General features: G+C 50.1%; 98 protein-coding genes, 1 tRNA gene and 1 pseudogene. 51 read left to right on the top strand and 49 right to left on the bottom strand.

Translation table 11 applies throughout. From position 1 onward, the window contains the following. Positions 1–932, top strand: a 932-nt coding sequence (locus FTO68_RS04300; protein ID WP_255332148.1) for an IS1634 family transposase, incomplete at its 5' end; no start/stop codon positions are given. A gap of 114 nt (positions 933–1,046) precedes the next feature. Here the strand turns inward: FTO68_RS04300 and FTO68_RS04305 are convergent. The 4 genes from FTO68_RS04305 to FTO68_RS04320 are packed head-to-tail and all read right to left on the bottom strand — an operon-like array spanning position 1,047 to position 5,571. Further along, a complete protein-coding gene (locus FTO68_RS04305; RefSeq protein WP_255332149.1) occupies positions 1,047–1,811 on the bottom strand; it encodes a P-type ATPase actuator domain-containing protein in 765 nt (254 codons plus the stop codon). A gap of 38 nt (positions 1,812–1,849) precedes the next feature. Beyond that, complete coding sequence (locus tag FTO68_RS04310; protein WP_255332150.1) at positions 1,850–3,499, bottom strand: radical SAM protein; 1,650 nt, start codon at positions 3,497–3,499, stop codon at positions 1,850–1,852. Further along, positions 3,489–4,109, bottom strand: coding sequence for a 6-hydroxymethylpterin diphosphokinase MptE-like protein (locus FTO68_RS04315; RefSeq protein ID WP_255332151.1), 621 nt, complete (start codon positions 4,107–4,109; stop codon positions 3,489–3,491). Before FTO68_RS04315 ends, FTO68_RS04310 begins: the two co-directional genes overlap by 11 nt. Next, on the bottom strand, positions 4,099–5,571 hold the full coding sequence (locus tag FTO68_RS04320; RefSeq protein ID WP_255332152.1) for a DHH family phosphoesterase: 1,473 nt from the start codon (positions 5,569–5,571) through the stop codon (positions 4,099–4,101). The genes FTO68_RS04315 and FTO68_RS04320 overlap by 11 nt, the downstream gene beginning before the upstream one ends. 108 nt (positions 5,572–5,679) lie before the next feature. On the opposite strand from FTO68_RS04320, the gene FTO68_RS04325 reads away from it, so the two are divergent. Then, positions 5,680–5,753, top strand: a tRNA-Lys gene (locus FTO68_RS04325). A gap of 403 nt (positions 5,754–6,156) precedes the next feature. Here the strand turns inward: FTO68_RS04325 and FTO68_RS04330 are convergent. After that, positions 6,157–7,134 carry an ABC transporter ATP-binding protein gene (locus FTO68_RS04330; protein ID WP_368659869.1) on the bottom strand — a complete coding sequence of 326 codons (978 nt, stop codon included), beginning with the start codon at positions 7,132–7,134 and terminating at the stop codon, positions 6,157–6,159. A gap of 65 nt (positions 7,135–7,199) precedes the next feature. On the opposite strand from FTO68_RS04330, the gene FTO68_RS04335 reads away from it, so the two are divergent. The 3 genes from FTO68_RS04335 to FTO68_RS04345 all read left to right on the top strand — a co-directional run bounded on the left by FTO68_RS04335 (position 7,200) and on the right by FTO68_RS04345 (position 11,075). After that, entirely contained in the window at positions 7,200–9,011 is a 1,812-nt protein-coding gene (locus FTO68_RS04335; protein WP_255332153.1) for an ABC transporter permease family protein, read from the top strand. Continuing rightward, complete coding sequence (locus tag FTO68_RS04340; RefSeq protein ID WP_255332154.1) at positions 9,008–10,081, top strand: ABC transporter permease; 1,074 nt, start codon at positions 9,008–9,010, stop codon at positions 10,079–10,081. Before FTO68_RS04335 ends, FTO68_RS04340 begins: the two co-directional genes overlap by 4 nt. Positions 10,082–10,430: 349 nt before the next feature. Next, a complete protein-coding gene (locus tag FTO68_RS04345; RefSeq protein ID WP_255332155.1) occupies positions 10,431–11,075 on the top strand; it encodes a HepT-like ribonuclease domain-containing protein in 645 nt (214 codons plus the stop codon). A gap of 33 nt (positions 11,076–11,108) precedes the next feature. Here the strand turns inward: FTO68_RS04345 and FTO68_RS04350 are convergent, their stop codons facing one another. Then, complete coding sequence (locus tag FTO68_RS04350; RefSeq protein ID WP_255332156.1) at positions 11,109–12,080, bottom strand: M48 family metallopeptidase; 972 nt, start codon at positions 12,078–12,080, stop codon at positions 11,109–11,111. Positions 12,081–12,166: 86 nt separating this feature from the next. Here FTO68_RS04350 and FTO68_RS04355 point away from each other — a divergent pair, with 86 nt between their 5' ends. The 3 genes from FTO68_RS04355 to FTO68_RS04365 are packed head-to-tail and all read left to right on the top strand — an operon-like array spanning position 12,167 to position 13,677. Next, on the top strand, positions 12,167–12,535 hold the full coding sequence (locus FTO68_RS04355; RefSeq protein WP_255332157.1) for a Mov34/MPN/PAD-1 family protein: 369 nt from the start codon (positions 12,167–12,169) through the stop codon (positions 12,533–12,535). Position 12,536: 1 nt separating this feature from the next. Continuing rightward, positions 12,537–12,983, top strand: a complete 447-nt coding sequence (locus FTO68_RS04360) for an FAD synthase family protein (RefSeq protein WP_255332158.1) — start codon at positions 12,537–12,539, stop codon at positions 12,981–12,983. Between the two features lie 49 nt (positions 12,984–13,032). Further along, positions 13,033–13,677, top strand: a complete 645-nt coding sequence (locus FTO68_RS04365) for a DUF2284 domain-containing protein (protein ID WP_255332159.1) — start codon at positions 13,033–13,035, stop codon at positions 13,675–13,677. On the opposite strand, the gene FTO68_RS04370 is transcribed toward FTO68_RS04365, so the two are convergent. Genes FTO68_RS04370 through FTO68_RS04385 form a run of 4 tightly spaced genes read right to left on the bottom strand, consistent with a single transcriptional unit; the run spans position 13,667 to position 18,443 of the window. After that, positions 13,667–15,049, bottom strand: coding sequence for a PAS domain S-box protein (locus tag FTO68_RS04370; RefSeq protein ID WP_255332160.1), 1,383 nt, complete (start codon positions 15,047–15,049; stop codon positions 13,667–13,669). The genes FTO68_RS04365 and FTO68_RS04370 overlap by 11 nt on opposite strands. Continuing rightward, the gene (locus tag FTO68_RS04375) at positions 15,049–15,510 is read right to left on the bottom strand and encodes a response regulator (protein ID WP_255332161.1); all 462 of its coding nucleotides are present in this window, start codon (positions 15,508–15,510) and stop codon (positions 15,049–15,051) included. Before FTO68_RS04375 ends, FTO68_RS04370 begins: the two co-directional genes overlap by 1 nt. After that, entirely contained in the window at positions 15,503–17,167 is a 1,665-nt protein-coding gene (locus tag FTO68_RS04380; RefSeq protein ID WP_255332162.1) for a PAS domain-containing sensor histidine kinase, read from the bottom strand. Before FTO68_RS04380 ends, FTO68_RS04375 begins: the two co-directional genes overlap by 8 nt. Beyond that, positions 17,151–18,443 (bottom strand): iron-containing alcohol dehydrogenase, encoded by a 1,293-nt coding sequence (locus tag FTO68_RS04385; RefSeq protein ID WP_255332163.1) that lies wholly within the window; start codon positions 18,441–18,443, stop codon positions 17,151–17,153. The genes FTO68_RS04380 and FTO68_RS04385 overlap by 17 nt, the downstream gene beginning before the upstream one ends. A gap of 159 nt (positions 18,444–18,602) precedes the next feature. On the opposite strand from FTO68_RS04385, the gene FTO68_RS04390 reads away from it, so the two are divergent. The 6 genes from FTO68_RS04390 to FTO68_RS04415 all read left to right on the top strand — a co-directional run bounded on the left by FTO68_RS04390 (position 18,603) and on the right by FTO68_RS04415 (position 26,053). Beyond that, positions 18,603–19,640, top strand: coding sequence for a DUF2117 domain-containing protein (locus FTO68_RS04390; protein ID WP_255332164.1), 1,038 nt, complete (start codon positions 18,603–18,605; stop codon positions 19,638–19,640). Then, entirely contained in the window at positions 19,637–20,788 is a 1,152-nt protein-coding gene (locus tag FTO68_RS04395) for an Nre C-terminal domain-containing protein (protein ID WP_368659870.1), read from the top strand. Before FTO68_RS04390 ends, FTO68_RS04395 begins: the two co-directional genes overlap by 4 nt. 62 nt (positions 20,789–20,850) lie before the next feature. After that, positions 20,851–22,521, top strand: a complete 1,671-nt coding sequence (locus tag FTO68_RS04400) for an ATP-dependent DNA ligase (protein ID WP_255332165.1) — start codon at positions 20,851–20,853, stop codon at positions 22,519–22,521. A 31-nt stretch (positions 22,522–22,552) separates the two neighbouring features. Next, positions 22,553–23,746 carry a hypothetical protein gene (locus tag FTO68_RS04405; RefSeq protein WP_255332166.1) on the top strand — a complete coding sequence of 398 codons (1,194 nt, stop codon included), beginning with the start codon at positions 22,553–22,555 and terminating at the stop codon, positions 23,744–23,746. Positions 23,747–23,799: 53 nt separating this feature from the next. Then, complete coding sequence (locus FTO68_RS04410) at positions 23,800–24,774, top strand: sensor histidine kinase (protein WP_255332167.1); 975 nt, start codon at positions 23,800–23,802, stop codon at positions 24,772–24,774. A 4-nt stretch (positions 24,775–24,778) separates the two neighbouring features. After that, complete coding sequence (locus tag FTO68_RS04415) at positions 24,779–26,053, top strand: ATP-binding response regulator (RefSeq protein ID WP_255332168.1); 1,275 nt, start codon at positions 24,779–24,781, stop codon at positions 26,051–26,053. A gap of 64 nt (positions 26,054–26,117) precedes the next feature. On the opposite strand, the gene FTO68_RS04420 is transcribed toward FTO68_RS04415, so the two are convergent. Next, a complete protein-coding gene (locus FTO68_RS04420) occupies positions 26,118–26,909 on the bottom strand; it encodes an MBL fold metallo-hydrolase (RefSeq protein ID WP_255332169.1) in 792 nt (263 codons plus the stop codon). A gap of 119 nt (positions 26,910–27,028) precedes the next feature. Between FTO68_RS04420 and hisD the strand changes: the two genes are divergently transcribed. Beyond that, a complete protein-coding gene (hisD, locus tag FTO68_RS04425; RefSeq protein ID WP_255332170.1) occupies positions 27,029–28,279 on the top strand; it encodes a histidinol dehydrogenase in 1,251 nt (416 codons plus the stop codon). Positions 28,280–28,639: 360 nt separating this feature from the next. On the opposite strand, the gene FTO68_RS04430 is transcribed toward hisD, so the two are convergent. The 6 genes from FTO68_RS04430 to FTO68_RS04455 all read right to left on the bottom strand — a co-directional run bounded on the left by FTO68_RS04430 (position 28,640) and on the right by FTO68_RS04455 (position 32,469). Further along, positions 28,640–28,906, bottom strand: a complete 267-nt coding sequence (locus FTO68_RS04430; RefSeq protein WP_255332171.1) for a hypothetical protein — start codon at positions 28,904–28,906, stop codon at positions 28,640–28,642. Positions 28,907–28,918: 12 nt separating this feature from the next. Next, positions 28,919–29,146, bottom strand: coding sequence for a hypothetical protein (locus tag FTO68_RS04435; protein WP_255332172.1), 228 nt, complete (start codon positions 29,144–29,146; stop codon positions 28,919–28,921). A gap of 263 nt (positions 29,147–29,409) precedes the next feature. Further along, the gene (locus FTO68_RS04440) at positions 29,410–29,721 is read right to left on the bottom strand and encodes a type II toxin-antitoxin system RelE/ParE family toxin (RefSeq protein WP_255332173.1); all 312 of its coding nucleotides are present in this window, start codon (positions 29,719–29,721) and stop codon (positions 29,410–29,412) included. Next, positions 29,699–29,977 carry a type II toxin-antitoxin system Phd/YefM family antitoxin gene (locus FTO68_RS04445; RefSeq protein ID WP_255332174.1) on the bottom strand — a complete coding sequence of 93 codons (279 nt, stop codon included), beginning with the start codon at positions 29,975–29,977 and terminating at the stop codon, positions 29,699–29,701. Before FTO68_RS04445 ends, FTO68_RS04440 begins: the two co-directional genes overlap by 23 nt. 142 nt (positions 29,978–30,119) lie before the next feature. Then, positions 30,120–31,076, bottom strand: coding sequence for an HD domain-containing protein (locus tag FTO68_RS04450; RefSeq protein ID WP_255332175.1), 957 nt, complete (start codon positions 31,074–31,076; stop codon positions 30,120–30,122). Positions 31,077–31,170: 94 nt separating this feature from the next. Beyond that, positions 31,171–32,469, bottom strand: a complete 1,299-nt coding sequence (locus FTO68_RS04455; RefSeq protein ID WP_255332176.1) for an ATP-binding protein — start codon at positions 32,467–32,469, stop codon at positions 31,171–31,173. Positions 32,470–32,624: 155 nt separating this feature from the next. Between FTO68_RS04455 and FTO68_RS04460 the strand changes: the two genes are divergently transcribed. Together FTO68_RS04460 and FTO68_RS04465 are read left to right on the top strand one after the other, a co-directional pair. Beyond that, a complete protein-coding gene (locus FTO68_RS04460; RefSeq protein ID WP_255332177.1) occupies positions 32,625–33,230 on the top strand; it encodes a P-loop nucleotide/nucleoside kinase family protein in 606 nt (201 codons plus the stop codon). A gap of 116 nt (positions 33,231–33,346) precedes the next feature. Beyond that, positions 33,347–33,589 carry a DUF7557 family protein gene (locus tag FTO68_RS04465; protein ID WP_255332178.1) on the top strand — a complete coding sequence of 81 codons (243 nt, stop codon included), beginning with the start codon at positions 33,347–33,349 and terminating at the stop codon, positions 33,587–33,589. A 324-nt stretch (positions 33,590–33,913) separates the two neighbouring features. On the opposite strand, the gene FTO68_RS04470 is transcribed toward FTO68_RS04465, so the two are convergent. From FTO68_RS04470 to FTO68_RS04505, 9 genes and pseudogenes are all read right to left on the bottom strand, one after another. Beyond that, positions 33,914–34,798, bottom strand: a complete 885-nt coding sequence (locus FTO68_RS04470; protein WP_255332179.1) for a tetratricopeptide repeat protein — start codon at positions 34,796–34,798, stop codon at positions 33,914–33,916. A 214-nt stretch (positions 34,799–35,012) separates the two neighbouring features. Next, positions 35,013–35,128 (bottom strand): annotated as a pseudogene (locus tag FTO68_RS11930) (Fic family protein); the annotation flags it as partial. A gap of 383 nt (positions 35,129–35,511) precedes the next feature. Next, the gene (brxD, locus tag FTO68_RS04475) at positions 35,512–36,807 is read right to left on the bottom strand and encodes a BREX system ATP-binding protein BrxD (RefSeq protein WP_255332180.1); all 1,296 of its coding nucleotides are present in this window, start codon (positions 36,805–36,807) and stop codon (positions 35,512–35,514) included. After that, positions 36,788–38,578 carry a tetratricopeptide repeat protein gene (locus tag FTO68_RS04480; RefSeq protein ID WP_255332181.1) on the bottom strand — a complete coding sequence of 597 codons (1,791 nt, stop codon included), beginning with the start codon at positions 38,576–38,578 and terminating at the stop codon, positions 36,788–36,790. The genes brxD and FTO68_RS04480 overlap by 20 nt, the downstream gene beginning before the upstream one ends. Further along, positions 38,575–39,273: a dolichyl-phosphate beta-glucosyltransferase gene (locus FTO68_RS04485; protein ID WP_255332182.1), complete on the bottom strand. Its 699-nt coding sequence runs from the start codon at positions 39,271–39,273 to the stop codon at positions 38,575–38,577. The genes FTO68_RS04480 and FTO68_RS04485 overlap by 4 nt, the downstream gene beginning before the upstream one ends. A 5-nt stretch (positions 39,274–39,278) precedes the next feature. Beyond that, positions 39,279–39,794 carry a DJ-1/PfpI family protein gene (locus tag FTO68_RS04490; RefSeq protein ID WP_255332183.1) on the bottom strand — a complete coding sequence of 172 codons (516 nt, stop codon included), beginning with the start codon at positions 39,792–39,794 and terminating at the stop codon, positions 39,279–39,281. A gap of 56 nt (positions 39,795–39,850) precedes the next feature. Next, positions 39,851–40,387 (bottom strand): small multi-drug export protein, encoded by a 537-nt coding sequence (locus FTO68_RS04495; protein WP_255332184.1) that lies wholly within the window; start codon positions 40,385–40,387, stop codon positions 39,851–39,853. Between the two features lie 267 nt (positions 40,388–40,654). Then, the gene (locus FTO68_RS04500; RefSeq protein ID WP_255332185.1) at positions 40,655–41,101 is read right to left on the bottom strand and encodes a GNAT family N-acetyltransferase; all 447 of its coding nucleotides are present in this window, start codon (positions 41,099–41,101) and stop codon (positions 40,655–40,657) included. Positions 41,102–41,123: 22 nt separating this feature from the next. After that, on the bottom strand, positions 41,124–41,813 hold the full coding sequence (locus tag FTO68_RS04505; protein WP_255332186.1) for a PEGA domain-containing protein: 690 nt from the start codon (positions 41,811–41,813) through the stop codon (positions 41,124–41,126). A gap of 73 nt (positions 41,814–41,886) precedes the next feature. Here FTO68_RS04505 and FTO68_RS04510 point away from each other — a divergent pair, with 73 nt between their 5' ends. The 7 genes from FTO68_RS04510 to FTO68_RS04540 all read left to right on the top strand — a co-directional run bounded on the left by FTO68_RS04510 (position 41,887) and on the right by FTO68_RS04540 (position 48,194). Further along, positions 41,887–42,306, top strand: coding sequence for a PaaI family thioesterase (locus FTO68_RS04510; RefSeq protein ID WP_368659871.1), 420 nt, complete (start codon positions 41,887–41,889; stop codon positions 42,304–42,306). A gap of 84 nt (positions 42,307–42,390) precedes the next feature. Next, a complete protein-coding gene (gene pyrG / locus FTO68_RS04515) occupies positions 42,391–43,971 on the top strand; it encodes a glutamine hydrolyzing CTP synthase (protein WP_255332187.1) in 1,581 nt (526 codons plus the stop codon). A gap of 9 nt (positions 43,972–43,980) precedes the next feature. Beyond that, complete coding sequence (gene guaA / locus FTO68_RS04520; RefSeq protein WP_255332188.1) at positions 43,981–44,898, top strand: glutamine-hydrolyzing GMP synthase; 918 nt, start codon at positions 43,981–43,983, stop codon at positions 44,896–44,898. A gap of 6 nt (positions 44,899–44,904) precedes the next feature. Further along, positions 44,905–46,041 carry an aspartate aminotransferase family protein gene (locus FTO68_RS04525; RefSeq protein WP_255332189.1) on the top strand — a complete coding sequence of 379 codons (1,137 nt, stop codon included), beginning with the start codon at positions 44,905–44,907 and terminating at the stop codon, positions 46,039–46,041. Beyond that, a complete protein-coding gene (locus tag FTO68_RS04530; protein WP_368659872.1) occupies positions 46,034–47,080 on the top strand; it encodes a pyridoxal phosphate-dependent aminotransferase in 1,047 nt (348 codons plus the stop codon). Before FTO68_RS04525 ends, FTO68_RS04530 begins: the two co-directional genes overlap by 8 nt. After that, the gene (locus tag FTO68_RS04535; protein ID WP_255332191.1) at positions 47,077–47,592 is read left to right on the top strand and encodes an adenylate kinase family protein; all 516 of its coding nucleotides are present in this window, start codon (positions 47,077–47,079) and stop codon (positions 47,590–47,592) included. Before FTO68_RS04530 ends, FTO68_RS04535 begins: the two co-directional genes overlap by 4 nt. Next, on the top strand, positions 47,589–48,194 hold the full coding sequence (locus FTO68_RS04540; protein ID WP_255332192.1) for a CDP-alcohol phosphatidyltransferase family protein: 606 nt from the start codon (positions 47,589–47,591) through the stop codon (positions 48,192–48,194). The genes FTO68_RS04535 and FTO68_RS04540 overlap by 4 nt, the downstream gene beginning before the upstream one ends. On the opposite strand, the gene FTO68_RS04545 is transcribed toward FTO68_RS04540, so the two are convergent. The 6 genes from FTO68_RS04545 to FTO68_RS04570 are packed head-to-tail and all read right to left on the bottom strand — an operon-like array spanning position 48,157 to position 52,684. Next, complete coding sequence (locus FTO68_RS04545) at positions 48,157–48,831, bottom strand: 3'-5' exonuclease family protein (protein ID WP_255332193.1); 675 nt, start codon at positions 48,829–48,831, stop codon at positions 48,157–48,159. The genes FTO68_RS04540 and FTO68_RS04545 overlap by 38 nt on opposite strands. 21 nt (positions 48,832–48,852) lie before the next feature. Continuing rightward, positions 48,853–50,040, bottom strand: a complete 1,188-nt coding sequence (locus FTO68_RS04550) for a radical SAM/SPASM domain-containing protein (protein ID WP_255332194.1) — start codon at positions 50,038–50,040, stop codon at positions 48,853–48,855. Continuing rightward, the gene (gene ahbB, locus FTO68_RS04555) at positions 50,037–50,519 is read right to left on the bottom strand and encodes a siroheme decarboxylase subunit beta (RefSeq protein WP_255332195.1); all 483 of its coding nucleotides are present in this window, start codon (positions 50,517–50,519) and stop codon (positions 50,037–50,039) included. The genes FTO68_RS04550 and ahbB overlap by 4 nt, the downstream gene beginning before the upstream one ends. After that, positions 50,512–51,060 carry a siroheme decarboxylase subunit alpha gene (gene ahbA, locus FTO68_RS04560; RefSeq protein WP_255332196.1) on the bottom strand — a complete coding sequence of 183 codons (549 nt, stop codon included), beginning with the start codon at positions 51,058–51,060 and terminating at the stop codon, positions 50,512–50,514. Before ahbA ends, ahbB begins: the two co-directional genes overlap by 8 nt. After that, a complete protein-coding gene (locus FTO68_RS04565; RefSeq protein WP_255332197.1) occupies positions 51,011–52,093 on the bottom strand; it encodes a radical SAM/SPASM domain-containing protein in 1,083 nt (360 codons plus the stop codon). The genes ahbA and FTO68_RS04565 overlap by 50 nt, the downstream gene beginning before the upstream one ends. Beyond that, on the bottom strand, positions 52,094–52,684 hold the full coding sequence (locus tag FTO68_RS04570; protein ID WP_255332198.1) for a PH domain-containing protein: 591 nt from the start codon (positions 52,682–52,684) through the stop codon (positions 52,094–52,096). 208 nt (positions 52,685–52,892) lie between these two features. Between FTO68_RS04570 and FTO68_RS04575 the strand changes: the two genes are divergently transcribed. Then, positions 52,893–53,153 carry a DUF7557 family protein gene (locus tag FTO68_RS04575; RefSeq protein ID WP_255332199.1) on the top strand — a complete coding sequence of 87 codons (261 nt, stop codon included), beginning with the start codon at positions 52,893–52,895 and terminating at the stop codon, positions 53,151–53,153. Beyond that, positions 53,153–53,419, top strand: a complete 267-nt coding sequence (locus FTO68_RS11935) for a type II toxin-antitoxin system RelE family toxin (RefSeq protein WP_368659873.1) — start codon at positions 53,153–53,155, stop codon at positions 53,417–53,419. The genes FTO68_RS04575 and FTO68_RS11935 overlap by 1 nt, the downstream gene beginning before the upstream one ends. 160 nt (positions 53,420–53,579) lie before the next feature. Here the strand turns inward: FTO68_RS11935 and FTO68_RS04580 are convergent, their stop codons facing one another. The 3 genes from FTO68_RS04580 to FTO68_RS04590 form a co-directional block, all read right to left on the bottom strand. Then, on the bottom strand, positions 53,580–53,957 hold the full coding sequence (locus FTO68_RS04580; RefSeq protein ID WP_255332200.1) for a desulfoferrodoxin: 378 nt from the start codon (positions 53,955–53,957) through the stop codon (positions 53,580–53,582). A gap of 69 nt (positions 53,958–54,026) precedes the next feature. Continuing rightward, positions 54,027–55,199, bottom strand: a complete 1,173-nt coding sequence (locus FTO68_RS04585) for an FprA family A-type flavoprotein (RefSeq protein WP_255332201.1) — start codon at positions 55,197–55,199, stop codon at positions 54,027–54,029. A 6-nt stretch (positions 55,200–55,205) separates the two neighbouring features. Continuing rightward, positions 55,206–55,343, bottom strand: coding sequence for a rubredoxin (locus FTO68_RS04590; protein WP_255332202.1), 138 nt, complete (start codon positions 55,341–55,343; stop codon positions 55,206–55,208). A gap of 194 nt (positions 55,344–55,537) precedes the next feature. Here FTO68_RS04590 and FTO68_RS04595 point away from each other — a divergent pair, with 194 nt between their 5' ends. Then, the gene (locus tag FTO68_RS04595; RefSeq protein ID WP_255332203.1) at positions 55,538–55,966 is read left to right on the top strand and encodes a PaaI family thioesterase; all 429 of its coding nucleotides are present in this window, start codon (positions 55,538–55,540) and stop codon (positions 55,964–55,966) included. Here FTO68_RS04595 and FTO68_RS04600 read toward each other — a convergent pair. From FTO68_RS04600 to FTO68_RS04615, 4 genes are all read right to left on the bottom strand, one after another. Then, entirely contained in the window at positions 55,963–56,304 is a 342-nt protein-coding gene (locus FTO68_RS04600; RefSeq protein ID WP_255332204.1) for a CGGC domain-containing protein, read from the bottom strand. The genes FTO68_RS04595 and FTO68_RS04600 overlap by 4 nt on opposite strands. 334 nt (positions 56,305–56,638) lie before the next feature. After that, positions 56,639–58,222, bottom strand: coding sequence for a CbiQ family ECF transporter T component (locus FTO68_RS04605; protein ID WP_255332205.1), 1,584 nt, complete (start codon positions 58,220–58,222; stop codon positions 56,639–56,641). Then, the gene (locus FTO68_RS11940; RefSeq protein WP_255332206.1) at positions 58,219–59,952 is read right to left on the bottom strand and encodes an ABC transporter ATP-binding protein; all 1,734 of its coding nucleotides are present in this window, start codon (positions 59,950–59,952) and stop codon (positions 58,219–58,221) included. Before FTO68_RS11940 ends, FTO68_RS04605 begins: the two co-directional genes overlap by 4 nt. A 39-nt stretch (positions 59,953–59,991) precedes the next feature. Beyond that, positions 59,992–63,030, bottom strand: a complete 3,039-nt coding sequence (locus FTO68_RS04615; protein WP_255332207.1) for an ATP-dependent helicase — start codon at positions 63,028–63,030, stop codon at positions 59,992–59,994. A gap of 285 nt (positions 63,031–63,315) precedes the next feature. On the opposite strand from FTO68_RS04615, the gene FTO68_RS04620 reads away from it, so the two are divergent. After that, complete coding sequence (locus tag FTO68_RS04620; protein WP_255332208.1) at positions 63,316–65,130, top strand: dipeptidase; 1,815 nt, start codon at positions 63,316–63,318, stop codon at positions 65,128–65,130. A 143-nt stretch (positions 65,131–65,273) separates the two neighbouring features. On the opposite strand, the gene FTO68_RS04625 is transcribed toward FTO68_RS04620, so the two are convergent. Then, on the bottom strand, positions 65,274–66,164 hold the full coding sequence (locus FTO68_RS04625) for a DUF6159 family protein (protein ID WP_255332209.1): 891 nt from the start codon (positions 66,162–66,164) through the stop codon (positions 65,274–65,276). Positions 66,165–66,758: 594 nt separating this feature from the next. Between FTO68_RS04625 and FTO68_RS04630 the strand changes: the two genes are divergently transcribed. The 5 genes from FTO68_RS04630 (at position 66,759) to FTO68_RS04650 (ending at position 68,690) form a co-directional block, all read left to right on the top strand. Next, positions 66,759–66,983, top strand: a complete 225-nt coding sequence (locus FTO68_RS04630) for a hypothetical protein (protein WP_255332210.1) — start codon at positions 66,759–66,761, stop codon at positions 66,981–66,983. Positions 66,984–66,994: 11 nt separating this feature from the next. Further along, positions 66,995–67,294, top strand: coding sequence for a hypothetical protein (locus FTO68_RS04635; protein WP_255332211.1), 300 nt, complete (start codon positions 66,995–66,997; stop codon positions 67,292–67,294). A 94-nt stretch (positions 67,295–67,388) separates the two neighbouring features. Beyond that, the gene (locus FTO68_RS04640; protein WP_255332212.1) at positions 67,389–67,673 is read left to right on the top strand and encodes a type II toxin-antitoxin system HicB family antitoxin; all 285 of its coding nucleotides are present in this window, start codon (positions 67,389–67,391) and stop codon (positions 67,671–67,673) included. A 48-nt stretch (positions 67,674–67,721) separates the two neighbouring features. Continuing rightward, entirely contained in the window at positions 67,722–67,928 is a 207-nt protein-coding gene (locus FTO68_RS04645; RefSeq protein ID WP_255332213.1) for a hypothetical protein, read from the top strand. Positions 67,929–68,477: 549 nt separating this feature from the next. Beyond that, positions 68,478–68,690, top strand: a complete 213-nt coding sequence (locus FTO68_RS04650) for a hypothetical protein (protein ID WP_255332214.1) — start codon at positions 68,478–68,480, stop codon at positions 68,688–68,690. Between the two features lie 66 nt (positions 68,691–68,756). On the opposite strand, the gene FTO68_RS04655 is transcribed toward FTO68_RS04650, so the two are convergent. From FTO68_RS04655 to FTO68_RS04665, 3 genes are all read right to left on the bottom strand, one after another. Further along, positions 68,757–69,122, bottom strand: a complete 366-nt coding sequence (locus FTO68_RS04655) for a nucleotidyltransferase family protein (RefSeq protein WP_368659874.1) — start codon at positions 69,120–69,122, stop codon at positions 68,757–68,759. Further along, positions 69,119–69,409, bottom strand: a complete 291-nt coding sequence (locus FTO68_RS04660) for a nucleotidyltransferase family protein (RefSeq protein ID WP_255332215.1) — start codon at positions 69,407–69,409, stop codon at positions 69,119–69,121. The genes FTO68_RS04655 and FTO68_RS04660 overlap by 4 nt, the downstream gene beginning before the upstream one ends. Before the next feature lie 98 nt (positions 69,410–69,507). Then, a complete protein-coding gene (locus FTO68_RS04665) occupies positions 69,508–69,630 on the bottom strand; it encodes an HIT family protein (RefSeq protein ID WP_438362297.1) in 123 nt (40 codons plus the stop codon). 135 nt (positions 69,631–69,765) lie between these two features. Here FTO68_RS04665 and FTO68_RS04670 point away from each other — a divergent pair, with 135 nt between their 5' ends. Together FTO68_RS04670 and FTO68_RS04675 are read left to right on the top strand one after the other, a co-directional pair. Continuing rightward, positions 69,766–69,993: a hypothetical protein gene (locus FTO68_RS04670; protein ID WP_255332216.1), complete on the top strand. Its 228-nt coding sequence runs from the start codon at positions 69,766–69,768 to the stop codon at positions 69,991–69,993. Then, entirely contained in the window at positions 69,984–70,448 is a 465-nt protein-coding gene (locus FTO68_RS04675; RefSeq protein ID WP_255332217.1) for a type II toxin-antitoxin system VapC family toxin, read from the top strand. The genes FTO68_RS04670 and FTO68_RS04675 overlap by 10 nt, the downstream gene beginning before the upstream one ends. Before the next feature lie 67 nt (positions 70,449–70,515). Here FTO68_RS04675 and FTO68_RS04680 read toward each other — a convergent pair whose 3' ends face one another. Next, on the bottom strand, positions 70,516–70,641 hold the full coding sequence (locus FTO68_RS04680) for an HIT family protein (protein WP_368659876.1): 126 nt from the start codon (positions 70,639–70,641) through the stop codon (positions 70,516–70,518). A gap of 248 nt (positions 70,642–70,889) precedes the next feature. On the opposite strand from FTO68_RS04680, the gene FTO68_RS11945 reads away from it, so the two are divergent. Together FTO68_RS11945 and FTO68_RS04685 are read left to right on the top strand one after the other, a co-directional pair. Beyond that, complete coding sequence (locus FTO68_RS11945; protein WP_368659875.1) at positions 70,890–71,108, top strand: type II toxin-antitoxin system HicA family toxin; 219 nt, start codon at positions 70,890–70,892, stop codon at positions 71,106–71,108. A gap of 12 nt (positions 71,109–71,120) precedes the next feature. After that, the gene (locus tag FTO68_RS04685; protein ID WP_255332218.1) at positions 71,121–71,348 is read left to right on the top strand and encodes a type II toxin-antitoxin system HicB family antitoxin; all 228 of its coding nucleotides are present in this window, start codon (positions 71,121–71,123) and stop codon (positions 71,346–71,348) included. A 75-nt stretch (positions 71,349–71,423) separates the two neighbouring features. On the opposite strand, the gene FTO68_RS04690 is transcribed toward FTO68_RS04685, so the two are convergent. Next, positions 71,424–71,771 (bottom strand): HIT family protein, encoded by a 348-nt coding sequence (locus FTO68_RS04690; RefSeq protein WP_255332239.1) that lies wholly within the window; start codon positions 71,769–71,771, stop codon positions 71,424–71,426. Positions 71,772–71,831: 60 nt separating this feature from the next. Between FTO68_RS04690 and FTO68_RS04695 the strand changes: the two genes are divergently transcribed. Both FTO68_RS04695 and FTO68_RS04700 read left to right on the top strand, forming a co-directional pair. Beyond that, complete coding sequence (locus tag FTO68_RS04695) at positions 71,832–72,089, top strand: UPF0175 family protein (protein ID WP_255332219.1); 258 nt, start codon at positions 71,832–71,834, stop codon at positions 72,087–72,089. Next, positions 72,073–72,579 (top strand): PIN domain-containing protein, encoded by a 507-nt coding sequence (locus tag FTO68_RS04700; protein ID WP_255332220.1) that lies wholly within the window; start codon positions 72,073–72,075, stop codon positions 72,577–72,579. The genes FTO68_RS04695 and FTO68_RS04700 overlap by 17 nt, the downstream gene beginning before the upstream one ends. 120 nt (positions 72,580–72,699) lie before the next feature. Here the strand turns inward: FTO68_RS04700 and FTO68_RS04705 are convergent, their stop codons facing one another. Continuing rightward, on the bottom strand, positions 72,700–73,032 hold the full coding sequence (locus FTO68_RS04705; RefSeq protein ID WP_255332240.1) for an HIT family protein: 333 nt from the start codon (positions 73,030–73,032) through the stop codon (positions 72,700–72,702). A gap of 155 nt (positions 73,033–73,187) precedes the next feature. Here FTO68_RS04705 and FTO68_RS04710 point away from each other — a divergent pair, with 155 nt between their 5' ends. Both FTO68_RS04710 and FTO68_RS04715 read left to right on the top strand, forming a co-directional pair. Next, positions 73,188–73,436, top strand: a complete 249-nt coding sequence (locus FTO68_RS04710; protein WP_255332221.1) for a DUF433 domain-containing protein — start codon at positions 73,188–73,190, stop codon at positions 73,434–73,436. A gap of 41 nt (positions 73,437–73,477) precedes the next feature. Beyond that, the gene (locus tag FTO68_RS04715; RefSeq protein WP_255332222.1) at positions 73,478–73,786 is read left to right on the top strand and encodes a DUF5615 family PIN-like protein; all 309 of its coding nucleotides are present in this window, start codon (positions 73,478–73,480) and stop codon (positions 73,784–73,786) included. Positions 73,787–73,858: 72 nt separating this feature from the next. On the opposite strand, the gene FTO68_RS04720 is transcribed toward FTO68_RS04715, so the two are convergent. Continuing rightward, on the bottom strand, positions 73,859–74,248 hold the full coding sequence (locus FTO68_RS04720; RefSeq protein ID WP_255332223.1) for an HIT family protein: 390 nt from the start codon (positions 74,246–74,248) through the stop codon (positions 73,859–73,861). 134 nt (positions 74,249–74,382) lie between these two features. Between FTO68_RS04720 and FTO68_RS04725 the strand changes: the two genes are divergently transcribed. The 8 genes from FTO68_RS04725 to FTO68_RS04760 all read left to right on the top strand — a co-directional run bounded on the left by FTO68_RS04725 (position 74,383) and on the right by FTO68_RS04760 (position 89,452). Then, the gene (locus FTO68_RS04725) at positions 74,383–75,678 is read left to right on the top strand and encodes a metallophosphoesterase family protein (protein ID WP_255332224.1); all 1,296 of its coding nucleotides are present in this window, start codon (positions 74,383–74,385) and stop codon (positions 75,676–75,678) included. Then, entirely contained in the window at positions 75,675–78,812 is a 3,138-nt protein-coding gene (locus FTO68_RS04730; RefSeq protein ID WP_255332225.1) for an AAA family ATPase, read from the top strand. The genes FTO68_RS04725 and FTO68_RS04730 overlap by 4 nt, the downstream gene beginning before the upstream one ends. Before the next feature lie 49 nt (positions 78,813–78,861). Next, positions 78,862–81,957 carry a DEAD/DEAH box helicase gene (locus tag FTO68_RS04735; RefSeq protein ID WP_255332226.1) on the top strand — a complete coding sequence of 1,032 codons (3,096 nt, stop codon included), beginning with the start codon at positions 78,862–78,864 and terminating at the stop codon, positions 81,955–81,957. Beyond that, positions 81,954–85,262 (top strand): sacsin N-terminal ATP-binding-like domain-containing protein, encoded by a 3,309-nt coding sequence (locus FTO68_RS04740; protein ID WP_255332227.1) that lies wholly within the window; start codon positions 81,954–81,956, stop codon positions 85,260–85,262. The genes FTO68_RS04735 and FTO68_RS04740 overlap by 4 nt, the downstream gene beginning before the upstream one ends. Positions 85,263–85,437: 175 nt before the next feature. After that, positions 85,438–86,700, top strand: coding sequence for an IS21 family transposase (gene istA, locus FTO68_RS04745; RefSeq protein ID WP_438362298.1), 1,263 nt, complete (start codon positions 85,438–85,440; stop codon positions 86,698–86,700). Then, positions 86,697–87,461, top strand: a complete 765-nt coding sequence (gene istB, locus FTO68_RS04750; RefSeq protein ID WP_255332229.1) for an IS21-like element helper ATPase IstB — start codon at positions 86,697–86,699, stop codon at positions 87,459–87,461. Before istA ends, istB begins: the two co-directional genes overlap by 4 nt. A gap of 120 nt (positions 87,462–87,581) precedes the next feature. After that, on the top strand, positions 87,582–87,794 hold the full coding sequence (locus FTO68_RS04755; RefSeq protein ID WP_255332230.1) for a hypothetical protein: 213 nt from the start codon (positions 87,582–87,584) through the stop codon (positions 87,792–87,794). Positions 87,795–88,225: 431 nt separating this feature from the next. Continuing rightward, on the top strand, positions 88,226–89,452 hold the full coding sequence (locus FTO68_RS04760; RefSeq protein ID WP_255332231.1) for an AAA family ATPase: 1,227 nt from the start codon (positions 88,226–88,228) through the stop codon (positions 89,450–89,452). A 156-nt stretch (positions 89,453–89,608) separates the two neighbouring features. Here FTO68_RS04760 and FTO68_RS04765 read toward each other — a convergent pair whose 3' ends face one another. Continuing rightward, positions 89,609–90,274: a DUF488 domain-containing protein gene (locus FTO68_RS04765; RefSeq protein WP_255332232.1), complete on the bottom strand. Its 666-nt coding sequence runs from the start codon at positions 90,272–90,274 to the stop codon at positions 89,609–89,611. 307 nt (positions 90,275–90,581) lie between these two features. Further along, positions 90,582–90,944: a phosphoribosyl-AMP cyclohydrolase gene (gene hisI / locus FTO68_RS04770; RefSeq protein ID WP_255332241.1), complete on the bottom strand. Its 363-nt coding sequence runs from the start codon at positions 90,942–90,944 to the stop codon at positions 90,582–90,584. A gap of 368 nt (positions 90,945–91,312) precedes the next feature. Here hisI and hisG point away from each other — a divergent pair, with 368 nt between their 5' ends. Together hisG and FTO68_RS04780 are read left to right on the top strand one after the other, a co-directional pair. Next, positions 91,313–92,185, top strand: coding sequence for an ATP phosphoribosyltransferase (hisG, locus tag FTO68_RS04775; protein WP_255332233.1), 873 nt, complete (start codon positions 91,313–91,315; stop codon positions 92,183–92,185). Positions 92,186–92,516: 331 nt separating this feature from the next. After that, positions 92,517–92,675, top strand: a complete 159-nt coding sequence (locus tag FTO68_RS04780; protein ID WP_255332234.1) for a hypothetical protein — start codon at positions 92,517–92,519, stop codon at positions 92,673–92,675. Positions 92,676–92,975 lie beyond the last annotated feature (300 nt).

The following is a 92,975-nucleotide window of genomic DNA, read 5'->3' on the forward strand; positions in this document are numbered from 1 at the left end:
CTGACCCGATCAATATCCCAATTGGGATGACAATCGAACCTGGCAATCTCAATGATCAGACCCACTTCAAGAAGACCTATCGCCAGTCAAGGAATCGGCTCAGAGAGGGATCTCTGGTGATATTTGACAAAGGAGCGAACAGTGTCGCCAATACCCAGATGATCCGGGCAGATAATCTCCAGTACATCACCGGAAAGAAGCTCAACAAAAGCGACGACAAGATAATCGCCGAATTCGAGACATATAATCCTCAGATGGTTGATGAGGAATCAGGGATTAGTGGGATTAAAATCGAGAAGCCGAACAGTACGAACTATCTCTATTTCTCAGAAAAGCTGCAGAAAGAGCAGCTGGAATCCAGAGCCAGAAAAGTCGTTCGAGAGATAAAAGAAGCAAAGGCCATTCAGGAAAGTATTGACAAGAATAAGGCTCTTCCAAAACGATTCCGGATAAACAATCTTCTTGTTGATGTGGATTACTCCATCCAGACAAAGTTGATTGAACTCTCAGAAGATGATGCTGTCAGGCTTCTTGAAGAGAAGTTCATCACTGGGAGAGAGGGATTCTTCTGCCTGAAATCGAGTAAGAATTTGACACTTACTGAAGCCCTTCTGACCTATCGAAAAAAGGACTCGATCGAGAAGATATTCAATTCACTCAAGAACGAGATCGAGATCAAACCATTGCGCGTATGGACTGATAACAGCATTTATGGCGCTCTAATCATTGGGTTTATCGCACAATTGTTTGTCTCCCTGATCCGATTTGAGATCCCTGAACTGAAGCATACGTCAACGAAATTCATCAAAACGGCGCTATTGAATTTGACAGTAACCGTTGATTCGTGGATGAGGAAGACAAAAAGGTTCATTCACTCCAATTTTGATGCCATTAACACGATGGTTTTACGGCATAATTGGGCAGTTACATGAATTTTTGATAGGAAAATCATCAACTGTCAAATACTGTTTCCTGATGAAATTCTGGAAAAAATAGATCACGGTAGTGAATGCTGTCACTGGGTGGCTGAACCCAAAGTGGCAAACTTAGGTTGCAAAGACTTCCATCCTGATGACGATCGGGGGTTTCCCCATCGCAGAAGAACTAACAGAAGCAGCGATCTTTCCGATCTCGGTCTTTGTCCCGGTTCCCGTTACAATCCCGGTGCCCCTTCCTGACATGACAGTCGTGCCTGCATATGCCATGTTGGCACGATCCGCCACCGGAGTGTCTGAGGGAAGAATGGGCGTCTTCTTCTTTGCCGCCTCGGATTCACCGGTGAGGAGCGATTCGTCAATTGCGAGCGAGGATGCCGAGATGATCCTGAGATCCGCAGGCACCCTGCTTCCCGATTCAAGGAGAACCAGGTCGCCCGGGACGAGCGCTTCTGCCGGTAATTTTTCTTCCCGGCCCCCCCTCTTCACACGGGCATAGATCTTCAGCATCTGCTGGAGCGCTGCTGCACTCTTCTCTGCTTTCCACTCCTGGATTGATCCGATCCCCGAGTTTAAAAAAATCACAAGAAAGATGAAGATCGCATCCGTCCAGTCTTCAAATGCGATTGAGAGAATGCCTGCTGCGAGGAGAATATAGATGAGTGGGCTTGCAAACTGCCTCAGAACAATAATGAATGCCGGGGTCTTCTTCCTCTCGGGCAGGCTGTTTCTGCCATATGTCAGGGACCGGGACTCTGCCTCCTCCTCAGTAAGCCCCTCATCTCCGGTATCCAGCCTCCGGCGGATATCGCTGATTGTGAGTGTGTGCCATTCTGCAACATGCTCTTCATCCTCAGTCACCGGGGATGGTGGCATACACTCTACTTCTCTGTCCTGATTAATTCACCTTGCGATCAGAAGAAGGTGATCAGGTGGTCGATCCTGGTTCCGCCGGTTGCCTTCTGCCATTCCTGCAGACTTCTGAATGGGCGTTTTGCAAGGATCGTGGCTTGTGTTTTTTTCCCGATATCGGGAAGCGCTTTTATGGCAGATGCCGGTAGCCGGTTGACCGGAACCGGGCAGGGGAGGGCGGTCAGTGATCTGCTCCCGTACCCGACAACGGCGGCATTGGTGAGGCTCCGTTCTTCCAGTTCAAGAGGGAGGCCGATCAGGATCGGGTATGTTCCCATCTGGCGGGCAAATGAGGTTTTGCCTGGGATCTCAACGACTGCATCTCTCAGGATGGTGCCGATGGGAAAGACGCGGGCAAGCATAACGGGATCGAACTGCTTCCGCGTCCATTCCTTGAAAGACTTAAATGCGCTATGGTGCTGATCAAGGGTATTCTCATCATATGCCCGTGTCCCCTCAAATGGCATCAGCTGCCGGATGTTCACCCGCCGAACAGCAAGATCTGATCTGATGAGCTCTTCAAGGAATGATTGGTTCAGCTGGTAGGTTTCCCTGGTCTCGCCAGAGAGACCGCAGACGAAGTTTAATCCTGGAAGGAGATGGGGAACGCCGTTGTCGTCACGGATACCTCCTATTTCGTTGACAATCCGGATTGCATCCCTCATCTGATCGGGTGTTGCCTTGAGGTTATTTGCAGTAATCACAGCCGGATCGGCGGTCTCCATGCCGAATGCAGCGATATCCCCGGGTGTGTGGAGCTCGACGATAGCTGTGAGCGCTTCGCGGGCTGCCTCTTCATGCCTCACAATTGTTCCGGGATTCACATTGTCGATATGCAGGGTTAAGAGATCCGGAGCTGCCTGCCGGATTGCCGCGAATAGGGAGCGGATCTTTTCGGGATCGGGGCGTGGAAACTCGCTCCCGGAACTTCCATAGGCAAGGAGGTCAGGCTGGCGCCCGATCCGGAAATGCCGGACACCGTTTCCAGCAAGAGCAGCAACCTCCTCCTCGATCAGGTCAACCGGCCGGTACCTGGGGCTGCCGTGGAAGGGCTCGGTGCAGAAGGAACACCCCCCTGTAAGAGCACGGGAGCACCCTTTCGCCGTCTCAAGCTCCAGCATTACATACGGGAAAAGAGGGTGTTGCGGCACAATATCCGCCCCGAGGATACTCCAACGGCAGCTCTCACCGTAATCCTCCTCTCCGTGCGGCTCTTTGCCGGAAAGGAAATGGTTTAAGGCTGTTGCCGGATCGCCGATGAGGGGTGCAGTATATCCGGGTATAGGCTCTTTCACCGCCTTCTTTCCACCACCAGTTGAGATACCATAATTGATCGGTCCACCAAGAAGGAGTCTGCTCTTCTCGAAAAGAGATCCGATCTGCCTCAGTTCCGTTTGCGTGGCGGGTGTTCCGGTAAGGTATTTTCCGGGTACGGTCTGCCCGGCGATCACCACAACTAGTGAAACCGATCTGAGTGACTGGAGTTCGTGGGGTGCGGATCTGATCTGATCGATCGTCCTGTACTGCACCCGGTATCCGGCTTCAATGAGGACGCCTGCGACTGTCCGGATATAGGGTGATATATATGGCGGGACGCCGAGGCAGGCGGGTTCGTCAACATACCCGTCAATAAGTACGGCATCAGAGGTCATAGCCGATCATGCCAAGGAGCCTGCGTGCCCAGAAGAGTTTCCCTTTCTTCATCGGATCGACTGAGGTATCTGAGAGATCAAACCCGATGAATATGAGGCGAGCTGCCCCCAGCGCATCTGCGGCAAAGGCGGCACGGTCGCCATCGGTGAACCCGCCGAAGTTATGGATATGCGGGAGCGGGGCTGCCTGCGTTGTTCCGATCAGGTGGCCCGGAAACCGTGGCACCCATCTCCGGAGGAGCGGCATATTATCGCCATGGGCATGGATGGCAATGAGTGTCCCTCTCTCATTCATTGTGATGAAGGGATCGTCTGCCCCATCCAGATCTGTGAAGATGGCATCAGGGAGAATGCCTGCATTGTGAAGCACAAGTGCAGCGGCATCTGCTGCGATAACAACTCCTTCTATCCTGTCGAGTTCAGATGCAAGGCAGGGGGCATTGCCGCAGATTGTTGTAGTCTTCCCTGAGATGAGCGTTTGAAGTGTGTCAATATCATCACGTGGGAGGAGCTCTGCGAGCACGGCTCGCGCGTCTTCATCAACGGCGCGATCAAAACCGAAATAATCCAGGATCTCCGTATAATATGGTTCCCAGTCTTCAAACCTCATTTTTATCTCCATTATCATCGATGCCGACAATCTTGGTAAAGAGATTTAAAATGGGATCAATGATCATGTCAAGGAGTTCTTCCTTGTCACGGATGAGGGAGAAATAGTTCAGGGGGATGGTTGCGGCAGCCATGGTTCCGTGTCCCCCGGCATCCCCGAACGAGCCGAATGCCTCTTTGAGGACATTGCCGATATGCACCCTGATATCCTTGTTCCGTGCGGAGATGATGATATGCTGGTCGGTGATCCCATAGACGAGTGCGGTTGTTACGCCTTCGAGGTTCACCAGCATATCAGCTGCCTGCGGGATTGCGTCCCTGTTCCGGAGGTAGCCGACATTTGCAAAGAGAAAACCGTTCTTTATTTTTCGGCTTGTTATGGCGTTCCCCATCACATCAATTGTTTCCTGTGAATATGACGGGGACATGATCTTCTCGAGGAGATCTGCATCTGAGAGGGGGAGGAGGTATGCGGCATTATAAAGATCATTGGAGGTTACTCCACGCCGGAACTCCCGGGTGTCTGCCCGTATGCCATAGTAGAGTGCGGTTGCGATCTTAGTATCCACATTAATATCGAGTTCCTGGAGGTATTGGGCGAATATGCTGGCAGTTGCACCACTCTCAGGGCGGATATCCATGAATTTCGGCTTTTTCTTCAGCTCAACACCGTCTGAGCTGTGGTGATCGATGATGATGTCAACAGTAAGGCCCGGATCCAGATCATTATTGACGCCGGGTGCTGCGCAATCAACAAGGGCGAGATGGGTGCATTCCTTCAGCTTCTCAGGGGTGATCTTCTCCATCTGGATCTCAAGAAGGTTGACGAAGGCGCGGTTCTCCTGGTGTCCGACATTTCCGTCAAAAAGGATGACACATTTCAGTTCGCCTTTGGTGGCGCCCTGAGCTATGGCACAGAGTGCCATAGCACTGGAGATTGCATCCGGATCGGGGTTTCGGTGTGTGATGATGCCGAGCGTTCCGGTCATCCCTTCAAGCAGAGAATATAGCTGTTGTGCGCTCCGTGCGGCAATAAGTCGCTTCATGTGGTTGACAGCTGATCTCGCCACCACCTGCTGGGGATACAGCACGACATCCGCCCCTGCCTCGACGAGTTTGTCTACAGAGAAGAGATCAACCGCACGCGCAATACAGAATGCCTGCGGATGGCACTTCTTCGCCAGTGCAACTGCGCTCAGATTTGCCTCTTTATTGCTGGAGAGGATGAAGATAATCTCGGGGGTGGGAAGGTCTTTGAAGAGATCGGGGTCGGCTATGTCATGGGCTATCGCCTGATATTTATGGTCTTTTAAGTCCTCAACCCTTTTTTCGTCAGAGTCGACAACTACGATATTATCGGTTTCTTTGAGGAGTTCCTCTATGACATTGTAGCCGATGCTTCCGCACCCAAAGACCATGTATCTGACAATTGGTTTTGGGTCACCCTTCCCACCATCAGCCATACCGTACTCTGGAACCTCCAATATTATAATGGTGATTGGAGGTGCCGTTCAGGTCATTTTCATAAGGCATAAATAGTCCTGGCTATAACGATATTAAGTCAAAACACTGGGCCTGTGGCTTAGTCAGGCATAGCGACGGACTCTTAATCCGTCGGTCAGGGGTTCAAATCCCTTCAGGCCCGCTTTCTTTTCGTGTTTTAAGGTCGTATTGGTCGTTATTTGGATTGTTTTGTGTTCGGTATTCGTTTTAAGCGCATATATCGCACTATCGAAGAATCGAGAAGCGTTAAAGTCTGCTTTCTTGATAAATTCATCATGATCCGGGTCAATAGTGAGAGATAATCGTTTCCTGATTCTCACCTTTAAAGGGTAGATATCATATTTAGCCTTTGATTTCATTCTCTTTTCCCCTGTGCGAACATGTGCGTACACTCACGTCGTACACAATGGCAGTTATGGAGATTTGTTTCTCTCTCTCTCTCTCTCTCTCTAACCGGGAGGAGTGGCTCAGGGGGGTTTGGATCTGTATGCTTTGTTTTATAGGCTGGTGTATCTCTGGAATCAGGTGCATCATGCAGGCATGCTTCAAACCGCCATCAGCATCTCTTCAAGAGTCGGGTACCGTGATTCTATCCGCTCAACATTCCCGCCTGCGGCATCAATCTGTGACGTGATCCGATTGAGCTGATCGATATCCTTTGCAGTTGATACAAATCCTCCGTCATCCTGCGAGAAGAGGAGGTGCTCCCCAAGCGATTCAGGTTCCCGTATCCTGAAATGTATATAATAGGTGAGGGAGCCGAACTGCTCTCTTAGCTCGTCCATTGTCCCGAATGCAACTTTCTCACCTTCGGAGAGTATCATCACGATATCTGATATCTCCTCCACCTGGAAGAGGTTGTGTGCAGAGATGATGATCATCTTCCCTTCATCACGAAGCTTCCTGAAGTACCCGGTGATAAACCGTGAGCTCATCGGATCGAGGCCTGATGTTGCCTCGTCATAGACGAGTATCGTCGGGTCATGGAGGAGTGAGCGTGCGATAGCAACCTTCCGCCGCATCCCTTTTGAGAGCTCCCCGAGCTTTTTGCCTTCATCGTCAAGGTTCAGTGAGGAGAGGAGCTCCTCAGATCGCAGTTTAATCTCCCTCCGGGGCATGCCATAGATCTCCCCGAAGAATGACAGGTACGAGGATATCGTCATCGTATCATACAGGCGTGACTCTTCAGGCAGGTACCCGAGCCGTTCCTTCAGCGCATTTGGATCTGCAATGACATTGATCCCATCGATCTCCAGGGTGCCTGATGTGGGGGTGAGCAGCCCTGCACATATCTTCAGGAGTGTCGTCTTACCTGCCCCGTTATGCCCGATTATCCCGAAGATCCCGTTCTTATCAATATCAAAGTCAACTCCTTTCAGGGCGACAAACGAGTCAAACTCCTTTTGAATATTGCGGGCATGGATCATGTTGAAACGATCATCCTCCGGATATATTAAGAGTGCCGGAAGAATACCCTGGCTGCTGGCAGTGCAGATCCACTGTATCGGGAGAATGGATCGCAATTCCAGGTTCTGCCAATATCCTGATGCCGACTCTTTTATAGAAGAAATGTCCTATGTAGGCGTGCATGAGGATAGGGTATCTCCATCAGATCGCTGTTGTGGCACGGTGGGAGCTTTTGCGTACCCTCTCCACGATGGGCAGGGGTATCCTGCCCGCCGCAATTATCCTCTTTGTTCTCCTTATTGCTGCGTCGGGCCTTGCAGCCGAGCGTGGCATCCATATCCAGGATGGGATATACCGGCTTGGTACAGACAACGTACCTGCCGGGGAGGTGATCGCAGAGGATCCCAGGTTCATGGTCTTTATCGATTCCGGGGCATCTCTTTTGAATAACCGGCTCTTTTATGATATCATCATCCTTGGGAGCGAGGTCTATGTCCAGGATACTGAGAAGGGGCGTGCCGCGCTCACCTCGCTTGAACGGGTATTTGAGAGCTACTCTGCTTTCATGAACGTTCAGGAGCCCGATCTCTATGCAGCATATCCGCTCTGGATCGATCGCATCTATGAGAGGAGCGAGTTAGACTTTTCTGCAACACAGAGCGGACAGCGTATCTCCCCGCTCCCGCAGACGGATGCGCCGCAGCCGTCAGGCCCAATCCTTCCTATTGCTACACCACAAGCATCTGTTCCCTATGAGCCTGATCAGCTGAGATCCGGAATTTCACGGGCTGCTGCACAGGATGACACCGTGAGCAGGTACACTCAGCTTATCGCTTCTGATTCTGAGCTTGGCTCATTCAGGACACCAAATCAGCTTGCCCCGCCCCTCCCCTTCGACTCGATCATCCTGATCTTCGTCTTCATATTCCCACTTTACTTCACGTCCCAGTTTTTCATGATGAGTATCATGAACGAGCGGATCGAACGGAAAGGCGAGGTCCTTCTCTCAGCCCCATACCGTCCCTCAGCCATCATCCTCGGAAAGGCGCTCCCCTATTTCGTGATGATGCTGGCAATATCCATCCTTCTCATCATGATCAGCTCCCTCCCCCCAAAAACCATCCTTCCGCTCATCCCGGTGATCCTCTTCTTCCTCTCTGCGGCTCTCGTCATTGGCATGCTCGCTCGTAGCTTCAAGGAACTCTCCTTCCTCTCGATCTTCTTCTCAACCATCGCCACGTCATACCTCTTCTTCCCAAGCATCTTTGCCAATGTTCACATAGTCTCGCTTATATCTCCACTCACCCTGATCGTTCTTGAGATCCAGGGCGATCCATTTACCCTGACAGACTACTTCTATTCAACGAGCCTCTTCTACCTGACTAGCGGCATCCTCCTCTATGCTGGTGCCGTGAACTTCAATGAGGAGCGGCTCTTCTCCCTTCACCGCCTGATCCCCCGGACAATCGAGTTCATATCAGCGGGGATATCGAAGACATACCCGCTCATCTCACTCTTTCTGCTTGGGGGTCTTGTTATCCCGTTTGTCTTCATGGTGCAGCTGATGGGCCTCGTCCTCTTCTTCAACCTCCCGATGCCGCTCTCCCTCCTCCTCCTGATCGGATATGCCGCTGTCACAGAGGAGGTGGCAAAGTCAGTCGGAATCTATGCACTGGCAAAAATCCTCCCTGGCGGCCTCACCTGGCGTCATGCAATCTTCGGATCCGCCGCCACAGCAGTTGGTTTTCTTGCAGGAGAGAAGCTTCTCCTCTTTGCAACAATTGCACAGGTCTCGGAGTCTGTGTTTGGAAGTATCATGTTCCTCTCTCTCCAGGTGCTCTGGATGCCGTTCTTACTCCATGCAGGGTGTCTCGCAGTCGTCGCTGTCGCTCTTAAGGGTGGAGGATTCCGATGGTATCTGCCGGGCATTGCTCTTGCCACCATCATCCATGTGGTCTATAATCTTACTGTCATCGGGGTGATCACTGTATGAAGAGCAACAATGTCCTGATCGTCACAAAAAAAGAACTCTTTGGGATCTATGCAGAGAAGACGATCGTCTTTGCGATCCTCCTTCAGCTCTTCATTGCACTCTTCTCATCATTTTTGATGGTCGGGCTGACAACGATGTACGATCCAAATGCACTCTCCGGGTACCAGGGTGTTGAGTATGGAATCGGATATGTAGGGTCTGATGGCGATCTTTATTCGATCATCGATGGTCGGCGTGATCTCAGGGCATACGGGATGGATCTGAACACTGCAATTGCCTCTTTGAAAGAACGGCAGCTCTCGGCCGTGGTCTTTGTCCCGGATACTCCCCCTGACGCAGAAGGTCCCATTCTGGTAACCCTCTACATGCTCCAGAATGATATACAGTCGGCGATTGTTGAGGTGAAGATGAAAGAGGCGTTTCTTGCCTACGAGGAGGAACTCAGGACCCTACGTTCAGATAGGCTGACACTGAACCCCATACGGCTGAACTTCCCGGATTCCGGAGGGAGATCAAACTATTTCGAGTTCGTATTCGCTCTCTTAATTCCGCTCCTCGTCTTCATGCCCGCGATCATCTCGGCAGCGCTGATCATCGATCTCATCACCGAAGAATATCAGTCTGAAACACTTGAGACCCTTCTTTCGACGACTGTCACCTATGGGGAGATGCTCTGGGGGAAGATACTCGCCTGTATAGCGATCGTGCCTATCCAGTCAGGGGCATGGCTTGCACTTCTGGCGGCAAATGGTATTGTTGTGCAGCACCCGCTTGAGATTCTGCTTCATGTCATCTGCGGATCGCTTATCCTGATCATAATCGGGGCATTCTGTGCGCTCCATTATCGTGAGAGGACGAGCGCACAGTTCATCTTCTCAACCGCGGTTGTGGTGATGATCATCATTGCGATGTCGGTTCCCTACAATCCCTTAAATCTCATAGTCAGGCTGGCAGTCGGAACAATCGGATCTCTTCACTGGATTGTCCTCTCAGGCGTCCTTGCCCTTGCTCTCTTCCTCTCCATTCTGCTGACCCGCTATGCAGGCAGGATCAGCCGCCTGCCACGGTGAGCGGTTGAGGGGGGTGCGCCGCCGGATCCCTCTGGAAAGAACTATATCTGAGCACTGCAAGGTAAACATAATTATATGTACCTTTCATATAATCCTGATCTCATCGTGTATATACTTCTAACAGCGGCAATAGTTATTCTGCTCTTCTTTTTGTTCATCTCCCTGCGCATGATTTTATCACTGTCCAGGGTAAGGGATATGAGGCGAAAAAAAGAGATGGAGGCGTTTGTTACTCCTCTCTCCGAAACCCCGAAAAATCGGTTCCTTCAGGATATGGGAAAAAAATAGGTGATCCTAAATAGTCATATCTACTGAAGATAGTACTATGAATACCCGGAGGCAGGCATAGGTGCGATCGAGAAAGGAGGTTGTCTCCATTCTGAAAGGATTGAAAGCCGAGATGTCCTCCTCTTTCGGGGTGACGCAGCTTGGTGTCTTTACTCCGCCCATACCTGGCGATGACGCGCTCCACGTGGTCGCCGCGTTCTCCGAGGATCGTGATCTTCTTGATATGGCCGCCCTCAGCTGTTTTATTGAGAAGATGGCAGGCCAGAAGGTCTCCCTGATCTCCCTGAAGGGTTTGCGGGATGAACTCACACCCTGTATCATGCAGGCAGAACCTCTGACAGCTACGCAGGTGATCCTCTTTCAGAAGGAGATCGCCAGATCGATTGCTGATATCGAGCTTTTATGCCGCGGAATCATCTATGAAGTCTTCATCTCGGATGCAAAGACCAGTAACGCTGTCCTCTCGCATCTCAGGACAATCGGCATGCTCTCTGCATGTATCCCTAAAGAGAACAAGGCAATATCACCGACTGTGCCCTGGGATGCTCTGGAAGCGCTACCTGCTATGATCTCACCCTGCTATGGAACCGATCTCAGGCTCGTCTGGAACCTTATCCAGCGACGCCTCCCAGGAATCAGGCAGACAATTGATGGCCTGCCGGGGATGAAGGGTGATGTGGAGAGTAAAAGACGGCGTTTCTTCTGAGGTACATTCCCCTTCACTTTCCATCCTCATCTCTCAGAAGCAGTACTGCATCCCGTCTCTCTGGAGCCAGTCATGGAGTTCCTTGTATGCAGGGAGCAGGGATGCCACCAGATCCCAGAACCGCTCCTGATGGTTCCTTTCCACAAGGTGGCAGACCTCGTGGATGATGGTATATTCCAGGTATTGCGGTGGCGCCATTGCAATCCTGAGATTGATAATGATCCCGTTCCCTGGAGTGCATGATCCAAACCGCCGTTTCTGATAACCAAAACGCACCCGTGGGCAGGTGACACCTAACGCATCAGCCGATCGTTGTGCAATTTCTTTGGCAACCGGAAGGATTTCATCGGCATAGCAGTTCATCACCGCCTGACGGATCATGGGAAGCGACTCATGAGGTTTTTTTCCCTGAGGGAGGTTTATCCAGAGTTCATCTCCCCTGATCCATGCAGAAAACATACTGCCAGATTCCATCTGCCTGATCGAGAGTGCCTTTCCCTGAAATGGGATCGTCTCATCCTCCGCATACTGTCTGGAGAGCATATTCTCACGCCAGATCCTCTTCTTCGAACGGATCTTCTGAATCCATGCTGATACATCTTCGATCGATCTTCTGGCCTCTTCAGGGGTGAGCAGAACCGGGGATCGGATCTCGATTCCGAGATCATCCCGGATGGTGATGGCAATCCGCTTCCTCTTCCTGTTGATAGTGATGTAATAGGGTATCTCTTCCCCGTCAAGTGCCACGGCTCCATTACGGAATGTGCCGCTTTTATCATTCTTCTGAAAGACCGAGACAATCCAGGCTTCGTTTGCCTCCAGAAACCGTTTGGCTGCCTTTTCTGTCATAGGAACGGGAGCTTCCAGGAGGAGCCTTCCATCATCTTTTGAAATGATGCATGGGTATTTTCTCCGCCTGTTAACCAAAAAAGAATAGGTGATGGCAATGCCGTCGATCAGAAACTGCCTGTCCTGCTCTTCCCCTTCCGTACATTTGCTTCCCATCAGGGATTCATTTGTTGTGAAGTGGGAAGAAACCACTTTATCATCTCAATAGCTTTCATAGTGTCCTGTGAGAAAGAAATTAAGAGATGATGATCCATGCCATCAGCAGCGATACGCTCTCTACACTTATTGAGATGGCAAAGAGCCAGCACCCGCATGAGTTTGTGGCTCTCCTAGATGCAGAAAACGGGGTCTTATCCGGCATCAACCTCCTCCCCGGCACCCGCCTCGATGAGCGGAGCGCCTCAATTCTCACCGATATGGTCCCGCTTGGAATGTCCTTTTCAGGCAGCGCCCACAGCCATCCAAATGGTGTTATCGTACCCTCTGATGCTGATATCGGCTTCTTCCCCCGCTTTGGCTCCTGCCACCTTATCTTCGGATACCCATATGGCCCGGACGACTGGCAGGCTTTTTCACGGGATGGATTACGCCGCAGCCTTGAGGTGATCTGATTTGACACGGATTGTTGCAACCGGGACTTTTGATATCATCCATCCCGGCCATCTTTTCTATCTGGAGCAGTCACGGGCGCTTGGGGACGAGTTATATGTCATTGTTGCGCGCGAGCAGAATGTGAAACATAAGCCAAAGCCGATCATCCCTGAAGATCAGCGGCTTGCTATGGTGCTTGGATTGAAGCCTGTCGACCATGCTGTTCTTGGAGATCTGACAGATAAATTTCGTCCCATCAGGGAGATCAAACCCGATATCATCACCATAGGGTTCAACCAGCGGTTCACCTCCGAAGATCTTGAAGCAGAGCTGAAGAGAGAGGGGCTGGATATCCGGGTCGTACGGGTCGGAGAGTTCCGGACATGCAAACTCTGCTCATCACGGCAGATCATTGACAGGGCTCTGCTCCAGCGCGGGTATGTGCCTCTTGGAAACGAGCAGACTTGATAACAATATTTATCATCTTTTCCGCATAGTCCACCTCAGGTGAAGTGAGATGGCTGTACGTAGCCTTGACGATGAGATTAGCCTCCTCTCATCATATGCAGAAGAGATGGGAGTTCTTCCGGCGGTTATCCCGGTTGAGGATATCGTTGTTTCAGACTGGGTCAGGATGAAATGCCGTTTCGGGTGCAAAGGGTATGGAAAGCACCTGAGTTGTCCGCCATATACCCCGGATCCAGAAGATATGCGTCGTATTCTCCTTGGATACAGAACCGCACTCCTTCTCAGGTTTGATGGTGACCCCGCCCATCCCAAGATCCATCCTGAGGATATACCACTTGATTTCCATCCCTTCTACCGGGAGATGATACTCTGGATCTGGGATGCGGTCTGGAAGCTTGAGAAGATGGCATTTTATGACGGCTACTACAAGGCCTTTGGATTTGGGGCATATCCCTGCATCTTCTGTGATGAATGTGTTGTGGAGGAATGGGAGGGTCCGGTTGATGAGAGTATCAGGAGATCCTGCAGACAGATGGATCGTGTCCGGCCGAGTATGGAATCTGTCGGGATGGATGTCTTTGCCACGGCGAAAAAGGTGGGATGGGATATTCAGCCGATCCCCTGTGCGGGATATGAATATGGAAAGATTGAGCACGGAGATATCCGTTCGGTTGCCCTCCTCCTCATCGAGTGAGATACCCGGGTTCCTCAAAACTACCGATGTTGTAATGCCTTCTGAGGAATTTCCTAACGTTTTCCGAGTCGATCCAGCCACGATCGAGCTGTTTGATGATCTCATTGATCCTGTCCACCTGCTTCACAACCTCATCGGTTGTATCGTCCGTTGAAAGGGCGGAATAGCCGAGGATCACCTGGAGCGGATTCCTGATATGATCGGCTAGGATTGCAAACTGCTCGATATTCCGGTCAATCTGGAGAAAAGCCTGTATCTGGCTGCGTTCAAGTTCTTTCTTATCCGTGATATCATTACAGATAAAGATAGAACAGAGCGGCATACCCTGATTGTCCAGCACAAGGTTAGCAGAACAGAATATGGAGATTGTCGAACCATCCCGCCTCACAAGCTCCATCTCACCCGACCATCTTCCTTTCTGCATCACTTCGGAGAAGAGGACGCTAAAAGTGAGATTGTCATGTGTCAGTTCACCAATCTGTTTTTGGTACATCTCTTTCCAGGAGCCAAGATGAAACATTTCCAGGAAGGACCTGTTCATAAATGTGAGGTCCCCGGTGAGATTCGTGATGATGATGCCATTCATTGAAGAGACGATTGCTGCCTGCTTGATCCTCAGATCCCGCTCTGCTACCTTCCTCTCGGTGATATCCCTGATCACAGCCGAGACCGCATTGGGATAGCCTTTCATTGCTATCCGGCTTATGCTCACTTCTATTTCTCTCTCTTCTCCTTCTTTTCGCCGGATTGTACTTTCAATGCGATCAGCTGTTCCAGAGAGGATTAAGCAGCCAGGTAACAGATCATCGATAGACATCGATAAAATCTCATCCCCGGTATATCCAAGTATCCCTGAGACCATCTCATTAGACTCTATGATCGTTCCTGTACTCCTGTCAATAATGAGGATTCCCTCAGATATCTGCCTGACCAGGTTTCTGTACCGTTCCTCGGAATCTCTGAGATCTTCTTCTGCCCGCCTCCTCTCTTTTCGATCGATCGCCTCTTTTAATGCACGGGAGATGGATGGAGCAAGGCGGATGAGATTGTCCTTCATCACATAATCGTCTGCACCTGATTTCACGAGGGCGACTGCCGCCTCTTCACCGATGGCACCGGATACGATGATGATGGGTATGTCAAGCCCTTCCTTCCTGACGATTGATATCAGCTCCTCCCCGCCAAAACCCGGCATATGGTAATCTGAGAGGATGATATCCCACTCCCTGGTATGAAGCTCCTCATGCAATCTCTCCCTGGTCCATATTCTGACCATATCCGGGGCATATCCACCTTTTTTCAGTGCCCTGATGAGGAGGAGCGCATCATCCTCGGTGTCTTCGGCAATGAGCACACGGAGCGTAGATTCCATTATGGTGTCCCCGGCAACGGGTTTGTGTTCAGGAGCAGCCAGTAATTTCCGAGGGTTCTCACCGCCTCAACAAATTCGGTAAAATCAACAGGCTTCCGGATATAGCTATTGGCACCGAGCTTGTAGCTCCCGATCACATCTTCATCTTCAATCGATGTGGTGAGGATAATGACAGGAATAAGCTGTGTTTTCTCCTCACTCCTGATCTCCCTGAGTACCTCAAGCCCGTCAACTTTTGGGAGTTTGAGATCGAGGAGGATAATCACAGGAAGATCCTCCTGCCGCCTCTCTGCATATGAGCCACGGGCAAAGAGGTAGTCGAGCGCCTCCTGTCCATCGCGACATACAGCGATTGGGTTGGCAATCCTGTTTTTCGAAAAAGCCCTCAGGGTCAGAAGCTCGTCATCTCTGTTATCTTCAACGAGCAGAATGGTACCTTTTGAGATCACAGGTTCATTCATATTCTGTTACTTCTTTTGTGCCGAGAGTGAAATAAAAGGTTGCACCCACACCGATCTTTCCTTCGGCATGTATCTCGCCATGGTGTTTCTGAATGATCCTGGCTGTTGTGGCAAGGCCGATTCCTGTTCCGGGGAACTCATCAGTTGTGTGGAGCCGGGAGAAGGGCAGGAAGAGCTTCTTTTCATATGCCATATCAAAACCATCCCCGTTATCGGATATGATATAGGTGGTCTTCTCTCCATCCTTCTGCGAATAAAACGATATCTCCGGCGAATCCTTTCTGCTGGTAAACTTCCAGGCATTCGAGAGGAGGTTCCAGAGAACGCTCCGCATGAGCCCCCGGTCTGCGGAAACGACAATACCCTCTTCGATCGTCACCGTAGCGTGTTCACGCGGCTCCTGCTCTTGAATCTCATTTATCACCTCATGTGCCAGATCCGAGAGTGAGAACTCCTGGCGCCTGAGCTCTGCCCGTGAGATTCGTGAGAGGAGCAGGAGATCATCGATCAGAGTTCCCATTCTCTCTGATGCCGATCGAATCCGTCCAAGATATTCAACAGCCTCGCCAGATAATTCATCACCATAATCCTCCTGGATCGCGAGTGAAAATCCGTTGATACTCCTGAGGGGTGCTCGCAGGTCATGAGATACCGAGTAGGTGAAGGCTTCAAGTTCATTGTTCAGGGTGGCCAGTTCATGTGTCCGTTCGAACACCCGTTCCTCAAGCTGTTCATTTAGTTCCCGGAGCTTCTCTTCTGCCCGGCGGCGAAGGAGGATCTGCCAGAGCGACTCACCCAGGTAGGTGGCAACGCGGAGGTCAAATTCATCATATGGGCGTTCTTTGCCCTTCAGGGAGATGACCGCAACAACGCGCTCTCCTTCTGAGATTGGGAGGTACATACCTTCAGGGTTTTCACCGATGATCGGTATGCCCTCTCTGATTACACGCTCCCATGGGCCATTCTTATCTGCCCGGGACAATCTTTCCATTGCAGGGATCTCATCAAAGGATGAGGAGATGGAAAAGAAGCTCTCATCCGGCGAGAGGATTGCACAGTATGCATCACTGCTTTGTGTCAGTGCCGCTGCTTCCCTGAGGGCAGCAGAGAGGATATCGTCTTCAGGTGCATGCTGGATGGAGCTGATCCTAATAACCGATTCGAACATATCTTTTGTCCTAATCAATGTCCGCTCCGCTGACCGCTGCCTGGTGATGTCGCGGATGATCGCGATTCTGTATTCTTCTCCACCAAAGATCGCATGATGCATCGTTATCTCAAGTGCCATCGGCTCCCCGTTGTCTGACGGGAGATTATCGATGATTACCATGCCTTCATCAGACTCCTGCACCCTGGCATACCAGGCGACTGAATTGTCCGGGTTCCCACGAAGCTGCATGTTGCGGAGCTCTTTCTGCTGTTTTTTCAGCAGGTGGCAGGTTTCTTGATTCAGGTCGACGATGGTGTCGGTCTTTGGATCAATAATGATGATACCAACACTGATCTGATCAAGAATAAACCGAAAACGCTCAAGCTCAAGAAGACGGACGCGTAACTCCGGATAGTAGCTCTTTCTGAAGGAGGTTTCTCCCAGTCCGAGGATCTTTTCACGGAGCCTCAGCTGTTCTTCCAGCGTCTTCTCAGAGCGCCGATTCATAGAGCTGCCTTACCTCCTCACCTGTTGGCAGGTGCGGGTTTGTCACGATGCATCCATCCAAAACGGCATTATCCGAGAGTACCGGAATATCTTTCATGAGCACTCCCCGATCGCCAAGTGTTCCTGTTATGCCAACCTCTCCTGCAAGCTCCTTTAATCTGCTGATGATCGCGTCTGCTCCGAAGGGGTTCCGATCAGCAGATGATAATCCGAGGATCTCACCGATTGTGTCGTACCGCTCCTGTGCGAATGGATAATTATAACGGATGACCGCCGGGAGCAGAAGGGAGTTTGCCTCGCCATGCGGAAGATCATAGAGTCCGCTGATTGGGTGTGCCATCGCATGTATGAGCCCGAGGCTTGCATTTGAGAAGGCGAGTCCTGCATGAAGGCTTCCAAGCATCATCAGGCGTGCTGCCTCCCTGTTGTCCCTCTCCCTGTATGCAATGGGCAGCGCAGCAGTAATCATACGTATTGCCTCAAGGGAATGAAGATCGGTCAGGCTTGAGCTGCCGGTTGATACATATGCCTCAATCGCATGGGTTAGGGCATCAAATCCACAGTACGCAATGAATCTTTCCGGGAGTGTCGATAACAGATCGGGATCGACAAGAGAGACATCAGGTATAATCGTCTTGCTGATGATCCCGAATTTCCTCGCCTTCTCCTCTTCGGTGATGATAGCAAACTGAGACACATCGGCAGAACTGCCTGCGGTCGTCGGGATGCAGATGAGGGGGGGGCCCATGTGGCGGATCTGGTCAACCCCTTCATAGTGTTGAATAATACCGCCATTTGTAGAGAGGATGGCGATTCCTTTTGCACAATCCATCGGGCTGCCGCCGCCGATTGCAAGGATACCATCGCACCCGTTGTCACGATACATGCCTGTGCCTGCATCCACCTCTGTGGTGCGGGGATTCTCAGAAACCTGGCTGAAGATTGTGGCGGATATTCCTTCGGATTCTGCAGCAGATACAATCTCTGATGCCCATCCGGCCCGGATAACTCCGGGATCCGTAACGATGAGAACATGGGCAACCCCAAGATTATCGAGATAGTGGACTGCCTGCCTCCGTGCTCCTTCCCCGAAGATCACTTCCGGCATCACAAACTTTCTGAGTGTATCACCTGTCATCACTTCAACCTCCCCGATTCCTGCATCTCTATGTATCGCCGGGAATTGAAAACAGTTGTGGGAAAAAGGAATGGTGCCGGGTGCGTACATGCCGATGATGAGGAGATGACGGTACGCCTGGGTGCCGGCACCTCCCATTGCCAAGGTGTGGGACGTGCCATGAATTGACGCGCCCGGTCTGGATGGTGTGTCCTGATGGGACAAAATAGTATTGCAACTCGTATTAGTTAATACTTTTCATATTTTATGTAATACTAAACCAAGATCCTATCTCCTTTCAATGTAATATCTCTTGAGATGCATCCTCTGCACCTTATATGTATCTTTCATGGCCCTTTCGTCTTTGATAAAGGGGATGCGGCATGGATCTATCATGCGCTTGCCCCGATCAGGTGTATTGTTGCCGGGGTCATGGGAAGGACAGCTGCTGCTGAGAGCGGACTACCTGTTACCTATGCTGATGCCCCCCCTTCTGTTGTTATAAATGAAATAGATGGTATATGCGTACTTGTCAATCGCGGCAAGACTCCAGCCTCCGGTAGGCGGTTTGGCGAGATCGTTGCCTCAAGGATCAGAAATGGCCGTGGCTTGATACATATCGAATGTTCGGATCAGACCTGTTATCTCTGGGATGGCGGGGATCGCGCGGTTGCAGAAGCAATCAGCACCCGTCTCGGTTTTCCGGTTGTGAGAACCGTATCTTCCAGCCAGGATGAACCGTCAATGAGGAGGATCTGCGGTTGCATTCCCGGTGAGCCTGTGATGGTCGAGGGTATCACGATCGGATATGCGACTGCGGAAGAGGTGGTGATCTCCTGTGAGGATGGTATTCTTATGCCTGTGAGCGGCATCCGCCTGAAGCTCCATGGGATCGAGAAGCTGAACGCCATAGGCTGCCCGCCTCTGGATCGGGCATGGTGCAAGAGCGGCTGGATCAGGACTGCCTCTCCGGAAAATCCCGTGCGAACTGCTCCTCCCTGTGGCAGCGTGCAGACGATCGATCACGCAGGGATCACCATCTACAGGATAATCACCCCCGATACCTGCGGTATTCTGTCTATCGGGGACGATACCACTGCCGTCTGTGGGCATATCGGTGCTGTGATGGGTGTCCCGATCCTTGGAATCACCGACGGGGACGGTGATTGTGTTGTTCCCGAAGTCTATGCCCCGGGTTCTGTTATCACCTGCACTCTCTCTGGAACAGATGATCAGATTGGTCGCGAGATTGCTGCATCTCTCCCACAGGGGAACCAGATCTGCTGGGATGAGCTTGTTGCTTTCCTGCTTGAAGCATATTCGGATTCAATTCGTGTGGTGAGGGATCTCCGGTGATACGGTGTGCTGAATGCAAGGGAAAGGGGCTCTGCGGCCTCCCGAAATGTCCGATTATGCAGCGCTTCTATGCATTGACGGATGAAAAGCCACAATCCGAATACATGGGGCCGTCACCATCGATCTTTATTGGAAGCAGCGGGTATCCCCGTGTTGTCGGGGGGCCGCTCCTGCTCCGAGAATCTGACACACCTACCGACTGGATTGCCCGCGGCCTTGGTATGGATGAGATTGTCGGCATCAGGTCAAAGACGATCCGGGGTTCCCAGCCGGTAAAAAATGTCCTTCAGAAGGCACAGGAGGTCGCCCTCTCAAGCAGGCCTCTTGATGTGGAAGCAAGGTTTGAAAAACCGATCCGCTACGATCTCTCATTTGACGGAACTGTGGCACCGATTGGCCTTTGTGGCAAACTCTCACACGTCTCTGTCCTTGATAATGCCGTTGTTGAGCCTGCCGTTGACCGGTACACCTCAGACACGGAAGTGCTCGCGACTGAGGCTGCATCTGCACTCTTTCTGGATGGGATCGATGTCTACCGGATCACAAGCCTCCTTACAGCCGGGCTCCTTGGTTCGAAACGGAGGTTTGTGCCGACCCGGTGGGCGATCACTGCCGTCGATGACATGGTATCAAAAGACCTGAGGAAGCGGGTTGAGCGGCTGCTCCCTCTTCAGGAAATTTTTGTTCACTCTGCCCTCCTCTATGGCAACAGGATCGTGGTGCTTCTGCTCCCTTCCCCGGACTTTGCATTTGAGATGATCGAACGGTGGCAGACTAACTCGCTCTGGGGGGGTAAAGAGGATGTGGTCGTTGTTGATGGGGAGAAGAGGAAGAAGCAGCGGTATTCACCAATTGCAGGGGCTTATTACTCGGCACGCCTTGCTGTTCTCGAATATCTTGCCATGACAGGGAGGAGCGCACGTGTGGTTGTTATCCGGGATATCTCAGGTGATTACTGGGCGCCGCTTGGGACCTGGGTGATCCGGGAGGCAACCCGGGCTGCTCTGAAATCTCCTCCGGTTCCCTGTGCCGATCTTCAGGCCGGGGAGGCGATGGCCACAGCATTGCTCGGGTCGTCTTTCTGGCAGGGCCGCTCTGAATTGATCCGGGATCTCCGATCCCAGCGGACTTTTGCCGACTTTGTCTGAAGGTGGCACGGGAACAAAACAATACCTTGATTCACGATCAGAAAAGAGGTATACCTGATTCAATGCTCTTTTCTGAGTTTGCCCTCTGGTGTGAGAAGATAGAAGAGCTCGCAAGCCGGCTTGAGATGCGGGATCTCATCGCGGAACTCCTCCCCGGTCTTACAGCAGAGGATCTTCCGATTTTTGTCCGGTTCATCCGCGGACTGATCTTTCCTGACTGGAGTTCGGCCCATCTTGGGATCGGGCCAAACCTCCTCTATGATGCGGTTGCCTATGTGGCGGGGCGGAAACGGAACGATGTGATTAGCCTTGTAAACAGGACCGGAGATGCGGGGACAGCTGTTGAATTCCTTCTGAAAGAGAAGACCCAGACGAGTCTCTTTGCTGAAGAGCTCACTCTTGGAGATGTCTACGCAACATTCATAAGGATGGCTGATACCGCCGGTTCAAAATCCCAGAAGGAGAAACTGAGGAATGCCCGGCTTCTCTACTCGAATGCATCACCGCTTGAAGGGCGGTACCTCACACGGCTGATGCTTGAGGAGCTCCGTATTGGTGTTGGGGAAGGAAGTGTGAGGGATGCGATCGCGGTTGCATTCTCTGTCAGTCCCGATTCTGTCAACAGGGCGCACCAGGTGATGAATGATCTCGGTGAGGTTGCAAAGATCGCGTCCATTGACCCCGATGCCCTCCTGAATGTTAAGATCGAGCCTTTCCGCCCGGTGAAGATGATGCTCGCCCAGGCAGGATCGATTGAGGAGATGGTTGCCGTGTCAGGCGAGGTCTGTGCGGAGTACAAATATGATGGGAGCAGGTTCCAGTTTCACAGCTCCGGAGGCCGGATTGCCATATATTCCCGGAGACTTGAAGATCTCACCGCAGCGCTTCCTGATATCGCCGATCAGCTGAAAGAGGCAGTATCTGGCGATGTGATTCTTGATGGCGAGGTGGTTGCCATCGAGAATGGAAAGCCGATGCCCTTCCAGACGGTGCTCCGAAGGATACGGAGGAAACATGATGTTTCCGCCCATGTAGATCAGATACGTATGGTTCCCTTCGTCTTCGATATCCTCTATCGTGACGGCGTTGGGTTGATCGATCTCTCCCTCTCGGAACGGCGCATCCATCTCGAATCCGTGATGAGCGGGTACATCGCTCCACAAATCAAATCGGAAAACCCAGACGAACTCAGGGAGTTCTATCATGCTGCACTCCAGGAGGGGCATGAGGGGATCATGCTGAAAGTGCCCGGCTCTCCATATATCCCAGGAAACAGGGGGAAGCACTGGGTGAAATGCAAGCCCGAGGTCGAGACTATTGATCTGGCAGTGATCGGGGGTGAATGGGGCGAAGGGCGGCGTGCCCACCATTTCGGTTCGTTCCTCCTCGCCTGCCAGGATGATCAAGGGACTCTCCATCCGGTGAGCCGTGTTGCAACCGGGATCAATGATGAGATGCTCGGTATCCTCTATGATCTCTTCAAAGACAGGGTCATTAGTACAACTGGTAAGGAGGTGGTCTTCGAACCCGGGATCATCTTTGAGGTCGGGTATTCAGAGATCCAGAAGAGCCAGAATTATGCATCCGGGTATGCCCTCAGGTTTCCACGCTTTATCAGAATTCGTGATGATAAACGGATGGATGAGATTGAGATGCTTGCGCAGATTCAGGAGCGATACCTGCGATCCGGGCATCCGCAGGATTCTGGCATGCAGCAGGAAAAAGAGCAATAGTGATATAACAGAGTGAAGTGATCTCTCTTGTATGGAAGAGGGATTCGTTTCGGATCAGCTGCCGGATGGTGATCTGAAACTGATGAAAGAACGCTTCTTTGTATATATTGACGATAATATTGATGCGATAGATCGCTCTCTTCCGGTCTTCTTCAGCCATGTTGTTTCAGCTCTTGAAGAAGGTCCGATTCGTCTGCCGGATCCTGATTTTAACTTTTTTCTGGATGAGATTGCATGCCAGATCTTCCGGACGAGTCCGCATGAACCTGAGCCTTCCTATAATAAACTGCTTGGTGAGGTGCTTGCAGAACACAAACGAAATGGTGGAAGGGGGGGCCTTGATCTCATATCGGCACTTCACGCAATCGGGAGAGGCCAGTACCAGGATGCAGTAATGCTCCTGAAGAAGTACAGGAACACTGATCCCCTGATCGGTGTTGCCATAGCCTATTGCTATCTTCAGCTGGATCGATTGCAGCCTCGCAGTGAAGGGCAGATAGAGCCGGATTATTCGCCTTCGGAGATGCTCCTCTCTGCAAGGCAGCAGATACTCTCTCTTGCTGATCGCCGCCCCCCTCTCTCCGCTCACCAACTCCTGAATGAAGATGAAGAAGCCCTCCTCGACTCTGTCTTCTGGAATGTCTATGAACAGGTACGGGAATGGTTCCCTTATGAAGCCTGGTTTCCTGAGATTGCACTTGCCAAAGCGGAGCGGGATGCTGACAGCCTCCATTATGCCCGGGTATTGGATGATGCCCTGTCTGCATTCCCGGATGATATCAGGTTTCTCAGGCGGGCGTTTTCAAAGGCACTTGCAGAAGAATCAATTGAGTCTGCTGCTGCTATCCTCAGGAAGATGGTGAAAGTGATGCCTGATGGTATGGAACCTGTCTATTATGGTTTTAAACTGGCGGTTATCACCGGGAAGAGGCAGGTCTTCTACCGGTTTGGAAAACTTGCGATCATCCGGGGAATCCCCCCGTATCTCATACATCTTCTTGAGTATGCAAATGCATTCCTCCGGATGAATCATGATGAGGTGATCAGGAGCCGAGAACGCTTCTGTGAGCTGTATCCGAGGCTAGGCTATATTATGGAGTTGTTGTCATATCTTGAAGCAGATGCATTTTCTGGTGATCTGTTACGGCAGAAGAGGAGTATGCAGGCAATAATGCCGGTCATTGACAGATTTGCGATGCATGTCCTGAAAATTGGAGATGAGTGATCTCTATGCACGAAGATTTATGTATTCAATTGTTTATGCGTTCTCCCTGCGGTATGCTAGTATTCGAGAAGAGGACAGGGTCTGTTATTGCTATTAATGCTTCACTCTCAAAATTACTCGGATGCAGGAGTGGCCTGGATATGTCCATTCCTCTTGTATCCATTCTTCAGACTGGGGCCGATTCACAACAGTCACGAGGGATATTTGAACAGAAGATCAGGAATGCCGTTATGGAGGAGAGGGATGGCTTTACCCAGCTGCTCCGTGATGCTTCTGGTGTGAGTGCAGAGTACCTGATCCAGCCACGGCCGTTCGCTCTCGATTTCCGTGAATATATACTTATCAGCGTATCAAGGGTGTCTGATACCGTATCCTCCCGGCTTCTCGTGGAGGAGGCTCTTGCTGAGAAGGAGGTGCTGCTTCGTGAAGTCCACCATCGCGTCAAAAACAATCTTCAGGTGATCTCAAGCCTTCTTCAACTCCAGTCCCAGTTCGTTGACGATCCAAAGATCCTTGGCTATATGACAGACAGCCAGAACAGGGTCCGGGCACTTGCCTATGTCTATGAACATTTATATCGGTCAAAGGAGCTGGGACGGATCGATTTTTCAGAATATACGACACGGATCACCCAGAGCCTCCGAAGAGAGTATGGCTCACATGCAAAGAACGTGCAGGTTATATTTGATATCCGGGACGTGGTGTTAAATCCGGATACTTCGGTTCCACTCGGGCTTCTCCTGAATGAACTGGTATCAAATGCTTTCAGGCATGCGTTTCCTGATGAACGTGAAGGGCAGATTACAATCGTTATGCACCCGCTTGGTGATGGGGGCTATAGCCTGATGGTCTCTGATGATGGTATCGGAATGCCTGCGGGTATTGCTATTGACAAGATCCAGTCACTCGGCCTTCTCCTTGTCTCCTCACTGGTGACGCAACTGGATGGTGCAATTGAGCTGAAGCAGGATCATGGTACTGAATTCAATATCAGGTTTTATCCGTTGAATTATAAGGAGAGGAGGTGAAGGGATGGTAGAATATCAGATCTGGATCGTTGAGGATGAGTCGATAGTTGCAATAGATCTGAAGGGCCGGCTTCAGGCGATGGGATATCGTGTCCCCGGCATCTCAAACAATGCAGAGGATGCAATCGAAGAGATTCGCACTCACCGTCCGGATCTTGTCCTGATGGATATCGTCCTGAAAGGTGAGATGGATGGGATCGCAGCAGCGGCAATCATTAAGGAGGAAATGGATATCCCTGTTGTCTATCTGACAGCCTATTCTGAAGATTCTACGGTTTCACGGGCAAAATTAACCGAGCCGTTTGGGTACATCCTGAAGCCCTTCATGGAGCGCGATCTGAGAATTGCGATCGAGATAGCCCTCTATAAGTCCTCGATGGAGAAGAGGCTCCGGGAGAGTGAACGGTGGCTGAAGACAACGATCAGGAGTATGGGTGAAGGCATCATCGCAACAGATACCGGGGGTCTTATCAGGTTCATGAACCCGGTGGCAATCGATCTCACCGGTGTGAGCGAGGAGCAGGTGATCGGCAGGCCTTCACGGACTGCTTTTCAGATCGAGATCGGAAGTACTGGTGAGGATGCCCCCGATCCGGTTATGCGGGCTCTTATTGATCAGGAGGCAGTCAGATCAAATTCCCATGTGGTGCTGATATCTCTGGATGGAACCAGGCGTAATATTGAGTATACTGCAACCCCGATCCTTGATGAGAAGGGTCGTTTCACCGGGGCAGTGCTTATATTCAGGGATATAACTGATCGCATAAGGATTGAAGAGGAGCTGCGATGCCATCGCGAACACCTTGAGGAGCTTGTGGCTGAACGCACAACTGAGCTTAGAAAGGTGAATACACGGCTTGAACAGACCCTTCATTATATTGATATGGCAGAGAAGAAATGGGTGGAGGAGGCGCTTGTCTCCGAGGTCACCGACGGCTACAGTACAAAGCCGGTTCTGCCGGAAGGGCTGATCAGCATCGATTCCGGCTGCACGGTGCTCCTGATCAATTATGCCGCAGAAGAGATCACCGGATGGACACAGAAAGAGGCATCTGATCACCACCTCTCTTCAGTTCTGGTGCTTGAAGATCTAATGGGTTCATCCATCGACTGCCCCTTTGATACGCTCTTTGGGACTGCTCATAAATTGCCTTCTAAGAAAGACTGCATCTTAATAAGCCGTGATGGTTGCAGGCTCCCGGTTCTGATTGGGATCGAACCCTTCCGTGATCATTGTGGTGAAGTCACCGGTGCTACCGTCTCAATCAAACGGAAGTAATCGTCCTCCTTTATTTTTGAATAATAAGGAGATTGAATGAATCCACTTTCTCAGACAGCATGATTCAATGAATCCGTATTGCTCGTGAGATGCAGGAGCAGTCGATTCCAGCAGATGCCACCCGGAGATCGGTGTAGGCCATATCGAGGCCGAGCGCCTCCTGTGACGAGGCAAAAGCCCGGTAAGGGGAGTTGTTCACTTCGCTGAGATGCGACAGGATGACAGTGTGGGCTGAGCCATGCAGCTCGGTGAGACATTCTGCTGCCATTTTGTTTGAGAGATGCCCCTTCTTCCCCCTGATCCGGCGCTTCAGGTACTCAGGGTATGGCCCTTCATCAAGCATCTTTGGGCAATGGTTGGATTCAAGGACTATCCCGTCGCTCTGTGAGAGCAATTCCATCATTCGGGGTGTCACAATCCCGGTATCGGTCATGATCGAGAGTTTCAGGTCTCCGTCTGCAATAGAGTATCCGCAGGGTTCGATGGCATCATGAGAGACGGCAAATGGAGTAACCTCGAATGCTCCGACTCTCAGGGTGGTATTGTACCGGCAGGCGATATGGCATGGGGGGTTTTTGATCTGCTGGCGGGTCGAGGAGAAGGCTTGGAGTGTCCCACCAGTTGCGATCAGGGGGAGGTTAAGTGCCCGGGCAAGGGCATTGGCACTCCGGACATGATCGGTATGCTCATGAGTGAGCATGATCCCCTCGACAATTGAAGGGTCGCCGCCTGACTCTGTTATTCCTGTGATGATATCCCGTTTTGCGATGCCCGCATCAATGATCAGGGCACTAGTGCCGTTGCTGACGTAGATGCAGTTGCCACTGCTCCCGCTTGCAAGCACTGTGCATTCCATCAGGTACGTATTGGTTGCTCCTGTTAGATAACAGGCGGGGTTCTGCTGTCTCTCTCATTTTATTCTGTCATTCTTCCTTCTTGGAAAGATTCAATGGATCTCCGGGTGTATAGGTACACATGTGGAACCAACTTGATATTTCAGGCTGGAAGGAGAGGCGACGAGGTGATATCTCCGGGGTTCTTGGTGCAGTCCGGGATATCATCGATCTGATCGAGAGAGATGGTGATTTGGCTCTTCTTGATCTGACAAAAAGGTTTGATCGGATCGAGCTTGAAACCCCGGTCATCTTTCCTGAGGAGGTGGAAGAGGCATACGAAGAGGTGGATGAACGCCTCGTCGAAGCGCTCTGTGAAGCAGAAGCACGAATCACACGGTTCCATGAACTCCAGAAGTCCCGCTCCCTCTGGCTTGAGGAGGTTGAGCCGGGAGTCACGCTTGGTGTCCGGACACGCCCGCTTGACCGCGTTGGCTGCTATGTGCCCGGAGGAAGGGCCGCGTATCCTTCAACAGTCCTGATGACAGCCATTCCTGCACGGGTTGCGGGGGTTCCTGAGATCTGCTGCTGCACACCTCCTCCGGCTGATTCCCTGACCCTTGTTGCGATGGATATCGCCGGGGTGACGGAATGCTACCGGGTTGGTGGCGCCCAGGCGATTGCTTCAATGGCACTCGGCACCGAAACGATCCGGCCGGTCGATAAGATAGTGGGTCCGGGAAATGTCTATGTGACGGCGGCGAAGATGCTCCTCCGTGACCAGGTTGAGATCGATTTCCCGGCAGGCCCCTCTGAGATCGGGATCATCGCGGATATGACGGCTGATCCATCCTATATCGCAGCCGATGTCCTTGCCCAGGCAGAGCATGATCCACATTCCGCAAGTGTGCTGGTGACGACTGATGCGGGGGTCGCTGAGCGTGTCGGGAGTGAGATAGCCCGGATGCTTGCATCAGCCCCAAGGCGTGAGATCATCGAGCAGGCCCTTTCACAATCCGGGTATGTGATCGCATCCTCCCGTAGCGAGGCAGTTCGCCTGATGGAAGCAATAGCTCCTGAGCACCTTTCGCTCCAGGTGGCCGATCCGATGGCCCTTCTAAGCGAGGTCGGGCATGCAGGCTCGATCTTTGTTGGGCCCTACACCCCGGTTGCCTGCGGGGATTATGCATCAGGCACAAACCATGTCCTCCCCACAGCAGGGTATGCGAAGGTTCACTCAGGGCTCGATGTCCAGCACTTCTGCACCCGATCACAGGTTCAGATCCTGACCGAAGAGGGGCTTTCTGCGATCGGCGATGTGGTGGAGGCGCTCGCCGAGGCAGAAGGGTTGTATGGGCATGCGGAGTCTGTGAGGGTACGGCGGCGGGGGTAGGCTCCCCTGCCTTGAAACCTCACCTATATCCTATACACCGCTTTACCGCTTTTTCTCCCTTCCACTTCCCCGTCCTCACATGTTTCGCAGGGAGGTTGAACTGGTGACCGCAGATGCACCGCGGGAGGGGCGGGAATGTTTCGGGGGCTGCCTCACCACACGCCCCCCGATACCCGTGCCACATCTGCTTCAAAATACCCGCATAAAATAGCGAGGAGATATTTTATAGGCATCCAGACGGTATTTTGTCTCCGGCTGAAATTGAATCATAGGCACCATGTTATCCCATAGGGGGGTCCTGGGAGAAAGGTTTGCTGAAAGTGGATTTCTGTTTTTGATAAGCGAAAAACTCCTTCCCTGTCAGATCTTCCCATATTTCTTGTGCGCCTGTTCAATTGTCATGATCTTTTCTATCCATATGGTATCGGAATCGGCTGAAAAGAATATCGTATATTTCCATGCTATATGCATGCGCCAACGGGGTTTTTTTGTATGAAGCTTCTTGATATTGCCCCGGGCATGTGGATGGTTGATAAGCTGTTCGATATGTTCGCCAATGATACGTTGATCTTTTTGAGGAAGTTCCCGGATGAACTCCTTTGCACGATCCTCGATTTTGATCTGCACAAAGAACCTCGTTTACAGATTAAGTTCTTTTTTTGCTTCTTCCCATGAGGTGAAGGTGCCGGTTGCATCAATTTCATCGAGATCCAACTCAAGCTTTCGTCTCTGGTGTTCGGCAATAAGATCAGCAACTGTTTGACCAAGGGTCTTCCCCGGTTCTTTGATATTCGAGAGTGCCGCCCATGTACCCGGGGTGAGGGCTACCCGCTTCGTTGCTACATCAGCCTGTTTCTGTGCTGTCATTTTTCCCTTCTCCATAAGACAATTATTTTCTTTTACTTCTGCTTGTATTTCGGATTTTACCTTCGTGTATCAATACACACCAGTACATGTGTGTGGCGATATGTGTTTATACAGTTGTATAATCATATACAGCTGTACAATAATGTATCTTGATGCTATTAATCATTTTCAGGCTTTCAGATATTCGTGGTAACGAGTCAGAGACAGGTCTCGTGTTACTTTGGAGAAGAGTCCCATTTTTTAAATCGGATTGTAATGGTTGGCTAACAGAAAAAACGTGTATCCAGCAGGCGTCCCTTATGTACTACACGGAGAATGATCGCTTTTGAGCCGAACACTCTGAAGATGATACGGTAATTGCCATAGAGAAGATGGCGATACGCTGTTCCAAGAATTTCGTTTTCTGGTACGAGTGAACAACGCAAGGGAAGGGTACTGAGCCCCGCTATGCTCTTCTCAAGATCAAAGATGGATGCTGTTGCTCGTTCTGCGTTGTCCTGAGAAATATATTCCCATATCTCCTCAATATCCCGTTCAGCGACGGTGGTGATCTCAACCCGATATCTGCTTTTCACGTTTGAACTCACGTATAAATTCACTGGCTGAGCGTGTCTGTCCGTTCTCTACATCTTTTTCAGCCGGAATAAGCAGTCGTGCGAGATTCGCTGCTTCCAGATATTTTTCATATATCTTGATATCAAGCAGGATGGAGTCCGCCCTCCCATTGACAGTAAGTATGACAGGACGGCCGGTTGCATGGAGGTGATCAAGAATCTCACGTGTGTGACGTTTCAGATCCGTGACTGATCGAATATCTTCCAGGGGGCTCATGTATAATCATATGGTGTCTTTTGTCATATGAAATTTAGCATTGAATATGGTGCCTTCTATCATATCTTTCCATCTCACCTTTTATGTACGTTAATTTAAGCCTTCAGACTACTTGTCTATAAATTATTGACAGAATCCTCCCTTATATCCTATACACCGCTTTACCGCTCTTCTCCCCCTTCCATTTCCCTTCTCCGGGTGCAAGCCCGGCGACATCATCTGCCACCTCCCTGAGGGTGGCGCTGGCGAGATCGGCGAGGTGCACCGCCCATGCTTCCGGTGTCCTGGGTTCCACATCGCCATAGTCTCCGTGGTGTGACTGGACGATATGGAGGAGGTGGAGGTAAGTGGCATCATCGAGATAGTCCTTAAACCGGGTGAGGAAGGTGATCCCAAGCGGGATGTGGCCGATCAGATCGTATTCGGGGCGGGCTGCATACCCGATCCCCTTCTCCTCAAAGCAGAGGGCTTTTCCGATATCATGGAGGAGTGCACCGGCGATCAGGATGTCGCGGTCGATCCCAAAGCTTTTCTTCGCATCAGCCATGGCAACGGCAATTGTTGCCGTCTCAAGGGTATGTTCTGCAAGGCCTCCCCGGTAGTTGTGGTGGCGTTTTTTGGCGGCAGGTTTCTCATAGAAGCCGCCCGCATCCATCAGGGCGAGGGAGACGACCATTTTGAGCTGGCCGTTTCTGATCGTTCCGGCGAGGTTCTGGATTGCGATTGCTGTCTCCCTGATATCAACAGGCGAGTAGATGAACTCTCCCTTCTCAGATGCCTGGATGGCAGCCGGAGCAGCGAGGTCTGCTATCCCTTCATTGATATTGATCTCGCACTCGCCATTGAAGACCTTTGCAAAGCCCCGGATCCGGTAGACCTCTCCGGGCTGAAGGTTTTTTCCGACTGCCTCGATCTCGTCGGCCGAGTGTGCCGGCAGGCCCCATATCTTGCAGGAGATCCGGCCGGTTCTGTTGGCGAGAGTTGCGAAGAGGTACTTTCCATCCTGTTTCTTTTTCCTGATGTCGATGCTTTCGAGGAGGAAGAGTGAGTCGACCTCGCATCCGTCGCTAATCTCGGTTATGGTCTGGGTTTTTGGCATTGGATCACCTGAAGGGGAATTTTGGGTATTCTGTCCGGACTGTTTGTATGAGGATCTGGTTGTTGAGAGGTATTTTGTGTATCGATTGGCCCCTCTATGGATACAGATCAGGGTAGAGCATATACTTCCATGCAGGGACGATGATGATATCCTTTCCTTCGATCTGCTCATGGCCATAACTATCCATTGTCAGGATATACCCTCGCGCCAGATTATATTCATGAAGAGCATCAAGGAGCCCGCTAATCTCCCTCTTTCTTGTCTCACTGTTTTTTAGATCAGCTGATACCTGGATGGCAGAGAGGACAGCTGGTTCTTTCATGATCAGAAAATCACACTCCTTCCCGGATGCGCCTGAGTGATAGAAGAGGGAATACGCTTTCTTTGCCTGCAATAAATAAAGGAAAACCAGATTTTCAAGCTTCTGTCCGGTATTTTCAGAAAACCGGAATGATATGGTATTTAAGAAGCTGTTGTCGCCCGTGTATACTTTTTTTGATGCCTGAACCTGTTTCTTCAGGGAATAATAAAAGGCAGGCAGCGTGTAGAAGAGGTATGAGTCCCTGAAGTACCTGATGTACTGGCTGATTGTGTTTGTGCTTTTCAGTCCGGTTACGCTCTTCAGTGTTGAATATGAAAATCTGGAGGCGGCATTCGAGGCGAGGTAGGTGGCAAGACGTGCCAGCCCTGTCTGCTCGCGTATCATATAGCGGGTTTCGATATCCCTCTTCAGGATGTCATTGAAGTAGTGTCCCGATAACTCCATGTTCGCCTCTTTTAATACCTCGGGAAATCCTCCGTATTCGAGATATTCCTTAAAATAATGAACAATTTCGGAAGCTCTATCTGAGGTGAGATGCTGCTCTGCCGGTATCTCTATCCCTTTGAGCCGTAAAAATTCACGGAAGCTGAATGGATGGAGATCCAAAACGACATTCCTCCCCGTAAGTGATGTTGCAATCTCTCCACCCAGGATCTTTGCATTCGATCCTGTGACGAAGACTTTATGGCCCTTGAAATGGAGGTTGTTTGCCCATCGCTCCCATTGTGGAGCATACTGTATCTCATCAAAGAAGAATACTGTCTTCTTCCTGCGGGAGAACAATTCTATTGCGATATTCTCGATATCATGATAGTTGTCTGTTGTGATGTCGAGGAGCCTGATATCTTCAAAATTGATAAAGAGGATATTCTCATCCGGTTGTTGGTATTGATCTGCAATGAGCTTGAGGACGGTGCTCTTTCCCGATCGCCTGATGCCTGTTATGATAACGATCTCTTTTCCACGCATGTATCTCTGCAGATCGATATCCCGCTCTATCGTATCTTCAGGTATTCCTGCAAAGATCTCCTGATGCTGCAGGATTACATCCATGAGCTGCGCTTTATCCATGTATATTCAACTCTGTTTCACTGTTGTCGCTTCCCTTATATAACCGTTCTTTCCTATTGACATGGTTCTTTATAAATGGTGTATCGTTGGCAAAGAAATGTTGTCGGTGGCATTCCATTCATATATTCAGATGCCTCAGAAATGAGCAGGCAGATATGCATTATGGTATGATGAGGGATGGAAAAGCAGGAGATGGATCTCTGGAGCCGCTGGCAATCGGGAAAATGAAGATTCTCATCATCGGAACACTCGGTGCGGGGAAGACGACACTCGCACGGACTCTCTCAGGCGAAACCGGTTTTCCATATATATCCATTGACGGCTGCCGGATCAGATATTCTGATGGCACAATTGTTGGTGAAGAGACGGCATGGGATTATTTCCTGGAGGCTTGTTCTGATCCATCCCCGGCAATCCTTGAGTTCTCAGGCATGGGCCCATATGCCAGCCAGGTTCGCGATGCACTTCTCAGCTCAAAGATGCCGGTAGCAATCATATGGATCGACTTTCCCCATGATCTCTGTATCGAGAGGGCTTCAAAACGGGAGAGTATCGTTCCTGCACCATATGTATGGGCACCAATCGGCTATTCTGTTCCTGCTATTCATTCCGGGATAGAGGTTGCCTGGGAGGGGATATGGAGTTTCGAGTCTTCGTTCCATGCGAGGAGAATGACGTTTTCCCGTGATGCGCTGTCGACTGAGGTCTATAAGAGGGTCGAATCATATCTTCCGGGTATCACTCCTGAAAGGGCTTATTAGTGGATCGTTCCTGTGATTGTCGATCCTCGCCTGCATAAGCGCCTGTGTCCTCATCTGACTGACTGCATGTTCAGATATGCGAAGATATATGATGATATATTTTCATATATATAAATATGCCTGCTATCACAACAATCCGGATCAGCGCTGATCTCCGGGACCGGCTGGCGTCGCTGAAGGTGCACCCGAAGGAACCATTCGAAGATGTCATCGAGCGGCTTATCAAGGTTGCAATCGACGATGAACCTCTCAGTGATGAAACGATCCGGGCAATAGGGGAGTCGCTTGCTGATATCAAAGCCGGCAGGGTCCAATCCCTTGAAGACGTTGCAGACGAACTTGGTCTTCTGGATGCCTGATTGAATGGCGTATAAAGTGCTGATCTCAGCCGTTGCAAAAAAAGATCTGAGTAGGCTCCCGGTACCTGTCGGAAAGGCAATATACCGGGAGCTAAGCACACTTGCCGGTGAACTGAATCCAAAAACCCATGTAAAAAAAGCCCAAGGGAAACAGCGATCCGCCGTTTTATTCTCTTCGGGTAGGGGATTATCGGATCATCCTCACTATCGACAATGCAGTGCTGATCATCCACGGTATTGAAGCAGACCATCGAAGCTCGATATACCGCCGGTATTGAAGGATACATGATGGGAAAAGCCTCTTTTAGCACTTCCACTGTCCGATCATGTATTCCCTGCTTCCCCTATCTCCTCATCAGAGGGATCAAGGATGCAGAGCGTTGCTGAGTCACGTGCCTTCTTAAAAGCCACGGCAGACTCATCCCTCCTGCCGAGCCTTGCGAGTGCCAGCCCCCGGTAGTACCATTGGAACCGGGCTTCTGCCATAAAACCGATCACTTTCTCCCATGCCAGGACTGCTTCATCGTGCCGACCGAGGGTATCAAGGGAACAGCCCCGGATATAGAATGGGATACAGAAATCAGGGTAGATGGTAATAGCCTGATCGCATGATTCGATCGCATCAGAATATCGTTCAAGGGAGTAGAGCGACGACGCCCGCAGTGCCCATGCATCCACGTACCGGGGCTCAACTGCAACTGCCCGGTCATATGACAGAATCGCCTCTTCATACCTGCCGAGGGCATGGAGGGCACGACCCTGGTTGACATATGCCGGTGCCAGCTTCTCATCATGCCGGACAGCTGTATTAAAGGCTTCAAGAGCCTCTTCATGGCGTCCAAGGGTGCAGAGGACCGATCCCCGGTCACTCCATGCGCCTGCATGTTTTGGGTTTATTGCGAGTGCCCGGTCATATGACAGAATCGCCTCTTCGTACCTGCCGAGCCCCTGGAGGGCACCTCCCCGGTTTATCCATGCGACGCAATGTCCCGGCTCGATTGTGAGTGCCATATCATAGGATCTGAGTGCCTCTTCGTGACGGCCGAGATTGCTCAGTGCTGCACCGCGATTGTTCCAGGTATCGACATGGCCGGGGTGGTGGGCGAGTGCCCGGTCAAAATAATCGAGGGCTTCGGCATAATGGCCGGCAACAGAGAGCTCGACACCTTTATTGAAGTCGCTTTTCCTGAGAAAGTCAAAGAGTGGCATTATGGTAATCCTTGTTGTTGGGTATGTTTTCTATTGAGTGGCTTTCATGTTTTGGGCTCATGCAAACATAGCTCCTCAATAAAGGTGTATCGAATCACAACTCTCCATGTGAGCTCTTCTTCATCGATCCAGCCAGATGTGCCTTCCCTTTATCAGTGAGGCGATATTGCTGCATCCTGCTGGAAGGCTTCTCAGGAATTGTCATCTCAATATAGCCTGCTTCCAGAGCAGGATGAATATAATTTTCCTGAAATTGTGCCTGTGTGTCATATTAAGCCCTGATCTCAGTTCCTTAGAGGATCTCTCACCATCAGCAAGGAGCGTCAGCAGCCTCTCAACCGGGTCGCCGACTGGGTCGGCAAACGTGTCGGTGAGCCTGCATCAACTTTCTCTGACACGAATAGCCCCTGTCCTTTCTGGTGAAGAAACACAGTGACCCGCACCCGCATGCCGACCTCAACCATAACCGGCTCGGGGAGTCCGAGTTCTTCGGCGTCACATTGCCGGGTTCAGTATCAATACAGGGTGAAGCCGATTCTTTTACGCTGATTGTTCTCTGGTATCATAATCTTTCTTCCTCAGCATTTTTTTAAGGCTCCGGATGTATCATATCCGGATCAACGTAACCTGAGAGAGGGAGTGCTTCATATTGTGATTTCCTCCCTCTTCTAATACGCATCGGAACGTGAAACAGAGAAAAGATCCTCTCCTCTTCACCACTCAACCTCCATCACTGCCCGCTCCTCCTCCTTCAGCTCAGGCATACCAGCTCCCTCGAACCGGTACTTCTCGATCGGATCGTAGGTGGCATGGAGTGTGCATTTGTCAAGAATATCCACAAACTCACGCAGGAATATCCGGGGGATCACATCAATCCGGCCGCCAAACCTGAGTGTGATCCGGTCGATCATCGCCCGTATGAACCTGAGGTTCACCCGTTCCGGGTCCACCTCGGCGTATGCCTCGCCATAGATCTCAACAACCCTCGAGGCCACCTCAAAGAGCCGCTTCTCGTCAAACCGGGAGAGGACGATCTGGGTCTGGAGAGGATTTGCAAACCCGTCATCCTCCATCACCTGCAACCGGTCATAGAGCGGGGGGAGTGACCTGATCCCTTTTGGCCCCTCGAAGAAGGATGGAGTTCCCGTGAAGAGGAGGAATGAGTAGGGCATCTCGTTTCTGTCGACAGTATCAATGATCCGCCTCAGGTTCACATACCCCTTCTCGCGGAGTGGGCGGGAAGAGCTCTGTGTAGTCTCCGCCTCGTCAAAGGCAATCGCAAGACCCCGGTACCCTGCCTGGACGATGATCCGGATCAGCCCACGGAGGAAGGGAAGTGTAGAGCCTTCATCCACTGCACCTTTCAGTCCAGCCTCTGATTTGAAGCTCCGACCAACCGTCTCCTCGCCGGATATCCAGCCAAGGGCTGCCTGTGCGATAGCAAAGTCGCCCCGGTTGTTTGCCAGGTAGTATGTCCTGACTGCTGCTGCAAGCCCTGAGTTCTCTTCGGATATCCTGAGCAAGGATGCTTCGATCTCTCGCGTAGCAGCCGCTGCCAGCCGTTCTTCATCCTCCTCGCCTACAGACTCGATCAGCCGCTCCTCAATCCGGTATATCCAGGTGTCGATGATGCTCTTTACAGCCGCCTCACCGGTTTCGGTCCTGAGATTCTGTGCTATGGCACGATAGAGAGCGGCAAGCTTGTGAAGCGGGGTGTCGGGCGAGATGACCACATGGGCCGTTGCAAACCCGCTGTTTCTCGCAATCTCAAGGGCACGACAGATTAGAAAGGTCTTCCCGCTCCCAAAATCGCCCCTGACAAACTTCAGGTCTGATCGGCCGGCTGCCACATACTGAAGCTGATCGGCGATCACCCGCTCCTCGTTAGCGATACCGACTGCGAGCCGTTCAAGCCCATCTGCTGGGACGGTGCCCCGCCGGAGGGCATTGATTATCCCGATACTCTGCAGTTTCCGGTCGTTCTGTGTATTATCTAAAGACCCAGGCATATATCTCCCCATTCTCTGAGATGCCACGCTTCCCGATGACGCTGATCCCTTCTTCGCCTGCCTTCCTGATAATCTCATTGATGATCCCGGCAACACGCCTCGTGCCGAGAAGAGATCTGAGTTCCATCTCATTTGCTTCCGAATGCTCCCGGATGAAGGCTAGAGCTTTCTCCTCCTTTTCGGTGAGCATCAGCCTCTCCGCGATCGGCACCTCTTCAGATACCTCCTCAACCTTCACCTGCTGTATCACCGGCTGCTCAGAGAGTGCATGATCCTTTGCCTGTGAGAGGAGGGGGATAAAATCCTCAATTCTGATCGACGAGGGATAACAGGGCATCATATCAAGTCCGATCAGGCAGTGTTCCTTGCATGCCTGGTAATCCCTTTTATGAAGAGCATCGGATGCCGCATAAAGGGAGGCGACTGCGAGGATCTCTCTCCCATTTGCACTCAGATCAGGGATCATTTCAATGAGCCGCTGAATAAGTGCATGGGTGATCTTCATAATCTGGTACAGCTTCTCCTCACCATGGACGATAGCCTCCGCAACCATCTCAAGATCGCCTGTTTTCCGGAGATGTGAGAGGATATAGAGGATCACCTTCGGAGCCTCACGCATCTCGTTGTTTCGTGCACAAAATGCGGCATAGGGGATCCCTCCGCGGAGAAAGTGGCTCCGGTATCCCCGGTAGAAGGCATCACGGGCTCGTGGCAGATCGCCATACCGCTCAAACATCTCTCCAAGCGAAACCAGGCATGCCCAGGACGGATGAGGCTCAAGCAGAGCTGAGATCTGCTCTATCACCTCATCCTGTTCTTTTCTGAGCTCAAGGAAGTCGATATATTTTCGGATGATAACTCCAAGTGTTTCAGGATGTTCCAGGGATCCAAGCTGACAGGAGAGGAGCTGTGAGTATTCTTCCTCCGCTGAATCCATATCACCCTGTACCCTGAGCAAATCACAGAGGAGGAGATGGTATATAGGCTCATTCTGCTGCTCCCTGAGCAAATGGAGCATCTCCATAGCCTCATAATAGTGCTGTAGCTGTTTGGCAAGTAGTGCCGCTGAGAAGAGGAGTTCGGTATCAGGATGCTCCCGGATATGAATTTTATACAATTCATATGCCGCATCTGGATCGGTTCGGGCAAGGGCTTCAAGCCAGAGATGGAGATAGATTGCCTCTCCCTTTTCCCTCCATGTCTCCTCAGCCGCTGTAGCCGCCTCTGCATATCGTTTTGAAGCGATCAGCGCTTCAATAAAACCTGGATTACTGGTTCGCACCCGCAGGCTCTCCTCATATAGGGCAATCGCTTCCTCAGCTTCCCCGATTGCAACCAGCGACCTGAGAAGTTGAAGCGTATCGGCCGGGTTCTGCGATCCTCTGGCAAGTGCCTTCTGAACTGGTATAGCCCCCCGGTGATCCCCTCTCTCAATCAGGAACCGGGAATAATGCCTCAATGCCGGGATGTTTGTCTCATCAAGCCGGACAGCTTCTGCGTACTCCGCCAGGGCCCGTTCATCCCCTCTCCTCCTGAGCACCTCTGCCAGCCCGAAGTGGGCCTTTGATGAGCCGGGTATCGTGCTGATAAGATCGCGGAATGCAGCCTCAGCTTCAGCGAGCCTCCCGAGTGCAAGCAGGTTTTCAGCAGCCAGGATCTCAAGCGCAATCTCCTTTGATCCAGAGCAGAGAGCAAAGGACTCTTCATAGGCTCCCGTCTCGTACAGCAGAAACGCCTGGTGAATCCGATCTTCGGGTGCAGTATCCTTCATCTAAAAAACCGTATCCGGATGAGGCCAGCGAACATCGCTAATGAATCTGTCATCCTCACGCTGGATCCACCCCGGTCGCTCCACCTGATTGGGACTTCTTTTATGAAAAAACCGGCATTCCGTGCTTTCCAGAGCAGCTCAACATCAAACTCAAAACCGGTGGATTGTATTGTATCCAGAATGGTATAGATCAACTCCCGGCGGAATGCTTTTGCGCCGCACTGGGTATCGGCATAGGAAAGGCCAAAGAGGATGCGAATGATTCCATTGAAGATTCTGCTCTGGATTATGCGCATCATCCCCTGCCTGACCGGAATGACTGAGCCTGGCACCCACCGCGATCCGATCACCCCGTCGCTCTGATCAAGATGCGAAAATACCTTTTTCATCTCTTCAATACCCGTTGAGCCATCGGCATCAATATAACCGATATATGCCCGTGTGGCACTTTTCATGCCTGATCTGATCCCGCCGCCTTTGCCGAGCCTCCTGGGGAAAGAGAGGCATCTGATGTCATGATCCGGGTGATCCCTGACAAATCCTGATACAATAGAGGCAGTTGCATCGGTCCCATCTGAAATAATGATGATTTCCCCGCCAAAATCGAGGAGATCGTCGAGGAGGCCCCCTATCCTCCCCTCCTCATTATAGGCAGGAATGATGAGGCTGCAATCCTTCTCAAGAACCTCTGCCATGGTGTTTATGCGTTCAGCACGTTGACGATTGCTTCACCGAATGCCCTGGCAGCGGTGGGTCCGTTGGCAGTTATGATCCGCTCATCGACGACAACCGGTTCGTTCTGGAGGGATGCGCCGCCGTTCTTCATTGCATAGGTTGATGCCGGGCTTGCAAAGACGGTTGCCTTCTTCCCCTTAAGGATACCCGCAAGCGCAAGAACTGCCGGGGAGAGGCAGATGGCAGCCACAACCTTTCCATTTTCATAAAACTCCTTCACAAGGCCGATCAGCTCCTGGCTGTTCCAGAAGAAGTCCTGTGACCCGATACCGCCGACGATAACGATACCATCGAAGTCAGAGGCTGCAACATTATCAAAGACAACTGTTGCCTCGATACGATCGCCAACCATTCCCATACATTCCCCGGTTTTCGTGGAGCCGATTACTGTCTCAATTCCTTTTTCTTTGAATATCTTCATCGGCTCGCTGAGCTCCTCATCACGGAATCGTTCCGGTGCAACTGCAACTAAGAGTTTCATGTATACTGGTATCGGAAACAATTGAATTAAGGGTTTTCACGGGGGCAGGCCATCAGCTATTGTGATCCCCTTGTTTTGTAGAGGCAAAAAATAATGGCTGCCCCGATGATGAGCAGGAGAATGGTGATGATTGCAATGAGATTGTGGCCAGTAAACTTATCTATGAGGGCAATACCCGAAGCAATCGCAAGGGCTGACAACCCGGATCCTGCAATAATGCAGAAGAATGCAGTTCGCGGGTTAATTCCCATCAGTCTGCTGAGGATAGTTCCGTTGATCGCCCCGGATCCCTGCAGGGGAAAAAAGATGAAGAGGAAGAGTCCGAAGATCGAGAGGCGCGATATCCATGGGTTCGTTGCTGAGATCCTCTTCATACTCTCTGTACATTTCATGAATATTTCTCCAAACCATGGGATTTTTGCTATATGGTGAAAATTCATTGTGATAAAGCATGCACTTGCACAATCAATAATAAAAACAGCCGAGGCGATCATCCACCATTCATATCCAAGAATAATGGCACATGGAATAACCGACTCTTTACCGGCTGGCGGGATGATATATGCTGCAAGAAGGGTGAGAAACTGAACCATTCTCCCCTCTGGAAGCATGAGGAGCAGAAGAAAAAGAATGGGTAGAAAAAAGAGGAAGGGAATGATGATATACGCAATTTCAGTCCATAATAAAGGCCTTTTGCTATTATGTATATTCTCTACTACCTCCGGAAGGGAAGAGATCTGCATATGATCTCTTCTCTGTCATGTCAGTGGATATACTATTGGTGTCCCATCATCCTTGGCCTGGTAATACACCGTCTTTTCTACGTGGGGGCTTCACCCTGAAACCAACGGGCGCATTCATCAGAGTTTTATTGCCATGATATACCGATCCCCGCCCGGACCGAAATACTCGGATTCAAATGAATGTTCAGTAAAGCCAAGTGAGCGATACAGGGGCAAAGCTGCATGGTTCTCGGGAGAGACCGAGAGGAGTGCCTTGGTAACACCCATCGCCTCGAAAGTTGCAAGGAGCTGCTCCATCAGCCGCCGGCCGATCCCGTTCCTCTTATAGCGATCTGCCACCTGGAGGCGGAGGATCCATCCCGTATCGGGGGATCTGCCTACGATGGATCCGATCGTATAGCCGGCAATACAATCATCTGCGACTGCTACAAAGAATGTGTCGCCTGAAATCGCCTGCATCTGCCTGATGAAGACATATGCGCCCGAAATTGAACCGGAACTTCGTTCCTCCATCCGGGCGACCGCTTCACAATCCCCGTTTTCAAATATGCGAATGATAACCATTGTTTAGAAAAAGAGAATTGGATTATTTCCGCCTGAAGGCGAGGAGAACTGCTGCCCCGAATGCGCCAGCAACAATCGTCAGGACTGATACCGGTGATGGCTGAGGCTGGGTTGGTGCAACCGGCTGCAGGTTTGCATGGAGTTTAATCGTCTCTCCGGCTGCGGGCCAGTCAGTGATCTGGCTGGTAAAGTCTGAGTACCCTGCCTTTGAAACCCGGAATGTCTGATATGGTGTGGCTGTTACATAAACCTGAACAGTCAGCTCACCGTTTGCAGTGGTGCCTTTTAAGTCATTGTCAAAGTAAACACTTGCACCGTCGACATTTGCATAGACGGTGTACCAGCCGATGCTTCCGCCGATCGGCGGGGGCATCGGGGTTGGCTCGGCAGGCTGCAGGGTGGCATACAGATCAACAACCTCACCCTTTGCGGGATAGTGGGTGATCTGGCCAGTATATGGTGAATAGCCATCCTTTGTCACCATGAAGTATGTAACTGGTGTGCCTGTCGTGAAGTACTCAACATAAAGCTCCCCGTTGGTGGTTACACCCTGATATTCTCCTCCAAAAAAGACGCTGGCTCCATCAACATTGCTGTGGATGAGGAACCATGCCTTGTCTCCTCCCACCATCGCCGAAGCGGCAGGTAGGATCACCGCAATTGCGATGATAAGTGCCAGGAAATGCTTAATTGTTACCATATGAATTTCCATCTTTTCAGAAGGTTTTGATTATATAAAAAATCTATCTTCGAAATGCTTATGCCGCGGTGAAGGTGACTCATACATGATGGAATATATCGAGCGCCTGAAGGTGGATTCTGATCAGGCAAACCCGTTTTTTAAGATGATGGGCGTCTCCGTCCTCTCATTTACCGATGGTCACGCAGAACTTTCAATGGAGATTTTGCCAGAAATGCATAACGGGGTCGGATGGCTTCAGGGAGGTCTATTTGTGGCGCTCGCCGATGAAGCGATGGCGCTTGCACTCTATACGGTACTCGCTGGCAATGAGGGGATCGCCACCATCTCTGAATCGACCAGTTTTCTGCGTGGTGCACGGGAGGGAACATTATTTGCGCGCGGATGGGTTATCAGGCGTGGACGAAGGGTGGCCTTCACAGAAGCCGAAGTGCGAAGAGGTGGCGGATCCGGGGAAGTCCTTGCCAGAACGACCGCATCTTTTGCGATCGTCTCAAAAACCTGACCTCTTCTGCATCCCCTCCATCACAGATCGATGCGAAGGATAATAGTTTGAGAAAAAGAGACGGATCTAAAGCGGGGGTCTCTCTTGAAATACATAGTTGTTACCGGAGGGGTGATGAGTGGCCTTGGAAAAGGTATCACTGCTGCCTCAATTGGACGTATCCTGAAGAACCGGGGTTATATCGTAACTGCTGTAAAGATCGATCCATACCTCAATATCGATGCGGGCACGATGAATCCTGCACAACATGGCGAGGTATTTGTCCTTCGTGACGGCGCGGAGGTTGATCTCGATCTCGGGAACTATGAGCGGTTCATGGATATCGAGCTCACCTCAGATCATAATATCACCACCGGAAAGATCTACCGTACTGTAATCGACAAGGAGCGCCACGGAGATTATCTCGGGGAGACCGTTCAGATCATCCCCCATATCACCGATATGATCAAGTGCCTCATCCGGAATGCAGCTGAAAACTGGAGGACAAACGGTGATCCGGCAGATGTCTGTATCGTCGAGGTGGGAGGAACAGTCGGTGATATCGAGAGCATGCCGTTTCTGGAAGCGGTCCGGCAGATGCATGGCGAGTCTGCACCCGGCGACTTTATCCTTGTCCATGTCACGCTCATACCGGCAGATTCGATGGGGGACCTGAAGACAAAGCCGACACAGCACTCGGTGAAGGCGCTCAGGGAGCTTGGGTTGTATCCGGATGTGATCGTCGGCAGAAGTGAGCTGCCGGTTGGGGGACATACGAAGCGAAAGATCTCAGCCTTCTGCGATGTGCCGGAACGGGCGGTGATCAGTGCAACAACTGCCCCCGATACCTACCATGTCCCTATGGAGCTTGAGAAAGAGGGGCTTGCAGATGTGCTCATGGACCTCCTCCGGCTTGGGGTGCATAACCTCTCAACAGACTGGTACCGGCTCGTAACCAGGGAATATACAAGCAGGATCACCGTTGCCATTGTCACAAAGTACGGGGTTGAGGATGTGTATATGAGCATCAAGGAGGCGCTGAAGCATGCTGGCCGCTCCCTCTCAACAGAAGTGAATATCAGGTGGATTGATGCCGAGGATTGTGATGATTCCGATTTCAACGAAGTTGATGGTGTCCTGATCCCCGGAGGATTCGGCACACGCGGCATCGAAGGGAAGATCGCTGCGATTCGGTGCGCTCGTGAGAAGAAGATCCCTCTCCTTGGCCTCTGCCTCGGGTTCCAGCTGGCAGTTGTTGAATATGCACGGCATATCGCAGGGATCAGTGATGCGATCAGCGCAGAGATGGGAGACGGCACTCATGTGATCATAATCCTCCCTGAACAGGAGGGTGAGATGGATCTTGGTGGAACGATGCGGCTTGGAGACTATCCGGTCGCAATCACCCCGGGTACCGTTGCAGATCGGATCTATGAGGCTGCTGAAGTGATCGAGAGGCACCGCCACCGGTATGAGGTGAACCCTGAATATATACCGTTGCTTGAAGAGCACGGTCTCATCTTCTCGGGAAGAAACGGGAACCGGATGGAGATACTGGAGCTCCCTGATCATCCGTTCTTCTTTGCGACCCAGTTCCATCCCGAGTTCAGATCACGGCCGACACGGCCGTCCCCTCCGTTCATAGGATTTGTAACAGCATGTAAGGCAGGTAAAAAGACAACATAGGTGACAACCATGGTAAATGCACAGAAATTCATCGAAGAAGCGGTTGAGGAGATCAAAGTAGCAGCAGCGGATGGCCATGTTGTCATGGCACTCTCAGGTGGAGTCGACAGCTCGGTCTGTGCAGCACTGGCAGCACGGGCAATCGGTGACCGGCTTATTCCTATCTATGTGGATACCGGCCTGATGAGGAAGAACGAGAGTGCACGGATAAAGCAGCTCTTCGGTTCAATCAACCTCAAGACCGTGGACGCCTCAGCCGGGTTCTTCGACTCACTCAAAGGGATCATTGATCCCGAAGAGAAGAGGAAGGCGATTGGAGAGCGTTTCATCCGTATATTCGAACATGAGGCAAAGGAGACCGGGGCTGTATATCTCCTCCAGGGAACTATCTACCCTGATCGGATCGAGAGTGAAGGCGGAATTAAAAGCCACCACAATGTCGGTGGGATGCCGCTCGATATCCGGTTCAAGGGTGTCATCGAGCCTCTCAGGGATTTATACAAGGATGAGGTGCGGGTCGTTGCCGGTGCTCTCGGCCTGCCGCCTGAGATCCAGCACAGGATGCCGTTCCCGGGACCCGGCCTCGCGGTCAGGGTGCTTGGTGAAGTGACCCCCGAGAAGGTTGCGATCGTGCGGGAGGCAAACCATATCGTTGAGGAGGAGCTGATCGAGATCTACTCCCCCTGGCAGTGTTTTGCCGCTCTCATCGGCCTTGGGACTGGTGTCAAGGGTGATGTCCGGCTCCACGGGTGGATCGTCTCGGTGCGTGCGGTGAACTCCCGTGATGGCATGACCGCAGATCCTCTCCGTCTACCCTATGAGACGCTTGATCGGATCGCATCCCGGATCACTTCGGAGATCCCAGGGGTGGCACGGGTTGTCTACGATGTAACCCCAAAACCCCCTGCAACAATAGAATATGAGTGAATGAATATGACTGATTACAAGAGCCTTGATGCTAAATACTATATGCCTGCTTTCTCCCGGACGATGATGATCCGGAGCGGGAAGGGATGTACTGTCTGGGATGCTGACGGACGCGAATATCTTGATTGTGTGGCAGGTATTGCCGTCTGTAGCACCGGCCATTGCCATGATCATGTTGTAGAGGCAATCTGCCGCCAGGCTAAGGAGCTGATCCACTGCTCAAACCTCTACTATGTCCCCGGCCAGGCAGAGTTTGCAGAGCGGCTGGCAACGGCTACACGGATGGCGCAGGTATTCTTCTCAAATTCCGGCGCAGAAGCAAATGATGGGGCGCTGAAACTTGCACGGCTTGCCACAAAACGAAAAGAAGCAGTAGCGTTCACCGATGGATTCCACGGGCGCACGATCGGATCACTTGCTGTTACACACAAGCCTGCAATCCGTGAACCCTTTGGACCCCTTGAGCCGAAATGCAGCTTTGTTGGGTATGGCGATCTCGATGCACTCAGGAAAGCCGTCACCACGGATACCGCGGCAGTCCTCCTCGAACCTGTTCAGGGTGAAGCCGGGATCATCATCCCGCCTGAAGGATTCATTGAGGGTGTAAGGGAGATCTGTGATGAGAAGGATGCCCTGCTCATTGCAGATGAGGTGCAGACCGGTATGGGCAGGACCGGTACCTGGCTTACGATGCACCAGACAAAAGTAATGCCGGATATCGTCTCGCTTGCGAAAGGAATCGCATCCGGATTCCCGATGGGGGCAATTGCAGCTCGTGAAGGTCTTGCATTCCAGAAGAGCGAGCATGGCAGCACCTTTGCCGGTGGCCCGCTTGCGATGGCAGCTGCTATGGCTACAATGGATGTGATCGAGCCGATCCTCCCTGATATTGCAGGGAAAGGAAAGCGGTTTGCTGAATTGCTGGCGAAGTGGAATCCCCGCGTACGCGGGCTGATGATCGGTATCACCGTCGGTGAACAGGAATGCCCAAAGGTCCAGCAGCTCTGCGCTGATCGCGGTGTGCTGGTCAATTGTGCCGGGCATGGCAATCTCCGGCTTGTTCCCCCGCTGATCATCTCGGATAGCGAGATCGATCGTGCTGCAGGAGTCGTCAATGAAGCCCTCACCGAGGTCCTTGGTTAGATCCTGCTTTCAGAACGGTGGCTATGTCTTTGCCGGAAAGGCAGAGGATATCGCAGCGAGGTACGGGTTTTCCGAGGTGGCACGCCTCGCCTCAAATGAGAACCCCTCCCCTCCTTCTGAAGCGGCGCAGGCAGCAGCAGCTAGAGCCATTCTCTCATGTAACCGCTACCCTGGAACTACACATGGAGAGCTGATCAAAAAATTACAGGAGATCAATGGTTCATATCCTGTTGTCGCCGGAGCGGGGATGGATGGCGTCATCGAGACGGTTGTCCGATCGCTTATTGCCTGTGGCGATAGAGTGGTTGTCTCCTCACCCACCTTCTCTTTCTATGGCCTTGCTGTTGGTGCACAGGGAGGTATTATTGATTATCTCCCCCGTGGTTCTTCCTATGAAGTTGATACAGAATCATTCATTACAGCTGCCAGGGATGCGAAACTCTCTTTCATCTGTTCTCCGAATAATCCCACCGGGACGGTGACAGCTCCTGAGGATATTGCGTGCATCCTTGAGAATATCAACGGTATCCTGTTCCTCGACAATGCATATGTCGAGTTTTCTGATGTTGATTATCTCCATCTTCTGGATCAGTATGACAACCTGATCATCGGGAGGACGATGTCAAAGGTCTATGGACTAGCCGGATTCCGTGTCGGGTATGCGTTTGTCCCGGAATGGTTCAGACCCTGTTATATCCGGGCTGAGACCCCCTTTGCTCTGAATGCCGTATCTGAAGCTGCCGCCATCGGGGCCCTCTCAGATCGCTCCTATGCAGATCGCTATATCTCTCATGTTACAGAGTGGCGAAAACGCTTCCGTGAAGAGATCCCCTACCCGGTTGCGCCGAGCGGTGCAAACTTCGTCATGATCGATCTTGCCCCCCGCACCGGGAAGGAGGCGATGGATGCACTGGCAAGGATGGGTGTGCTGGTCCGTTCATGCGAGAGCTTCCCCGGACTTGGAGAGACTTTTATCCGTGTCTCGATCGGCGCTGACTGGGAATGTGAACGCTTCCTCTCTGCTATTGTGTCATTATGATGATCGGCTTGACCGGTGTTCCCGGAACCGGAAAAACGACTGTTGCCAATATCCTTGAAGAGAGGGGGATCTGTGTTGTCCGGATCAACGACACCATTGCCCCATATGTGCTCGGGAAGGATCCTGACCGTGACACGACAATCATTGATGAAGAGCTCTGGGCAGCGGAGTTTGAGCCTGTTGATGGCGTGGTGGAAGGCCATCTTGCCCATCTCCTCCCCTGCGACCGGGTGGTGATCCTCAGGTGTGATCCGGATGTCCTTCTTGATCGGCTGATGAGCCGGGGGTATTCTCCTGAAAAAGCTGAAGAGAATGCCCTTGCAGAAGCGCTGGACAGCACACTTATCGAGGCCCTCGAGAACCATGATCCAGAAGTGATTTATGAGTTCGAGACGACAGATACAACGAGCGAGACAGTTGCTGACTTTGTTCTGGATGTCAGGGCGGGAGATGCCTCCCCCTCACATGGCACCTGTGACTGGTCTCTCTATCTCATGAACCGGATGCCATGACCCTGGACCAGCTCCGCCCCTACATGACCGGGATTGTAACCCCGGTTGCACGGCTCTCGATACGCCTCGGCCTCACCCCGAATACCTGCACGGTACTCGCACTTGTAGCGGCAATGGTTGCCGGAACTGCATTCTGGTACCGCGAGATTGGCCTCGGTGTCCTCTTTGTCGCAGTGAATGCTTTTTTTGATGCAATAGATGGAGCTATTGCCCGCGAATTGGGATCTGCCGGTGTAAAGGGTGATTTCCTGGATCACGTGCTTGACCGCTACGCTGATATCTTCATCATCATCGGTATCTTTGCCGGAGGGTTTGCCTCATGGGAGGTCGGCGTCTTTGCACTCACCGGTGTGCTGATGTCATCGTATCTTGGAACCCAGGCCCAGGCGGTTGGGGTTGGCCGGTACTATGGCGGGCTTCTCGGGAGAGCCGACCGGCTGGTGCTGATCCTGCTTGCGGGGATTGCGGATATCCTCTTCCCGTCAGGGCTCTTCTCCTGGACATTCCTGGGAATAATGCTCCTGCTCTTTGGCTTCCTCGGGCATATCACAGCAATCCAGCGGTTTATGTTTGTCTGGCGGGAGCTGAACCGTTTAGAGTGATCATAGCCTGGTAGATGGCAATGATCTGCTGCACCTCAGTGATGGTTCTTTGTTCAATTGCCTGTGTATCTCCTGCGTCCACCATATCCCAGACAACACCCCCACCGGCTTTTGTCTCATTTCCAATGAACCGTTTCAGGAGATCGGTATGGGTGACCGGGTGCGGGATCGGATGGCGTTCTCTCAGGTAACCGATCCCGGCAGATGCGAGGTCGAGCACCCGGCAGCAGCAGAAGGTCTCGTAGAGGTCTTCTGCGGGGGCGATGCTGTTGATAAGTGCACGCGAATAGAGGAAGGGGATGTCAAAGGTTCCGATTCCAACACCTGCTATGATCAGGTCAGCTTCATGCTTTTCCTTCCCTTTCAGTGTCTCCCATGCCTGTTGAAAGAGGGAATAGATTGCTGCCAGGAGATCCCGCTCGGATTCATATTCCCAGATCCAGTGCCCCTCTATCCCGGGTGAATCGATCTGAAACGGGTTGCAGCAGCTGAATGCACCTCCGATGAGATAGACTCCCGGAAGATGCGGGTTTGCGGCAAGTGAAGGGATTCTTGGCCTGCTTCGGAGCGGTCCCGGAACATACGCCTCAAGGTCGAAGAAGAGGATGGTAGTGTGTTGTGGGTTCAGTCGTGCCATGTCTGTGAAGAATCGAGTGTGTTATTCATTTCCATTGAGGAAACAGAAGGGATCTTCTGCATGGATATCTCCACGAAGCCGGAGCGCCCGTACCCTGCATCCGCCGCCGCAGAGGGTGAGATAGTGGCAGTCTCCACATCGTCCGGAAAATTTCGGTGACTTCTCCCTGAAAACAGAGAGGATCGGATGATCGCCCTCATCCCATATCCGGGAAAACGGCATATCCCGTACGGATCCGACACAGAGCTCTTCTGCCTGTGCAAACTGGCAGGGATAGACATTTCCCTCATGATCGATATTGGCAACCCGTGTCCCGGCACTGCATCCGCCCTTGAGGGATGCGACAAGCTCTTCTGCCTCGGCGATATCATCGGCATTGTCACGTTTCATCGCTGCAAGGAGGTGGATTGCATCCTGGGGCGAATCGACAGTGAGGAATTCCATCGTCTTTGGATCTGTCTCTTTTGCCCGGCTGTAGAGGAGTGTAAGCGCATTATGTACCTCATCGCCGGAGAGCTGGAGACGGTTATAGGCGTCTATTCCCCTCCCGCTTGGGACCAGCCAGTAGAGGCAGAACCGGGATGCCCCGATCTCTGCTGCGAGATCGATGAGTGCGGGGAGTTCAGCATAGTTCTCTCTTGTCAGCGTCACCCGGACACCGCACCTGATGCCTGCCTCCCTGCAATGTGCAAACGCAGCAATGGATCGTTCAAATGCGTCAGGCGATCCACGGAACCGGTTGTGGGTATCTGCGGTCGCACCATCAAGCGATATCCCGGCATAGCCTATCCCGGCTGCTTTGATCTTCGCTGCGATTTCCGGTGTGATCAGAGTACCGTTTGTCGAGAGGGCGGTCATGATGCCTTGTGTGCGGGCATGATCTGCGAGGGTGAAGATATCCTCCCTCATGAGCGGCTCGCCTCCGGTGAAGAGTATAAGGGGGACTCCCATCTCCGCAAGGTCGTCGATGAGTGCTTTTGCCTCGTCTGTTGTCAGCTCGCTATTTCTGCCGTTTCCCGGCCCCGATCGGTTATAGCAGTGGACGCAGTTCAGATTGCAGTGGTTTGTGAGGTTCCAGAAGATGACCGGCCGGAACTCGGCTGCATAGGCGAGGTATTCTCCACGGGATCCATTCCCTCCATTTTTTCTCTGATGCATCATGCCGCTGATTGTCCCTTTTCCATGGAGGCACTGGGTGATCCGGTTCATCTGATTCTCTCTCCTGTCTCATCGATCCGGACTGCCGGGACACGCTTTAACTCTTCGGTACTGAAGAGCACCTGGTAGTCAGTGATCCCTTCTTTCCCCGCAAACTGGCTCACAATGAAATATACTTCGCTTTCTGTACGGTTATGATGAACGGTATAGACAGAGTACTCCCATTTCCCGGGAACCGGCTTTCTCAGGTAGCAGTGCGATACTCCAGGAAGAGCCGCAAGCCTTGAGTACCCGTCCCATCCCTCATGTACATTCCATGCGACAAGTGCGTTTGCAGCAATTCCGATCTCCCGCTGGTTTATCCGTGCCCGGATCTTCCTGATGATCCCTGTATCTTTCATCCTCTGTATGCGGGATATGACCTCATCTTCTGTGATACCGGTCCGCTTTCCGATCTCTGCAAATGGTTGCTGTATCATCGGCATGCCGGGTTCGAGTTCTCGCAGGATCGATTGGTCAGTCTTATCCATCTGATCCCTCCGGGATGCACCTGAACCGGACATCGATCTTGTAGGATCGGATGGTGGGGAGGCTGATCATATCCTCATCCGGGATCCCGGCTTTCGTCTGAATCTCCTCTATTATTCTCTCGATCTCCCCATTGCTCCTCCCGGCGATGGTGAACCAGATGGAGTAGTGGTGATCCCGCCGGTAGTTATGGGAGACTTCAGGGTAGCTGTTGATGATTGCTGCAACCTCATCTATCCGCTCTTCCGGGATGTGAAAAGCGATGAGTGTTCCGGCATTGAGGCCGAATTTCCGGGATTCAAGGACTGGTGAGATATTCCTGATGACCCCGGATTCGCTCAGGCGTGAGATTCTTTGCAGGCATTCTTCTTCAGAAACGCCGATTTGTTCTCCTATTGCCTGCCAGGGGCGGGGAGTGAGGGGCAGATCGTCCTGCAGGGCATCAAGGAGAAGGAGGTCCGTTGTATCAATCCTGTTATCTTTTCTAATAGTCTCACCTCCCTGGCTGGTATGAACACCAGGGATCTTCTGCGAATATCTCATTTGTAGAGTGTTTTGGTGTGGCAAGACCATCGCACCAGCGGGGCGAGGAAGCCGGGCTCTGGTATGCCCGTGCCCGGCATCCGCCACACACTGTCTTATAGGTGCAGCGGCCACATTTTCCCGTGATATTGTCCAGGTTACGGAGTTTTGAAAAAAGGTCCGACCTGTACCAGATATCCATAAATGACGTTTTTTTCAGGTTTCCGGCAGATACCGGGAGGTAGGGGCAGGGTGTCACCTCGCCGGTTGCATAGATCCGGCAGTAGGTGATCCCGGCGAGGCATCCCCGACCCCACTGCGGGTTTTTGATTCCAAGATCATCTGCAATCCTCCTGAACTGCGGGGCACATGTCGGCCGGATATTCAGGCCGCTATGTTGGTATCTGATCAGGACGTCGCGGATGATCCCCTCATATTCCTCTGGTGTGCTGAGGCTGATTTCTTCGCCCCGGCCGGTCTGGACCGGGAAGAAGAGGTGATAGTCTTTCACTCCTTTGCTTTCGCCAAAGTTGATGAGAGATTCGATATCCCCGAGAACAGGCCTGGTCACCGTCATGTTGATCTGCACAGGAATATCTGCTGCATTACAGGAGTCGATTGCATGCACTGCCCGCTCCCATGCCCCATCCAAGCCACGGAATGCGTCATGGATGGCGGGGTCAGTCGAGTCAAGGCTGATTGCAACGGCCTTTATCCCAGCCATCTTCAGGCGGCGTACCATCTCTTTGTCAAGATAGTATCCTGAGGTGCCCATCACCATCCTGAGCCCTTTCTCTGTTCCGTAGGCTGCTATCTCGCAGATATCTTCCCGGAGCAGGGGTTCGCCCCCGCTCAGGACAAGGATCGGACTGCCAACGTCCGCGATCTGATCGATTACCTCCTTTGCCTCGTATGTGGAGAGGATGCCCTCCGGCTCGCTATTCCCTGCATCCACATAGCAGTGGGCGCATTTCAGCGGGCAGCGGAGGGTGATGTTCCATGATATAAGGCGGGGAGGGCCCGGCTCTCTCTTCTGAAGATTGTGGATGGACATTCAGCTCTTCTTCTCTATTTCTTCCAGGACTGATCTGATCCGGCGCAGCTCATCTATGACCGGATCCTTTGATCGTGGCACTACGGTTTCGCCTCCCGATTCGGTTGCAATGGCAGGGCCGGATCTGACATATCCCATGATCAGTTCCCGGAGCTCTTCTGCACCGGTGATGCCGTTTAAGCAGAGCTCTGCCATCTGCTGTGCCGAGTAGCCTGCTGTCTGGAGATGGAGGGAGGAGATCCCAAAGAACCGCATGACGGGACCCTGGTGGATATCGACGTTTGTGATCCTCGAATAGGGAACAATTGCGTTCTGCCGGAACCAGACGCCACGCCTCCAGCTGATCTCTGTTGGTGTCAGTTCGTAGATGATTGACCTGTAGTAAAGCCCAAGCCAGTAGAGGATGAAGAGGAGCACCGCTACAATCGGGATGGTGATGATCAGGCCGGTGATATCCGGCGTTACCGCGAGGATGCTGATGCAGAACCCTCCAAGAAGGATGAGGGAGATTACGTACATGAGATAGTAGTACTTCTTCAGGGCTGGATCGGGGTTGAAAGCCTCGCCGATCCGGTATGGCTGCGTGGTCATGAAAGAGTACTCGTGGTCTGAATATAAAGGGATTGCGTGGGAATGGGTGAGCCTTCTCTTGTATGGCTCCTTCATTCCATACAGTTAACACTGTGCTGTCAGTGCGTATGAGAGTCTTATAATGTGCTCATGTTATCTATAACCAATTCTTCATATTATAATGTTTGCAACCGAAATCTATAATATTCTATAGCGACTGTATGTCTATATGTCAATGACGTCAGTTCAGCTCCGGCCAGAGACAAAAGAAAAACTCAATGATCTGAAGATTCATCCAAGGGAAACATACGATGAACTCATAAATCGCCTTGCTGATGCAGCATATGATGATGAGCCTCTTTCCCCGGATGAAATTGAAAGTTTAAAAGTAAGTGAAGAGGACATCAAGGCAGGCCGTTACCGGACTCTCCGGGATATAATGTGTGATCTTGGTGATGATCAGATAATACGGCAACTCGGTGAGGAATAATGTTCAGGGTCCTCTTAACACCTTCTGCTGAGAAATCATTTGCTGCATTACCACGGGTCGCTCGTATAAGAATAGGTATCGCTCTGGAGAAGTATGCTGCCGATCCATCAATCCGTCACGATGTCAGAAAGGTGCGAGGATATCCTCCTGATAAACCACGTTATCGTTTGAGGGTGGGAGATTATAGAATATTATTTCAGATATTCCAGGATAAGTTGGTAATATGTGTGGTTGCACTTGGGAAGAAGGAGAATTTTCATTATTGATTTTTCGATACAAAAAACGAAGAAAAGAATAGTGCTATGTTTCAGCCCAACGAAATATCCGGGAAAAAGACATAATCACAGCTTTAATGATCACCTCAACACAACCAGCAGAATTACACCGATGACCGGTGCTGAAGCCCGTTCATCCAGATTTCCCATTCTATCGGTCCGCCCAGAGCAGATGGATGTTGCAGAACTCCCGTACTTTGACTGGCTCATCATCTGTTTCGAAGTATGCCGTTGGTGCCATCCCCGGCTTTAACTGGGCAAGACAGGTGCCATTCTTTGTCTGGAGCTCGATCCATTCGACGTAGTGGTTTGGCTCCATCGGGTGCGGAGTTGAGCCGACAGTGACAACATATCCTTTCCCTGACTTTTCTATGATCGGGACATGCTTCTCGGTGGTCTTATCTGCGGTCTGTTCGATCAAAAGCTCCATCTCCTTTCCGCAGCAGACGAGTTTTCCGTTTCCGCTGTGCATGACGCTGGTGATGTTTCCGCAGACGCTACATTTGTAGATCTGATGCAGTTCTGTCATAGTGAGATACTACACGGGTTTGGAATAATAAAATGATTGGTGTGGTGGTTTATTTAATCAACATGATGCTTATTTTGCATTTTTCGCTGCAATCGTCTTTGCGAGCTCTTTTAGCGCAGCAATGTCTTTTTCAGTGGGGTGGCCTTTGATGTAGACCGGCTCTATGACCTCGCATTTCAGCGGGGCGATGATTTCCGCGATCTGTTTTACGGCCTTTCCTCCCCAGCCAAATGAACCGATGACCGTTGCATACTGTGCTTTTGGTTTGATAGCTGCTGCGAGGTATGCTGCATAGATCGCAAGCGGGTGAGCACCGAAGAGAACTGTCGGGGTGGCAACGATGATTGTCTTTGCTTCAACGAGGCTCATTGCCAGAAGCCCGATGTCAGTTTCCGGGAGATTGAACCGTTCTATATCCACTCCCTCGGCGATAAGGGCGTTTGAAAGGATATCCACCATCTTCTTTGTGCTCCCGTGCATCGAGACATACGCGATCACTGCCGTGTTCTTCGGCTCCCCAGTTGCCCATTGCCGATAGTATCCCATGATCAGATCAGGGTTGTTATAGAGGGGGCCATGGCTTGGGGCGATGATCTCAACATTGAGGCTCTCGATTTTATCAAGGTATGCTGGTATGCTGCCTGCAAAGGGCATCATGATCTCGGCATAGTAGCGTTTTGCGGATTCATACAGCCGCTCGGGATCATTGATATAGAGATCTGAAGCCGCTATGTGAGAGCCGAGGAAGTCGCAGGTGAAGATGATCTGATCTTCTGCGATATAGGTAAACATGGTATCCGGCCAGTGGACCCAGGGGGCATGGAAGAACTGCATCGTCTTTCCGCCAAGATCAACAGTTTCATTGTCTTCAACAACCCTGATCCTCCCCTCATCAATGCCGAAAAACTCAATTAACAGCTCTTTTGCCTTGGGGCTTGTCAGGACGAGTGCAGACGGATACAGTTCAAGCAGGAGCGGGAGGCAGCCGGTGTGATCCTGTTCGGCATGGTGGACGACAATATAGTCGATCACATCAGCCTTGGCGGCCATCAGGTTTGTAACCAGCTCCATCTCCTTCGTCTCGCTCACGGCATCGAGAAGGGCAGTTTTATCGCTTCCTTTGACAAGGTACGAGTTGTAGCTTGTTCCTTTTGGCGTGGGAATCAGGGAGTCGAAGAGCCGCAGATCCCAGTCGATTGCTCCGACCCACGAGATTCCATCTTTGATGGTTCGGACTACCATTCTATTTCACTCCTGCTTTGCAAAGAGGGCTTTGCGTGCTGCACAGACCGGGCAGACCCAGTTTTCGGGGAGTTCCTCGAATTTTGTTGTTTCTTTCTCATCATTGTGAATATGTCCGCAGATTGTGCATTTCCATGTGCTCATTTGTGTATTCCTCCTTTGCTATCTCAATTGGCAAAACAGTGGATAATGGTTTTGATTGTATCATTCCCTCTTCTGTTTTAACAACCCTGCCATAATTCTCATGGCTTCCGGAAAAAGGCTCAATCATGAAGAAAGAACAACTTCGTATTGGGGCTTCCACCACGTATTTCTTTGATCAGGCACCATCTCCCTGTATGACTGCTCCAGATGATGCATACGAGTTCTTCAGGGGGGATCATTTCGCCCGGGAGAATGGTCTAGAACTCATAGATGCCGGGCCCGGCCGGGCTGTCGTATCCATGCAGATCCAGAAGCGGCATAAAAACAGCCATGGCACCGTCCACGGAGGTGCGCTCTTTACGCTTGCAGATTGTGCTTTTGCCCTTGCCTCCAATTCAGATGGCGTTTTGGCAGCAGCGATCAATGCCTCCATCTCCTATCTTACTGCTGCACGGGAAGGCACCCTTACCGCGGTTGCAGAGGAGTTTGCGAAAAATCCAAAGCTCGCTTCATACACCGTCATCATCACTGATGAGAACAATGCCCGGATAGCAATTTTCCAGGGAATGGTCTACCGGAAACAACCATGGGATAATGAAGATAACAAAAGGGTGAGAGCCTAATCGTAGGCCTTCCTTGTCTCCTCGTCTGATAATGCAAAAGCGATCAGCTCCTGCCAGAGCCTGGAATCCCAGGTCTTGAGCGATGTGTGGGTCGTGAGGTAATTCTCAGGTATTGGGTGTGTACCGACAACCACATCCATGTTGTACTTCTCCCTGATGAATTCAGAAAAGTACCTGATCCGGGGGCATGGCGGATAGCCGACAAGCATTCCTGTTGCAAGATGAATCACCGAAACGCCATTCTTCTTCATCTCCATTGGAGCATACTCGATATTTCCACCCGGACATCCTCCGCAGCTTGCATATCCGGCAATCTCCACGTCCTTATCTTCATACACAGAAAATGCCCCCTCCCTGTTATGAAGGGATCTCAGGCATTTCCCCCCCGGCACAACTCCGGTAGCGGTCGCAGATAATTATCCCGATTTTTATTGGGTCGGTCATAATACTCTAATAGTCACCCGCATATGCCAATAGGCTGACGGTGCAACCGGTTCCAAACCGGTATATCCCCTCTCATTATCAACCCCCCTGACAAGAAATCCAAATATAAAAAGTATCTCAATATCCGGATCCCGCCACTTGGGATCCTGTGTATCGCAGCAGTCTTCGAAGAGAACTCCTGGATCTTTGATGTGAATATGCCGATTGCAACGTGTTGCGAAGAACCGGCTACAGGCGGGATCCGATTACCATAACGATGATTCCCAAGGAGGCGAGGAGCAGGCCGTACCCCGGCATGAAATGGTTCCCGAGGATCCCGCCTGCAAAGCCAAGCAGGATCCCGGAGAGGACGATGAGCGTTCCGGCACCTGTTCTCCCCTCGTTTGCCCGGGTGCCTTCAGGCCCGACAATATCTGACCAGTACAGACCCCATGCCTTGATCCGGGGGTATAATACCAGGTATAATGGCAGGCTTAGCAGGAAGATGGGTAAGAGATTATTGACGAGAAGAACTGGCCCGAGGAGAGAGAAGGGCAGCAGGCCGAGGAGCTGAAAACCCCATGCAATGATAAGTGCACAGGCAATTGATCCAAGAACGGCGAGGAGAAAGAAATTCAGCGTTTTCCTCATCGAATTGATCTGGCAGGGAGCCGGATCATCTCCTCGCAGAAGCCATGTCCTCTTCCAGAGATGGTACATGATCCATGCCATTGCAAGATTCCCAAAGAATCCAAAGAACGTTCCGGGCCCAAATGTCCCGAAGAGATCACTGATCACCACTCCAAGGCCGACTCCCCATGCTCCAGCCGGCCCAAACAACAAGCCCAGTACGGGTACAAGGGCATTGGCCGGCCGCAGATCCACCACTCCCGGTATCAGGACCACACCCTTGAATGGAATGACCACTGCGGCATAGAGTGCAGCAGAGAACGCAGTCAGAACCACCATCCGGGTATTTCCCCAGAGGTACCTGCTGTTTCTTCCAAGTACTGACAATCGTGCCATCCCGATGAAGATCAGAAAGAGGATAGTAAGTGTCAGGAATACCCGGATATCGGTTGAGAAGGGTGCAGTATTGATGAGCAAAGCCCCGATGACGACAAGGATCGAAGCGATCAAAAATACGATATCCCCTGCCATGATCCTGGTTGTAAGGAATGAACTCCGGCTACTCTCCGGGTCATATCCCCTTGATTCGAGGGCCATGGCAAAATGGTGCGTATTCCGTATCATCGAGACGATGGCAGGAATTATGATCATGATCTGTTTTTTGATCCGCTCCCGAATTGAACCGCTTCTGAGATCGAGGCCCCGCGACTGCTGTGCCTGTGAGATGGTATGGGCATTATGAAGGACTAGGGGGAGCATCCGGACAGCTGTTGAGAATGAAAAGGCAATCGGCCGTGGAATGCCAAGCTTCTCCATCCCGATCACCATCTCCTCTGTCCGTGTCGTGCTTATCCAGATAATCCCGGAAAGGATCATGATCAGAAGCTTGATTCCTGTCAGAAATCCAAAGAGGAGTCCGGTGGAACTGATCATCCCATAAATGAGATCCTCCCGTGTGGCAATCCCCCACATGAGAGAGGACATGATGATTATGATCACGAGTACGGGAGCAAAACGGATCAGGTTTCTTCCGATTCCCGCACTCATTCCAACCAGCAGAAGAATCCCCACAAGAAAGAGGAGGGGAAGCAGTTCATCCTCGACAAGCGCGATGAAGACCATGCCGAAGACGCTGAAGATCTTCACCCTCGGATCGATCCGATGCATCCATGTATGCCTCTCAAGATAGAGGGAGATGTTCATGCCCCATCCCTCCGCCGCGTGCAGGCAGCCATCTCATCAACCGTGCAGATCGGATACCCTATTTTTGTTGAGAATTCGGTTATCTGTGGGGCTTTCATGGAGTTTTCCGCGAGCAGTGGTGGGTTCGATAAGATCGTCCGTGGCGTCCCGTCGGCGATGATCTCCCCGTCCCTGAGAAGAACAACCCGGTGCATATACTCTGCCAGAACCCACATCGCATGCGTGATGATGATGATCGTGTGCCCCTTTTGGTTCAGATCAGCAACAAGCTCCATCATCCTGACCTGATCCTGGTAGTCGAGCCCGGTTGTCGGCTCGTCAAGGATGATTATATCCGGCTGTATCGCCAGGACTGAGGCAACCGCAACCCGCTGCCTGTCTCCCCTGGGAAGCGAGAAGGGATCGTAATCCTCCTTTCCCTCCATGCCCACGGCAAGAAGGGCTTCTGCAACTCTCAGGGAGACCTGATCCGGTGAAAACCCGTGGAGCCTGACCCCGTATGCGACCTCCTCAAAGACTGTATCCGAGAAGATCTGGTGATCAGGATTCTGGAAGACATACCCGATCACCCTGCTGAGATCGTGGATTGAATGGTGTTGGGTATCCATGCCTGCAACCGTCACCGAGCCTGAATCCGGGTGGATCAGCCCGGCGAGCAGCCTCGATACCGTGGTCTTTCCGGAGCCGTTTGCCCCTGCTATCGCAAGGCACTCCTGCCGCCGGATGGTGAGATTGAGGTTTCGGATCACCAGGTTATCCTCATATCCGAAGCTCACTCCCCGGATCGAGATGATCTCGGGGCCATAGCGTTGGGTGCGTATGCTATCGGCCTTGATGATCTCCTGATAGCGGCTTGTATCGATCTCAAGATCGCTTGCATGAAAGAGTGATACTGCATCAGGGACCGAGAGGAGCTGTTTGCTGCTCTCGATCCCAAGTGCTGCAAAGTATTCGCAGACCGGGAGGGGCCGGAGCCCGAGCTGCTGAAAGAGCGATATATCCTTCATTACTGCCTTGGGTGGGCCGTCTGCGATGATTGTCCCTTTATCCATGAGAATGAGCCGATCGAGAGCGGCCATCTCCTCGGTCTCCTGCTCAATGATGATCCCGTTCTGAATGGCCTCTTCACCAGGGGCATGATGCTGGCTCCTGCAGAGCGATCGAATGAGTGAAAATACCTCCTCCTTTCCGGCAGGGTCGAGGTCGGTTGTCGGTTCGTCGAAACAGAGTATCTCCGGGTTCAGGGCAAGGACAGAACCGATCACCAGCCGCTGTTTCTGCCCTCCGGAGAGGGATCCCGGCGGCCGTTTTGAGAATCCTGAAAGGCCAATGATTGCTTCGATCTCCCGGACCCGCCTTCGCATGCTCTCCGGGTCAACTCCCCGGTTCTCCATTGCAAAGGCGATCTCAAGCTCTACGGTGGATGAGAAGAGCTGTGATTCAAAGTCCTGGAATACGATCCCGATGGTATCTGCCATGGTACGGGGAGAGGCCGTGATCGGGTTTTGTGCTCCGACGGTGATAGTCCCGGAATGCGTGCCGTGGATAAAATCGGGGATCAGGCCGCCCAGGGCAAAGACGAGTGTTGACTTTCCTGCCCCGGCGGGACCCATGATCCCGACGACCTCTCCCTTTGGGATCTCAAGGTGTATACCTTTGAGCACCGGTCCGGTTGAAGAAGGGTATCTGAATGAGAAATCAAAAAGGGTGATGGGGGTGCTCCTGTCCACATGATCTATCTCATGGGTGTTAATAATAAGCCTATCTGGTCACCCTTCGCCCTTCATATCGCAGAGTGCCCCATACGCACACCACTGGCACCGCTGGTAATCCGGTTGGGCCGGGAAGTCGCCTGCCTGGATCAGGTTGAGCATCTCCTCAAGGCTCTCGCTGAATGCCCGGATACTCTCTTCGGTTGGGTGGTAGTCGATGATCCGGTTGTCTGCGAGATAGAAGAGCGAGGCCCGTTTTGGCAGTTCTCCAAAGAGCTCCCTGATCGCCATTGCGTAAATGTTCAGCTGGATGTTCTCGGGAACGCTCTTCTTTGTCATGCCTGAAGGTGACTTCCCGGACTTGAAGTCGATCACCACGTAGCCGCCGTCCGGGGTCTGCTCGATCCGATCGATATAGCCGTGTATCTCTCGTCCGGCGAAGGAGAAGGCAAACCACTTCTCAGGGGCGATGATGGTATTCTTGTTTCTCTTCTGCCATTCCAGATAGGTCATGAGGAGATCCAGGGCTGATGCCTTATTCTGCTCCGCCTGCGTCTTTGACTCGAACTGATCAGGCGTCCAGTGCTTCTCAAGCAGCAATTCTACCTGCTCCTCTGCCGGCTGCTCCGGGTCGAGGTTCTCGATGACGGCATGGATGCCGATCCCTTTTGCAGCTGCCGGTGCCGGGCCGGGAGGCTCTGCAATCTTCAGGATGTGCCTGAACCTGAACTGGAGCGGGCAGTCTTTGTACTGTTGCAGCTTTGAGTACGAGAACGCCATCGTCTCCGGGACCACTGCCTGTTCCGGGGGTCTCCCGATGATCTCGGTGATCGGCATCTCGGTAGAGGCGGCCTGGATGAATGCGTACCGATCAAACTCCTCTCTTCCCTCTTCTGAATAGCTTCGGATCCTCTCGAGCGTCACCAGATCCTGGAGTGCGGTTCCAAGCCGCATCTCAGCAATCGCCCTGATCGCCTGCTCCTGGAGCCGGGTGCGTGCCTCTCCGGCAGGAGTTTCCTCAGGTAAGGGGAGATCGATATTCCGTGCCGGCGGCTCGACCAGCGTGATCAGCGGGTTCTCCCGGAACGAGAGCTCCTCAAGGAAAGGTGAGGGTTTTGTCTCCAGCTTGTTCTTCCCATACCATTTCGCATAGGTAAGGTACAGCCGCTCCTCGGCCCGTGTCATCGCGACAAAGAGGAGCCGCCGTTCCTCCTGGGTGAAGAGCGCTTTCTCGTCCTCGCCTGCCCGGAGCCCTTTGGCGAGATCTGATGGAACCACGAACTGCTTCTCCCGGTAATTTAGGGGGAACTTCCTCTGGGCGAGATCGACGACAAAGACGACCGGGAACTCTTTTCCCTTGCTCTTGTGGATGGTGAGGATCCTGACGGAATCGGCCTCCTCCCGCTCCTCGATCTCTACAGAGAAGTCAGAGAAGTACTGGAGGTACTCAAGGAACCCGCCGATAGTGGCATCACGGGTGATCTGGTCGTACTCCTGTGTGATCTCAAGGAATCTGGCAAGGTACTGCCGGGTCATGGCAGCCTCATCATAGAGGGCGGACCGGTAGAGCCCTGATGCCTGCATCATTACGAAATGGATGAGTGCCGGGAGCGCCTGCCTCTCTTTCTCCTCGATGAAGTGGCTGAGCATCCCGATGATCTCTCTGATCTTTTGGGCATGCTCCGGGACAACGGCTTGTGCATCCAGCATCGTTTCGAATACATGGTCATTGCCGGGATCGGATCTCCCTGCTGCCACGGTATTGATCGCCTGCACAACGGTCTCGGGGATGGAGCAGAGCTTCATGATCCGGTTGAGTGCGATTCCTGCGATCAAGGGGTTGTTGATGATCTGCAGGTATGCGAGCATATCACGGATCACTGGCAGCCGCAGGAAATCGACATCTGCCTGGTAGATGCAGGGAATATTGTGCCGTTTCAGGGCAGCCTGGAACTTTGCCCCATCCTTCCTGCTCCGGCAGAGTATCGCACAATCCCGGTACCTAAGCGGCCGTGCCGGCTCGCCGCCCCGTGGAGGGAGCGGGGTTCCCACGAGCCGCCCGATCTCTGCCGCAACATATTCTGCTTCCCCCTCCTCGTTTCCGCAGGCTGCTGCCACAACCGGCTCTCCTGCCGGCTTCTTTGAGATGAGCTCCTTCTGCTGCCGGTTCGGCGCCCTCTGCATCAGCTGGAAGGCGAGCTGAAGGACTGCCGGAGGGTTTCTGTAGTTCTCGTCAAGCAGAACCTCCGCATGCTCCTTTGCCCACTCCCGGAAGTCCCGGATGTTTGTCAGGTATGCTCCCCTGAACCGGTAGATGGTCTGGTCATCGTCTCCGACGACGCAGAGGTGATCGCCTGCGAGGAGCTTGATGAGCTCGAGCTGGGCGAAGTTCGTATCCTGGAACTCGTCGACGAGGATGTAGGGGAAGCGGTTCTTATACAGGCTCTGGATTCCCGGATTGTTCCGGAGGAGACTCACAGCTCCGAAGATCATGTCATCGAAGTCGATGAGGTGCTCGTCCTGCTTGTACTGCTCATAGGCCCTGTAGACCTTCAGGAGGTCAGTGAGCTTGTTCAGGTAATCCCGCTCCTCGTCTGTCATTTCTGTCTGTTGTTTTCCCTTCAGGTACACATCAAGCATCTCAGGGGTGATCAGCTCGTCCCGGAATGCGCTGATGCCGTCGATGATCGCGGTGATGATGTCTGAAGAGTTGTTTCCGATCCGGATATACTCAAAGCCGAACGTATCGATGTTCCGGAGTCCCCAGACGAGCACATTGGTCCGGCTGATGATCCCGTTTGCAATAGAGATCCCGCTTGTGAGCATATTCTCACGGAGCATCTCAAGGCAGAAGGAGTGGAAGGTGTGGATCCCGATATCCTGGTGCGGCCGCAGCGCCTCGATCCGCTCGCTCATCTCGGCTGCAGCTTTCTCAGAGAAGGTGAGGGCAAGGATATTCTGAGGGGATACTCCCTGGTCAAGCAAATGGAGGATCTTCTCGACGATCACCTTCGTCTTGCCAGACCCGGGGCCGGCAAGCACGAGCTGGAAGCCGCTGCCGGTGACGGCTTTCTCCTGTGAGGGATTGAGGGGCATACTGATTCACTGATTGGTCTCTGGCAGGAAAAAGGTGGCGGGGGAACAGGGGATTCATCAGGGCGGTGGAGAGGTATGGGCAGTCCGGAGAAAAAGATCATCTGTGAATATGAGTCCGAAGAGATTGAGACTGATGGCAGAACCATGCATATCATCTCCCATATGACTGGTTCAACCGGACTGCTCTCTTCTCCGGGTGGCTATTCTATTGGCCATACATGTTCACAGGAAAAACCGATTTGGGTAATTAGAAACTTTTTTAAGCGATTAAGAATACCTCTCCCCATGCAAAATCCATTAAAAAATGTAGATCTCCGACTTTTTTTATCACTTCTTCTTCTCACCGCTCTTGTTATCCCGGCAACTGTTTCGGGATGCACAATCTTTGGAATAACACCCGGAGCATCTGAAGATGGCACAGTGTATCTTGGCCATACGAATGATGGTGTCGGGATGGATTGGAGAAAGAGGGATGACATCTTTGTGACATACATCCCCCCGGCAACGCATCAGCCCGGTGAAAAGCGGCCGGTCTTCTTTGATCCAAACAGCGGATCCGATGCTCCAGGAAGTAAGCAGGGTTCATCATCAAATCATGTTCTTGGTTATATCGATCAGGTTCCCTCGACATATGGCTATTACACCGGGGCGTATGGAATGATTAATGATCAGAACCTGATGAGTGCCGAATGCACAGATTATGCAAAGTACGAACCTCAGGCTGAAGAGAACAGGAGACTCTTCTACTCTTCAGAACTCTCAAATGTTGCTCTTGAGCGATGTACTGGTGCAGAGGAGGCAGTCCTCCTTGTTGGAGATCTGATTGATCGGTATGGATACTATGGCACCGGCGAGACTCTCATCTTTGCAGATGCAGAGGAGATCTGGGTGATCGAGATGTGCGGGAACCCGGACGGCGTTGGAGGACTCTGGGTTGCGCAGAAAGTAAAGGATGGAGAGATCTTTGTTGCTGCAAATACATTCAGGATCCGTGATGTCTCTCCCGGGATGCCTGACATGCACTACTCGGATAACCTCTTCTCTGTTGCAGAGCGTGCAGGCTGGTGGTCGCCATCAGATGGTCCGCTTGACTGGCTTGAAACGGTCAGTTATGGCGAATACTCGCATCCCTACTACTCACTGATGCGGGTCTGGAGGATCCAGGACACCCTCGCTCCGTCCCTCAAACTCAGCCCGTTTGTTGAGGATACCTATACGAGGGAGTATCCGTTTTCAATTGCTCCTGATGAAAAGGTGAATTTCAGTACCACTCTGAACCTGTTCCGGGATCATTACGAGGGAACAGAATTTGACAGGACTGCGGGACTGGCGGCAGGGCCGTTTGGAAATCCATACCGTGTGCTTGGGCCTGAAGATGCCCATACGAACTTCCAGAATGAAACCATGCTTGAAGTTCGTGCGGGAGCCTATCCACGGGCAATCTCTGAGATCTTCTGTAGTTACAGTTATATCACGATGATCCGTCCGGATCTCCCCGAAGAGGTTGCCGGTGTGCTCTGGTTTGGTCCGGCAGTGCCCTATGAGACGGTGTATACGCCAATCTATGCACGATCTGAACACCTCTCTTCCTCGTATACAAGCGGCAGCCGTCTTGTATATAATCCGGATACCGCATACTGGACATTCTGTCTCCTGACGAACTGGGCGGGGCTTGCGTATAATATGATGATTGTGGATATCCAGGAAGAACAACAGAGTCTTGAGGCTGAATCATTACGGCTCCTGATGCAGACTGATCAGCAGGCAGTTGATCGTCTTACTGCCGGTGATACTGCCGGTGCAACGGCTGTCATGACCAACTTCACGGTTGAGCGGGGAGATCTCATCATCAAGAGCTGGAAGAGCCTGACTGCAACAATGATCGTGAAATATTCAAATGGCCTGTTGACAGATCCAGAGACCGAAGCGGTGGAAGAGCCCGGGTACCCGGACTGGTGGTACAATGATACCGGATATCAGTACGGACCAAGAATCTACCAGTATAAAGAGCTCATGGATACTCCGGATCTCACCTATGCCGGCACGCGGGTTATTGTCTCAAAGGAGATGCCTTTTGATGGAATTTTAAAGTTGTTGTGAGAGCCGCCTGTATCATCATGGTTCCTGATGTGGTAGCCACACCGGACCCCCCCTCTCTTTTTAATCCTGAAGCTTTCTCTTCACGTTCCCAACTTCTTCACAGCCTCTTTTCGGATAATAAAAAAAATGATTTTTTTGGGATGTCAGATATTTCCGCCGGTGAATGTACCTGTAGTGCTGCCTTTCTTCTCAACAAAGGCGTCTTCGATGAGATCCCTGTCAACAAGCGGTGAGATCTCGCCGGTCTTTGCATAATGATACAGAAGAGCAACGAGGATACCCTGAAGTGCGGATATGAGAATGACAGAGATTGCAAAGATGATGATAGTCAGTATAAGCATGCCTCCGAATACCTCAAAGGGGAGGAAGATAGCCGATAAGAAGGTGCCGGCCATAAGCAGAAATGCCGGGATCATAACAACCACGAATGAAAAACCGGCAATGACCGTCTCGCCCCATGTCTGCTTAAACAGGCCCCAGGATTCCTTTATAGACGCAACTGCACCACAATCTTCATATAATATAACCGGAATTACAAAGAAGGTGACAAGATCCCAGGCAGCAGCGGCAATTCCGACCACAATTTCGGTGAGCATTCTGCCAAGAGGGTTGTCTGATTCACGCAGAAGGCTTAAAATAAGGCCGACTGTTGCCGCAATAAATGCCCAGGTAAATAGTGAAGCGATTTTTGGCATTGCTGCACTGATCCCGTCTTTGAATGCGGGATCATTGCCTTTTATCACTTCTGTTGCATTATACACAATTCCGGCTTTGAAGAATGACGATACAAATGCCGTAACTAAAAATATAGCAAAGAGCAACAGAATCCAGAGTGCATATCCGGTTACTCCCATCTTATCAGGGTCAATTCCGGTTATACTGAATATAAACAGGGCAGGAATGAATAACAGGCCGAGAATGAGCAGAATTATAATTCCTGAGATGATCGGATAGAATACAAGACTCTTCTCCCTTGAGAGAATGGCAAATGTCTGTTTAAACAGATGCCATCCCCGTGCAATTCTTTGAAACATATTTTCCTGTTTGCTTTTGGGATATAAATTAAATCTGGAAGAATAGCTGATTCACCTGGAAGAACTTCGAATAACCTCCCCCCATCGAAAGAACTCTATAGTGCGGGATCGGTCAATAATCAATGAGCACGTTCTTTAATTTCGTAATTAAGGATGAATATCGCGGCATTGCTCAATACGGAAACAATCCTGGTGCCTTGCCCTCCTAGATCGACTGGGAGCGGTTTCGTCCTCTTTTCTCTGATCTGTATACAAACACTGAAGGAAATGGCGGCCTGCTCAGCTTCGGTTGCCTCGAAGAACGAGGCCATGTTTTTTTCGGGATGCTGGATGAGTGGGTAAAGCCCTGTGAGGGGAATCCCTTCGGCCCGTTTGAGAAGATCAGGAAGACTGCATATCCCAAAAGAACCCGTTATGGGAAAAAAACTTTCAGAATTTCAGAATAACCTGCTGGTGTGTTGTACATGCTCTCCCGGTGGTGAAGATACCATCGCGACCGTTATGACAGCATTCTTATAATCTGCGGTTGACCTGGTTCATAGAGTCCATATGTATCATATGTATCATATGGTGCATATATCAAAAGTGATTGACATGGTTAGCCAGAGTACCTATAAGCGGATCCCTGTCTCCCCATCTACCTGGGAGAAGCTCTCGCTCATCAAGAAGCCGGGTGAAACATTCGACCATCTCATCTCAGATCTGGTTGCAGAACGGGAGAAACGGGATATTATCAGGCATGCCTTGCATGTCAGTGAGGAAGGAGAGTACCTCTCTCTGGAAGAAGCCCGGGAAGCCTGGGGTCTGAATGAGGATTGAATGAGGATCGAATGAGGATTGAAATCGAAAGGGCTGCCTGTGAGTTTGTTCTCGGGCTTCCTCTTAAAAGCAGGCGTGTCATCCTCCGCCATCTTCGCACACTTGAAGCTCTGGATACTCTCACTGGTGCCTCCGGCATTGAGCGGCTGGGTGGTGATAGAGATGTTGACGTACGTGGTGACATATATAGAATGCATGTCAGCCGCACCTACACTCTCATCTTTCGCATCTGCCCGGTTCAGAGCCGCATCCGGGTGGTTGAGATTCTCCCTATAGATCTCGCACATAAACGGTATTTCCGGTATAGGTGAGTGTGTACAAGCGTGAAGAGTTCGATCTGGAGGATATCAATTATTATGTCAATTGGGGGATGACAGATCCATGAATCGTTCTATGAACCATGCCATGAACAGTGACATGAACAGTGCCATGATCAACGATTATATAGCACAAGCCCTGTCACATGCTCGATATGAAGTAATCGAGGATGAGGAGCCGTATTACGGGGAGGTTCCGGGACTGGCAGGGGTGTACGCAACCGGCAGGAGCCTTGAAGAGTGCCGGGAAAACCTGAAGAATGTTATTGAGGGATGGATACTGGCCAGAAGAGAGCACAATCTGGATGTTCCATCCATCTGCCCTGCTACTGACGGGAATGGTTTGCATGGTGGAGGGGTGGATCAAAAATAAATGAGCGAAAACAGCAAAATATGCTCATATGGATCATAGGGATGTCAGATGAAGAAAACAATCAGTGAGATCCGGAAAGAGGGAATTTGCGCACTGAGAAAAGCTCTTGGACCCGTTGATATGGCTCGCTTTATTCAGAGCTATGAGTCTGGAAGTGGGGATTATACAAAAGAGCGGTATGAGTGGCCTCATGACGATACTGAAGCTTTGAATCAACGATTGCTTGAGAGAGAGAACCAGAGGAAGAAGGTCTAATCCTTAAGACGCTGTTTTACTTGAGATTTCAGGATTTTTCGAAAGATGCCCATGGTGGCACGTGGAGATTCGCTTGTCTCTCTTGTCTCAACTCGAACCGTAACTCAGGCCGCAACTAGGGCTGCAACCAGGGCCGTGATTCTTTACTTGTACGGTTACTTGTACGGTTACTTGTTCGGTTGGATATTCAATACTCTTCAATTGACTCCCCTTTTAGCGTATACCCTGTCCTTAACAGGCTAAGATAGAATGGGGTGTCTGTCTCCCTGAGGTCTGATAATCGGTTGGATGTCAGGATGAGGATATGGGTCAAAACTCCTACTTCCTCAGAGATTGACCTCTCCATCCTTGACGCCATCATCTCGAGATCGGCAAATACTCCTCTCCGAGCACAAGAAGATAGAGATCACGATTGTATTCGCTCTTCGAAAAAAATGTTTCCACTTTAGAAACTGATTGTTTCCGCTCCGGGAACAATCGCCTCCCATTGGGATGGAGAGATGATACTTTCTTCATGATGGAATACACAATCTACATCTGTTGAAGGCAATGCACACTGAAAAGGAAATCATATTCATTGCCTGGGAATCCCCGGAGGGAGGGTATGAGGCTCATTCACCTGGCCACTCTATCTATACCCAGGCTGATAATTTCGAAGAATTGAAGGCAATGGTTCATGATGCCGTCTGCTGCCATTTTGAGGAAGATGAACGGCCCCGCATTATCAGGCTCCATCAGGTTCTTCCTCCAGGGGATGAATGACTGAAATATCGAATATGGATGGCGACATATGTCAGCTGCATCAGAGATCTCCTCTTTCTCCTCTCTTTAATCTCCCTCTCCAGACCAGATAACCTCCTTTTCAACAGTACGGCGAAGATATTTGCTTAATCCCTGATCGGTGACAAGGTCCACATTGCGGCCAAGGAGATCTTCAAGATAATAGACTAACTCCATGAAGTTACGAAAGGTTGCTTCTCCAGGTGCAAACTCAACCAGCAGATCGATATCACTGTCCGGGCGATCGTCTCCCCGAATCACTGAGCCAAAGCATCCGATTCTGGCAACACTAAAACGCTTCTTAAGATGGGGAAGAACTGCTTCAAGCTGACGGATAATGGGATCGTTCTTTTGCCGGTTTCCCAGCATCTCCCTGTCCGCTTCCATTGACATTATACCCGGATCATCGTTCATAACGGAACCGCTTCCTGAAGAATCCGATCACGGACAGCCCAGTGGAGTCCCTTCTCGCTCAGGACATCTACTTTTCGTCCAAGGAGGTCTTCAAGATCATGGATGAGGGCAATATGATCAAGGAGGCTTGTTCCTGGTTCAAAATCGACGAGGATATCAAGATCACTTTCCGGGGTCTCTTCTCCCCGGATTACCGAGCTGAAGAGCCGGATATTCACCGCTCCACGTGCTGCTGCCAGTCGCTGGATCGCCTCCTTCTGCCTTACTACCTCGTCATAAAGGCTCATTGTATCGACTTGATCCTGATATTGTCGGGCGGAATGATAATCTCTATTGTCATGAAATCATGAGAGTTTCAATCTGAACCTCCCTCTCTCCTCTCCCCTCAATACCCCCTCTTCCCCGGGATCACCCCTCTCACCCCGCCCTTCGGATCATCCATATCCCCTACATACCTCGGAATAACATGCAGATGCAGGTGCATAACGCTCTGCCCGGCCGTCGACAGGCATCGCTTGCGATGGAGAGAGGGGGTGGATTACATTTCGATGTACCAGGTGGATCAAAATTACAGGAGCGAAAGCAATAGCAGGGAGGTATCTTATAATATGTAAAGAGAGATATTCACAACGGGGATGTGCTCATGATACAGGCCATACGAAAACAGGTGAAAATCCAATCTGATGGACTCATTCAGATTTATGTTCCTGAATTTAAACCCGGAACTATAGCCGAAGTGATAGTGCTTGAGCCATCAGAAAAGAAAAAGAAACGATCACTCACAAGCATTATTGGTAAAGGACAAGGGTGTTTTGGAAGTGCAGAGGAGGTTGACGCCTTTATAAGAAAAGAGCGTGAATCATGGGAATAATCGATGAGATTGAAGGAGATCTGATATATCTCGATACCAACATCGTTATTTATGCACTTGAAGGATATCCAGAGTATGTTTCTTTGCTAACTGATCTCTTCTCTGCCATTGATGAGGGAGATCTCACAGCAGCAACCAGTGAACTAACACTCGCAGAAGCTCTCATCAAACCTATGATGGACGGAAATTCATCACTTGAAAAACTCTATCTGGAGACACTATCACCTTCATCTACACTTTCTATCATCCCTATTGATCGTTCTATACTTATTGAGGCAGCAAGGCTCCGTTCCAGAATAGAGACCCTACATCTTCCTGATGCCATACACCTAGCAACAGCCAGAATACATCAATGCAATTCATTTCTCACAAATGATAGAAGATTACGAAATTTGCCGGATGTAAATGTCGTTCTTCTCTCAGAATCTGTTTCTGGTCATGGTATGAATCAGTGAACATTATCAAATGACTATGGATGTCGAATTCAACCGCATCTCCCTCCCTTCCTCTCTCCCCTTTTCTTTAATACCCCCTCTTTCCCAGGATCACCCCTCTCACCCCGCCCTTCGGCTCCTCCATATCCCCAACATACCTCGGAATAACATGCAGATGCAGGTGCATCACGCTCTGCCCGGCCGCCGCCCCGATGTTCACCCCGATATTGTAGCCGTCGGGGGCATAGTGCTCACCGGCTAGAGATCATACCGGGCGAAAGGTGAGATGAGTTCGCGAGGAGGAGGTTGGTCAGGGGTGATCAAAAACGAATGAGCCTTTCTTTATATGCTCTGGTCAAAAAGGAATGAGCGTATGTACCGGAGGTTAATCCATATCGTACCCTGGGTAGAAAGGATACATAATTTTATCTTTATCGGGTAGATTAATAGAATAGGATTAATGTGGGTGACTTACGAGGAATTCATGGATCTGATGCAATACAGGCGTTTATACGAGCAGGAGGTGTGATGCGGCAGGGTAGAGGTGATCATGTCAACATCAAAATGCCAAATGGTCAGTTAATAACCATCTCATGGTCAAAAGAGATCAAGATCGGGCTGTTGAAAGCATCTTTAAGAAAAGCAGGCCTCACAGAAGAAGAGTTTAAGGAATTATTATAATGGGTGTTTACAATGGAGTTTACCGTTATTATTCACAGCGCTGAGGAGGGGGGATTCTGGGTAGAAGTCCCAACGCTACCTGGGTGCTTCTCACAGGGGGAAACGTTTGAAGAGGCAATGGAGAATATTCGTGAAGCAATCGAACTACATCTTGAGGGATTACGAGAGGATGGATCTGATCTTCCTGGTGAGAATGATCTGATCATCAGTAGAGTCCGTATCGGTGAGGTTACTGGGTAATAAAAGGAATGTCTTTATCGCTTGTAAATAACGACAAATGTCAGCATTTTCTTTCATCCCTCCTCTCCTCTCCTCTCAATACCCCCTCTTCTCCGGAATAACCCCCCGGACCCCGCCCTTCGGATCATCCATATCCCCGGCGTACCGCGGAATAACATGCAGGTGCAGGTGCATGACGCTCTGCCCGGCCGCCGCCCCGATGTTCACGCCGATATTGTAGCCGTCGGGGGCATACCGCTCATCAAGCAGCCGACGGGCATCGTGGACGAGAGACAGAAGGGCGGCCTGCTCAGCTTCGGTTGCCTCGAAGAACGAGGCCACGTGCCGGAAGGGGATTGCGAGCTGGTGGCCGGGGCTGACCGGATAGAGGTCATACCGGGCGTAGGCGAGATCCCTTAATGTATTGTATCCATTTACTTGCAGAACGTGGGATCAGTTAGTATTATACGGTTTCTATCCAATTCTTATCAACGAGTAAGAGGTATGTCCGATATAACGATCACTATCCCACAGGAGATTGTATCTGCACTTCGCCTTCCCCCAGATAGCGTAGAGTCTGCCCTCCATCAGGAACTTGCTATTGCTCTCTATATGAGAGGTGTGCTCTCTTCAGGAAAGGCTGCCGCACTTGCCGGTCTGAAGCGCTGGCAATGGGAGGAGCTTCTCGGAGTACGGAAGGTTCCGCGTCATTATACGGACGAAGATCTCCAGATGGATATCGCCTATGGTTCGAGCGATTAGTAATTCATCACCTCTTATCCATCTTTCATTGATTGGGCGGATAGATCTTCTTCGAAGGTTTTCTTCAGTTATTATTCCTCCTGCCGTCTGGCATGAGGTTGTAGAAGATGGAGATGATCGACCGGGTGTTGCAGAAATCCTCCTCTTGCGTAAAGAGGGTTGTTTATCGGTGATTCAACCTAAAAATACAGATCTTCTCCATCTTCTTGAGAATGATCTTCATCGAGGTGAAGCGGAAAGCATCGTTTTGGCCCTAGAAATTGAGCATGATATACTTCTTCTTGACGAGAGTGAAGCACGACGTATAGCAGGATCATATAATCTGAACGTCACTGGAGTGATTGGATTGTTGCTACGGGCAAAAAGAGATGGTCATATCTCCTCACTAGAAGATGAGATGGCTCGGTTAAGGAATGAGGGTCACTTTTGGATTCGAGAAAGTCTCTACAATTATGTGATAGAATCTGAGAAGAAGATGGATGATGATTAATAATTAAATATACTATAAACGCATTCCAACCGTCGAAATCCTTCAAACCTCCTTGAATCCACTGTCTTCATAGGGTTTATGAAGGATTTTTCCGACCCTCAAAAAGTGATCCACTTTTCTCTAATACCCCCTCTTCCCCGGAATAACCCCCCGGACCCCGCCCTTCGGATCATCCATATCCCCAACATACCTCGGAATCACATGCAGATGGAGGTGCATCACGCTCTGCCCGGCCGCCGCCCCGATGTTCACGCCGATATTGTAGCCGTCGGGGGCATACCGCTCGTCGAGCAGCCGACGGGCATCATGCACGAGAGACAGAAGGGCGGCCTGCTCAGCTTCGGTTGCCTCAAAGAACGAGGCCACGTGCCGGAAGGGGATTGCGAGCAGGTGGCCGGGGCTCACCGGATAGAGGTCATAGCGGGCGTAGGCGAGATCGTTTGCGAGGACGATGACGGAGGGGCCGGGGGTGTGTGGGCATGTTTACACCATTGGCATGTATTTTGATCCCATCATTGGAACAGAGACATAACCCAATTGAAAAAGGGTAGACTGAGAGATTCCGGGAAGCAAAATACATATACTCTCGCTAACACCTATGATATACTATGGAAAAGGATTCAAGGATCATCCTTGATGCTTCAGTTCTTGCAGGCAAACCAATTATTCGGGGGACACGGATCTCGGTGGATCTGGTTCTTGACCTTCTTGCTTCGGGGTGGGATGACTCTCAAATAGTAGAAGAATATCCTGGATTATCTCGTGAAGATGTCCTTGCATGCATCAGATATGCACAGGAAATCGTCCGCTCAGAACGGGTTTACTGCACAGATCCCAGAGGAAAGATCACTGGATGAAAATTCTGGCCGATGAAAATGTACCCTTTTCGGTCATAAGAATGATCGAGCAAAGAGGGTATGATATCCGATGGATACGTAAGGATGCGCCAGGTGTCTCTGACATTGAGGTTATGCAGCTTGCATATCGGGATAACCGTGTCATTCTAACATTTGATCACGATTTTGGAGAACTTGCAGTTAAGGATACGGCTTATCCTTCGGTTGGAATTATTTTGTTACGCCTTCACCAGATGACACCAGGTGATATGGCAGAGTATATCACGAATATCATCTGCTCACGTGATGACTGGGAAGGTTATTTTTCTGTTCTGGAATATGACAGGATCAGGATGAGAAGTCTCCATTAATATGGTTACACAATAGCAATAGTCGGATATCAGAGGGATTTTTAGCCCAACAAAACCTGTTATATTTTCCTCTCAGTACCCCCTCTTCCCCGGAATAACCCCCCGTACCCCGCCCTTCGGCTCCTCCATATCCCCCTGATACCGGGGGATCACATGCAGATGGAGATGCATCACGCTCTGCCCGGCCGCCGCCCCGACATTCACCCCGATATTGTAGCCGTCGGGGGCATAGAGCTCGTCGAGCAGCCGACGGGCATCATGGACGAGGGAGAGGAGGGCGGCCTGCTCATCCTCGGTTGCCTCGAAGAATGAGGCCACGTGCCGGAAGGGGATGAGGAGGAGATGGCCGGGGCTGACCGGGTAGAGGTCGCATCGGGCGTAGGCGAGATCGTTTGCGAGGAGGATGGAGGAGGGGCCGGGGGTGCAGAAGGGGCAGGTCATCGTACTGATCTGATCGCTCATGGAATAAACACCTTTACCGGGAGTGTCATGTAACACTATGTTACATTACCGCCCATCCTGTCACCTGCCACACCGACATACTCTTTCACAATAAAACCACAAATCTTATCGCCATTCCCTCCTGAATGGATAGTATGCCCCCATCACCCGAAGGAACACCTCGCCCGCTCCGTTTTATCCATACCGCCGATCTCCACCTTGGAAGCAGGGTAATGGGTGTCACAGGGATGAATGACGATACCCGACGCGATCTGGCTCTTGCAACCTACCAGTCCTGGAAAAAAATCGTTGACCTCTGTATTCAGGAGAAGGTAGATTTCCTCCTCATCGCTGGCGATACCTATGACAGCACAGACAATAATATCCGGGCACAGCTTCAGTTCAGGGAGGGACTTGTCAGGCTTGGACAGAATGGCATCCCCGCATATATTGTCCACGGGAACCATGATCCCTACAATTCCTGGTCACGATCCATTGCCCTGCCTGAGAACGCAGTTGTCTTTTCACATACAGCACCAGAACACGTGATCCACCGGGATGGATCGGGAGTGCCGCTTGCCGCCATTGTCGGAATGAGTTTTCCAACCGCCCATGTGAAAGAGAACCTCGCCCGGAAGTTCCCCGATCGTGAGGCTGACTGGCCATACACAATCGGCCTTCTCCATTGCAGTGTCGGCAGCAGCATGGGCCATGAACCCTATGCCCCCTGTGCAGCAGAGGACTTAACCCGCTGCGGCTATGATTACTGGGCACTTGGCCATATCCATAAACCAACAGAGATCTCCTCATCAGACTGCCCGTTCATCTATCCCGGCAATCCCCAGGGGCGTGATAGTAGTGAGACCGGTGAGCGGGGTTGCCTGCTGGTGACTGTGGCAGCAGATGGTGAAACGGCCATGCAATTCCTTCCAACAGCCCAGTTCCAATGGAAAGAGATGGCCGTTGACATCTCCGGTACAGATGATATCGGGATGCTTGAAGAGCAGATCCGGGGTGAACTTCTCTCGGCTGTTGGGGAAACGGGCACCCCGGTCATTAGCCGGATAGTACTGACCGGTGCAACCACTCTCCATAGTGCCCTTGCGGCGGGGGACGGGGTTACTGCCATCATGGAACAGCTGAATGATGATCCACCCTCAGGCAGGCATCCGGCTTTTGCAGAGAGGATCATCTGTCAGACACTCCCCCGGATCGATCGGGGGGAGGTACAATCCCGTGAGGATATCCTCGGTGAGATCTGCCGGATCGGTGATAGGGCCAGAACAGAAGGGCAGATGCGGGAGGTCCTAAACGATATAATCAGCCCTCTCTATCTCCGTTCCGAGGCCAAATCCCATCTCAATCTTCCTGAAGAGGATGAGATCAAGGCGATCATGTCCGAAGCTGAATCTCTCCTCTTATCAAAGCTTATGGAAGGAGGGAGTGCATGAAGATCTCGTCGCTCTTCATTGATGGATTTGGGGTCTTCAACAAGTGGAAACCTCCGGAGGAGTTTGGGGATGGGCTGACCGCAGTCATCGGAGAGAATGAAGCAGGCAAGACCACGCTCCTCTCATTCATACGCCGGATGCTATATGGGTTTCCGGGAGGAAAGAAGCAGAAGATCAACCATTACCAACCCGTCAATGGCGGGACAATCGGCGGAAGACTGGAGATCCTTAGTGATGATGGCAGAGCATATCATCTCTCCCGTTCCGGAGTCCGGGGTGAGCCATCTGTTACGCTGGCAGATGGCACTGCCCTCTCAGGATCAACCCTTCCTTCCCTGCTTGGACCGGGGAACCAGGTCTTCTATGAGAATGTCTGTGCAATCGGGCTCGATGAGCTCCAGCAGTTCTCGACGCTTGACCAGGATGAGATACGCGACCGGCTGGCAGCTGCCGGTGCAGGAAACCTGCCGATGAGAAAGGTCGCATCGTTCCTGGATGAATCGGCTGATAAAATCTATGCTGTCAAGGGGAGAACAAAGCGGCTCAATGAGCTCATGTCCGGGATCAAAAAGCTCGATCAGGATATACGGGTTGCAAAAAAACAACAATCTGATTACGATCGGATCGCCGATGAGCTGGCACGGTTAACGGGGGTTTGTCTGGAGGAACAGGAGAGGAAGCAGGGTTTTTCAGGAGAGATCGAGTATTATAAGGCTCTTTCACAAGGGTGGGAGCCTTTCAGCGAGAGGAAGGATGCTCTTGACCAGATTCGTGACATACCGGAGACCGGGTCGTTTCCAGGCGATGCCCTCTCCCAGCTCAGCCGGATGCAGGAGGAGATTTCAAGGCTCGCTGAAGTGTGCCGGGATCTTCGGGAGTCGATTGGGACGACTGATCAGCAGTACAGGAGTTGCGAGGTCAGGGATGAGATCCTCGCTGAGAAGGATGCGATCCACGAGATAGAGCGGAATATCGAATGGTATCGCTCACAGGTCGCAGCCAGTGGAGACATTGCCAATAAAAGAACGCAGGAAGAGCAGAGGCTCAATGAAAAGCTCAGGTACCTTGGAGAAGGATGGGATGAAGAACGGATCTCCCTGTTTGATACATCTGTTCCTGTCCGGGATGAAGCAGACACGATCAGGGAGCGGCTGAGATCATCTGAACGTGCATCTGATAAGGCACAGTCAGAGGTTTCCGTTGCAGAACAGGCAGTAACAGAGAAGGAAGGGTCGGTTCGTTCCCTGCAGAAACGCCGTACAGAGATCGGTGATGTACCGGACATGGATACGGCAGGAAGACGGCTTTCCAATGCTCGTGAACTCAATAGAAGTATTCAGGAGCTCTTTGGTCATGAACAAAGAATCCAGGCAATCCAGCAGGAGGAGGCACGAAGAGACGAGATTCTTAGCGCGTTTTCACGGCCTGAGGAGCCCGGAACTCCCTCCTGGCCGGGTATACTGGTGCTGCTTGCAGCAGTGCTCTCCATTGCAGGCGGGGTGCTCATGGATGCACTTCTCCTCGGAGGTATCATCGGGCTGATCCTGATCATTGCAGCTGCTGGTCTCCTCCTCTCGATGCGGAAGGGGGATGAGGAGAAGAATACCTTTACAGAGGCTGGATCCTACCGGGCAGAGATCAAAAGACTGGCTGAGCAGCGGCAGGATGCCGAAGCGGAACGGGATCAGATCCGGCAGAAGGTGCAGCAGCTGGTAGATGCACTCGGTTTGAAAGGAACGATCACCCGGACAGCTGCTGAGGAATGTCTACATGCTTCAGAAGATCTCCTCAGAAAGGCAGAGAAGGCAGCGGCGATTGATCTCGATATTGAGGAGGCCATTTCCCATCTGCAAGCTGCTGATGACGTACTGAAGAAGGCTCAGAAGCAGCTCGCATATGCACATAAGGAGCGATCAGCAGCCCTGAAAATATGGCAGGCATGGTGCATTGCACGCGATCTCTCCCCTGATATGAACCCTGACCGGATGCCGGATCTCTTCAATGAAATTGAGGCCGCAGCCCATGCATATGCTCGAATAAGGGGGTATATCGCTGAAGAAGAGGGAGTTGCCGCAAATATCGAACGGTTCCAGGAGAAGGTTTCTGCGGTCGTTGCTGCCTGCGGGGAGGAGATGAACGGACCTCATGATTTCGTTGCCGAGGACCTGGCCCGGATGCTTGATGAGGAGGAGGCGCTGGACCGCACCCGTGCATCCCTGAAAGCGACGCTTGAGATGCAGAGAACCAAGCTGGAGAAGGAGACGGGGCGGCTTGCGGAGGCAGACGAGAAGCTGAATACATTCCTCAGCGAAGGTGGTGCAGAGACCGCAGACGAATACCGCACCCATGTGGCACAATCAGTTGAGAGGGAGAGGCTCCTTGAGATTATTCAGAATGCAGAGTCGACGATACGCCGGATCAGCGGTGATGAGCGGTATGACGGGTTTATGATCGCTCTGGAGAAGTACGATCCCCTCTCAATGGAGGTGCAGCGTGAAGAGAAGCAGGAGATAGTGAAGCATATTGAGGAGAGTATTGGTTCGATCAACCAGGAGATTGGCCAGCTGAATGCAGCGAAGAAACAGATCGAAGAAGATCATAACCTCCCCCTCCTCCTCTCACAGCAGGCGGCACTTGTCGAGGAACTGCAATCTGTATCCCGGCAATGGGCGGTCTACACGGTAGCATCCCATCTCCTCAACCAGGCCGTCTCCACCTTCGAGCGGGAACGCCAGCCGCAGATCGTCCGGGAAGCACAATCCTTCTTCTCGCGGTTCACCGGCGGCCGCTACACCCGTATCATCACGCCGCTTGACGGCGGCGAGATCTATGTCGAGGAGGCAAACGGCACCCGCAAGACGCTCCCGCAACTCTCCCGGGGCACCGCCGAACAGCTCTATCTTGCCCTCCGGTTCGGCTATATCCGCGATTATGCCACCTCCTCGGTGCCGGTCCCGATCATCTTCGATGACATCCTGGTGAACTTCGACCCCGCCCGGAGGAAGAATGCCTGTGATGCGATTGCAGACCTCGCTGAAACCTGCCAGGTGCTCTACTTCACCTGCCACCCGGAGACGGTGCGGGATCTGACGGAAGCGGTGCCGGGGGCGGTGGTGATGGGGTTGGGGAGGTGAACGATCAGAATCATTAAGTAAAACTCAGATTGCATATTGCACTAATTGCATGACATCAAAGAAACAGTTTGAACTGGGGGATATTGTTTATTTAATAGCAGATCCCTCCAGATCGGGTTCAATAATTAAAAAATTGCCAAATGTCCGAGATAAATACCGCTATGAAGTATATCACTCATCTCAAGATATTCGACAGTATTTTGAAGACCAGATATCTCTAGTAAAACAAGAAAACATACAACCAATAGAGAATGGATATCTTACACCCAAAGAATTTTTTGCTCGCCTAAATGCATTCAGGTTAAAAAACCCGATATCTGATTCAATATATGCGTTGCATGCCGCCAGGATTCAGTTCATACCATTTCAGTTTAAACCGATGTTGAAACTGGTACGTGCAGAACAACCACGTATTTTAATTGCTGACGAAGTGGGTGTCGGAAAAACTATAGAAGCAGGTTTGATTCTTAGAGAACTGGAAAGTCGCCAGAATATTTCCAATGTACTAATTGTATGTCCTAAGTCTCTTGTTACAAAGTGGCATGAAGAGATGAAAAGATTTGATGAAGATTTTCATATACTAGACAGTTCTTTATTGAAACATTGCTTGAAAGAAACACATCGTGATGGAATATGGCCAACTAAATTTTCAAAATCGATTATACATCTCGAATTATTAAGAAGAGATGAATATTTAAATGGGATTGAGGGAAAACGGCCAATAATTGGATTGCGGGATCTTGAACCCCCACCACAATTTGATCTTCTCATTGTTGATGAAGCTCACCATTTGAGAACCCCTGATACAAATACTCATTCGGTTGCACGTTTACTTTGTTCAAATGCTGAGGCAATTATTTTTTTATCTGCTACTCCCATTCAGACTTCATCGGATAATTTGTTTTCACTTCTAAATCTCTTATATCCAGAGACATTCATCGACAGGAGATTATTTCAGGAGATGATTGAACCTAATACATATCTAAATGCTGCTGTCCGACATATTCGAACAAAACGTCCCGATCTATCATGGCAAGAAGATGCTGGTTTACAACTAACTGAAGCCATAAAAACAGATTGGGGACTAAAAGGATTAATTAAAGACCCTCGTTTTGTCTTTTGGCTCAAAAGATTCCAGCAAAATAACACTCTTACAGATACGGAACGAATTCAATGTCTTCGTGATTTAGAGGAAATACACCCATTTGCATCTATCATTAATCGAACAAGACGGCGTGACATTGGAAAATTTACCATACGAGAGCCGCACACGATCATGATTCATTTTGATCGCAAACAACAGGATTTCTATGATAAACTCATTGATTTTCGTAGAGAATACTTGTCACAATATTACGATCCAGTTGTTATTAGATTAATAACAGATATCTTGGAACGTCAAGCAGAAAGCTGTTTATATGGGCTTATTCCTTTGTTAAAAGACTTTGTACAATCTGGAAGTTTGTACGAATCTTCGATCACCGACTCAAATGATTTTGATAATATAGAGTTACCACAAGTCATTCGTCAAAAAGCACAAGAAATTCTCGATATTGCAGTTGAGTTGCCGGAAGAAGATCCCAAATTAAAAAAGTTAGTTGAGATTGTTCAAAATACAATCAATAACGATGGTCCCGGGAAAATACTCATATTCTCTTATTTCCTCCATACCTTAGATTATCTTAAAAAACATCTTGATGAGTACTCAATCCGGGTGGAAGTTATTAACGGAAGTGTTCTAGATGAAGAGAGGGAATATATCCGAAATCGATTTAGATTAGAGAAAACAGATCCTGAGGCTATCGATGTTCTTTTGTCATCTGAAGTTGGATGTGAAGGTTTAGATTATGAGTTTTGTGATCGCCTGGTGAACTATGATATCCCATGGAATCCAATGCGTATCGAACAGAGAATTGGTAGAATCGACCGTTTTGGTCAGATGAGTGAGAAGGTATTAATCTACAATTTTGTTACATATGGAACTATTGCTGAGAGAATTTTTTACCGTTGTTTTGAAAGACTTGGAATATTTGCCGATACATTAGGTGATCTAGAAGAAAGTCTTGGTACATTAACTGAGGAGTTGACCCAGGCGGCATTTAATCCATCATTGACACCCGAACAACTGGAATCTAAGGTATCACAGTTGGCTGATAATGCATTACGGGAATTAGAAGAACAAAGAAGGATGGAGGAAGAAGGTAAAGAGATAATGAGTGTTGATCTTCTCTTACAAAATGAGATTCAACAGATCGAATCGGAAAATAAATTTGTTACTCCTGAAGATCTCTTCTCTTTAATTGAACTGTATTTAGAGATGAGATGTGCGAATGCAAAAATTAATGTTGAAGGAAACATGCACTCAATCGTAAAAATCCGTTTGAGTAAAGAAGACAAAGGATTCTTGTTAGAAGATATTCAAAAAATTAAGCAAAATGGTAAGCAATATATAGAATTTAAACGGTGGTTAGATAGTTCTGAAACCAGTCTTTCCGTTACTTTTAATCAAGAGAAAGCTTTAGAGAATCGAGCGATTCCATTTATAACCCCAATACATCCATTGACAAAAATGGCCACATATTATTGGACAACTGATAGAACGGAATTGGTAACTTCAATAGAAGTACAAGACACTCTGTACTCGTCAGGAACATATCAATTTGCTATTTATTTGTGGGAAACTGTTGCTGAGAGATCAGAACTCCTTCTTCTTCCGTTGGTAAGGGATTTAAGAAATAATACTGTTGAGTCAACCCTCTCTAAACAATTATTCCACCTTATAAAATATGGTGCGCAGAGTTCTGGTTCAAACCACTTAACAGAAGAAATGATACAGCAAGGATTGAACACCTTGGAAGAGATAGCTCACGATTACAGGATCGAAGAACTCGAGAAAATACGGGTAAGAAACAATCAATTAATCGAACAAAGACTGAGTAAACTAACATCCTATTATGAGCGGAGAATTCTGTCAACTCAAGATGATCTTTCAAGAATCGCAAACGAAAAAATTCGAAGAATGAAAAAATCAATGCTAGAACGGTTGGAACGGGAGTTAAAGAGAAAAACGGAGCAATTGGAGCTGAAGAAAGTGGCTGACATACTCAGTCAACGGATTGCTCACGGGGTCCTGGTGATCAAATGAATCAAAAAGGAAAAGAAACGCAGATGAACGAACAGCAGCAAATTCTATTTCAAAAACTATACGAAGATCGGAAAGATAGTGCAAAGACCTTCGAAAAACCTTCGATGGAAGGAGTGATGAATACCGTCGTTGAGAAATATTCTGAACAGGCACACTTTGTATATGAGCTTCTTCAAAATGCCGATGATGCGAAAGCAACAAAAGTGCGTTTAATTCTCTCCAAAGATGGTCTGCTCTTTGCCCATAATGGAAACATCCATTTCTCTCTCTCTGATGTTGATAATGAAAAAAATGACAAACAAAATGGAATTTTAGGGCATATCAATGCAATAACATCTGTCGCTCAGACCGGCAAAACTGAAGATACAATTGGTAAATTCGGTATTGGCTTTAAAGCCGTATTTCAGTATACTGAAACCCCAGAAATATTTGATCCGCCATTTTTTTTTAAAATTGAGCGATTCATTGTCCCGATTCTGTTGAAATCGGATCATGAAGAGAGGAGAAGTAATGAAAAGGAGACGTTATTTTATTTCTCATTCAATTTAAAACAAAAAAACCCTGAAGATGCCTATAAAGAAATAACAACAAGATTGAAAAACCTCAATCATCCTCTCCTTTTCTTGAAAAACTTAAAACGAATCGAGTGGAAGAATGAAGATATTCAATGGAATTACTACACAACAGAAAAAATAAAGGGAGAAGCAAGAATTGTATCTTCTATATACAAAGAAGGGGATAAAGCCTATGTTGAAAAGTTTTTAGTTTTCGATAAAGAAATTCCTTCCCGAATCAATCAACAAAAAAAACATCAGATTAACATTGCATTTAAATTATGTTCTACAGATAATAAAAAAATAGATTCATCCAAAGAATATTCTCCTTTTTGTTATTTTGAGACCCGTGAAAAGTCAGATCTTCATTTTATTATTCAGGCTCCGTTTAATTTGAATAACAGTCGAGAGGGTTTGCTAGAAAACGATCCTGATAACGAATACTTCATTCGTGAACTCGCAATATTGTTGGGAGATAGTCTTCCGACAATTCGAGATATTGGATATCTATCTATCGACTTTTTAAATGCTCTGCCACTTCCATCTCATTTGTCCTATAGTCAAAATTTAATGGGTCGGTATAAACCATTTTTTGATGTCATTTTCGAAAAAATGAGTGGTGAGGAACAATTCCTGCCTACACACCTAGGCCATTATACCAATAAGTATAACGCCATTATTGCTCGGGGAAGTATGGATTTTGTAAATTTATTTGGTAGTAAACAATTAGATGAATTGTTAGGAAAAAAGGATTGCCAATGGCTGAATACAGCAATTAATGAAAAAAATGAGAAGATTTGGCATTTCTTTACAACAGAGAAATATCTAAATATTGATATTATTCGACCTGAGAAATTCATTGAAAAAATTTCAAAACAATTCATTGAAAAACAAAGTGATGAGTGGGTTACAAAATTATATATTTTTTTATTCGGTCAGCCCAGCATAGTAAAAAAAATTAAACAAATGCCTTTTATTCGGATTATTAAGCCCAAGAAAGAATGTGAGGACATAATTGTCGATCACATGGCTCCATTTGATTTGAAAGGAGAGCCACAAGTATTTCTTCCTATAGAGAATGATAAAAATAATCAAATTAATAAATGTTTCCCAATTGTCAAAGAAACGATTATCTCGGATGATAATGTTCGGTCTTTTTTAAAAGATCTGGGACTAGCTCAACCAGATGAATTTGCAGCAATAAAACAGGTTTTTTTAAAAGGATTTCATGAAAATACATCTGTTATTTCTGATAAGGAATACGAATGGTGGCTTGTAAAAATCATTGGATTTCTCATAAACAATCAGAATGATATTAATTATGGAGAGAGGATTGAGAAATTAAAAGAACGTATGTTAAATACGCCATTTCTCTACACTAATAATTGTGAGGGACAAACAGAATTGAAAAATCCAAATACTATTTATCAATCACATCATTATTCTGGCAGCAAAGATTTAGAACTTTTTTTTGAAGGAAATCCAGATATTTGGTTTCTGGATCCAAGATATCAAAATATAACGGACTTTTCGATACTTATTGACTTTTTAGGAATTTCTGATAGACCAAAAATATTCACGGAACCTTTCAAAAATTATCATAGATATAAAAAAGGTTTCACACATGACTACGTAATGGATGGATTGGAGTACTTCCTTAAAAATAATTCTATGACTTTAGATAAATCACTCTACTTATATAAATTATTATTGCAGTCTCAAACAGATCCTAAATATCAAATTAAGTTGTCTGGAACATTGAATTACGCTAATGACATGAATTATACCGGTGCTGTTGTAGGTTCTGAAGAAAAAAACTCAACAATTTTTAAGCTTGTGACTAGCCACGCATGGATTCCCAATAAATCATCTGGTTTCGAGCGTCCATCAGAAGTAACTGAATTTCATGAAGAATTTGAGAAATTATCCAAGGATTGGGAACAAGAATACAATATATTACACAAGAAGTTAAAATTTCAATCTTCAAGTAAGTTTTATCAAAACGTAATTGATAATTTACTTGAGAATTTGGAACCTGGAGCTGAATTACTAGAAAAATGGAAGATTGTTTCCCAACTATCAATGGATGTCATTCTCAAAGCACAGAAGATCCAGGAAGAAGAAAAGAACAAAGCTCAACAAATCACCGAAACGGTTCAGGATGAAGTTCACCCACAAGATGAATTAAGAAAATTCTTCGATAGACCCGGAATTAAGGAACAAAAGGATCTCCATCATGAAGATAATCCAATCTCTGATCCTGATAGAAGAAGGGAAATAATAGCTGAAGAAATACAAGAAACACAAAAGAGCGAGCCCAAATCTTCTGATCGTATATCTTATTCACTACGGAAGAAATGGGATGGTAAAAACCCTGAAACTCGGGCTTTTCTATTACATGAGTATGGAGGAAAATGCCAAGTATGTTCTTCATCATTCAATAAAAAAGATGGAGACCCATATTTTGAAGGATTGTATCTGATTCCATACATAAAAGGTGCATGGCTTGATCGAGAGGGAAATGTCCTCTGTCTTTGTCCAAATTGTTGCGCGAAAATGTTACATGGATCAGTAAAATATGATGGAGATATCGTAGAATTCATCTTAGAGTATAAAATTGAAGATATTGATGATTCGAAAAAAAGGGATTTCAAAATTACATTATGTGGAGGAGAGGAGACAATTAAGTTTTCAAATAGACATATTATGGATTTACAAGAAATTTTAAGACTTGATAGCAAGAATCCTTGAAATCTATGCCTCCTTCTCAACTTAATACCCCCTCTTCCCCGGGATCACCCCTCTTACCCCTTCTTTTGGCTCCTCCATATCCCCATGTCAATGGCGGTGTAGAAATACACAAAAGTGGCGGTCTAAAAGTGCTCACCTGCTAACCTCTCTGTAGAAACAGAGGGGAGCAGCAATGGTGATCGCAACCGAGGGATTTTTCATGATCCGAGATCTCCACAACAAGGGATACAACCAGAGCGATATATCTCGCATAACCGGGTTCAATCGTCGAACCGTGCGAAAATATCTTGCAGCTGATGAATTGCCAAAGAAACAAAGTCGAACTGGAAAACCCAGTAAGCTTGATCCGTTTAAAGACTATATCACAGAGCGAATCACCGCATATCCCCTCACCGCAAAGAGAATCTATCGCGAGATTCGAGAGAGGGGATATACTGGCGGATACACCATCCTCAAAGACTACATCAGAACTATCCGTCCTCTGTATATAACGCCAGCCATCCTCCGTTTCGAAACAGCGCCGGGCAAACAAATGCAGGTGGACTGGGGCGAATGCGGGAGCCAGGAGATCGATGGCAGAAAGAGAAAGATCTACGCCTTCAGTGCCGTCCTCGGGTACTCACGAATGCGCTACATGGAGTTTACTCTTTCAACAGATGTGTACACACTGATCCAGTGCCATAAGAACGCATTCGACTACTTCGGAGGGATTCCTGAAGAAATCCTCTACGACAACATCAAGACGGTCATCATCAAACGAGCCATCCGGGCCAGGGATCATACCTGGAACACAAAATTTGAGGATTTCTTCACCCATCAGGGTTTTATCCCCCGTGTCTGTAAACCCTATAACCCTCAGACCAAAGGAAAAGTCGAGAATTCCATCAAATTCATGAAGAAAGACTTTCTCCTTGGCACCAGGTTCACCTCATTCCAAGACATGGACCAGAAGCTCCTCCGATGGTGTAACCGGGTCAACAGTGAGATCCATGGCGCCACCCATGAGATCCCCTATGACCGGTTGAAAGAAGAGACGCTTACCCCTCTGGGTCTGATCAAGCCGTATATCATTCGCCGTGAGGAAACACGGAAGATCCTCAGAGATGCCTACTTCTCGTATAACGGAACCCTGTACTCTGTCCCATACCAGTATGCGGGCCAGACAGCACTTCTCGAGCTTGAAGGTACAACAATAACCGTCAAAATTGGATCTGAGGTGATCTGCACTCACCAGGTGGCTCCCTCTTCCACAAAGAAGGTGAGAGTAAAAGAACATTTCACCGGCCTGCAGAAAGAGGTAATGGCGAATAACTCCCGAAAAACACAGTTTGCCCAGGATGCCCGGCATTCACAACCGCCTTTCGAGATTGTATATCCCGATGTCGAAGAGCGGCCACTATCGACCTACGATGCTTGTGCAGGGGAGGTAAGATCATGAGCGGTCTTGTGTATGAACGTGTCCATTACAACCTGGAGACGCTCAAACTGACAACGATCAAGGAGATGCTTGACAACAGCCTTGAACATGCGGCAAAAGAGGGTAAATCCACGCTGGAGATCCTTGACTACCTCCTTGAACAGGAAGTAAAAAGCAAACAGGATCACGCCCTTTCGATCAGAATGAGGATGGCAAGTTTCCCGGTTGAGAAGCGGCTCGATGATTTTGATGTGGCGTTTCAACCGTCTCTTGATCCGTTGATCATCAAGGATCTTGCCTCTCTCCGATTCATCCACAATGCGGAGAATGTTGTCTTCCTCGGACCCCCCGGCGTTGGAAAGACACATCTCGCGGTCGCATTGGGCTATGAAGCGGTAAAACAGGGTTTCCGGGTATATTATGCGAATGCATCACAGCTCATTGAACGGCTGATGAAAGCAAACCGGGAGAATAAACTGGAAGAGAAGATCAAGGCGCTAACGAAGTTTCATCTCCTCATTATCGATGAGATGGGATATCTTCCATTCACGAGTGAAGGCGCCCACTGTTTCTTCCAGCTGATATCCCGGCGATATGAGAAATCCTCGACGATCTTTACCTCGAACAAGTCATTCGGTGAATGGGGCGAGATATTCGGGGATCATGTGATTGCTGCTGCAGTACTGGATCGAATCCTCCATCACTGCACGACATTGAATATCAAGGGCGATAGTTACCGACTGAAAGAGCGGAGGCGACAGGGTCTGATCCCCCATGTCTGAAAGGTTTGTATAACAGAGGTTTTATGTTGTTGAAATGAGCATTTTTATTCCGCCATAATTGTGCACTTTGATCCCGCCATTTACACCGATACTCCATTCTGGTTTACAATGCGGCGAAATATGGGAAATGGCAACTGGAAGTATGCCCAAGAAGCTCATGAAGCTTTACGGGAGTTGGAATACAACAGGCCAAAGAAGATGTTTCTGGATAAAAACGAAGGCGGCATCCTTTGCATTCCATTATTTGCTCCCCTCTATGCTCATGAAGACGAGGTTATCAGGTCTCTCGTGGATTCCATCAAAGAAGTTCTGGATATGCTTGAGAGTAAATAAATGGTGAGGGGGGTTGATGACTTCCTTTTCTTCCTCTTCCCCCTATTTCTAATCTGATCCTCACCTCCTCTCAAGCATCTTCTTGACATCGCTTGACCGGTACCGGAGGGTGATCTCGCTTGTCCGCCCATCGCCTGCCGGATCGCAATTCTGACTAATGCGTATTGGTCACTGGCAAATGTCTTCAGCTGCTTATCACAGGTTGTCATTGGGGTAGTCATCGGTCTACTCACCGCTGAGCACTTTTAACCGCCCCAAGTGAGCATTTCTGCACTGCCATTGATATATCTTACAGGAAGAAAAGAAAAATGAGTGAAGCTGTGGTTAATTATTGGTTAAGTAGTGATCAAGTAGTGATCAAGTAGTGGTGAAGCTGTGGTGAAGCTGTAGTCAAGTAGTGATGGAAAGGAGAGGGGAAAAGGAGATGAGAGATGCCAAAACTGGATAGAATACGGATTTCAGGGTACAAGTCAATCAGAGATCTTGATGTTCCGCTCAAAAACCAAAATATCCTGATAGGGGCAAATGGAGCTGGAAAATCAAATATCATCTCGCTCTTCTCGCTCCTGAACCAGATGGCTGAGGGGAGGCTCCGGTATGCTGTTGGAAAGGCTGGTGGCCTCCGATCACTCCTGCATTATGGGCCAACGAGAACCCGGCATATTGATATTGAACTTGCATTCGGGGAGATTGGATATGCCTGTTCATGGGAGATGGCAGAGGATGACGGTATCATCTTTCGGGAGGAACGTGCCGGGTTCCTGGGTCATGGTCTGGGTGATCGACCAGATGTTCGACCGGATGCTGAAAGACCCTATACTGAGAGACCCTATACTGAGAGAACCTACACTGACTTTCTCGAATCAGGGCACCGGGAGACGAAACTCATCACCTATGCAAAGGAGCCGCACCCGCACACGCCCCCGGAGCCGCAGCCGGAGCTGGAGCTGGAACCGGGGCAGGAGCCGAACCTGGAACCAGGTCGGAAGGTGTCGCGTCAACTGCTTTTTGGCATGAAGAGCTGGCGTGCTTATCATTTCAATGATACGGGCGCCGACTCCCCGATAAAGGCTATCGAGCAGATAAACGACAACATGTACCTCAGGGCAGATGGCTCAAATCTGGCTCCCTTCCTCTACTATCTAAAAAAGGTCCATGAGGAGCAGTATAATCATATCCGGGATATGGTGCGGCTGATCTTCCCTCGCTTCGATGACTTTAACCTCAGGCCGATGGTAGAGAACACCACGTTGATACGGCTTGAATGGAGAGAGAGGGACTCGGATTACCCTTTTCTGGCACATCAGCTCTCAGATAGCATCCTTAGGTTCATCTGCCTTGCAACCCTCCTCCTCCAGCCAAACCCGCCCGATCTGATCCTCATTGATGAGCCGGAGCTGGGCCTCAACCCATCCGCACTCCAGGTGCTGGCAGCATTGATCGGGAGCGCATCACACCGGACACAGGTGATCGCAGCCACCCAATCGGCAACTTTTCTGGATCTCTTTGAACCTGAGGATGTTGTTGTGCTTGATCGGTTCCATGGAGAGACAACAGCGAGACGCCTTGATACAGATGAGCTTGAGCCATGGCTCCCCGACTATTCACTGAGTGAACTCTGGGAGATGAATGTCCTCGGTGGGAAACCCTCTCCCTGATGGCCAGAGGCGGGCATTTGTACACCGCCATTGAGATAGTCATCCTGTTTTATTTATTGGACTGGTGTTTGTGCTGCTTATCGGTGAGCACTTTTGGACCGCCACAGGTGAGCATTATTACACCGCCATTGACAACTGGCTGTGACAGTTTCCAGGTCACAGGTCAACAACCTCCATTCCCTCCTCCCGGAATCGTTCTGCAATGACTCCCCGATGACAATCGGACGCCTTTGCCTCAAAGCAGAGAAGTGCCACTTTCTCATCCTCTGCAATGGTTTTGATGGTATTGAGATAGGCCGCTTTTTCACCTAACTCCTGGTGATATTCATGGAAGAGTTTTGCATATCCTTGATCTGTGAGGTTCTGCCGCCTGGTGCTCTGGATGCCAAGTTCAGGCATATGGAGATAGGTGATTCCCATATGTTTCAGATAACTGGAGATCTGGTTCTTTGAGAAACCATATTTCATACTGAACGCATTCCTTCGCACGTCAATTACTTTTCCAACTTTGGAATCGATGAGCATCGAGAGGAAACGATCAATACTTTTCCCCTCATACCCGATTGTGACAACACCGGTCTCATTCCTCTCGTATGTTTTCCGCTTCTCAATCTCAGAAAATATGGTGGTTTCCGGATAGTGTGAATAAATATGGTCAATGAGTTCCCTCTCGGCTTTATCCCCAAACTGACGTACTACCTGATCGATTGACCTCTGGATCGAACGATCCGGTAAGGGAAACTCCTGATTGAGTGACGTAACCATGGTATCTGTTTCAAGCAGGTACCCGTCCCTCTCCAGATGGCTTATATCAGTATACATCTGGAATGAAAACGGGCCATACCTGTATGGAACAAAATCATAAAGGGGATTGTCCTGTGATGCCAGGAATAGTAATTTGACCAATTGTAATTTTGTAAGGCTTTGTTTTTTATCAAGCAGATATAAGAGAGCCCGCTTCTTTTTGGTTATCATAGTATAAGGAAAGATTCACATTTTAGCGCTTATAAAACTGGCGGGTAGGATGCGAAAGTAATGGAAATTGGATTACTGGATACCTGGATACTGAGGGGGTGAAGTGGATTCTCTGTCCTATCTCTTCCTCTCTCCCCTCTGGTATCTCCCCCGCTCACTTTTTGCCATATACCTTTTCGGGGTCAAAGAGGCGCTCGCTGGTGATCGTGCCGTCGAGTGTGCGGTAAAAACATGACCGGTGTCCGGTGTGGCAGGCAGCCGTGGTCTGGTTGACCATGTAGACGAGGGTGTCTTCATCGCAGTCTACCAGGATGCTGTGGACCTGCTGAAGATTCCCTGACTCCTCGCCCTTCTTCCAGAGCTTCTGCCTGGATCTGCTATAGTAATGGGCATATCCTGTAGAAGAGGTGAGGTCAACTGCTTCCCGGTTGGCATAGGCGAGCATCAGTATGTCTTTTGTCTCGACATCCTGTGCAATAACCGGGACTAATCCCTGCTCATCAAACTTTATCTCAATCATTTATGTATCTGCTCCTCGTTAATCTCCCCATTGAAATGAAGGATTCTCCAAATACCATTTATCCGGTGAGTTTTTATAGCTATTTACTCTTATTTCCACTCTTTAGACTCCGTTCCACCCTTTAGACTCCTTTACCCTCTTTAGACTCCTTTACCCTCTTTAGACTCCCTTCCACTCTTTACACCCCTTTTCACCCATTACGCCCCTTTCCGCCCATTACACCCCTGAGATGAACTATCGGTGAACGATGGACTTACTATAAATGAACTATGGAGGGACGATGGATGAAGTATGGATTATTAGGGGGAAACTATGGACGAACGATTGAACCATATGGATTTAATCTGCATGCTCCAATACCTAGTATGATCAACATTGCCCTCCCCAAAGGAAGTCTTGAGGAGCAGACACTTCAGCTTTTTAAAGAGGCAGATCTTGAGGTCAGGAGAACAGATCGCGACTATAATCCTCAGATCAGAGATGAGCGGATTGGAAAGGTCAAGATATTACGGCCGCAGGAGATTCCGACATACATAGAGATGGGATATTTTGATATCGGGATATCCGGCCTTGACTGGGTGCAGGAGTCGGGATCCGATGTTGTCGAGGTAGCGGAACTGAACTACAGCAAGACCGGGAAAGGGAATGTGAAGATCGTGATTGCAGTCCACCAGGATGAGCCGATCTCCTCAGTTACCGAGATCCGGCCGGATAGCCGTGTGACGACCGAGTACCCTGTGATGACCCGGAAGTTCTTTGATGACCTCGGCATACCGATCCGCCTCTTCGCATCCTATGGTGCCAGTGAGGCAAAGGTTCCTGATCTGATGGATGTGGTCGTTGACCTGACCGAAACCGGGAACACACTCAGGAAAAACGGGCTGAAGATCATCGGGCAGATCCTTGAATCGTACACAGTCATCATCGCAAACAAGCAGAGTTTTGAGGATCCGGTTAAAAGAAGGGAGATTGAAGAGATCATAACCCTCCTCATGGGTGTAATCGATGCCAGGAACAAGGTCCTCCTGTCGATGAATGTCCCCTCTGCGGCACTCGAGGCTGTCGTCTCAACCCTGCCCGCATTAAAGAAACCAACCGTCTCAAGGCTGCATGGGATTGATTACTTCAGCCTGGAGACGGTCGTCTTCAAAAACCAGGTCAATACCCTGATACCACAGCTGAAGTCATCCGGGGCCGAGGATATCCTTGAGATCCCAATCACAAAGATTGTGAGATAGCGAGAAGGCCGGGGAGGGTTGCCTGTGCAGGATAAGCTGCTCCCGGATGAGCGCCTCCCGGATGAACCCCTGCTCATCCAGTTCCACTGGCAATTGTAGGTGGTGCCAAATTTGAACCGCACTATATAAACCCTCTTTCCGTCTCATCCTGATCCCTGCATGCGGGAAATTAAAAACGCTATTTGAGACTGCTCACACCCGGAGCATGGAGGATATCTTTATAGTTGCTCATGAGAATAATACAACCAGATGAACAATCCCAACCTGCCACTTCTTTACAAATGAGATGTGGTTATGGTGTTATGATTGTGTTATAGAATGGAGGCTTCTCATGGCAAAGGAGATTGAATTAGGTCTTGAATTAACAGGAGAGGACGCTCTCACCTTCCACAGATATAATACAAAACCATATGATACGAGAGAAGGGCGTGAGCTGCTCCAGGAAGCCATTTTACTCTCGAAAAAGGAATCTGAAACCATACGGCTTTGAAAGGGCTGTGAAAGATGCCTCATCTTTATCAGGATATGGAGTTTCATCTTTTTGATGAAACATCAAAAATCCAGACATTTCAATGTAGCAATCAGGATCTGGACGATTTTTTAAAAAAGGATGCTTTACAGTACACAAAGGAGAACCGGGCAATCACTGAATCCCATATTCCTTTGTTTTCGCCGATTCCTTTTGATCCCCCCTTTATATAGGTGCGCCGATCCAAATTGATCCCCCTTTTTGCCAAAAACCGCCACTTCCCTTTATATAGGGTCTGAGGTGGCACAAAGGGTGAAACAG

It is taken from the genome of Methanocalculus taiwanensis, from assembly GCF_024372745.1.
GTDB lineage: Archaea > Halobacteriota > Methanomicrobia > Methanomicrobiales > Methanocorpusculaceae > Methanocalculus > Methanocalculus taiwanensis.

Coding starts and splice junctions, on each gene's coding strand:
- FTO68_RS04305 (WP_255332149.1), bottom strand. CDS start 1,811: ATGCCACCATCCCCGGTGACTGAGGATGAAGAGCATGTTGCAGAATGG.
- FTO68_RS04310 (WP_255332150.1), bottom strand. CDS start 3,499: ATGACCTCTGATGCCGTACTTATTGACGGGTATGTTGACGAACCCGCC.
- FTO68_RS04315 (WP_255332151.1), bottom strand. CDS start 4,109: ATGAGGTTTGAAGACTGGGAACCATATTATACGGAGATCCTGGATTAT.
- FTO68_RS04320 (WP_255332152.1), bottom strand. CDS start 5,571: ATGGCTGATGGTGGGAAGGGTGACCCAAAACCAATTGTCAGATACATG.
- FTO68_RS04335 (WP_255332153.1), top strand. CDS start 7,200: ATGAGGATAGGGTATCTCCATCAGATCGCTGTTGTGGCACGGTGGGAG.
- FTO68_RS04340 (WP_255332154.1), top strand. CDS start 9,008: ATGAAGAGCAACAATGTCCTGATCGTCACAAAAAAAGAACTCTTTGGG.
- FTO68_RS04350 (WP_255332156.1), bottom strand. CDS start 12,080: ATGGGAAGCAAATGTACGGAAGGGGAAGAGCAGGACAGGCAGTTTCTG.
- FTO68_RS04355 (WP_255332157.1), top strand. CDS start 12,167: ATGATGATCCATGCCATCAGCAGCGATACGCTCTCTACACTTATTGAG.
- FTO68_RS04365 (WP_255332159.1), top strand. CDS start 13,033: ATGGCTGTACGTAGCCTTGACGATGAGATTAGCCTCCTCTCATCATAT.
- FTO68_RS04370 (WP_255332160.1), bottom strand. CDS start 15,049: ATGGAATCTACGCTCCGTGTGCTCATTGCCGAAGACACCGAGGATGAT.
- FTO68_RS04375 (WP_255332161.1), bottom strand. CDS start 15,510: ATGAATGAACCTGTGATCTCAAAAGGTACCATTCTGCTCGTTGAAGAT.
- FTO68_RS04380 (WP_255332162.1), bottom strand. CDS start 17,167: ATGAATCGGCGCTCTGAGAAGACGCTGGAAGAACAGCTGAGGCTCCGT.
- FTO68_RS04385 (WP_255332163.1), bottom strand. CDS start 18,443: ATGGGAGGTGCCGGCACCCAGGCGTACCGTCATCTCCTCATCATCGGC.
- FTO68_RS04390 (WP_255332164.1), top strand. CDS start 18,603: ATGCATCCTCTGCACCTTATATGTATCTTTCATGGCCCTTTCGTCTTT.
- FTO68_RS04400 (WP_255332165.1), top strand. CDS start 20,851: ATGCTCTTTTCTGAGTTTGCCCTCTGGTGTGAGAAGATAGAAGAGCTC.
- FTO68_RS04405 (WP_255332166.1), top strand. CDS start 22,553: ATGGAAGAGGGATTCGTTTCGGATCAGCTGCCGGATGGTGATCTGAAA.
- FTO68_RS04410 (WP_255332167.1), top strand. CDS start 23,800: ATGCTAGTATTCGAGAAGAGGACAGGGTCTGTTATTGCTATTAATGCT.
- FTO68_RS04415 (WP_255332168.1), top strand. CDS start 24,779: ATGGTAGAATATCAGATCTGGATCGTTGAGGATGAGTCGATAGTTGCA.
- FTO68_RS04420 (WP_255332169.1), bottom strand. CDS start 26,909: ATGGAATGCACAGTGCTTGCAAGCGGGAGCAGTGGCAACTGCATCTAC.
- hisD (WP_255332170.1), top strand. CDS start 27,029: ATGTGGAACCAACTTGATATTTCAGGCTGGAAGGAGAGGCGACGAGGT.
- FTO68_RS04435 (WP_255332172.1), bottom strand. CDS start 29,146: ATGACAGCACAGAAACAGGCTGATGTAGCAACGAAGCGGGTAGCCCTC.
- FTO68_RS04445 (WP_255332174.1), bottom strand. CDS start 29,977: ATGAGCCCCCTGGAAGATATTCGATCAGTCACGGATCTGAAACGTCAC.
- FTO68_RS04450 (WP_255332175.1), bottom strand. CDS start 31,076: ATGCCAAAAACCCAGACCATAACCGAGATTAGCGACGGATGCGAGGTC.
- FTO68_RS04455 (WP_255332176.1), bottom strand. CDS start 32,469: ATGGATAAAGCGCAGCTCATGGATGTAATCCTGCAGCATCAGGAGATC.
- FTO68_RS04460 (WP_255332177.1), top strand. CDS start 32,625: ATGCATTATGGTATGATGAGGGATGGAAAAGCAGGAGATGGATCTCTG.
- FTO68_RS04465 (WP_255332178.1), top strand. CDS start 33,347: ATGCCTGCTATCACAACAATCCGGATCAGCGCTGATCTCCGGGACCGG.
- FTO68_RS04470 (WP_255332179.1), bottom strand. CDS start 34,798: ATGCCACTCTTTGACTTTCTCAGGAAAAGCGACTTCAATAAAGGTGTC.
- brxD (WP_255332180.1), bottom strand. CDS start 36,807: ATGCCTGGGTCTTTAGATAATACACAGAACGACCGGAAACTGCAGAGT.
- FTO68_RS04480 (WP_255332181.1), bottom strand. CDS start 38,578: ATGAAGGATACTGCACCCGAAGATCGGATTCACCAGGCGTTTCTGCTG.
- FTO68_RS04485 (WP_255332182.1), bottom strand. CDS start 39,273: ATGGCAGAGGTTCTTGAGAAGGATTGCAGCCTCATCATTCCTGCCTAT.
- FTO68_RS04490 (WP_255332183.1), bottom strand. CDS start 39,794: ATGAAACTCTTAGTTGCAGTTGCACCGGAACGATTCCGTGATGAGGAG.
- FTO68_RS04495 (WP_255332184.1), bottom strand. CDS start 40,387: ATGGTTCAGTTTCTCACCCTTCTTGCAGCATATATCATCCCGCCAGCC.
- FTO68_RS04500 (WP_255332185.1), bottom strand. CDS start 41,101: ATGGTTATCATTCGCATATTTGAAAACGGGGATTGTGAAGCGGTCGCC.
- FTO68_RS04505 (WP_255332186.1), bottom strand. CDS start 41,813: ATGGAAATTCATATGGTAACAATTAAGCATTTCCTGGCACTTATCATC.
- FTO68_RS04510 (WP_368659871.1), top strand. CDS start 41,887: ATGATGGAATATATCGAGCGCCTGAAGGTGGATTCTGATCAGGCAAAC.
- guaA (WP_255332188.1), top strand. CDS start 43,981: ATGGTAAATGCACAGAAATTCATCGAAGAAGCGGTTGAGGAGATCAAA.
- FTO68_RS04525 (WP_255332189.1), top strand. CDS start 44,905: ATGACTGATTACAAGAGCCTTGATGCTAAATACTATATGCCTGCTTTC.
- FTO68_RS04535 (WP_255332191.1), top strand. CDS start 47,077: ATGATGATCGGCTTGACCGGTGTTCCCGGAACCGGAAAAACGACTGTT.
- FTO68_RS04540 (WP_255332192.1), top strand. CDS start 47,589: ATGACCCTGGACCAGCTCCGCCCCTACATGACCGGGATTGTAACCCCG.
- FTO68_RS04545 (WP_255332193.1), bottom strand. CDS start 48,831: ATGGCACGACTGAACCCACAACACACTACCATCCTCTTCTTCGACCTT.
- FTO68_RS04550 (WP_255332194.1), bottom strand. CDS start 50,040: ATGAACCGGATCACCCAGTGCCTCCATGGAAAAGGGACAATCAGCGGC.
- ahbB (WP_255332195.1), bottom strand. CDS start 50,519: ATGGATAAGACTGACCAATCGATCCTGCGAGAACTCGAACCCGGCATG.
- ahbA (WP_255332196.1), bottom strand. CDS start 51,060: ATGAGATATTCGCAGAAGATCCCTGGTGTTCATACCAGCCAGGGAGGT.
- FTO68_RS04565 (WP_255332197.1), bottom strand. CDS start 52,093: ATGTCCATCCACAATCTTCAGAAGAGAGAGCCGGGCCCTCCCCGCCTT.
- FTO68_RS04570 (WP_255332198.1), bottom strand. CDS start 52,684: ATGACCACGCAGCCATACCGGATCGGCGAGGCTTTCAACCCCGATCCA.
- FTO68_RS04575 (WP_255332199.1), top strand. CDS start 52,893: ATGTCAATGACGTCAGTTCAGCTCCGGCCAGAGACAAAAGAAAAACTC.
- FTO68_RS11935 (WP_368659873.1), top strand. CDS start 53,153: ATGTTCAGGGTCCTCTTAACACCTTCTGCTGAGAAATCATTTGCTGCA.
- FTO68_RS04580 (WP_255332200.1), bottom strand. CDS start 53,957: ATGACAGAACTGCATCAGATCTACAAATGTAGCGTCTGCGGAAACATC.
- FTO68_RS04585 (WP_255332201.1), bottom strand. CDS start 55,199: ATGGTAGTCCGAACCATCAAAGATGGAATCTCGTGGGTCGGAGCAATC.
- FTO68_RS04590 (WP_255332202.1), bottom strand. CDS start 55,343: ATGAGCACATGGAAATGCACAATCTGCGGACATATTCACAATGATGAG.
- FTO68_RS04595 (WP_255332203.1), top strand. CDS start 55,538: ATGACTGCTCCAGATGATGCATACGAGTTCTTCAGGGGGGATCATTTC.
- FTO68_RS04605 (WP_255332205.1), bottom strand. CDS start 58,222: ATGAACATCTCCCTCTATCTTGAGAGGCATACATGGATGCATCGGATC.
- FTO68_RS04615 (WP_255332207.1), bottom strand. CDS start 63,030: ATGCCCCTCAATCCCTCACAGGAGAAAGCCGTCACCGGCAGCGGCTTC.
- FTO68_RS04620 (WP_255332208.1), top strand. CDS start 63,316: ATGCAAAATCCATTAAAAAATGTAGATCTCCGACTTTTTTTATCACTT.
- FTO68_RS04625 (WP_255332209.1), bottom strand. CDS start 66,164: ATGTTTCAAAGAATTGCACGGGGATGGCATCTGTTTAAACAGACATTT.
- FTO68_RS04630 (WP_255332210.1), top strand. CDS start 66,759: ATGGTTAGCCAGAGTACCTATAAGCGGATCCCTGTCTCCCCATCTACC.
- FTO68_RS04635 (WP_255332211.1), top strand. CDS start 66,995: ATGAGGATTGAAATCGAAAGGGCTGCCTGTGAGTTTGTTCTCGGGCTT.
- FTO68_RS04640 (WP_255332212.1), top strand. CDS start 67,389: ATGAACAGTGACATGAACAGTGCCATGATCAACGATTATATAGCACAA.
- FTO68_RS04645 (WP_255332213.1), top strand. CDS start 67,722: ATGAAGAAAACAATCAGTGAGATCCGGAAAGAGGGAATTTGCGCACTG.
- FTO68_RS04650 (WP_255332214.1), top strand. CDS start 68,478: ATGCACACTGAAAAGGAAATCATATTCATTGCCTGGGAATCCCCGGAG.
- FTO68_RS04655 (WP_368659874.1), bottom strand. CDS start 69,122: ATGAACGATGATCCGGGTATAATGTCAATGGAAGCGGACAGGGAGATG.
- FTO68_RS04660 (WP_255332215.1), bottom strand. CDS start 69,409: ATGAGCCTTTATGACGAGGTAGTAAGGCAGAAGGAGGCGATCCAGCGA.
- FTO68_RS04670 (WP_255332216.1), top strand. CDS start 69,766: ATGATACAGGCCATACGAAAACAGGTGAAAATCCAATCTGATGGACTC.
- FTO68_RS04675 (WP_255332217.1), top strand. CDS start 69,984: ATGGGAATAATCGATGAGATTGAAGGAGATCTGATATATCTCGATACC.
- FTO68_RS04685 (WP_255332218.1), top strand. CDS start 71,121: ATGGAGTTTACCGTTATTATTCACAGCGCTGAGGAGGGGGGATTCTGG.
- FTO68_RS04695 (WP_255332219.1), top strand. CDS start 71,832: ATGTCCGATATAACGATCACTATCCCACAGGAGATTGTATCTGCACTT.
- FTO68_RS04700 (WP_255332220.1), top strand. CDS start 72,073: ATGGTTCGAGCGATTAGTAATTCATCACCTCTTATCCATCTTTCATTG.
- FTO68_RS04710 (WP_255332221.1), top strand. CDS start 73,188: ATGGAAAAGGATTCAAGGATCATCCTTGATGCTTCAGTTCTTGCAGGC.
- FTO68_RS04715 (WP_255332222.1), top strand. CDS start 73,478: ATGATCGAGCAAAGAGGGTATGATATCCGATGGATACGTAAGGATGCG.
- FTO68_RS04720 (WP_255332223.1), bottom strand. CDS start 74,248: ATGAGCGATCAGATCAGTACGATGACCTGCCCCTTCTGCACCCCCGGC.
- FTO68_RS04725 (WP_255332224.1), top strand. CDS start 74,383: ATGCCCCCATCACCCGAAGGAACACCTCGCCCGCTCCGTTTTATCCAT.
- FTO68_RS04730 (WP_255332225.1), top strand. CDS start 75,675: ATGAAGATCTCGTCGCTCTTCATTGATGGATTTGGGGTCTTCAACAAG.
- FTO68_RS04735 (WP_255332226.1), top strand. CDS start 78,862: ATGACATCAAAGAAACAGTTTGAACTGGGGGATATTGTTTATTTAATA.
- FTO68_RS04740 (WP_255332227.1), top strand. CDS start 81,954: ATGAATCAAAAAGGAAAAGAAACGCAGATGAACGAACAGCAGCAAATT.
- istB (WP_255332229.1), top strand. CDS start 86,697: ATGAGCGGTCTTGTGTATGAACGTGTCCATTACAACCTGGAGACGCTC.
- FTO68_RS04755 (WP_255332230.1), top strand. CDS start 87,582: ATGGGAAATGGCAACTGGAAGTATGCCCAAGAAGCTCATGAAGCTTTA.
- FTO68_RS04760 (WP_255332231.1), top strand. CDS start 88,226: ATGCCAAAACTGGATAGAATACGGATTTCAGGGTACAAGTCAATCAGA.
- FTO68_RS04765 (WP_255332232.1), bottom strand. CDS start 90,274: ATGTATACTGATATAAGCCATCTGGAGAGGGACGGGTACCTGCTTGAA.
- hisG (WP_255332233.1), top strand. CDS start 91,313: ATGATCAACATTGCCCTCCCCAAAGGAAGTCTTGAGGAGCAGACACTT.
- FTO68_RS04780 (WP_255332234.1), top strand. CDS start 92,517: ATGGCAAAGGAGATTGAATTAGGTCTTGAATTAACAGGAGAGGACGCT.